Source organism: Succiniclasticum sp. (assembly GCF_056977735.1).
In genome coordinates this window covers 1-115343 of record NZ_DBMCWA010000005.1, presented here as the reverse complement: position 1 = coordinate 115343, position 115343 = coordinate 1, and the positions used below count along the sequence as shown (strand labels likewise).

General features: G+C 50.9%; 97 protein-coding genes, 8 tRNA genes, 1 other RNA gene, 2 pseudogenes, 1 riboswitch and 1 other annotated feature (1 of these 110 running past the window's edge). Of the genes and pseudogenes, 89 read left to right on the top strand and 19 right to left on the bottom strand.

The window, feature by feature from the left end; all coding sequences use genetic code 11:
• Window positions 1-1117, top strand: the 3' portion of a protein-coding gene (locus ACZOWY_RS04295; protein ID WP_484393254.1) for an ABC transporter ATP-binding protein. It extends 695 nt beyond the left edge of the window; only the last 1117 of its 1812 coding nucleotides appear in the window; the start codon falls outside the window, past its left edge; its stop codon occupies window positions 1115-1117.
• Between the two features lie 102 nt (window positions 1118-1219).
• On the opposite strand, the gene nagZ is transcribed toward ACZOWY_RS04295, so the two are convergent.
• Entirely contained in the window at window positions 1220-2443 is a 1224-nt protein-coding gene (gene nagZ, locus ACZOWY_RS04290; protein ID WP_484393253.1) for a beta-N-acetylhexosaminidase, read from the bottom strand.
• A gap of 144 nt (window positions 2444-2587) precedes the next feature.
• On the opposite strand from nagZ, the gene ACZOWY_RS04285 reads away from it, so the two are divergent.
• From ACZOWY_RS04285 to ACZOWY_RS04255, 7 genes are all read left to right on the top strand, one after another.
• On the top strand, window positions 2588-2926 hold the full coding sequence (locus ACZOWY_RS04285) for a hypothetical protein (RefSeq protein WP_484393252.1): 339 nt from the start codon (window positions 2588-2590) through the stop codon (window positions 2924-2926).
• A gap of 94 nt (window positions 2927-3020) precedes the next feature.
• Complete coding sequence (locus ACZOWY_RS04280) at window positions 3021-3176, top strand: hypothetical protein (RefSeq protein WP_484393251.1); 156 nt, start codon at window positions 3021-3023, stop codon at window positions 3174-3176.
• Between the two features lie 137 nt (window positions 3177-3313).
• Window positions 3314-4018 (top strand): L,D-transpeptidase, encoded by a 705-nt coding sequence (locus ACZOWY_RS04275; RefSeq protein WP_484393250.1) that lies wholly within the window; start codon window positions 3314-3316, stop codon window positions 4016-4018.
• A gap of 134 nt (window positions 4019-4152) precedes the next feature.
• Window positions 4153-4881: a L,D-transpeptidase gene (locus ACZOWY_RS04270; protein WP_484393249.1), complete on the top strand. Its 729-nt coding sequence runs from the start codon at window positions 4153-4155 to the stop codon at window positions 4879-4881.
• A 15-nt stretch (window positions 4882-4896) separates the two neighbouring features.
• Window positions 4897-6060, top strand: coding sequence for an MFS transporter (locus ACZOWY_RS04265; RefSeq protein WP_484393248.1), 1164 nt, complete (start codon window positions 4897-4899; stop codon window positions 6058-6060).
• 86 nt (window positions 6061-6146) lie between these two features.
• Complete coding sequence (gene trxA / locus ACZOWY_RS04260) at window positions 6147-6461, top strand: thioredoxin (protein ID WP_484393247.1); 315 nt, start codon at window positions 6147-6149, stop codon at window positions 6459-6461.
• 10 nt (window positions 6462-6471) lie between these two features.
• Window positions 6472-7350, top strand: coding sequence for an NAD(P)/FAD-dependent oxidoreductase (locus ACZOWY_RS04255; RefSeq protein ID WP_484393246.1), 879 nt, complete (start codon window positions 6472-6474; stop codon window positions 7348-7350).
• A 198-nt stretch (window positions 7351-7548) separates the two neighbouring features.
• Here ACZOWY_RS04255 and ACZOWY_RS04250 read toward each other — a convergent pair whose 3' ends face one another.
• Window positions 7549-8463, bottom strand: a complete 915-nt coding sequence (locus tag ACZOWY_RS04250; protein ID WP_484393245.1) for a M48 family metalloprotease — start codon at window positions 8461-8463, stop codon at window positions 7549-7551.
• Window positions 8464-8617: 154 nt separating this feature from the next.
• On the opposite strand from ACZOWY_RS04250, the gene ACZOWY_RS04245 reads away from it, so the two are divergent.
• The 7 genes from ACZOWY_RS04245 to ACZOWY_RS04215 all read left to right on the top strand — a co-directional run bounded on the left by ACZOWY_RS04245 (window position 8618) and on the right by ACZOWY_RS04215 (window position 15980).
• Window positions 8618-9223 carry a tryptophan transporter gene (locus ACZOWY_RS04245; RefSeq protein WP_484393244.1) on the top strand — a complete coding sequence of 202 codons (606 nt, stop codon included), beginning with the start codon at window positions 8618-8620 and terminating at the stop codon, window positions 9221-9223.
• Window positions 9220-10083: an energy-coupling factor ABC transporter ATP-binding protein gene (locus ACZOWY_RS04240; protein ID WP_484393243.1), complete on the top strand. Its 864-nt coding sequence runs from the start codon at window positions 9220-9222 to the stop codon at window positions 10081-10083. Before ACZOWY_RS04245 ends, ACZOWY_RS04240 begins: the two co-directional genes overlap by 4 nt.
• Window positions 10080-10886: an energy-coupling factor ABC transporter ATP-binding protein gene (locus tag ACZOWY_RS04235; protein WP_484393242.1), complete on the top strand. Its 807-nt coding sequence runs from the start codon at window positions 10080-10082 to the stop codon at window positions 10884-10886. Before ACZOWY_RS04240 ends, ACZOWY_RS04235 begins: the two co-directional genes overlap by 4 nt.
• Complete coding sequence (locus tag ACZOWY_RS04230; protein WP_484393241.1) at window positions 10883-11557, top strand: energy-coupling factor transporter transmembrane component T; 675 nt, start codon at window positions 10883-10885, stop codon at window positions 11555-11557. The genes ACZOWY_RS04235 and ACZOWY_RS04230 overlap by 4 nt, the downstream gene beginning before the upstream one ends.
• Window positions 11558-11846: 289 nt before the next feature.
• Window positions 11847-13973: an anaerobic ribonucleoside-triphosphate reductase gene (nrdD, locus tag ACZOWY_RS04225; RefSeq protein ID WP_484393240.1), complete on the top strand. Its 2127-nt coding sequence runs from the start codon at window positions 11847-11849 to the stop codon at window positions 13971-13973.
• A gap of 95 nt (window positions 13974-14068) precedes the next feature.
• The gene (gene nrdG / locus ACZOWY_RS04220; RefSeq protein ID WP_484393239.1) at window positions 14069-14620 is read left to right on the top strand and encodes an anaerobic ribonucleoside-triphosphate reductase activating protein; all 552 of its coding nucleotides are present in this window, start codon (window positions 14069-14071) and stop codon (window positions 14618-14620) included.
• Window positions 14621-14783: 163 nt separating this feature from the next.
• Complete coding sequence (locus tag ACZOWY_RS04215) at window positions 14784-15980, top strand: alanyl-tRNA editing protein (protein WP_484393238.1); 1197 nt, start codon at window positions 14784-14786, stop codon at window positions 15978-15980.
• Between the two features lie 16 nt (window positions 15981-15996).
• On the opposite strand, the gene ACZOWY_RS04210 is transcribed toward ACZOWY_RS04215, so the two are convergent.
• Window positions 15997-16647, bottom strand: coding sequence for a DedA family protein (locus ACZOWY_RS04210; RefSeq protein WP_484393237.1), 651 nt, complete (start codon window positions 16645-16647; stop codon window positions 15997-15999).
• 246 nt (window positions 16648-16893) lie between these two features.
• On the opposite strand from ACZOWY_RS04210, the gene ACZOWY_RS04205 reads away from it, so the two are divergent.
• The 21 genes and pseudogenes from ACZOWY_RS04205 to ACZOWY_RS04105 all read left to right on the top strand — a co-directional run bounded on the left by ACZOWY_RS04205 (window position 16894) and on the right by ACZOWY_RS04105 (window position 41022).
• Entirely contained in the window at window positions 16894-17754 is an 861-nt protein-coding gene (locus tag ACZOWY_RS04205) for a methionyl aminopeptidase (RefSeq protein ID WP_484393236.1), read from the top strand.
• 203 nt (window positions 17755-17957) lie between these two features.
• A riboswitch (glycine riboswitch) is annotated at window positions 17958-18070 on the top strand.
• 227 nt (window positions 18071-18297) lie between these two features.
• A pseudogene (locus ACZOWY_RS04200) lies at window positions 18298-19707 on the top strand (alanine/glycine:cation symporter family protein); the annotation flags it as partial.
• A gap of 395 nt (window positions 19708-20102) precedes the next feature.
• The gene (gene pcrA, locus ACZOWY_RS04195; RefSeq protein ID WP_484393235.1) at window positions 20103-22493 is read left to right on the top strand and encodes a DNA helicase PcrA; all 2391 of its coding nucleotides are present in this window, start codon (window positions 20103-20105) and stop codon (window positions 22491-22493) included.
• 30 nt (window positions 22494-22523) lie between these two features.
• Entirely contained in the window at window positions 22524-24761 is a 2238-nt protein-coding gene (gene ligA / locus ACZOWY_RS04190) for an NAD-dependent DNA ligase LigA (protein ID WP_484393234.1), read from the top strand.
• 90 nt (window positions 24762-24851) lie between these two features.
• Window positions 24852-25139 carry an Asp-tRNA(Asn)/Glu-tRNA(Gln) amidotransferase subunit GatC gene (gene gatC, locus ACZOWY_RS04185; RefSeq protein WP_093729875.1) on the top strand — a complete coding sequence of 96 codons (288 nt, stop codon included), beginning with the start codon at window positions 24852-24854 and terminating at the stop codon, window positions 25137-25139.
• A gap of 13 nt (window positions 25140-25152) precedes the next feature.
• Window positions 25153-26619, top strand: coding sequence for an Asp-tRNA(Asn)/Glu-tRNA(Gln) amidotransferase subunit GatA (gene gatA / locus ACZOWY_RS04180; protein WP_484393233.1), 1467 nt, complete (start codon window positions 25153-25155; stop codon window positions 26617-26619).
• Window positions 26619-28064 carry an Asp-tRNA(Asn)/Glu-tRNA(Gln) amidotransferase subunit GatB gene (gene gatB, locus ACZOWY_RS04175; RefSeq protein ID WP_484393232.1) on the top strand — a complete coding sequence of 482 codons (1446 nt, stop codon included), beginning with the start codon at window positions 26619-26621 and terminating at the stop codon, window positions 28062-28064. The genes gatA and gatB overlap by 1 nt, the downstream gene beginning before the upstream one ends.
• 222 nt (window positions 28065-28286) lie before the next feature.
• Window positions 28287-28841: a hypothetical protein gene (locus ACZOWY_RS04170; RefSeq protein ID WP_484393231.1), complete on the top strand. Its 555-nt coding sequence runs from the start codon at window positions 28287-28289 to the stop codon at window positions 28839-28841.
• Between the two features lie 294 nt (window positions 28842-29135).
• Window positions 29136-29912, top strand: a complete 777-nt coding sequence (locus ACZOWY_RS04165; RefSeq protein ID WP_484393230.1) for a hypothetical protein — start codon at window positions 29136-29138, stop codon at window positions 29910-29912.
• The gene (locus ACZOWY_RS04160; RefSeq protein ID WP_484393229.1) at window positions 29912-31696 is read left to right on the top strand and encodes a hypothetical protein; all 1785 of its coding nucleotides are present in this window, start codon (window positions 29912-29914) and stop codon (window positions 31694-31696) included. Before ACZOWY_RS04165 ends, ACZOWY_RS04160 begins: the two co-directional genes overlap by 1 nt.
• Before the next feature lie 39 nt (window positions 31697-31735).
• Window positions 31736-33127, top strand: a complete 1392-nt coding sequence (locus ACZOWY_RS04155) for an FAD-binding oxidoreductase (RefSeq protein WP_484393228.1) — start codon at window positions 31736-31738, stop codon at window positions 33125-33127.
• An 85-nt stretch (window positions 33128-33212) separates the two neighbouring features.
• Complete coding sequence (locus ACZOWY_RS04150) at window positions 33213-34616, top strand: FAD-binding oxidoreductase (RefSeq protein WP_484393227.1); 1404 nt, start codon at window positions 33213-33215, stop codon at window positions 34614-34616.
• Between the two features lie 102 nt (window positions 34617-34718).
• On the top strand, window positions 34719-35558 hold the full coding sequence (locus ACZOWY_RS04145) for a universal stress protein (protein ID WP_484393226.1): 840 nt from the start codon (window positions 34719-34721) through the stop codon (window positions 35556-35558).
• Between the two features lie 118 nt (window positions 35559-35676).
• Window positions 35677-35766: transfer RNA gene (locus tag ACZOWY_RS04140), tRNA-Ser, on the top strand.
• Between the two features lie 77 nt (window positions 35767-35843).
• Window positions 35844-35943, top strand: an RNA gene (gene ffs, locus ACZOWY_RS04135) — signal recognition particle sRNA small type.
• Between the two features lie 190 nt (window positions 35944-36133).
• Window positions 36134-37918 carry a DNA polymerase III subunit gamma/tau gene (dnaX, locus tag ACZOWY_RS04130; RefSeq protein ID WP_484393225.1) on the top strand — a complete coding sequence of 595 codons (1785 nt, stop codon included), beginning with the start codon at window positions 36134-36136 and terminating at the stop codon, window positions 37916-37918.
• Window positions 37919-38077: 159 nt separating this feature from the next.
• Entirely contained in the window at window positions 38078-38419 is a 342-nt protein-coding gene (locus ACZOWY_RS04125; protein WP_484393224.1) for a YbaB/EbfC family nucleoid-associated protein, read from the top strand.
• 1 nt (window position 38420) lies between these two features.
• Window positions 38421-39026: a recombination mediator RecR gene (recR, locus tag ACZOWY_RS04120; protein ID WP_484393223.1), complete on the top strand. Its 606-nt coding sequence runs from the start codon at window positions 38421-38423 to the stop codon at window positions 39024-39026.
• Between the two features lie 97 nt (window positions 39027-39123).
• Window positions 39124-39381 (top strand): pro-sigmaK processing inhibitor BofA family protein, encoded by a 258-nt coding sequence (locus ACZOWY_RS04115; protein ID WP_484393222.1) that lies wholly within the window; start codon window positions 39124-39126, stop codon window positions 39379-39381.
• Window positions 39382-39446: 65 nt separating this feature from the next.
• Window positions 39447-40130, top strand: a complete 684-nt coding sequence (locus ACZOWY_RS04110) for an NUDIX hydrolase (protein WP_484393221.1) — start codon at window positions 39447-39449, stop codon at window positions 40128-40130.
• Window positions 40123-41022: an LCP family protein gene (locus tag ACZOWY_RS04105; protein ID WP_484393220.1), complete on the top strand. Its 900-nt coding sequence runs from the start codon at window positions 40123-40125 to the stop codon at window positions 41020-41022. Before ACZOWY_RS04110 ends, ACZOWY_RS04105 begins: the two co-directional genes overlap by 8 nt.
• A gap of 113 nt (window positions 41023-41135) precedes the next feature.
• Here the strand turns inward: ACZOWY_RS04105 and ACZOWY_RS04100 are convergent, their stop codons facing one another.
• Window positions 41136-43304, bottom strand: coding sequence for a Tex family protein (locus tag ACZOWY_RS04100; RefSeq protein ID WP_484393219.1), 2169 nt, complete (start codon window positions 43302-43304; stop codon window positions 41136-41138).
• A gap of 192 nt (window positions 43305-43496) precedes the next feature.
• Here ACZOWY_RS04100 and deoC point away from each other — a divergent pair, with 192 nt between their 5' ends.
• From deoC to ACZOWY_RS04065, 7 genes are all read left to right on the top strand, one after another.
• Window positions 43497-44213: a deoxyribose-phosphate aldolase gene (deoC, locus tag ACZOWY_RS04095; protein ID WP_484393218.1), complete on the top strand. Its 717-nt coding sequence runs from the start codon at window positions 43497-43499 to the stop codon at window positions 44211-44213.
• Window positions 44210-45034 carry an MBL fold metallo-hydrolase gene (locus tag ACZOWY_RS04090; RefSeq protein WP_484393217.1) on the top strand — a complete coding sequence of 275 codons (825 nt, stop codon included), beginning with the start codon at window positions 44210-44212 and terminating at the stop codon, window positions 45032-45034. Before deoC ends, ACZOWY_RS04090 begins: the two co-directional genes overlap by 4 nt.
• Window positions 45012-46154: a S1C family serine protease gene (locus ACZOWY_RS04085; RefSeq protein WP_484393216.1), complete on the top strand. Its 1143-nt coding sequence runs from the start codon at window positions 45012-45014 to the stop codon at window positions 46152-46154. The genes ACZOWY_RS04090 and ACZOWY_RS04085 overlap by 23 nt, the downstream gene beginning before the upstream one ends.
• Before the next feature lie 109 nt (window positions 46155-46263).
• Window positions 46264-46743: a 23S rRNA (pseudouridine(1915)-N(3))-methyltransferase RlmH gene (gene rlmH, locus ACZOWY_RS04080; RefSeq protein WP_484393215.1), complete on the top strand. Its 480-nt coding sequence runs from the start codon at window positions 46264-46266 to the stop codon at window positions 46741-46743.
• Window positions 46744-46904: 161 nt separating this feature from the next.
• Window positions 46905-48023 carry a nucleoside hydrolase gene (locus ACZOWY_RS04075; RefSeq protein ID WP_484393214.1) on the top strand — a complete coding sequence of 373 codons (1119 nt, stop codon included), beginning with the start codon at window positions 46905-46907 and terminating at the stop codon, window positions 48021-48023.
• 39 nt (window positions 48024-48062) lie between these two features.
• Window positions 48063-48875: a formate/nitrite transporter family protein gene (locus ACZOWY_RS04070; RefSeq protein WP_484393213.1), complete on the top strand. Its 813-nt coding sequence runs from the start codon at window positions 48063-48065 to the stop codon at window positions 48873-48875.
• An 89-nt stretch (window positions 48876-48964) separates the two neighbouring features.
• Window positions 48965-50074, top strand: a complete 1110-nt coding sequence (locus tag ACZOWY_RS04065) for an amidohydrolase (RefSeq protein ID WP_484393212.1) — start codon at window positions 48965-48967, stop codon at window positions 50072-50074.
• 76 nt (window positions 50075-50150) lie between these two features.
• On the opposite strand, the gene ACZOWY_RS04060 is transcribed toward ACZOWY_RS04065, so the two are convergent.
• From ACZOWY_RS04060 to ACZOWY_RS04050, 3 genes are all read right to left on the bottom strand, one after another.
• Complete coding sequence (locus ACZOWY_RS04060; RefSeq protein WP_484393211.1) at window positions 50151-51275, bottom strand: M20 family metallopeptidase; 1125 nt, start codon at window positions 51273-51275, stop codon at window positions 50151-50153.
• A 149-nt stretch (window positions 51276-51424) separates the two neighbouring features.
• The gene (locus tag ACZOWY_RS04055) at window positions 51425-51898 is read right to left on the bottom strand and encodes a YjiG family protein (protein WP_484393285.1); all 474 of its coding nucleotides are present in this window, start codon (window positions 51896-51898) and stop codon (window positions 51425-51427) included.
• On the bottom strand, window positions 51898-52572 hold the full coding sequence (locus ACZOWY_RS04050; RefSeq protein WP_484393210.1) for a nucleoside recognition domain-containing protein: 675 nt from the start codon (window positions 52570-52572) through the stop codon (window positions 51898-51900). Before ACZOWY_RS04050 ends, ACZOWY_RS04055 begins: the two co-directional genes overlap by 1 nt.
• A gap of 383 nt (window positions 52573-52955) precedes the next feature.
• Here ACZOWY_RS04050 and iadA point away from each other — a divergent pair, with 383 nt between their 5' ends.
• From iadA to larE, 6 genes are all read left to right on the top strand, one after another.
• Window positions 52956-54116 carry a beta-aspartyl-peptidase gene (iadA, locus tag ACZOWY_RS04045; protein WP_484393209.1) on the top strand — a complete coding sequence of 387 codons (1161 nt, stop codon included), beginning with the start codon at window positions 52956-52958 and terminating at the stop codon, window positions 54114-54116.
• Between the two features lie 107 nt (window positions 54117-54223).
• Window positions 54224-56242 carry an ABC-F family ATP-binding cassette domain-containing protein gene (locus ACZOWY_RS04040; protein WP_484393208.1) on the top strand — a complete coding sequence of 673 codons (2019 nt, stop codon included), beginning with the start codon at window positions 54224-54226 and terminating at the stop codon, window positions 56240-56242.
• An 88-nt stretch (window positions 56243-56330) separates the two neighbouring features.
• Complete coding sequence (locus ACZOWY_RS04035; protein ID WP_484393284.1) at window positions 56331-57113, top strand: amino acid ABC transporter substrate-binding protein; 783 nt, start codon at window positions 56331-56333, stop codon at window positions 57111-57113.
• Window positions 57114-57185: 72 nt separating this feature from the next.
• On the top strand, window positions 57186-57836 hold the full coding sequence (locus tag ACZOWY_RS04030; RefSeq protein WP_484393207.1) for an amino acid ABC transporter permease: 651 nt from the start codon (window positions 57186-57188) through the stop codon (window positions 57834-57836).
• Between the two features lie 81 nt (window positions 57837-57917).
• Entirely contained in the window at window positions 57918-58673 is a 756-nt protein-coding gene (locus ACZOWY_RS04025) for an amino acid ABC transporter ATP-binding protein (protein WP_484393206.1), read from the top strand.
• Between the two features lie 95 nt (window positions 58674-58768).
• Window positions 58769-59596, top strand: coding sequence for an ATP-dependent sacrificial sulfur transferase LarE (gene larE / locus ACZOWY_RS04020; protein WP_484393205.1), 828 nt, complete (start codon window positions 58769-58771; stop codon window positions 59594-59596).
• Between the two features lie 143 nt (window positions 59597-59739).
• Here the strand turns inward: larE and ACZOWY_RS04015 are convergent.
• The 4 genes from ACZOWY_RS04015 to ACZOWY_RS04000 all read right to left on the bottom strand — a co-directional run bounded on the left by ACZOWY_RS04015 (window position 59740) and on the right by ACZOWY_RS04000 (window position 63800).
• A tRNA-Glu gene (locus tag ACZOWY_RS04015) sits at window positions 59740-59814 on the bottom strand.
• 118 nt (window positions 59815-59932) lie between these two features.
• Window positions 59933-60006: transfer RNA gene (locus ACZOWY_RS04010), tRNA-Gln, on the bottom strand.
• A 186-nt stretch (window positions 60007-60192) separates the two neighbouring features.
• Window positions 60193-62331 (bottom strand): hydantoinase/oxoprolinase family protein, encoded by a 2139-nt coding sequence (locus ACZOWY_RS04005; RefSeq protein ID WP_484393204.1) that lies wholly within the window; start codon window positions 62329-62331, stop codon window positions 60193-60195.
• An 86-nt stretch (window positions 62332-62417) separates the two neighbouring features.
• Window positions 62418-63800, bottom strand: a complete 1383-nt coding sequence (locus tag ACZOWY_RS04000) for a transporter (RefSeq protein ID WP_484393203.1) — start codon at window positions 63798-63800, stop codon at window positions 62418-62420.
• 298 nt (window positions 63801-64098) lie between these two features.
• Between ACZOWY_RS04000 and ACZOWY_RS03995 the strand changes: the two genes are divergently transcribed.
• On the top strand, window positions 64099-64572 hold the full coding sequence (locus ACZOWY_RS03995; RefSeq protein ID WP_484393202.1) for a metal-dependent hydrolase: 474 nt from the start codon (window positions 64099-64101) through the stop codon (window positions 64570-64572).
• Window positions 64573-64787: 215 nt separating this feature from the next.
• Window positions 64788-65669 (top strand): prolipoprotein diacylglyceryl transferase, encoded by an 882-nt coding sequence (gene lgt, locus ACZOWY_RS03990; RefSeq protein WP_484393201.1) that lies wholly within the window; start codon window positions 64788-64790, stop codon window positions 65667-65669.
• An 84-nt stretch (window positions 65670-65753) separates the two neighbouring features.
• On the opposite strand, the gene ACZOWY_RS03985 is transcribed toward lgt, so the two are convergent.
• From ACZOWY_RS03985 to ACZOWY_RS03965, 5 genes are all read right to left on the bottom strand, one after another.
• On the bottom strand, window positions 65754-66578 hold the full coding sequence (locus tag ACZOWY_RS03985; RefSeq protein ID WP_484393200.1) for a hypothetical protein: 825 nt from the start codon (window positions 66576-66578) through the stop codon (window positions 65754-65756).
• Window positions 66579-66782: 204 nt separating this feature from the next.
• The gene (gene dcuC / locus ACZOWY_RS03980; protein ID WP_484393197.1) at window positions 66783-68156 is read right to left on the bottom strand and encodes a C4-dicarboxylate transporter DcuC; all 1374 of its coding nucleotides are present in this window, start codon (window positions 68154-68156) and stop codon (window positions 66783-66785) included.
• A 16-nt stretch (window positions 68157-68172) separates the two neighbouring features.
• A complete protein-coding gene (locus tag ACZOWY_RS03975; RefSeq protein ID WP_484393193.1) occupies window positions 68173-69300 on the bottom strand; it encodes a M20/M25/M40 family metallo-hydrolase in 1128 nt (375 codons plus the stop codon).
• Between the two features lie 110 nt (window positions 69301-69410).
• A complete protein-coding gene (locus tag ACZOWY_RS03970) occupies window positions 69411-70127 on the bottom strand; it encodes a pentapeptide repeat-containing protein (RefSeq protein WP_484393189.1) in 717 nt (238 codons plus the stop codon).
• Window positions 70128-70280: 153 nt separating this feature from the next.
• Window positions 70281-70976: an HAD family hydrolase gene (locus ACZOWY_RS03965; protein ID WP_484393186.1), complete on the bottom strand. Its 696-nt coding sequence runs from the start codon at window positions 70974-70976 to the stop codon at window positions 70281-70283.
• 197 nt (window positions 70977-71173) lie between these two features.
• Here ACZOWY_RS03965 and ACZOWY_RS03960 point away from each other — a divergent pair, with 197 nt between their 5' ends.
• The 4 genes from ACZOWY_RS03960 to ACZOWY_RS03945 all read left to right on the top strand — a co-directional run bounded on the left by ACZOWY_RS03960 (window position 71174) and on the right by ACZOWY_RS03945 (window position 73170).
• Window positions 71174-71578: a DUF190 domain-containing protein gene (locus tag ACZOWY_RS03960; RefSeq protein ID WP_484393183.1), complete on the top strand. Its 405-nt coding sequence runs from the start codon at window positions 71174-71176 to the stop codon at window positions 71576-71578.
• An 85-nt stretch (window positions 71579-71663) separates the two neighbouring features.
• Window positions 71664-72173 carry a hypothetical protein gene (locus tag ACZOWY_RS03955; protein WP_484393181.1) on the top strand — a complete coding sequence of 170 codons (510 nt, stop codon included), beginning with the start codon at window positions 71664-71666 and terminating at the stop codon, window positions 72171-72173.
• 61 nt (window positions 72174-72234) lie between these two features.
• Complete coding sequence (locus ACZOWY_RS03950) at window positions 72235-72669, top strand: hypothetical protein (protein WP_484393179.1); 435 nt, start codon at window positions 72235-72237, stop codon at window positions 72667-72669.
• A gap of 57 nt (window positions 72670-72726) precedes the next feature.
• The gene (locus tag ACZOWY_RS03945; RefSeq protein WP_484393178.1) at window positions 72727-73170 is read left to right on the top strand and encodes a universal stress protein; all 444 of its coding nucleotides are present in this window, start codon (window positions 72727-72729) and stop codon (window positions 73168-73170) included.
• A 156-nt stretch (window positions 73171-73326) separates the two neighbouring features.
• Here the strand turns inward: ACZOWY_RS03945 and ACZOWY_RS03940 are convergent, their stop codons facing one another.
• Window positions 73327-74277, bottom strand: coding sequence for a magnesium transporter CorA family protein (locus ACZOWY_RS03940; protein WP_484393177.1), 951 nt, complete (start codon window positions 74275-74277; stop codon window positions 73327-73329).
• A 292-nt stretch (window positions 74278-74569) separates the two neighbouring features.
• On the opposite strand from ACZOWY_RS03940, the gene sdaAB reads away from it, so the two are divergent.
• The 12 genes and pseudogenes from sdaAB (at window position 74570) to ACZOWY_RS03880 (ending at window position 82810) form a co-directional block, all read left to right on the top strand.
• Window positions 74570-75235 carry an L-serine ammonia-lyase, iron-sulfur-dependent subunit beta gene (gene sdaAB / locus ACZOWY_RS03935; RefSeq protein WP_484393173.1) on the top strand — a complete coding sequence of 222 codons (666 nt, stop codon included), beginning with the start codon at window positions 74570-74572 and terminating at the stop codon, window positions 75233-75235.
• A gap of 88 nt (window positions 75236-75323) precedes the next feature.
• Window positions 75324-76232 (top strand): L-serine ammonia-lyase, iron-sulfur-dependent, subunit alpha, encoded by a 909-nt coding sequence (gene sdaAA, locus ACZOWY_RS03930; RefSeq protein ID WP_484393171.1) that lies wholly within the window; start codon window positions 75324-75326, stop codon window positions 76230-76232.
• Window positions 76233-76289: 57 nt separating this feature from the next.
• Window positions 76290-76365, top strand: a tRNA-His gene (locus ACZOWY_RS03925).
• Window positions 76366-76381: 16 nt separating this feature from the next.
• Window positions 76382-76457 (top strand) — tRNA-Gln (locus ACZOWY_RS03920).
• 7 nt (window positions 76458-76464) lie between these two features.
• A tRNA-Lys gene (locus tag ACZOWY_RS03915) sits at window positions 76465-76540 on the top strand.
• A 390-nt stretch (window positions 76541-76930) separates the two neighbouring features.
• On the top strand, window positions 76931-78250 hold the full coding sequence (locus ACZOWY_RS03910; protein WP_484393168.1) for an ATP-binding protein: 1320 nt from the start codon (window positions 76931-76933) through the stop codon (window positions 78248-78250).
• A gap of 396 nt (window positions 78251-78646) precedes the next feature.
• Window positions 78647-78861, top strand: a pseudogene (locus tag ACZOWY_RS03905) (nucleotidyl transferase AbiEii/AbiGii toxin family protein); the annotation flags it as partial.
• A 341-nt stretch (window positions 78862-79202) separates the two neighbouring features.
• Window positions 79203-80408, top strand: a complete 1206-nt coding sequence (locus ACZOWY_RS03900) for an ATP-binding protein (protein ID WP_484393164.1) — start codon at window positions 79203-79205, stop codon at window positions 80406-80408.
• Window positions 80409-80467: 59 nt separating this feature from the next.
• Entirely contained in the window at window positions 80468-80836 is a 369-nt protein-coding gene (locus tag ACZOWY_RS03895) for an ATP-binding protein (RefSeq protein WP_484393161.1), read from the top strand.
• A gap of 76 nt (window positions 80837-80912) precedes the next feature.
• Window positions 80913-81443 carry a hypothetical protein gene (locus ACZOWY_RS03890; RefSeq protein ID WP_484393159.1) on the top strand — a complete coding sequence of 177 codons (531 nt, stop codon included), beginning with the start codon at window positions 80913-80915 and terminating at the stop codon, window positions 81441-81443.
• A gap of 21 nt (window positions 81444-81464) precedes the next feature.
• Window positions 81465-81548 (top strand) — tRNA-Leu (locus ACZOWY_RS03885).
• Window positions 81549-81640: 92 nt separating this feature from the next.
• Window positions 81641-82810: a cation:dicarboxylate symporter family transporter gene (locus ACZOWY_RS03880; protein WP_484393158.1), complete on the top strand. Its 1170-nt coding sequence runs from the start codon at window positions 81641-81643 to the stop codon at window positions 82808-82810.
• Between the two features lie 260 nt (window positions 82811-83070).
• Here the strand turns inward: ACZOWY_RS03880 and ACZOWY_RS03875 are convergent, their stop codons facing one another.
• Entirely contained in the window at window positions 83071-83562 is a 492-nt protein-coding gene (locus ACZOWY_RS03875; RefSeq protein WP_484393156.1) for a hypothetical protein, read from the bottom strand.
• Between the two features lie 307 nt (window positions 83563-83869).
• On the opposite strand from ACZOWY_RS03875, the gene nifJ reads away from it, so the two are divergent.
• The 9 genes from nifJ to yihA all read left to right on the top strand — a co-directional run bounded on the left by nifJ (window position 83870) and on the right by yihA (window position 97464).
• Window positions 83870-87382 (top strand): pyruvate:ferredoxin (flavodoxin) oxidoreductase, encoded by a 3513-nt coding sequence (gene nifJ, locus ACZOWY_RS03870; RefSeq protein WP_484393151.1) that lies wholly within the window; start codon window positions 83870-83872, stop codon window positions 87380-87382.
• 215 nt (window positions 87383-87597) lie between these two features.
• Window positions 87598-89205 carry a Na/Pi cotransporter family protein gene (locus tag ACZOWY_RS03865; protein WP_484393148.1) on the top strand — a complete coding sequence of 536 codons (1608 nt, stop codon included), beginning with the start codon at window positions 87598-87600 and terminating at the stop codon, window positions 89203-89205.
• Between the two features lie 131 nt (window positions 89206-89336).
• Window positions 89337-89412: transfer RNA gene (locus ACZOWY_RS03860), tRNA-Gly, on the top strand.
• Between the two features lie 287 nt (window positions 89413-89699).
• Window positions 89700-90998 (top strand): trigger factor, encoded by a 1299-nt coding sequence (gene tig / locus ACZOWY_RS03855; protein ID WP_484393145.1) that lies wholly within the window; start codon window positions 89700-89702, stop codon window positions 90996-90998.
• Between the two features lie 108 nt (window positions 90999-91106).
• Window positions 91107-91697 (top strand): ATP-dependent Clp endopeptidase proteolytic subunit ClpP, encoded by a 591-nt coding sequence (gene clpP / locus ACZOWY_RS03850; RefSeq protein WP_484393142.1) that lies wholly within the window; start codon window positions 91107-91109, stop codon window positions 91695-91697.
• Between the two features lie 37 nt (window positions 91698-91734).
• A complete protein-coding gene (clpX, locus tag ACZOWY_RS03845) occupies window positions 91735-92991 on the top strand; it encodes an ATP-dependent protease ATP-binding subunit ClpX (RefSeq protein ID WP_484393140.1) in 1257 nt (418 codons plus the stop codon).
• Window positions 92992-93004: 13 nt separating this feature from the next.
• On the top strand, window positions 93005-95344 hold the full coding sequence (gene lon / locus ACZOWY_RS03840; protein ID WP_484393138.1) for an endopeptidase La: 2340 nt from the start codon (window positions 93005-93007) through the stop codon (window positions 95342-95344).
• A gap of 30 nt (window positions 95345-95374) precedes the next feature.
• Window positions 95375-96757, top strand: a complete 1383-nt coding sequence (locus tag ACZOWY_RS03835) for an NAD(P)/FAD-dependent oxidoreductase (RefSeq protein WP_484393136.1) — start codon at window positions 95375-95377, stop codon at window positions 96755-96757.
• A 53-nt stretch (window positions 96758-96810) separates the two neighbouring features.
• Window positions 96811-97464: a ribosome biogenesis GTP-binding protein YihA/YsxC gene (gene yihA, locus ACZOWY_RS03830; RefSeq protein ID WP_484393134.1), complete on the top strand. Its 654-nt coding sequence runs from the start codon at window positions 96811-96813 to the stop codon at window positions 97462-97464.
• A gap of 537 nt (window positions 97465-98001) precedes the next feature.
• Here yihA and ACZOWY_RS03825 read toward each other — a convergent pair.
• On the bottom strand, window positions 98002-98931 hold the full coding sequence (locus ACZOWY_RS03825) for a cation diffusion facilitator family transporter (RefSeq protein WP_484393130.1): 930 nt from the start codon (window positions 98929-98931) through the stop codon (window positions 98002-98004).
• Window positions 98932-99366: 435 nt separating this feature from the next.
• Window positions 99367-99709: a binding site (T-box leader), on the top strand.
• A 113-nt stretch (window positions 99710-99822) separates the two neighbouring features.
• Here ACZOWY_RS03825 and ACZOWY_RS03820 point away from each other — a divergent pair.
• From ACZOWY_RS03820 to ACZOWY_RS03760, 13 genes are all read left to right on the top strand, one after another.
• Window positions 99823-102474, top strand: coding sequence for a valine--tRNA ligase (locus tag ACZOWY_RS03820; protein WP_484393128.1), 2652 nt, complete (start codon window positions 99823-99825; stop codon window positions 102472-102474).
• A gap of 96 nt (window positions 102475-102570) precedes the next feature.
• Window positions 102571-103869: a bifunctional folylpolyglutamate synthase/dihydrofolate synthase gene (locus tag ACZOWY_RS03815; RefSeq protein ID WP_484393125.1), complete on the top strand. Its 1299-nt coding sequence runs from the start codon at window positions 102571-102573 to the stop codon at window positions 103867-103869.
• 66 nt (window positions 103870-103935) lie between these two features.
• The gene (locus ACZOWY_RS03810; protein ID WP_484393122.1) at window positions 103936-105255 is read left to right on the top strand and encodes an O-antigen ligase family protein; all 1320 of its coding nucleotides are present in this window, start codon (window positions 103936-103938) and stop codon (window positions 105253-105255) included.
• Between the two features lie 354 nt (window positions 105256-105609).
• Window positions 105610-107148, top strand: coding sequence for a succinyl-CoA:acetate CoA-transferase ScpC (gene scpC / locus ACZOWY_RS03805; RefSeq protein ID WP_484393118.1), 1539 nt, complete (start codon window positions 105610-105612; stop codon window positions 107146-107148).
• 252 nt (window positions 107149-107400) lie between these two features.
• Window positions 107401-109047 carry an acyl-CoA mutase large subunit family protein gene (locus tag ACZOWY_RS03800; protein ID WP_484393115.1) on the top strand — a complete coding sequence of 549 codons (1647 nt, stop codon included), beginning with the start codon at window positions 107401-107403 and terminating at the stop codon, window positions 109045-109047.
• Between the two features lie 37 nt (window positions 109048-109084).
• Window positions 109085-109474, top strand: a complete 390-nt coding sequence (locus tag ACZOWY_RS03795) for a cobalamin B12-binding domain-containing protein (protein WP_177205839.1) — start codon at window positions 109085-109087, stop codon at window positions 109472-109474.
• Between the two features lie 93 nt (window positions 109475-109567).
• Complete coding sequence (gene meaB / locus ACZOWY_RS03790; protein WP_484393113.1) at window positions 109568-110509, top strand: methylmalonyl Co-A mutase-associated GTPase MeaB; 942 nt, start codon at window positions 109568-109570, stop codon at window positions 110507-110509.
• 48 nt (window positions 110510-110557) lie between these two features.
• Window positions 110558-110977 (top strand): methylmalonyl-CoA epimerase, encoded by a 420-nt coding sequence (gene mce, locus ACZOWY_RS03785; protein ID WP_484393110.1) that lies wholly within the window; start codon window positions 110558-110560, stop codon window positions 110975-110977.
• Between the two features lie 146 nt (window positions 110978-111123).
• A complete protein-coding gene (gene mmdA / locus ACZOWY_RS03780; RefSeq protein ID WP_484393283.1) occupies window positions 111124-112629 on the top strand; it encodes a methylmalonyl-CoA decarboxylase subunit alpha in 1506 nt (501 codons plus the stop codon).
• A 57-nt stretch (window positions 112630-112686) separates the two neighbouring features.
• On the top strand, window positions 112687-113037 hold the full coding sequence (locus ACZOWY_RS03775; protein WP_484393108.1) for an OadG family transporter subunit: 351 nt from the start codon (window positions 112687-112689) through the stop codon (window positions 113035-113037).
• 52 nt (window positions 113038-113089) lie between these two features.
• A complete protein-coding gene (locus tag ACZOWY_RS03770; RefSeq protein WP_484393105.1) occupies window positions 113090-113476 on the top strand; it encodes a biotin/lipoyl-containing protein in 387 nt (128 codons plus the stop codon).
• A 154-nt stretch (window positions 113477-113630) separates the two neighbouring features.
• Window positions 113631-114764 (top strand): sodium ion-translocating decarboxylase subunit beta, encoded by a 1134-nt coding sequence (locus ACZOWY_RS03765; protein ID WP_484393101.1) that lies wholly within the window; start codon window positions 113631-113633, stop codon window positions 114762-114764.
• A 343-nt stretch (window positions 114765-115107) separates the two neighbouring features.
• Window positions 115108-115343: SLC13 family permease (locus tag ACZOWY_RS03760; protein ID WP_484393099.1), on the top strand; the 236-nt coding region annotated here is incomplete at its 3' end.

Sequence of the window (115343 nt, the reverse complement as noted above, 5' to 3'; positions counted from 1 at the left end):
AGATTTGAACGGGATACGGCTGATCAAGGCCTTTGCCCTGGAGGAACAGGAAGCCCGCCGGTTTGCGGAGAAGTGTGCTGCGTATATTGCCGGCCGGCGTAAGTCGACACGTCTGGTTGCTTATTTTTCCGGCAGTGTTGCTTTTTTCAGTAACCTGATCAATGTGGTGATGATGGGTGTTGGGGGTTGGATGATCGCCACAGACAGGTTAAAGATCAGTGATTTTGTAGCATTTTTGTTATACGTCAACCTCTTTATGAAACCGCTGCTCCGACTGACGGTGTTTGCGGAAATGTACCAGCGGGGCATGGCAGGCTTTTCCCGGTTTTATGAAATCATGCAGCTTGAACCGGAGATTCAGGATGCACCGGATGCGATAGACTGTAAGAACGTTAAAGGTGAAATTGCATTTGACCATGTGGATTTCAGTTATGGAAACGGAATCGTGCTGCGGAATCTGACCCTGACCATACGGCCGGGGGAAAACGTGGCGTTTGTAGGGGAGACGGGAGCCGGAAAAACCACTATCGCCAGTTTGCTGCTTCGCTTTTACGAACCCCAACAGGGAAGGATTTTGCTGGATGGAAGGGACATACGGGAATATACCCAGCAGTCGCTTCGCCGTGTGATCGGCTTGGTACAGCAGGATGTATTTCTGTTTTCGGATTCGGTAAATTATAATATTGCGTACGGCGATACTTCAGTAAAAAGTGAAGAAATAAAAAAAGCCGCTGCGCTTGCGGCAGCGGATGAATTTATTGAACGATTGCCGGAACAATACGATACCTGTATCGGCGAACGGGGGGTAAAGCTTTCCGGAGGGCAGAAACAGCGTATTGCCATTGCCAGGGCCTTTCTTAAAAATCCGCCTGTCCTTGTGCTGGATGAAGCAACTTCTTCTTTAGATACTGCGACGGAAAAGCTGGTACAGGAATCGCTGGAAAAACTGTCTGCGAACCGGACGACCATCACCATCGCCCACAGGCTTTCTACAATAGTTAATGCTGACAGGATCTTTGTGCTCCAGAACGGTATTGTCGCAGAGACCGGGACTCATGAACAGCTGATGCACAAAAACGGGATATATAAGAAGCTTTATGAGCTGAGTGAAAAATAAAGAAAACGCTGATTACATGATTATACGCCCGTCTGGCGTGAATATGAAGGATTATGCGTTCTCCGAAGAAACGAATTGCGTATGTGTTGTCAAAAATTCCGCTTATGCCCGTTCTTTTTCAAGAAGCTGTTTATATAATTTCTCCCGTTGGTCCGTATCAGTTAAATTTTTCAGTTTGCAATACACGATCCGGCGGACAGAGGCATCAATATCAGCCAAAGCGATTTTCCCGTCTTTCACGGCCTGCAGCGTGCTGCGATAAATACGCTGCTGCACTTCCGGGTTGTGACAGCTTAACAGTATGTCTGTTCCGGCCTGGGTGGCGATGATGCCGATTTCTTCCGGTGCATAGCCTTCGCTGACAGCGCCCATGTCCAGGTCGTCGGTAATAACAATGCCCTGATAGCCCAGCTGCTTCCGCAGCAGTTCTTTCAGGATGACCGGAGAAAGACTGGCAGGTTTAGAATCAAACGCGGGATAACGGATATGACCGGCCATCACCATGAACTGATGATGTGGATACTGGTCGATGATATGGCGGAATGGCTGCAGGTCTTCCTGCAAAATAGTTTCCTGTGGTACGTTCACGACAGATTTCTCTGTGTGTGGGTCGGTTTCGCTGCGGCCCATCCCCGGGAAATGTTTAATGGTAAACAGCACGCCGCTGTCCCGTAATCCGCGGCAGGCCTGTTCCCCGAATAACGAGACCTGTTGCGGCGCGGTTCCGTAGGTGCGTCCGTGCATACGGCTTCCGGTGTCTAACACCGGGGCAAAATCAAGGTTGAAGCCCAGTTCGCGAATGTCCTTCCCGGTGTTGTTTGCATGTTTGTAAGCATCGTCCGGTTTGCCTGCTGCGCCGATTTCAGCAGCTGGAGGCGCGGTATAGGCATGCTGTTTCATCCGGGTAACCAGTCCCCCTTCCTGATCAATTGAAAGGAAAAGGGGAAGACTGTACGAGTTCAGGACCAGGTTTTGCAGGGACATGTTTAACGTTTTCACCTGCTCCCTGTGTTCCATATTCCGGTCAAACAGAATAACGCCGCCCACGTGCATGGAACTAAGCGTTCTTTTCGTGTTTTCTGTAAGCGTTGTCCCATCAATTCCCACAAACATCATCTGGCCGATCTTTTCTTCCAGGCTCAGTTTGTCGGTGAGGGCATCCGCCAGCAGCCGGACTCCTTTTTCCGTGGACCAGGTGTCCGCAGCAGGTTCTGCTGTTTTTTCTGTCTGGTTTGCTCCTTTTTCTGCGGCGCTGCAGCCGAAGAACAGGAACAGTATAAATATTAATGTAGCGCAAAGAGTAAGCTGCTTTTTCATAGTAGGCATTTTTTCTCCGGGTTTATTATAGTAGTTTTATTATATCATATTATATGGCGTTGCGGGGTGCCCGTCAAAAATGGTATGATAGAAAAAACAGCGACACAAAACGGCAAATGGTTTTCAGATGTAATGGGCGTGGAGGTGTGTGCTATGAAACTCCGGACTTATTATCTTCTGTCGTGGCTGAGCGGAATGATAACATTGGTATTTTCCATTGGCGGTGCCCTGGCATTTTTGACCTATCTCAGCACTCCTTCCACGGTAGACGGAATTGTCCGCAAAGGGCATATGAGCCTGATGGAATTTATCCTGCCGCTGTGCCTGATTGCTCTCCTGTGTTTTGTCCTGTATCTTTGCCTGTCGGTTTTCTGCCTCTTCCGTAAAAGGCGGGAAAAGGAACACCGGATCTTGCATTTTCTGTTAGGCTTGCTTTTGTATCTGATTACAACAGCCGGAACCGTACCGTTATTGATACTACTGCTCAATTAGTAAATTGACTTTTACACCGAATTCTACTATAATCTATATGATATAACTAATATAGAAAATAACAGATTTACCTGACTGTTTATTAGCTGATTACATGACTATTATTTTGCAGGCTTCGATACTGCCGGAAGGGACGGTTGCTATGGGTGAGAAGTTTAAGACCTTTATTTCCTGCACAAAAGAAGATAATCTGAAATTGCTTGGATTTGTAATCGTGTTACTTGCCATTATAGCGTTCTTTGGCTGGTGATATCATTGTGTCTTTTTTGTTAAATATAAGGATTTACTATACTATATGTTGTTGATTTATGGTATAATAAAGCTGTAGAGGTTATTTATTTTGAGGATGCTGTTTTTCATACATTTTGACAGTAAAGGTGTGATTTAATGAAAAAATCAAAGCCTAATATTTTTGTATATATGTTAGCCTATCTCGCAATCCTGATGCGCTGGATGCGCCAAAGCACCGTTGGGAAAGTTGTTACGGCGGGTCTTTTGATCCTGATTGTCAGCGGTACCTACAATCAGTTAAGCGCGGCGCCTTTCTTTGCGGATAATGCCCAGCCCAAGCTGACGGAGACAGAGAAAGTTGAACAGAAAGGGCAGGCTGAGATCGCAAAGAAAGCGGAAGTGCAGAAGCAAAAAGTGGAAGAGGCCAAGGCCGCGGCACAGCCTGCAACGAGTCATACTTACAGCCTTGTGATTACCAAAAGCGCATACCGGATCTCCCTGCTGGATAACGGGACCCCTATAAAAGAATATAACTGTGCGGTAGGCCGTAATCCGGGGCAGAAGACCAAAACCGGGGACGCAAGGACGCCGGTAGGAACCTTTAAAGTTGAATCAATTAATCCGTCTTCCGACTGGGTTTCTGATGAAGACGGTAAAGGAGCTTACGGTCCGTGGTTCATCACCCTGGATACACGGGAACTGAGCAAGGGCGAATGGAACGGTATCGGTATTTCCGGCACCAACAAACCGGAAGGACTGGGCCGGGCTTCCTCGGCAGGCAGCGTGAGGGTACGGAACAGCGATATTGAAGAAATCAAAAAGTTTGTGAAGGTCGGAACGGTCGTTACAATCAAAGAATGATAAGCAGTCAAAGAGTTATTCCTCAAAGAAGCGCTTGCGGAATAGCTCTTTCTTTTTATAAAAACCGGATGATAAACGGGAGTGGGTCAGGAAGTCTATTTTGACAATTAGACGTTCCGGAAAGAGAGCGTATCATGAGAGAAAATGGTAAACTGTCTAAAATTACGGCGTTGCTGCTGGCGGTACTGATGATGTTTTCTGTGGCAGCTATAACAGGATGCACAAACGAAGAAAAGCCGAAAGAAAAAACAAAAATAACAGAAGCCAAGAAAACGCCGGAGCAGGTTGCAGCAGAAAAGAAAGCCAAAGAAGAGGCAGAGCAAAAAGCCAGAGCCGAAGCGGAAAAGAAGGCGAAGGAAGCTGCCGGGAAGGCCAAAAAGGAAGCGGAAGAAAAGGCCAAGAAAGAACAGACGCTGATCAAACAGAATGCGGATCAGAAAAAGTATTCGGTTTATATTAAAAAGAGTGCCTTTACGTTGTATCTGCTGGATGATAAAAACAATGTGATCAAGTCGTACGACTGCACTATTGGAAAAAATCCGGGACAGAAACAGAAACGCGGCGACATGAAAACACCTACGGGTACCTTTTATGTAGATGAAATTGATGACGCGTCCGGCTGGACACATGATTTCGGTGACGGCAAAGGTGAAATCAAGGGCGCCTACGGTCCATGGTTCATCAGTATTAATACGGACGAAATGAGTAAAGGGGCCTGGGGCGGTATCGGTATCCACGGCACCCATAAGCCTGATGTAATGCGGGCCCGGGATTCAGAGGGCTGTATCCGTCTGCAAAATCAGAATGTGAACGAACTGAAGCAGTACGTGCGTGTGGGCACAAAAGTTGTGATTGAAGAATGAAGGACATGATGTAACGTGAAAAAAATAGATCCCGCCGTGTACCTGTTCTCGTTGGGTCACCTTTCGGTGGACTGGTGCCAGGGAGCAATTCCGGCTCTGTTGCCGTATTTTATTCGCAATTACGATTTATCCTACCAGGCTGCCGGAACGCTGATTTTTGCTAACGTGCTGGTAGCTTCTGTGTTACAACCGTTGTTCGGTTATTATTCCGACCGCATTTCCCGCCCATGGTTCATACCCCTGGGCACGTTGCTTTGCGGAATCGCCGTTGCGGTTATGGGATTCTGTACTTCTTTTTATGCTATTTTTGCCGCGGCCATGCTTTGCGGCGTCGGCAGTGCGGTGTTCCATCCGGAGGCTGCGCTGATGGTAAACCGGATTGCAGCGAAAGCGAAGGGTCAGGCATTGGGAACTTTTTCCGTGGGCGGAAATGCCGGTTTTGCCATCGGACCGATTGCAGCGGGTATCTGTGCGTACAAACTGGGGATACATTCCCTGTTGTTGTTTGGTGTTGTTAATACGGTTCTGGCTTTTGCTCTCTGGAGGAAAATGCCGCATGTATTGCGGCAGGTATCTTTGTCAGACACCCGGCAAACGGAGAAACAGGAAAAGAAAAGTAAAGAGAATGACTGGAAGTCTTTCGCAATCCTTTCTTTTCCAATCTTTGCACGATCTGTTGGTTTTACGTTAAGCAATACGTTTATCCCGATTTACTGGATGACGGTACTGCATACTTCCGCTACGCAGGGAACCACAGCATTGTCAATCCTTTTTACCATGGGAGCCTGTATTACCTTTGGCGGAGGTTTGCTAGCCGACAGATTTGGTTATGTGAAAATAATCCGGGCTGCGTTTTTTTGTATGGTGCCTGCTTACCTGCTGCTGACCCATACGACCGATGCCCGGATCGCGACGGCGCTGCTGATACCAGCGGCGGTGTCTATATTTATGCCGTATAGTCCGATTGTTGTATTAGGGCAGACGTATCTTGCCAAAAATGCGGGATTTGCTTCCGGCGTTACGTTGGGGCTGACAACAACACTGGGTGGAATCTTCGCACCGCTGGTCGGCGGGGCGGCAGACAGGTGGGGCCTGGTACCGGCTTTGCAGATTTTCTGGATTGCCGGTCTGATTGGCCTTATTGCATCTTTTTTCCTGCCGGAACCGGAAAAGGAATAACACGGGCTTTGGCTAGAAAATGTTTTGCCGGACATGGTGCGGTAAAATAGTATTATAAGTGTAATAAGTGTAAAAGAAAAGAGGGATTGAAAATGGCGGTAACGGTACTTAACAAAGATAATTTTAAAGATGAAGTGTTGAAGGCGGATAAACCGGTGCTGGTAGACTTCTGGGCAACCTGGTGCGGTCCCTGCCGTATGATGGCTCCCGTAGTGGAAACGATTGCGGAAGAACATCCGGAATTGAAAGTCTGTAAGGTAGATGTAGACGAAAATCCGGAGCTGGCCCAGTTGTTCAATGTCATGAGCATTCCTACGCTGGCGGCGTTTAAAGGCGGACAACTGACAGGTACGGCAGTAGGGTATCAGCCAAAAGAAAATGTACTGAAACTGTTTGAATAAGGATACTATAATGGATATTGTAATTATCGGCAGCGGTCCTGCAGGTGTTTCTGCGGCCCTGTATGCGAAACGTGCCGGCGCAGATGTGACGGTGATCAGCCGGGGCAGCGGAGCGCTGGCAAAAGCAGAAAAAATTGAAAACTATTATGGTCTGGCGGAACCGGTGACCGGGGCAGAATTGGAGGCAAACGGAATTACCGGGGCGAAACGGCTAGGCGTTTCGTTCTTTGAAGGTGAAGTGGTAGGCCTCGCCATGAATGACGATTTTACCGGACTGGTAGTCCAGACACCGGGACAGGCTTTTGATGCGAAAGCGGTTGTGCTGGCTGCGGGAAGCACCCGGCTGGCGCCGAAGATCCCGGGACTCAAAGAACTGGAAGGAAAAGGTGTAAGCTATTGCGCAATCTGTGATGCGTTCTTTTACCGGGGAAAGGCCGTGGCAGTTCTGGGTGAAGGGGAATACGCTCTGCATGAGGCGGAGATTTTACTGCCCCATGCCACTAAAGTTATGCTGTTTACTAACGGAAAAGAGCCGACGGTAGAGATTCCGGAAACGATTGAGGTACACCGGGAAATTGTAACTGCTGTGGAATCGGATAATGCCGGCGGGATGGAACGGGTGAGCGGCATTCGTACCGAAAACGGGGCTGTTATTTCGGTGAGAGGCCTGTTTATTGCGCTGGGAACGGCCGGAAGCGTGGATCTGGCCCGCAAAATCGGGGCCGGTACGGAAAACAACCGTATCGTAACGGATGCGAACATGGCTACCAATGTGCCGGGACTGTACGCGGCGGGAGACTGCACCGGCGGTTTGCTGCAGGTGGTAAAAGCGGCTTACGAAGGGGCTGTGGCAGGACTGGCGGCAGCAAAGTATGTGAGAAGTCTTTAATCAGCGTCTCCTTATATTTCTGAGTAAGTTTTTATGTAAATAGTCAATGTAAAAACGCGGACGATAACTCCGGAATGGTTTGCCCCATCGCGACGTTTTAGACGGCGGATGCAAGCTTGCTTGCACGATGTCGTCGTAGCAGAGCGGGGGGGAGAGGAGTTGTTGTCCGCGTTTTGCTTTCTGCGTATTTGAAAAACATTATGCTATATAATTGTAATTGGCGTTTACATAGTTGCGTATCCGATCCAATCGTTGCTTCGTGGCGGGGTGGCTGCTCAGGATCCTTGCGGCAAATCCCATCTGCGATTCTCCCTGGCTGATGTAAAGAAGGCCATTGTACAATTCTACGCCTAATCCGATTTTGCATGCGTACAGGTCCGCTTCATATTCGTCCTGACGGGAACTGAACATGGTGATAATGTGCAACGGCAGCTGCATCAGGAACTGGAACAGCCATATCTGGATCAGAAAGAACCAGGAAATGAGAGCGGTAAACCAGCCTATGACAGGAATGAAGCTGACAATCTGGAGAGCCAGAGTGATAAAGCTGTAAATACGTACTACCAGGTTTCCGAAGGAACTCATGGTACTGGTCAGCAGGGCAGTGCTGGTATCCCTGTTCTGGATGTGCCCCATCTCATGGGCCAGGATGCCGGCAATTTCGTTTACAGGCATATTGGTTAGCAGGGGTCCCGTAACTGCTATATTATTGCTGCCGACGGCAAAGGCGTTCAATGCTTTCATATTACAAACATATAAATTGTAGTCGTTGATATCTAACCCCGCTTTCCGGCAAACGATGGACATGGCCTGTTTCAGCTGTTCCCCTGCGATTCCCGTGGGGCGCTGGCAGTTCATGGACCAGCACAGGTAACGCTGCATGATCCGGGTACGGTACAGGAGGCATGGGATAAGCAGGGTAAGGACGGACAGTACAATGATGATATTTGTTTCTGTAAGAGGAATAGCAAAATAATTCATCCCGTCCAGCAGCCATTGCCAGCGGATGGGAGAGAAAATTTCCACCAGTCCCCAGAAAGTGGAGACAATCAGGAAGTTTACAATAAAGGTCAGGCTGAGGACGACGATATCACGAAGCAGATTATTTAACATATATAAAGGCTCCTTACGTAATTCAAATCGCTTTTTCAAATTATACTACAGAAAAATAACTTTTCCAACTAATTTAAAGATAGACTTCATTGATATTCTGATATATAATGTAACCATATTTCCTGACGATACTGAAAGAACGGAGAATTATATTATGGAAGAAATGCTGAAGATCCCGGAACCTGAAAAGGAATTAAAACCGGTACCGGCCCTGACCCATGTGGAAGCAAACCAGGAAGGGTACCGCTGGGTGGCCATCACAGCCATGCTGTTCGCCATCGGAATCATTTTACATACAGTCAGTCCCAATGTGGGCGGTGTTACTCCAAACTGGACGATTGCCATGTATTCCATCGTAATCAATTTGACCCGTCCGCCTCTGAAACGGGCGATAGGTATTGGATTTATAGCCGGACTGACGCTGATTCCCTCATCGAAGTCTGCGTTTCCGCTGGGCAACATTGCCAGCGAGTTGAGCGGGGCCACGACCTGCTGTCTGCTGATCAAAGCCTTTGCGCTCTGCCATATGGCAGACTGGCGGCTGACGCCTTTTATTACCGGTTTTGCCTCCACCTTTGTGTCCGGCGGCGTATTTACGTTCATTTTGAAACTGGTGCTGGGCTTACCGCTTAAGGTGTGGATTTTTGCCATGCTGCCGGTAGTGGCAGTGGTCGGCGTGCTCAACGGTCTGATTACCTTTGGGTTGTTCCGCCCTGTGAAGAAACTGTTTTATGCACAGGAAGGGGGCGAAGATAGATGAACCCGGTGGTTACTGTTTCTGATTTTTACTTCAAATATCTTCGTTCTGACCTTGTTCTGAAAAACATTAATTTAGAAATTGAAAAAGGTTCCTTTACCGTAATCATCGGTCCCAGTGGCGCAGGTAAAACAACATTGTGCAAAGCTATGGCCGGCATCATCCCCTTTTATTCCGGCGGTGATTATTCCGGCGAGATTAAAGTGCTGGGGGAAACCACAAAGGGCAAAAAAGTTTCCGATCTTGCCATGAAGTTGGGCCTGATGCTGGAAGACTACGAGAGCCAGCTGGTGTCTCTGACAGCGGGGGAGGAAGTGGCCTTCAGCCTGCTGAACCACGGGTTCCCACCGGAAGAAGCAGAAGAACGCACCCGTCAGGCGTTGGAAGATGTTGGCCTTCCGGGACGGGAAAGCTATCAGCTGGACGAACTGTCCGGCGGGCAGCGGCAGCGTCTGGCATTGGCTTCTCTGCTGGCAGTTCATCCGGAAATCATCGTGCTGGACGAGCCGGTCAGCGCCATGGATCCGGACGGAGGCGAGAGCTTATATAAATTATTGGATAAAATCAACAAAGAGCATGGCACCACATTTATTGTGGTGGAGCACCGGCTTGAATTTGTACTGCCCTACATGACAGACATAATTGCTGTAAACCATGGGGAAATCGCAGCCAAGGGGCCTTGCGAAGAAGTGGTATCCCGTATCTACGAAGAGGAAGAATTGCGGCCGTTGCTTCCGGATTTGTGGCAGGTAAAATGTAATCTGGAAAAGAAGACCATGCAGAAGTTTGATTTATGGCGGTCTGCCGATGAAGCAGTAAAAGAATTGCAGGCTAAAGGATTTGGAAGAGGGGTGAGGGCATGATTGAAGCAAAAGAGATCAATTTTGCCTATCGCCGTGGCATCCCGGTGCTGTTCGATATCAACTGCAGAATCGAAGATGGGGAGTTCGTAGCGTTGCTGGGGCATAACGGCAGCGGCAAAACAACCCTGTCCCGCATGTTTATGGCCCTGGACCATCCCCGCAGCGGGCAGATTCTCGTGGACGGGGAAGATATTATAAACTATGAGCCTGCCGATCTGGCAGACAAGGTCGGGTATGTGTTCCAGAATCCGGATTTGCAGATTCTGGCGGATACGGTGTATGAAGAAGTAGCTTACGGTCCCCGTGTAAAAAAGCTGCCGGAGGAAAATATTAAAACCAATGTGAAAGCTGCGCTGGAAGCGATGGGGCTGAAAGGGCTGGAAGCAAAATATCCACGCATCCTTTCTTTCGGTCAGAAACGGCGCCTGGGTGTGGCGGCAGCGCTGGCCCTGAATCCCCGCATGCTGATCCTGGATGAGATTACCAACGGGCAGGATGCAGTGGAACAGGTTGCCATGATGGAATATCTGAAAGCGCTGAATGAAGAGAAAGGAACAACCATTATCCTGATTACCCATGATATGGATGTAGTGCGGAAATATGCCAGAAGGGCCATTGTACTGACAGACGGACATCTGGTCTTCAGCGGTACGCCGCAGGAACTGTTCGAGGGTAATCAGCCTGTGGAGCGCTGGGGACTGCGGCGTCCCCCGGTTTCCGTGCTGGCTTCCCGACTGGGAATTTCTGCTGCTACCTGTGAAGAATTCTGCGAGGTGGTGCAGAAAGGGGGCGATGCAGTATGAAACTGAATGCCTTTACCTGGATTATTGTCACGCTGGCAGTGACTGCCTGGGTATTTATTCTGCCGTTGGAAGCGGTGGCAACGATTTTGGTGCTCCAGTTAGTTCTTTTACTGTATATCAAACGCAGCAAGACCATGTTGGCGGCTATCGGCGGGTTAGGCGTATTCACCGGTATGATGATCCTGTTGCAGCTGCTGTTCGGCTCACCTCTGCATGTGGCCCTGTTCGGCGGTCTGCGCATGCTGGTTATGACCCTTGCCTTTTTGTGCATGCTGGCCACAACCCGTATCCAGAGCATTGCCAAAGCGTTGGTAGACCGGTTCCATCTTCCGGTGGAATATGCGTTTATGCTGACGGCGGCCCTGCGTTTTGTCCCGAATTTTTTAGAGGACAGCGCTATTACGCTGGATGCCCAGTCCTGCCGGGGCTATTCCAACCGGGGCAACGCGCTGAAACGCCTGTTGTCCTATGTGGTGGTAATTCGACCGCTGGTCATGCGCGCTGTGGCCAAATCAGAAACACTGGCCCTTTCCATGGAACTGCGGGGATTCGGCGCCAATACATATAAAAATATGCCCAAGGAACCGTTGACACTGATAGATTTTATCGTGCTGGTTATTGTGGTGGTGCTGAGCACGTACCCATTCTGGAAAAAAGTTTTACCGGTGTAAAACCATCCAAATACAAAATATAAAACAGTAACGGTGCAAGAGAAAAGGCGATGCAAAAACGTTCCCTACGTTTTGTGTCAGCCTTTTTTCATTTATTCACAACAAAAACCAGTTTATCCACAAAAAAATGAATTTATCCACACGTTATTCACAGGCGGGTGTTTACAAACCACAAGATATTGAAACAAAAAAAGAAAAAAATTGGCAAACACAACAATATGTAGTTTACAAGATGAAAAGAACATGCTACAATACTTCTAAATATTATAAACTGGAGGAATTTGTGGCGATGAAAGTTATTAAGCGCGACGGAACGACGGTTGATTTTGATCCGCAAAAGATTGTAGTGGCTATTGAAAAAGCTAATGCTGCGGTAGAGGAAGACTGTCGCATTGAAGAAAGCAAGATTAAAGAGATTGCGGAATATGTGCATGGGAAGAATCGTCCCCGTCTGCTGGTGGAGGATATCCAGGATATTGTGGAACGGCAGCTTCAGGAAGCCGGAAAGTTCGATCTGGCAAAAGCCTACATTATATACCGTTACCGTCGGGCGCTGGTCCGTAAATCAAATACGACCGACGAATCCATCCTCACCCTGATCCGTAACAGCAACAAAGATGTTATGGAAGAAAACAGTAATAAAAATGCCATCATGGCCTCTACTCAGCGGGATCTGATTGCCGGCGAGGTTTCCAAGGACCTGACCCGTCGTGTGATTTTGCCGGAGAAAATTGCCAAGGCCCATGATGAAGGCGTGCTTCATTTCCACGATATGGATTATTTTATCCAGCCGATCTTCAACTGCTGCCTGATTAATATCGGTGACATGCTGGATAACGGTACAGTGATGAATGGGAAGATGATCGAATCGCCCAAAAGTTTCCAGGTTGCCTGCAACGTGATGACCCAGATCATTGCTTCCGTTGCTTCCTGTCAGTACGGCGGTCAGTCCGTTGATGTGCGGCATCTGGGCAAATACCTGCGCCGCAGCCGGGAAAAATTCCTGGAACGTGCCAAACAGACGCTGGGTGAAGATGCGGATCCGAAGATGATCGAAGCAGTAGTGGATGAACGCCTGCGCGAGGAATTAAAAGCCGGCGTGCAGACGATCCAGTACCAGATCAACACGCTGATGACCACCAATGGCCAGTCTCCTTTCGTGACCCTGTTCCTGTATCTGAGGGAAGAAGATCCGTACATTGAAGAAAACGCCATGATCATTGAAGAAATCATCCGGCAACGTTTGCAGGGCATCAAGAACGAAAAAGGCGTATATGTAACTCCTGCGTTCCCGAAACTGGTGTATGTGCTGGATGAAAACAACTGCCTGAAAGGTGGGAAGTACGATTACCTGACTCACCTGGCGGTAAAATGCAGTGCCAAACGCATGTATCCTGATTACATTTCCGCGAAAAAAATGCGGGAAAACTATGAAGGCAATGTATTCAGTCCCATGGGATGCCGCAGCTTCCTGGCTCCCTGGAAGGATGAAAACGGTAATTATAAATTTGAAGGCCGTTTCAACCAAGGTGTAGTTTCCATCAACCTGCCCCAGATCGGCATCCTGTCCGGCGGCGACGAAGAGAAATTCTGGAAACTGCTGAATGAACGTCTGGCGTTGTGCTTTGAAGCCATCATGTGCCGCCATAACGCGCTGAAGGGCGTCCACTCCGATGTAAGCCCCATTCACTGGCAGTACGGCGCTATTGCCCGTCTGGGTAAAGGTGAGGTCATTGATAAATATCTGTATGGCGGCTATTCGTCCATTTCCCTGGGTTACATCGGCCTGTATGAAATGACAAAAGCGGTCAAGGGCTGCAGCCATACTGCACCGGAAGGCAAGGACTTTGCCCTGCGTGTAATGAAGCATTTACGGGAGACATGTAACCGCTGGAGGGCGGAGACCAACATCGGTTTCGCTCTGTACGGCACGCCGGCGGAATCCCTCTGCTACCGTTTTGCCCGTATTGACAAGGAACGCTTCGGAACCATCAAAGATATTACTGACAAAGGGTATTACACCAATTCCTACCATGTTGATGTGCGTGAGCATATTGACGCGTTCTCCAAGTTTGAATTTGAAAGCGAATTCCAGAAGCTGTCTTCCGGCGGCGCTATCAGCTATGTGGAAATTCCCAACATGCAGAATAATCCGAAAGCAATCGAGGCGGCAGTACAGTTTATCTATGACCATATCCAGTATGCGGAATTCAATACGAAATCCGATTACTGCATGGTCTGCGGTTATGACGGGGAGATCATCATCAACGATGACAACGAGTGGGAATGCCCCCAGTGCCATAACAAAGACCATGCCAAGATGAACGTGACCCGCCGTACCTGCGGATATCTGGGTGAAAACTTCTGGAACGTAGGCAAGACAAAAGAAATCAAGGCCCGCGTGTTACACCTGTAAAAAACGGAACAGCCCTGTAGCATTTTATCGGGTCTGTTTTATAACTTATGATGGTTGCTGCTTTGCAGCCGGAAGACAGAGGAAGAGGATAGCAAATGAACTACGCTATGTTAAAACGTCACGATATTGCCAACGGACCCGGCGTGCGGGTGTCCCTGTTCGTCAGCGGCTGCCGCCATCACTGCCGGGGCTGCTTTAATCCGGAAACCTGGGATTTTAATTATGGGAAACCCTTTACCGGGGAGGTGCTTGATGCTTTATTAAGGGCCTGTAATCATGATTTTATCGAAGGTCTGTCCCTGTTGGGCGGCGAACCTTTCGAACCGGAGAACCAGCCGGAAGTGTTGCATGTAGTGCAAAAGTTTAAGGAACTGTATCCTGGCAAAACCGTGTGGTGCTACACCGGCTACGATTTTGAAAAAGATATTCTGGCCGGCAAGTTAGGCCCATGGGAAACTACAAAACAGTTGCTGGATCTGATAGATATTCTGGTAGACGGTGAATTCCATCTGGAAGAAAAAGATTTGAAGCTTCGCTTCCGGGGCAGCAGCAACCAGCGGGTAATTGATGTAAAAAACTCGCTGGCATCTGATGAAGTCGTGCTGTGGGATGACAACGAAGGAATCTTTGAGCCGGAAGTGAAATAAGTTTTGCTTATATAAAACAACGACAAGGCAGTCGGTACAGCAGACGTATCGGCTGCTTTTTTTGGTAAAATGGTGACACAGGCGCTAACTTTATAGAACGCTGGATTTGTATTTATATGTTTTACTTTGTTTAAAAAATTATCAAAAGAAAGACGTGAAAATCATGACAGAAAAATTATTTGAACGGGATTCCAATTTAAAAACCTGTGAAGCCACAGTGTTGGAATGCGAGCAGGCTCCTCAGGGCTTTGCGGTTGTACTGGACAGGACGGTGCTGTTCCCGGAAGGAGGCGGCCAGCTCAGTGATACGGGAACGATAAACGGCGCTGCAGTAAAACATGTGCGGGAAACAAAAGGAAAAATTATCCACGAGTGCGTGGAGGAATTTCCTGTGGGCAGTAAAGTTGCGGTGCAGGTGAACTGGACTGACCGCTTGGATCATATGCAGCAGCATTGCGGGGAACATATTCTTTCTTATGCTTTCTTTAAATTGTTTGGCGCTAACAATGTGGGTTTCCATATGAACGAACGCATGGTAACTATCGATTTGGACAAGGAAGTTACGCTGGAGGAAGCCTTTCAGGCAGAGGATCTGGCTAACCGGCATATCTGGGAAGACCGACCGGTGACAGTTTCCTATCTGCCCCATACAGAAGTGAACAAACTTCCCATGCGGAAGAAAAATGATAAGCTGACCGGTATTTTGCGGGTGGTGGCGGTACAGGACGGGGATATCTGTACCTGCTGCGGCACGCACCCAACGTCAACCGGCGTGGTGGGGCTGGTAAAAATTACGAAAATTGAAAAGCACAAAAGCGGTACCCGGGTGGAATTCCTCTGCGGGCGCTGGGCCTTGGAGGATGCCCGGAAAAAGATGCGTTACATCCAGGAAGCCGGGAACATGCTGAGCACGAAGGAAGAAAAAGTCTGCGAAGGCATCGGACGATTGGAAGATGAGATTGCGGAACTGAAGGAAAGGCTGCGGGCTGCCGTAAAGCAGATTCAGGAATCGGAAATCATAACGATCCTGGAAGAAGCCCCGGTCAATTCTTCCGGTTGCAAAATCGCGGCTGCGGTTAAGGACGGATACGAGCCGAAAGACGCAAAAACGTTGTTCGGGAAACTGACGGATGTTCCCAATACGGTGGTGGCTGTGATTTATCACAACGGGGAGCGTGTCAATTACATGTTTGGCCTGGGAGACGGTGGGGCAGGCGACTGCAAAACCATCATTTCTAAAGCCAATGAGATTTTCGGCGGCAGAGGCGGCGGCAAAAAAGAATCCGCACAGGGCGGTGCGCCTTATGCGGAAGACTGGAAAGAGAAAGCGGAGAAACTGATCACGTTCTTGAAAAAATAAAAACAAAAAAAACAGTTTATTCTTTCCCCATTTTCGCTTTAGCAAATTCATATACGATAGGAAGTACGGAAACGATGATGATGCCTAAGGCTACATGGGAGAAGTTTTCTTTCACGAAAGGGATGTTCCCGAAAAAGTAACCGGCGCCCGTGAACAGACCGACCCAGGTCAGACCACCAATTACGTTATAGTGCAGGAAAGTGGTGTAATGCATGGTGCCGATACCTGCCACAAAGGGAGCAAAAGTGCGGACAATGGGTACGAAGCGGCAGAGGAAGATGGCCTTGTGGCCGTGTTTTTCATAAAACTTCTGCGCTTTTTCCACATGTTCCGGTTTGATCAGCCGGTTATGGCTTTCCAACAGTTTTTGTCCGAATTTTTCTCCTATCCAATAGTTGCTGGTATCGCCTAAAATCGCAGCTGCCAGGCAAATGGCAAACAGGGTTCCGAAATGCAGGCTGTTGGCGGTAGCGGACAGGGCACCGCAGGCGAACAGCAGAGAGTCTCCCGGAAGGAACGGCGTAACGACCAGACCGGTTTCGCAGAAGATAATCATGAACAAAATAAAATAAATTAATGAACCGTACGATGCCATGACCACGGGGATGTATTTGTCAAAATGCATGATATATTCACTGAAATAAAAAGGAATCTGACTGATGTCCATAAAGTGAAAAACCTCCGGTGAATTATTGAGGATTCGTTCTGCTCCTGTCTGGCAGGTGGAATTCTTGGGTCTGTTGCAGAAAGCATATGAATCTGCTCTTTCAAATATTTTTTGGTAATGCCAATGTATTCTACCATATTTTCACAAAGAATGATATAATAATTTATTATTTGTGACAGTTTGCAAATGTTTTTTATTTTTTAGGAAAAGACAGAGAAATGGTTTAATGTTTTTTTGGAGGACGCGATGAGCGAAGTGTTGTGTTGGTGCGGCAGTGGCAAGCCGTATGAAGATTGCCATAAAGAAATTGAAGATGAGATCCGGTTGCATCAGCTGGCAGGGGAAGAAGTGCCTACACGCCAGATGATCAAGACGCCGGAACAGATTGCCGGGATCCGGGAAGCTTGCAAATTGAATACCGCTGTGCTGGATGAAGTGGCAAAACATGTCAGAAAAGGCATGACGACGGAAGAGATTGACCGGATCGTTTACGATTTTACGGTGGCCCACGGGGGGATTCCGGCACCATTGAATTTTTGCGGTTTTCCCAAAAGTGTCTGCACCTCCATTAACGACGTGGTGTGTCACGGCATTCCTTCGGAAAAAGTGGTGTTGCGTTCCGGGGATATCGTGAATATTGATGCATCAACGATTTTGAACAATTATTACGGAGACGCTTCCCGTATGTTTGAAATCGGACGGGTGGACAAGAGGGCTAAAGACCTGGTGGCGATTACAAAAGAATGTCTGAAGCGGGGGCTGGCGGCGGTAAAGCCCTGGGGACACCTGGGAGATATCGGCGCGGCAGTTTCCCAGCTGGCCCGCAAGCATGGGTACAGCGTGGTGGAAGAGTTCGGAGGTCATGGGGTTGGAGTGGAATTCCATGAGGATCCGTTTGTGGCCCATGTGGGCAAAAAAGGAACCGGTATGCTGCTGGTGCCCGGCATGATTTTTACCATTGAGCCCATGATCAACACCGGCAGGAAAAATGTTTTCATTGATGAAGCGGACAACTGGACGGTGTACACAGAAGACGGCGGTCTCTCCGCCCAATGGGAATATACGGTGCTGGTGACGGAAAGCGGCGCGGAAATATTGTCGTGGTAAAACCGGCATGTTCATTGTATACACGTATACTTGCGAAAATCTATTGATTTTTTTATGACAATTGTTTAAAATTGTCTCATATTAGGAAATATTAGAATTGAATAACGGGTGCATGATGTATGCGGAAAAATACCGGTTGAAACCTTCCGGTATGCCGAAGGAGTAACACTATCAGGCGTTCTGAGGAACACGAAACCGCATGCGGACACAACTCTGGAGATACCCATTCAATTGGGAGCCGAAGGGGCAAGGGATGGACTCGCAGAAAAGGCGGGAACGGTTCCAATCTCTCAGGCAAAAGGACAGGGACGGTAGAGATGGCAACACCATCTTACAGCAGCAGCGCATATAAATATTGCCGGCCTTGTGGAAATTTCCAGAGGCCGGTTATTTTATGAAGGGTCCAAATCAGAATGAGGGGTGTCCGGGATGAAAGGATTTCATGAACGGGATGACAGCGGATAACGGAAACGCCTGCCCGTAAAGGCATTCAGAAAAAACCGTTGTCAACAAAAATTTGCAGGAGAAAGGAACTGGTGAATTATGGATTGGAAAGCGATTAATGAGATTGTAGGAGCGATAGACAGCTTCGTATGGGGTCCTGCCATGCTGGTCCTGCTGGTAGGTACCGGTATTTACCTGACATTTAAACTGAATTTCCGTACATGGAGGAACCTGCCGTATTCGATTAAAAGTGTAATCGGCAAGGATGCCCGCCAGAAAAAGGCCGGCGGCGAAGGCGACGTTTCTTCGTTCAACGCGCTGATGACTGCACTGTCGGCCACCATCGGTACCGGCAACATCGTGGGCGTTGCGACGGCGATGTTTGCAGGCGGTCCCGGGGCGCTGGTGTGGATGTGGCTCTCCGCAGCGTTCGGAATTACCACCAAGTATGCGGAATGTATGCTGGCCAGCAAATACCGTGAGGTGAACGAAAAGGGTGAAATGAAGGGCGGTCCCATGTTCACCATGAAAAACGGTTTCTCCAATAAGCAGCTGGGCGCGATTTTAGGCTTCCTGTTTGCTCTGTTTACCGTGCTTGCTTCTTTTGGTATCGGCAACATGACCCAGGCCAATTCCATTTCCACGGCGCTGGATAAAACCTTTGCCGTTCCGGTAGCAGCTACCGGCGCAGCACTGGTCATCCTGTGCATGATCATCATCCTGGGTGGTATCCAGTCCATTTCCAAAGTGGCTTCCGTAGTTGTTCCGGTTATGGCCGTGTTCTATGTAGTCTGCGGTCTGGCAGGTATTCTGGCTAACGTGCAGGAAATCCCCCACGGTCTGTACCTGATTTTCACTATGGCATTTAATCCTCAGGCGGTTGGCGGCGGCGTGCTGGGCGCTATTACCGTAAGCGTGATGAACGCCATGCGTTATGGCGTAGCCCGTGGTTGCTTCTCTAACGAAGCCGGTTTAGGTTCTGCTGCTATCGTTGCGGCATCTGCACACACGGATGATCCTGTACGCCAGGGCTATATCAACTCCACCGGTACGTTCTTTGATACCATCGTAATCTGCTCCATTACCGGTCTGGTCATTGCTTCTTCCGGTATGCTGGGCGCCGTAGATGAAAAGGGTGTGGCTCTTTCCGGCCTGACCCTGACCATTGCCGCATTTGAAAAATTTGTAGGCCCCGTTGGCAGATATATCGTATCCATCGGTATTGTACTGTTTGCATACTCCACCATCTTGGGTTGGGAATATCAGGGTGAAAAATGTTTTGAATACCTGTTCGGAAGCGCCAAATTCAATGTGGTTTACCGTGTAATCTTCTGCCTGATTACCTATATCGGTGCAACCCAGACCCTGGAACTGGTTTGGAACCTGGCGGATATCTTCAATGCGCTGATGGCCATCCCGAACCTGATTTCCCTGCTGATCCTGGCCAATGTGATCAAAGCGGAAACAGAACGCTACCAGCCCATTCTGGAAGCGGAAAAAGCCGGTAAAGTAATGCAGCATGCTACGATTGACCAGGTAGAAGCACTGCGTGAAAAAACGGTTGCCATCGAAAAGAAAGTTGATTTGACACAGAAGAAAGTAGAATCGCTGGAAAAGAAGATGGGTAAAATGGAAGAAACGATCCGTAAAATTAAGAAATAACTTTGAAGTTGTCAGACCCCGGATTTTTAAGCTTCCACCTTGTTAAATGTAGTGAACCAAAAACAAAAAGATTGCGTATACAATAATCATAACGCACCTCTGTTCCACACTGATGTGGCAGAGGTGTGTTTTCTGCTTTTTTCAAAGAGTTTACCGGCACAATATTACTTTTTTAAACCTGTGCTTTGTGGTAAAATAAAAAGACTGAATATCTGTCCAGATTACATATATTGGAGGACCTGATGAACGACAGTATTACCAACCTGAATCCGCAGCAGCAAGCTGCGGTGGAACATATAAACGGACCGATGCTGATCCTGGCAGGGGCAGGCAGCGGTAAGACCAAAGTGCTGACCTGCCGTATCGCACATCTGCTGGAGCTGGGTGTGCCACCCTATAAAATTCTGGCGATTACCTTTACCAATAAAGCTGCCAGGGAGATGCGTTCCCGTGTGGACGCCATGGTAGGCCCCGCGGCGAAAGACGTGTGGCTGTACACCTTCCACGCATTTTGTGCCCGCTTCCTGCGCCGGGAAATTGAGGTGCTGGGAACCCATAAAAGCAATTTTGCGATTTATGATGCGGCAGACCAGAAAAATTTATTAAAATCTATCCTGAAGGACATGAATCTGGATGAAAAGCGTTTTCCGCCGGCAGCGTTGCAGAACGCGATTTCCAACGCCAAGAACCAGATGCAGAATGCTGCGGATTTTGCTAAACTGGCGGGGGATTTTTTCGAACAGAAAGCAGCAGAGGTTTACACGTTATATGAAAAACGTCTTCTGGCCAATAACGCCATGGATTTTGACGACCTGCTGATGCTTTCCGTCAAGATTCTGGCGGAATGCCCGGACGTACGGGAAAAATATCAGCAGCGCTTCAGTTATATCATGATTGACGAATACCAGGACACCAACCGGGCCCAGTATCTTCTGACCCGGTATCTGGCGGGGGACGAAGGAAACCTGTGCGTGGTAGGCGACGCAGACCAGAGCATCTACGGCTGGCGGGGAGCGGACATCCGCAACATTCTGGATTTTGAAAAAGATTATCCCAAAGCAGAGCTGCTGAAGCTGGAACAGAATTACCGTTCGACTACTGTAATTTTGGATGCGGCCAATGCGGTAATCGAAAACAATACAGGACGCAAGCCGAAAAAGTTATGGACGAACAATCCTGTGGGGACGGCCATCACGTATTATAACGCCATGGATGAACGGGACGAAGCCCGTTTCGTGGTGGAGCAGGCGCAGAGGCTGATCCGCAGCGGGCGGTTTTCCTACGGGGATATGGCGGTGCTGTACCGTACCAATACCCAGTCCCGTGTGTTTGAAGAAATGCTGATCAAAAGCGGAATCAGCTACAGCATGGTAGGCGGCGTCAAATTCTACGACCGTAAAGAGATCCGGGACGTAATGGCCTATCTGAAGCTGCTGTACAATCCCTACGATACACTGAGCCTGCTGCGCATCATCAACGTGCCTAAACGGGGCATCGGGCAGGCTACTGTCAACAAGATGCAGGACTATGCCAATGTCCGGGGGATTTCTTTATTTGAAGTGATTACGAACGCAGCGGCGGTACCCGGACTGAGCTCCCGCTTCATCAGTAAACTGGAAGAAATGAGCGGCATCCTCTTTGACCTTATGGCCGAAACAGATTCTGTCCCGATAGAACAACTCATTGACGATGTGATCCATAAGACGGGTTATCTGGAAGAACTGCAGGCTGAACGGACGCCGCAGTCGGAAAGCCGGGCGGAAAATTTGCAGGAACTGATCAGTGTGGCCCGGGATTTTCTGAAGGATGAAGGGGAAGAAAAAACGCTGGCCCGTTTCCTGGAACATGTAGCACTGGTTTCTGATATTGACGATGCTCAACTGGATAATGACAAGTTTACGTTGATGACGTTGCATTCTGCCAAAGGGCTGGAGTTCCCGGTGGTGTTTCTGGCGGGGATGGAAGAAGGACTGTTTCCCCATGCCCGCAGTCTGATGGACGACGAACAGATGGAAGAAGAGCGACGGCTATGTTACGTGGGTATCACCCGGGCCAAACAGATTTTATATCTGACGGGGGCTAAGACCCGTACCATATACGGAAAGACAAATTATTCCATGCCATCCCGTTTTCTGAAAGAAATTCCGGAAAAGCTGGTGCACGAGTATCACCGGCCTTCTCTGGTAAGTGCGGGATTCCGAAATACGGAAGGGTATAAGAGCGGCGGTTACAGCTCGTCCGAATATAGACGGAACGGCAGTTACGGGCAATCTGGCTACGGCCGTGGCAGAAACACTTGCAATGGGGAAGGCGGGACCGTTATCGGCAGCGGCCAGGGCAAACGGACGGTTTCGGACAATCGGGTCAACGCTTCCCTCAGCGACCGGTTTAAGGAAGAAAGCAAAAAGACCAGCGGCCTGTTCAGTAAAATCCATACGGACTTTGTACCGGAAAAACCGGCAGGGGCTGCGGCGGACTTTGTTATCGGCGACCGGGTCAGTCATAAAAAATGGGGCGAAGGAACCATTGTAGGTGTAAAAAACTCTTCAGATGGTCAGGAAGTTAAGGTGGCGTTTGTCGGCGCGGGAATCAGGAGCCTGCTGACAAAGTACGCCATGTTGAAAAAACTGTGACCGGAAAATTGAATGGAGCAGGTAACGATTATGGAAGACAAAGACACGGTACTATATAAAGCTGCAGAATTGAAAAACGGGGATACAAAAGAGTCACTGTTGCAGGAAGCGGATTCCCTTCGTATGCAGATCCGGCATCACGAATACCAGTATTATGTGCTGGATGCACCGGAGATCAGCGATGCGGAGTACGATGCGCTGACGAACCGGCTCCGTTCCATTGAGGCGCTGTATCCGGACGAAGTACCTCCCGATTCTCCTACGCGGCGTCCCGGCGGCTATGTGGCACCGGGCTTTACACAGGTGAAACACATGGTTCCCATGCTGAGCCTTGGCAATGTGTATAATGCCGGGGAAATGGGGGACTTTGATCAGCGGGTGCGGAATGCATTGCCTGGAGGAACGGAAGTCAGTTATGTGCTGGAACCGAAAATCGACGGGCTGGCCTGCAGCCTGATTTACGAAAACGGCTGGCTGGTACGGGCCGCTACCCGGGGAGACGGGGAAGTTGGGGAAAATGTGACGGCCAACGTCCGTGCCATTAGAAGCATCCCCCAGCGGCTGCGTGTACCGGAAGGCGAGGAAACGCCGGAACTGCTGGATGTGCGTGGCGAAGTGTATATGTCGCGGGAAGCCTTTCTGCGTCTGAACGAAGAACGGATCGAGGCCGGGGAAACGGAATTTGCCAATCCCCGTAACGCGGCGGCCGGCAGTCTGCGGCAATTAGATCCCGCTGTAACCGCACGGCGTTCCCTCAGCTTTTTTGCTTATTACCTGGTAGGGCCTGAGGAACCGGAAACCCAGGAAAAATGCCTGCGCAGTCTGGAAAAATACGGATTCACCACGCCGGAACACTGGTGCGTGGCCCATTCCAAAGAAGAAATATTAAAGTTTATTGAAGAGCACGACCAACGCCGGCGTGAACTGGCCTATGATACGGATGGAGCGGTGGCGAAGGTCAACGCGGTGTGGCAGCAGAAGCTGCTGGGCGCCACGGGAAAAGATCCCCGTTGGGCCATTGCCTATAAGTATCCGCCGGAGCAGGCCCGGACGAAGTTGGAAGATATTGTAATCCAGGTGGGACGTACCGGTGTGCTGACCCCGGCGGCGGTCTTGACACCGGTCAGACTGTCCGGCAGTACCGTAAGCCGTGCGACCCTGCATAATGAAGACTTCATAAAGGAAAAAGACATCCGTATTGGTGATACGGTAATCATTAACAAAGCGGCGGAAATCATCCCGGAAGTACTGTCGGTCGTGAAAGCACTGCGCCCGGAAAACGCAGTTCCGTTCGTCATGCCGAAAGAATGTCCGGAATGCGGTTGGGCGGTAATTCGCAAAGAAGGGGAAGCTGCCTATCGCTGTACGAATCCCCATTGTCCCGCTTTGGGACGGGAAGGACTGATCCATTTTGCCTCCAGGGACGCCATGGACATCGAAGGCTGCGGTCCGGCGGTGATCAGCCAGCTGATTGATGCGGATCTGGTAAAAACCCCGGCCGATTTATATGCGCTGAAAGAAGAACAACTGCTGACATTGGAGCGCATGGGGAAAAAATCTGCTGACAATCTGTTAAAAGCCATTGAAAAAAGTAAACAGCAGGGGCTGGATAAGCTTCTGTTCGCGCTGGGGATCCGGCATATCGGTGCTAAAGGCGGGCGGCTGCTGGCGTTACAGTATAAAAGCATGGACGCCCTGATGGAAGCGTCAGCCGAAGAGCTGACCGGCATCAAAGATATCGGCGCTGTCGTTGCGGAAAGTGTGGTGACCTGGTTCGCCAATCCGCAGAATCAGGAGCTGGTAGCCCGCCTGAAACAGGCCGGACTGAATATGGAAATGCAGACCCGGAATGTCAATGAGGAACATCCGTTTTACGGAAAGACGCTGGTGTTTACGGGAACAATGCCTACGTTGGACCGGGCGACGGCACAAACCATGGCACAGGATGTGGGGGCCAAAGTCAGTGGCAGTGTAAGTAAAAAAACAAATTATGTGATTGCGGGTTCTGAAGCAGGCAGTAAGCTGGAAAAAGCCAGAGCTTTAGGCGTTGCGATTATTGACGAAGCTGAATTCCTGCGTCTGCTGGGCGGAACGGAGGAAACGACTGAAGGGGGAAAAGATAGAAGGGTTTCCATAACAGAGGGTATTGCTTCCGACGGTGCACAGGAAACGGCTGCTGTTGCGGACGCGGTTCTTACAGAAAAGAAAGAAGACCTTTCCCTGACAGAAGAAGGAAATCTCTTTGACGGTTTGGAAGAAAATTCCTGACAGTTCTTTCTTACATATGTAAATTGTGATATAATAACATGTATGTTTTTTTCGGGCGTAACGCTTAATGATATTTAGGATGGTGAAAAAATGAAAGTAACGGAAAAAGATGTGAAATACATCGCTGCTCTTTCCCGGCTGGAAATTTCAGACGAGGAAATGCCCAAGTTTACAGAACAGTTCAACCAGATTCTGAACTACGCGGATATTTTGGAAAAAGTTGATACCACGGGTATCGAACCTACCTTCAGCATTCTTCCTCTGTACAATGTGCTGCGGGAAGACGTGCCGCAGGAAGGCGTGGCCCACGAAGACGCGCTGAAGAATGCGCCGGCGGTGCATAATGACGGATTCAAAGTTCCGCGTGTGATCGAATAAGGAGGCAAGGACTGTGAAGTTATATGAAAGCACCGTTCATGAGTTGCATGAACAACTGCAGAATAAACAGATCAGCTCTGTAGAGCTGACCAAAGCGGTATATGACCGCATTGACGAAGTAGAAGACAAAGTCGGCGCCTATGTGACGCTGGATAAAGAAAATGCACTGGCCCAGGCGGCTAAAGTAGACGCCATGATCGCTGCCGGCGAGACCATCAAACCGCTGGCCGGTATCCCGGGCGCCATCAAAGATAACATCAGCACCAAAGGACTGCGCACGACCTGCTCGTCCCATATCCTGGACAACTTTATCCCGGTGTATGACGCTCATGTCATCGCCAACCTGCGCAAAGACGAAACCATTTTCCTGGGCAAGACCAACATGGACGAATTCGCCATGGGTTCCACCACGGAAACTTCTTACTTCAAGAAAACCCATAACGCGTGGAACCTGGACTGCGTACCCGGCGGTTCCTCCGGCGGCAGCGCGGCGGCCATTGCAGCCGGTGAAGCCATTTGGTCGTTAGGCTCCGATACCGGCGGATCCATCCGCCAGCCGGCATCCTTTAACGGCGTGGTGGGTATTAAACCGACCTACGGCCGTGTGTCCCGTTACGGCTGCGTTGCATTCGCCTCTTCGCTGGACCAGATCGGGCCTATCACCCGCGATGTAACCGACGCGGCCATCGTATTGAATACCATCTGCGGCGTAGACGCGCATGATTCCACCTCCCTGCCGGTGGATGTGCCCGACTTTACCAAAGCCCTGCGGCAGGACGTGAAAGGCCTGCGCATCGGTCTGCCGAAAGAATATTTTGGCGAAGGCATCGATCCGAAAGTAAAAGCACAGATTATGCTGGCGGTAGAAAAATATAAAGAACTGGGTGCGGAAGTCGTAGAAGTTTCCCTGCCCCATACGGAATATGCCGTAATCACGTATTACATCATTGCCCCGGCGGAAGCTTCCGCCAATCTGGCACGTTATGACGGCGTGCGCTACGGTTACCGCAACAAGGACGCCAAGAGCGCGCCGGAAATGACCAAGCTGAGCCGTACCGAAGGTTTTGGCAGCGAAGTAAAACGCCGCATCATGCTGGGCACGTATGTATTAAGCTCCGGTTATTACGATGCGTACTATAAAAAAGCGATGCAGGTCCGTACCCTGATCCGCAAAGACTTTGACGAAGTATTCCGGAAAGTGGATGTGCTGCTGACTCCGACATCTCCGGTAGTGGCGTATCCGTTGGACGGCAAGATGGATCCGCTGGCCATTTATATGCTGGACGTAACCACCATTCCTGTCAACATGGCCGGCCTGCCCGGTATTTCCATTCCCTGCGGTTTTGCGGACGGCATGCCTGTAGGCCTGCAGCTGATCGGCAAGGCGCTGGATGAAGAAACCCTGCTGCGGGCTGCTTATACCTTTGAGCAGGCGACGGAATTTCATAAAGCGGTAGCGCCGTTGGGAGGTAACAAATAATGAAAAATTATATTACTGTCATCGGTCTGGAAGTCCATGCCGAATTAAAAACAAAAACCAAAGCATTCTGCTCCTGCTCCACGGAATTCGGCGCAGAACCTAATACCCATGTGTGCCCGGTCTGCCTGGGCATGCCCGGCGCTCTGCCGGTGCTGAACAAGCGGGTGGTCGAATTTGCCATCCGTGCCGGTCTTGCGTTAAACTGCAACATTCAGAAATTCAATAAGATGGACCGTAAGAATTACTTCTATCCCGATCTGGCGAAAAACTACCAGATCTCCCAGTGGGATGAACCCATCTGCCTGGGCGGTCATATCGACATCCGTGTCAACGGCGAGAAAAAACGCGTCGGCATCACCCGTATCCATATGGAAGAAGACGCCGGCAAGCTGGTACACAGCGGCCTGACCATCAGCACCTCCGATTCTTCCGCAGTTGACTACAACCGCGCCGGTGTGCCTTTGATTGAAATCGTATCTGAACCGGATATGCGCAGCGCTGCCGAAGCACGGGCTTATATGGAACAGTTAAAAGCAATTCTGGAATACACCGACGTCTGCGACTGCAAGATGCAGGAAGGCAGCCTCCGCTGCGACGCGAATATTTCCGTCATGCCGGAAGGCGCAACGGAATTCGGTACCCGTGCCGAAATCAAAAACCTGAACTCGTTCCGCGCGCTGGAACGGGCTATCGAATATGAAGTGGAACGCCAGATCGAGATTGTGGAAGACGGCGGCCATGTGGTGCAGGAGACCCGCACCTGGGACGATGCCAACGGCGTGACCCTGTCCATGCGTTCCAAGGAAGAAGCCCATGATTACCGTTACTTCCCGGAACCGGACCTGGTGCCCATCAACCTGGACCAGGCCTGGATCGACGAAATCAAATCGACCCTGCCGGAACTGCCTTCTGCCCGTAAAGAACGCCTGTTGGCTGAAGAAGTGCCGGAAGACAATGCGGATATCATCGTTGCCAGCAAGAAAGTGGCGGATTATTTTGATGCAGGTACCAAGGCGACAACGAACCTGAAAGCCTTGTCCAACTGGCTGATCGGGGACGTGGCCGGATATCTGAACGCGGAAGGCATCGAAATTGACGATCCGGAATTCAAGATTACGCCGGATCATCTGGGCGAATTGGTGAACCTGATCGACAAAGGCGTGCTGTCCAGCAAGCTTGCCAAGCAGGTCTTTGCGGAGATGCTGAAAGAAAACGAAGCGCCACAGGCACTGGTGAAGAAGCTGGGACTTGAACAGGTAAGCGACACCGGCGAACTGGGAAAACTGGTAGACGAAGTACTGGCTGCCAACCCGCAGTCCGTTGCCGACTTCAAAGCCGGTAAGAAAAAGGCGATCGGCTTCCTGGTAGGTCAGATCATGAAAGCCACCAAAGGCAAAGCAAACCCGGGCATGGTCAACAAGATGCTGATGGAAAAAATGAATTAAAAATAAATTTGTGGACGATAAAACGATGCTGCAACAGGTGGCAGGGGCGTGCTCTCGCTTTTATCAACTGCAACGGAAAGTATGACATATAACGATGGAAACAAATTTTCCAACAGCCGTAGATTATACTGCGGCTGTTTTGTTATAATTAAGTAAAGCAGTGGTCATCGTACAAATCCGATTTTACATAAGAGCGTCACGTCATAACAATGGGAGGCAGATATGGACCTTAAACGGTTTGACAATCAATGCGTCAGGATTACTACGACCACCGGCGAGGTGTTTGAAGGGGTCGTATCGTATTGCAACAGAGAATATGTCTTCCATGAATACGGATATGATCAGGAAGCGTTGCACCTCGTTCCGGTTTTACTCTGCAAAGATGACATAGCCGGTGTCGAAAGCCTGGAAAACGTGAATGGCCCCTACGGGCATTTCTCGGAAAAGTACGGATTTCTGGAAAAAAAGTGTCTGGAGTGGGGAACGGACATGATCGAAGAGGTCTTTGATTCCGAAGATGACATCCAGCAACTCCGAATGCTGGCCTGTCTGAATGACAACTTTCAGTCGCTGACTGAAAGAACAGTGGAGGGCATGGCTCCCTGGCGCCTGAAAAATGGCATATCGGAACCGAAAGAGGAAAACAATGAGCAGGGCCCCATATACAAGGGGGAACTGGAGAAGATGCTTCACACTCTCGTAAAATACAGCGAAAATGATGAAGTTGTAAAAGAGGCAAAGGAACTTCTGGAGCGGTTTGAAAAACATTTTTCCTGAAGATACGGGACAATGGTATCCAACATCCGCAACGTGGATTTCCCATGTTTTTTTTGCTTTTACAATCAGGAGTAAAATGCTATGGATGTACAGGAATTGCCGACGCGGGCTTATCTTGCGCATTTGCGCCGCCATCCAATACCGGAGATCATGGATGAAACGTGTCTTGCCTGCCCATTTCACAGGGATTGACGGATAAAGCGTTTGCCATTGGCAGGGGAAACGGGTAAAGAGGTAAGACGGATATTGTCAGACAGGTGACAAATTATTAGAACGGAAAAGGAGTTTATGCTGATGAAAGAGATTGACGATCAGGAATGGAAAATCTATGTGACCAAGTGTACTACCGGTGAGTGGCCTGTACCACCCAGCTTTGTAAGCGATAAAAACAACTGGCTGTGCCGTGCCATTGTCGGCAGGGTGCTGTATTTTATCAAGGATGTGGAAGGCGCGCTGCGGGTGCTGAGTACCATCGTCAACGACGTGGAGCCGAATCTGGAGGATCATCCGGACCAGGGCATGTGCGAGGCAGAGCATTTCGTGCTGAGCCTGCGGGACGTCGCGGACATTATCTGGAAGCTGACGCAAAACGGGGATGCGGCGTTGCAGTATCTGGACCGGGCGTTTGCCATCTGCCGGAAATTTCCCTACCGTTTCCATACGGAGGCCCGGGGCGATATCTGGTACCGGAGGCTTCAGGTGCTGGCGAAAAGCGGCAGACTGGAACAGGCCGTTGCGGATGCGGAGGCCATGGTGAAAAGCGAAAAGCAGGAATCTCATACGCCGAAGCCTATCATTCCCGATCCACTGTATGACGCGGTGAACCCGTATATTTTTTACAGCCTGCGATTCCTGGCGGAAGAGAAACACAAAGAAGGCAAAACGGCGGAGGCCTGCGGATTACTGGCCGAAGCCTACGAATATTTCCCCCTGTCTGAGGCAGGCAGGCGGGATGTGCAAAAGGCGAAGGAAACGGAAGACGTGGATGCGCAGTACAAGGCCTGGGCGTTCTGCCTGACTATGCAGTACCTGCCCTGGGAAAAGCAGCCTGTCGTAAAGTTGAGGGATTAATGGAACATAAAATTACGGACATCCTTCGGGACCTGATGGCCTGCGGCGGTGTGACCAATACAGAAAAAGAAATCGAAACAGAAAACCGGCTGCTGGATTTTTTCCGGCAGTTACCGTATTTTCAGAAATATCCGGCATTATGCGGGGCGTTCCCGGTTCCGGAGGATCCGCTGCACCGCAGCACTGTCTGGGCTTTGGTAAAACCCTGCGTCGGGGCAGACGGGGAAATTTTGGCCGGTGCGTCAGGCGAAAGACCGGATGCTGTTGCGGAAGCCTGTGTTCTCGCGGCTTGTCCGGAAAAGAATGCCGGAGGCATTCTTTCAGGCGTAAAAGGAAATGAAGCGGGAATAATGGAAAACAATCCGCGAAAAAATATACCCGCGGTGGTGCTTATGGGGCATCACGATGTGGTTTCGACGGATGTCTATGGCGACGCGGCTCCGTGGGCGTATGATGTGGAGGAAATCACCTCCCATTTGAATGCGGAAAACCTTTCAGCGGAAGCCTATACCGACCTGCTGTCCGGAGAGTGGATCTTCGGGCGGGGCAGCTGTGACATGTTGGGAGGCACGGCGGTGCAGATGGCATTGCTGGCCGAACAGGCGGACGCTGTATTGGCGGAACAGGAAAAATTGGCGAGGCCGCTGTCTGCAACGGGGCAGCAACTGAAGACTGCACCGGAAAACGCCCGGCACCCGCAGGGCGCCCTTTTGTTTATTTCGGTGCCGGATGAGGAATCGTTCTCTGTGGGGATGCGGGGTTCGCTGTCCCTGCTGGAACAGCTGCAGGAACAGCATGGACTTGAATACCGGCTGGCCATTTGCGCGGAACCGAACCGGAGACGACCGGACGGGAAAACACAGGTCGTTTCTGCCGGCAGTATCGGCAAACTGTTGCCGGTTGTGCTGGTACAGGGTAAAGTGGTGCAGATTGGCAGCTATCGGGAAGGGATAAATCCGCTGGGTATTTTGTCCCGTATCGTGGCAGCTACCGAAGGGGATGAAGCGTTTATTGAAACCTGCGGGGATGAAGTGTCCGTGCCGCCGGTGTGGATGTATGCCCGGGACCTGAAGGGGGGCTATGATTTTTCCCTGCCGTTCCGTGCTGCCGGCTGCTGTAACGTGCTGACGTTTCAGAAAACACCGGCTCAGGTGCTGGCCTATTTTCTTGGCAAGATTCAGGGAGCGGTGGCGGATGCGCCCCGTCCGGTGTCGGTGATGACCTGGGTCACCTTGTGGCAGCAGGCAAAACAGCGGGAGGGCTTTGCGGAGTTTTTCCGGGAAACCGAAGCGCGGGAAAAGGTGTTGCTGCGTGAACAGCATCGGACGTTTCCGGAGGTTACCCTGTGGTTGATGCAGCAGACACTGAACTTCCTGCATCTGGATCAGCCACTGGTGGTGCTTGGCTTTGCCCCACCCTATTATCCGGCGGTTCGCAGTGAAGAGCTGCGGGAGGCGGCCCGGTTTGGGAAATATAAAAACGCGCTGGCTGCACTGCAGGATATCGAAATCGAGCCGTATTTTACCGGCGTGTCCGACTGCAGTTACTGCGGCCTGCCTGCCGGGGCGCAAAGCCCGGTGTACCAGGTGAATACGCCTTTGTGGGGAACAGAGTACCGGTTTGATATGGAGGCGCTGGTACGGTTGCAGATCCCGTTCTTTTTGTTTGGACCCTGGGGGAAAGATCTGCACCAAATCGGGGAGAGGGTCAACCGTTACAGCCTGACGGAAGAATATCCGGAGGTTTTACGGAAACTGGTGCGCTGTGTATGGGCATCGGAATAAAAAAGTGTTATAATAAAGAAAAAATTGAGGGGGAAACGTATGTATAATAAAGTAGATGAAATGTTTCTAACCGGCTTGCAGGCCATTGTAGGCAAAGAGCATGTGTATACGGATCCGGACACACTGGACCAGTACAAAACAGACGAGGAGACGGATCCGGCCAAGTTTCACACACCGGAAGCGGTGGTGGCCCCCGGTTCCACGGAAGAAGTGGCGGCGATTGTGAAGCTGGCCAATGAAGCGAACATCCCCATTACGGTGCGAAGCGCCGGGACCAGCCTGGCTGACGGAGCTATTGCAGTTTGTGGTGGTATCATCCTGCTGATGGGACGTATGAACCGGATTCTGGAAGTGAACACAGAAGGCTTATATCTGATGGCTGAAGCCGGGGCGCTGGTTAAGGAATGCCAGGCTGCGGCCAAAAAGCATAATCTGGTGTATGCAGGCGATCCCAGCAGCGCCGAGACCTGCCAGATCGGTGGAAACCTGGCTACCAATGCAGGGGGCATCAAGGCAATCCGTTATGGCGTGACCCGGGATCAGGTGTATGGGATGACCGTGGTTTCTCCGCAGGGGGAAATTATGCATGTAGGCGCCTGCCTGAAAAAGAAGACGACAGGTTATGCGCTGGAACAGCTGATTATGGGTTCGGAAGGCACCCTGGGCATTATTACGGAAGTGACATTGAAGTTACAGCCCCTGCCGCCTTACCGGTTTGATGTGCTGGCCATGTTCGATACGGTGGAAAAAGCGGCCCGTCTGGTTCCCACGATAATTAAAGCGGGTCTGAATCCTACCAGCATCGAGTTTATGGACAACAGCTTTGTGCGCAGCAGCACGGCGTTCTGTGAAATTGATGTACCCCACCGGGACATTGCCAATTTTGTTTATGTAACGGTGGAAACCTTTGACGAAAACCAGCTTGACACCGGTCTGGAAAAGTTAAGCGAGCTGTGCGAGGAAGCCGGAGCCCTGGAAGTGCTGGAGGCGGACGACCGGTTGTGGAGCCTGCGCCGCAACTGCCAGGAATCCCTGCGGATCCTGTCTGACGTGACCATTACGGATGACTTTGTTGTTCCTGTAAATAAAGTGGCGGAGACCATCGAGCATGTAAAAGCCATGGGAGACCATTATCCTTTTGAAGTCATGGTGCTGGGCCATGCCGGGGACGGCAACCTGCATGTGTGTATGTGCCGCAAAGACCTGACGGAAGAAGAATGGAACGAGAATGTAGCAAAATTCCATAAGGAAGCTTATCCTTACGTTTACAGCCTGGGAGGACGCTTATCCGGCGAACACGGCATCGGCGCCAAGAAACTTCATTATATGGAAGAATACACGGAACCTGCCGAACTGGAATACATGCGGATGATCAAGCGGGCCGTAGACCCGAAGAACATCCTGAATCCTGGAAAGATATTTAATGTATAAACTGACTGTATAGAAAGATATTTTATTTTGGCGTTCTGCCTGTGATTTAAACAGAGAAAAAGAGCGCCGGCAAAGGAGAGTTTGTATGGCAAAGTATAATCCCGTTACCCCGGAACTTCTGGAAGAACTGAAAAAAGTCGTTGGCGCGGCCAATGTAAAAACCGATGAGGAAACCCTGGACCGTTTTAAAACGGACGAAGAGACCGATCCCCGCCTGATGCATCTGCCGGAAGTGGTTGTGTGGGTTAACAGTACGGAAGAAGTGGCGGCGGTTATGAAGCTGGCCAACAAATTTGTGGTTCCGGTAACGCCCCGCAGCGCCGGTACCAGCGTTTCCGACGGCGCGATCCCCGTGCTGGGCGGCATCGTGCTGAACATGGAAAAGATGAATAAAATCCTGGCAATCAATGAAGACGCCATGTACGCCGTAGCGGAAGCCGGCGCGCGTACCATTGATATCCAGATGGCTGCCAAAGCAAAAGGGCTGTTGTACGCAGGCGACCCCTGCAGTGCGGAAAGCTGTCTCATCGGCGGCAACATCGCAACCAACGCCGGCGGCAACAAGGCGGTACGATATGGTACCACCCGGCACCAGGTGTATTCCGTGGAAGTGGTAACGCCAACCGGTGAAATTTCAACGCTGGGCTCCCGCCTGAAAAAGTGCAGCACCGGGTATTGCCTGGAACAACTGGTCATGGGTTCGGAAGGTACGTTGGGCATCATCTGCAAAGCAACCCTGAAACTGTTGCCGCTGCCTCCGTACAAAGTGGATGTGGCTGCTGTATTTGACGATCTGGACAAAGCGGTCACTTTGGTGCCGAATCTGGTAAAGGCGGGTCTGGAACCTACCAGCGTGGAATTTATGGACAGCAACTTCCTGAAGAGCTCCTGTGAATACAGTGAGATCAAGCTGCCCCATTGTGATGAGGGTGTTTGCTATCTTATTGTCAGCATGGAAACCTTCAATGAAGACGAAGTAGACGTCAAAATGGAAAAGCTGGCGGAGATCTGCGAAGAATCCGGCGCCATTGATGTTTTGGAAGCAGACGAGCGTGTGTGGACCGTACGCCGGAACTGCCTGGAATCCACCCGCTCCCTCAGCAAGATTTCCCAGTCGGACGATCTGGTGGTTCCCGTTGACCAGATCGCCAACTGCATCAAACGTCTGACGGAAGAGGCGAAGAAATATGATTTCAAGATGTTCTGCCTGGCACATGCCGGCGACGGCAATCTGCATTTCCAGCACATGAAATGCGATATGAGCGACGAAGCCTGGGAAGAACAGCAGCATGCCTTCCATGAAACGGCGTATTCCTATGTTTACAGCCTGGGCGGCCGCATTTCCGGCGAGCACGGTATCGGCGCCAAGAAGGTTTATGCGATGGAAAAATACACGGATCCTGTAGAATTAGCTATGATGAAAGCCATAAAAAAGGCCCTGGATCCGCTGGATATCCTGAATCCGGGCAAGGTGATGAATATATATTGATTTAAGCAGTGTTCCCACAATACAGCATGTTAATCCTGCGGCGTACCTCAGCAGGCACGCTGCTCCTGTATTTGTTGCGAGTGGGCAAAGGAGTGCGCAGAAATGTTTTCCAGAGTGATGCTTGCGTTAGATTTGTCAGAACTGACTTCCCGTATGCTGGACGTATTTTACAGTATCTGTCTCGATCCCGAAACGGAAGTATATCTGCTTCACGTTGTTAAAAGAGTAGATGACGTTGCGGAAACCAGTCCGTACTACAAAAAGACATTCAGCCGGTTAAAAGGTCTGGCGCAGGATATTCAGAACGCCGGCTACGACCATGTGGAAATTTTATGGGAAAGCAGTCCGGATGTGCTGACGGGGATCCAAAAAGCAGTAGACCAGTACGATATCAACCTGTTGATCATGGCTTCTCACGGAAAAGGTATCTGGGCCAGCACATTCCGGGGAAGCAGTACGTTCAATGCGGTACGTGCAATCGATGTGCCTACCCTTGTAGTTAAAGGAGATTATAAGTGCAGCGATTATCTGCAGCGTATCCTGCTGCCTACGGATTTCTCCCGGAAATCACTGATTGCCCTGAATTTCATCCGCAATTTGCGGGAACACGTGGGCGAAGTGTTGTTTGTACACGTTATTGAAGGCGTGCGGGGCGACGACGAACTGCTGGAAAACAAAGAAATGGCAGAGGACATGCTGAAAGAACTTTGCAACGAGATGCAGGACTTCAGTATCAAATCCCGTTATGTTATTGCAGACGGCGGCGCTGCGTCCAGGGAGATATGCAAACTGGCGGAAGAGGAGAACTGCAGCCTGGTCATCACCGGGAAGACAGGAGCAGGGCCCATCAAAGGTCTGCTGATGGGAAGTACAGCCCAGAATATTTTACTGAATTCCGGACGTACCCTCTGGGTGATGCCGGATGAGGAAAGTGACGAGTAAAGACTTTCTGTTTTTCCTGAAAAAGCGCTTGACAGAAAGGGGAAATATCCGTATAATGTTTTACGTGGCTGACATTCAGCCACGTATTTACAATTTAATATTTTTGTTTCCTACAACCGGAGAGATGACCGAGCGGTTGAAGGTGCACGCCTGGAAAGCGTGTGTACGGGAAACCGTACCGAGGGTTCGAATCCCTCTCTCTCCGCCATTTGAAAATGAATGCCGCACAGCGGCTTTTTTCTTCTGAATAGATAATTGGGAAATGGTTTTTCTGTAAGGCTGTAGCGGCAGGTCCTGCGCGATGGAGGCCTGTGAACCGTGTCAGGTCCGGAAGGAAGCAGCACTAAGCGGATACCTTCATGCGCCGCGGGGGTGCCTGCCCTGCGGTCTTACAGGGAAATCAGCAGAAAGCAGTCCTTGAAGGGCTGCTTTTTTGTTTTTCACCATAAATTCATTGTTATTTGTCAGCTTTTTTACTATAATATTATAGTGGAAATTCCCAAATAATATAAGGGAACATCCAAGCAGTAAAACATCATGATTTTAAATGATTCCTACAGGAAAGGATGTGCAACATGGCTTACCAAACCCTATATCTGCGCTGGCGTCCGTCCAGCTTTGATACGCTGGTGGGGCAGGCGCCGGTCAAACAGGCTCTGATGAATGCGTTATCCAGCGGCCGTATTGCGCATGCCTATCTGTTTACCGGGCCCCGCGGTACGGGCAAGACGACCACGGCCCGTATTTTCGCAAAAGCACTGAACTGCCAGCAGGGGCCTACGAATCATCCCTGCGGCGAATGCCTGAACTGTCGGCAGATTACGGACGGCAGCGCCCTGGATGTACAGGAACTGGACGCGGCTTCCAACCGTGGCGTGGACGATATAAAAAACCTGAACAAGAACGCAGACTTTGCACCGGTCAACTGCCGGTACAAAGTGTATATCATTGACGAAGCCCATATGCTGACCACGGAGGCCTGCAATGCATTACTGAAAACCCTGGAAGAGCCTCCAGAACACGTGGTGTTCATATTAGCGACGACAGAACCCCAGAAGATTTTACCGACCATCCATTCCCGCTGCCAGCGTTTTGATTTCCATCCGATCACGCAGGAAGAAATCGTAGCACATCTGCAAAAAGTAGCAGAGGGCAGCGTCATTAAAGCAGAAAAGGAAGCGCTGGAACTGATCGCGGCGGCTTCCGAGGGCGGCATGCGTGATGCATTGAGCCTCCTGGAGCAGTGCGGTGTCATGGCGGAAACGGTAACGGCGGAAGTGGTGCGCTCCGTCCGCGGTATCATCGGCAGGGAAATCCTGCGGGAACTGGTCCGGGCGGTGGGGCGGCGTGACGTCGCTTCGGCCCTTACAATTTTTGATAAGCTGCTGATGCAGGGCAAGGATATCGGACAGATACTGATCGAATTGTCCGGCTATATGCGTGCTTTGTTGTTATACCGGGCGACACCGGAATACCAGCCGGTTTATGTGACCGATACGGCAGAAGAACTGGCGAAGCTGGCGGAACTGTATTCCGGGGAAAGAATCCTGGCAGCCCAGGAGATTATCCATCAGGCTATGAACGAGCTGCGCTTTGCGGCCCGTGGACGGATTACAGCCGAGATGTGCCTGTATGACTTATGCCGTGAGGATAGCCGGACACTGAAAGTGCTGGCTGCCCGTGTCAACCGTCTGGAGCAGGAACTGGCCATGTTGAAAGAACGCGGTGTTGCTGCTGTAGAACCGGCAACATCGATTGCAAAAACAGCTCCGGCAAAACCGGCAGAACCGGTTGTAAAAGCGGTTCCGGCAGAACCGGCGGTGCGCCCTGTAAACGTGGTATCGGAACCGCAGCCGTCTGTTACAGCTCCGGCAGGGAAAGAAAAAGCAGATCCGGAAACTCCTTCCTCTGTTGCAGCAGACCCGGCACAAGACTTCACACCATACGGTGGTGCCTGGGCGGAAGGAGATGAATACTGGACGCGGGCCATGGAAATTTTAAAGGCGGAGAGGAAGAATTCCATTGCGTCCTGTGCTTCCCATGGCTCTGTGCTGGCTTATGAGAACAAGACCCTTATAGTAGGCTTCAAAATGAAATTTTTGTGTGAGCGTCTGCAGAAAGCCGATTACCGGGAAGTAGTGGAAGAAGTTTTGTTGCGGGTGGCGAGGGTGCCCGTCCGCTTGCAATGTGTTGTGGATACGGGAGGAAAACCCACCGGGAAGATTCCCGTAAAGAACACGGCGGATCCGGCAGCAAAAACGAAGACGGTGCCGCCGAAAGAAGAAAATCCGGGACCGGATGTAGCGGCAAGTACAAAAAAGGCGATGGAAATGTTTCATGCGACACTGCATAAAGTGTAGTTTTTGACGGAACCTGCCAGAAGTCCCCGCCTCTTAGTGAAGCGTAGGCGGGGTGCATTCACGGAAATGTTGATAAATATATAATTTTATCTGCAGATTTTTGAACATCATAGAAAAAACATAAATTCAATTTATAGTAAATGACAGGAGGAAAACAGGATGAAAGGTATGAAGTTCCCCGGAATGGGCGGTATGGGCAATATGCAGGGTATGCTGCAGAGAGTACAGAAGATGCAGGCGGATATGCAGAAAGTGCAGGCGGATATCCAGGCACGTACCTTTGAAAGCACGGCAGGTGGCGGAGCAGTAAAAGTCGTTGTAACGGGCAAAAAGGAACTGACAAGCGTTATACTGGACCCCCAGGTGGTAGATCCGGAAGATGTGGAGATGTTGCAGGATTTAATTCTGGCGGCAGTAAATGAAGCGATGCATCAGGTGGATACTACTTTGGAAGAAGAAATGAACAAAGTGACCGGCGGTCTTAAGATTCCGGGAATGTAACATGGCAGGCTTGATTAAACCGCTGAACAGCGTATACGACCAGTTCCGGCGTTTGCCGGGAGTGGGAAACAAATCGGCGCTCCGGCTGGCCTACCATATCATTGACATGCCGGAAGAAGATGTTCGCCGGCTGGCGGAAACCCTGCTGCAGGCGAAACGGGAGATCCGGTATTGTAAAGAATGTTTTAACCTGACTGACAGTGATATCTGTGCAGTCTGTGCGGATGAGAAACGCGATCACAGCACTATCTGTGTAGTGGAACAACCGCAGGATGCCATGGCCATGGAACGAAGCCACGGTTTTACAGGCGTGTATCACGTACTGCACGGGTGCCTGTCGCCGCTTGACGGTATAGGACCGGAAGAACTGCGGGTGAAAGAACTGCTGTTCCGGCTTGAAAAAGGCGATATAAAAGAAGTGATCCTTGCTACTAACAGCAATGTGGAAGGCGAAGCGACTGCAGCCTATCTGGCGCAGATGCTGCGGCAGCAGCCTGTGATTGTCAGCCGCATTGCCCGTGGCCTGCCCATGGGCGGTGACCTGGAGTACGCAGATGAGGTAACGCTGGCCAAAGCGCTTGAAAACCGGACCCGGATCAAAGAATGATTACGATGGTAACTGCTTTGGACAGTATAGTTATTTTTGTATTGATGAACGAACCCGTTTGTAAAACATTTTACCCTGAAAAGAAAAGGAGGCAGTCATGGAAATTATAGCTTCGCTGGGCTCATTAGCGATAGGTGTAGTGATCTTGTATATCATTGTTAAACTGCTGGCACTTCCCTTCAAGCTGGTCTGGAACGGAATCATCGGTGCCATTGTACTGTGGCTTGCAAATTTGCTGGGCGGTGCCCTCTTTAACGTGACGATTCATATTACCATTATCAAGGCGCTGATTGCCGGCTTCTTTGGAATCCCGGGTGCTGCGGCAGTCATCTTATGGGATTTATTTGTAAAATAAAAAAGAAATAGATTTTCCGATCTGATTATTCCGCCAGGGCAGATGAGCGGAATGGAGGACGAGTCATGAACGATTTACATGCAATGGCTGCATGGATTCAACAGGAGACCAGTGCCCGCCGCCCCCGTCTGGATCAGACAGGCGTGGTGATGCGGACAGCCTCGGTTCTCCTGTTGTTGCTTCCGGGCAACAACGGCCCGGAGCTTTTGTTTGAAGTACGCTCCGGTAAATTGGACTGGCAACCGGGTGATATCTGTTTCCCTGGCGGACACCGGGAGAGCGGCGATCTGAATTTTGCAGCAGCAGCTGTACGGGAAGCTTCCGAAGAGCTTGGAGTCCCGTATAACAGTATAAAGCTTTGTGGGACACTTGATTTTTTTGCAGCGCATAACGGTTTTATGGTGTATCCGTTTGCAGGTATCTGGAATCCGGATAAGGATAACGGGATTCAGGATACCGGTTATACCCAATGGAATTACAACAGGGATGAAGTTGCGGAGTTGTTTACTGTTCCGCTGTCCTGGCTTTTGAGTCATGAGCCCCGGATCGGTACGGCTCACATACAGGTTACCCGAAAAGATGACTTTCCTTTTGAACTGGTACCCCATCTGGATCCCCATAAAGATTTCCATCAGGAGTATCCGATTTATTTTTACCAGTATGAGGATAAAGTGATTTGGGGCATGACGGCAGCAATTTTGCACAGTTTTCTCGAACGGTTCGGAAAGGGGTTAGCAAACTTTGCGTAAGATTTTTTTTCTGATTATAGCAGCGATAGCCGCATTTTGGTGGGGCGATTTGTCTCTCGACAGGATTGCGGACATGGACTTTTTATCCGGAAAAAAGAATATTGTCGTGATGGGCTGTGATATCCGCAAGGACGACGCAGGGCGCAGTGATACCCTGTTTGTCGTAATGATGGATAAAAGTGAAAAAAAAGCAGCCCTGCTTTCTGTTCCCCGGGACACCCGGGTGAAAGTCAAAGGTCATGGCTGGGATAAAATAAATTCAGCCTTTGCCTATGGCGGGCATAAGCTGACACAGGAAACCGTACAGGATTTTCTGGGCATCAGGATAAATAATTATGTGGTTGTGGATTTTCAGGGGTTCCAGGGTCTGGTAGACGCCATTGGCGGTGTGGATATTACCGTGGAAAAACGCATGTATTATTATGATCCATATGCCGGTTTTGAAATTGATCTGCGACCCGGTAACCAGCATATGGATGGAAAAACTGCCATGCAGTACGTCCGTTACCGTGATGAAGAAGGGGATATCGGACGGATCCGCAGGCAGCAGAAATTTATTATGGCGTTGTACAAACAGATTGCATCAAAGAATATTATTGCCAAAATGCCCGGTGTTTCCAAGCAGATCATGTCCATGATCAAGACAGATCTTTCTTTGAAAGAAATGGTGGAACTGGGTAAAGTGATGCATGACATGTTGGAAAAAGACGGGTTGAAAATGGCAATGGTACCGGGAACTCCGGAATATATCGATGGTGTCAGTTACTGGATTCCCGATATTCCCAACATGCGCCGGCAGATGGCGGAAATGCAGGATGTTAAAATGTCAGAAAAATTCAGAGAGAATACCAGAAAACTGGAACAGGATTACAAAGATTCCTTTAAAAAATAAGAAATTAGGCTTGCAGTATACAGTGATTTGTGATATATTATAATCACAATAAAACAGCCCCTCATTTGGCCCTTCTTGTAAGGGCTTTTTTTTATACTTTTTATATACTTTTTCTATCGGTTTTTATTCTCCAGCACCTTCTTCAGCGACAGCCCGATCCGTCCCCGTGCTTCATCGATGCTGATGATCATCACATCTACGATGTCCCCGGTGGAGACAATGTCCAACGGGTGTTTGAAACGCCGGTTGGAAAGTTCCGAACGGTGGATCAGCCCGTTAATCTTCAGCCCGATGTCTAAGAAGCAGCCAAAGTCCACTACATTGCGGATGGTTCCTTTGACAATAGAACCGATTTGCAGGTCGCTGAGCTTCGTCACATTCTTCCGGCTCAGAGGTGCAGGGGAATCTTCCCGGGGATCCCGGCCCGGTTTGGCCAGGGCCTGCAGGATGTCGGTAACGGTAGGCAGGCCGGCCTGCAGATGTTCCGCAATCCGTTTTGGATCCGCTTTGGCGGCAGCTAACTGTACGGCAGGGCTGCCGCTGTTTTCTTTTTTGCAGCCCAGCTCTGTCAGGATTTTCTCCGTCAGTTCATAGCTTTCCGGATGGACCGGCGTGTTGTCCAGTGGGTTGGTCCCGTTGGCGATGCGCAGGAACCCGGCACACTGGGTAAAGGCAGCCGGGCCTAAGCGAGGTACCTTCAACAACTCTTTCCGGTTCCGGAAGCGTCCGTTTTCATTTCGGTACATTATGATATTTTTAGCAACGGTGCTGCTGACACCGGCCACATAGCTCAATAAAGCGGGGGACGCGGTGTTCAGTTCCACGCCAACATGGTTTACACAGCTTTCTACTACATCGCCCAGGGCGTTGCCCAGTTCTTTCTGGTTCACATCGTGCTGGTACTGACCTACACCGATGGCTTTCGGTTCGATCTTCACCAGTTCGGCCAGGGGATCCTGGATGCGGCGGGCGATGGAGACAGCGCCCCGCAGGGACACGTTCAGGTCGGGCAATTCTTCTTTGGCCAGCGGGGAGGCGGAATATACGGAAGCACCGGCCTCACTGACAATTAAATACGACAGATTCAGCTTATGCTTTTCTATCATTTTGGCGGTAAACTCTTCCGTTTCAAAAGAGGCCGTCCCGTTGCCGATGGTAACAAGGGTAACGCCGAAATCTTTCACCAGTTTTACAAAATGAGCTTCCGCCTCGTCCTGCTGGCGCTGGCTGCCGATAATGTAAAGGGTATCGGTGGCCAGCACTTTACCCTGGGGGTCGATGACTGCCGTTTTGCAGCCCGTGCGGTAACCGGGATCCAGGCCGATGACCGTGTGGCCCGCGATGGGCTGCTGCAACAGCAGCTGCCGCAGGTTGACAGAAAACACGTTGATAGCCTGCTTTTCCGCTTTTTCTGTCAGTTCATTGCGGATCTCCCGTTCGATGGAAGGGAAGATCAGCCGTTTGTAAGCATCGGCACAGGCTTCTGCATACATTTCAGAAAACCGGTTTCCGGACCTGATCTTCAGGAAACGGTGCAGTTCCGCCAGCATATTTTCTTCCGGATAGTTTAAGGAAAGTTTCAGGTATTTCAACTTTTCGCCCCGGTTCAAAGCCAGTATACGATGCGGCGGCAGAAGCCGGACCGGCTCGCTGTATTCTTTGTACATAAGGAAATCTTTGCCTGTGGTTTCGTCGGTGGCCAGCACGGAAGCCAGCTGGGCGTTCTGCCAGAGGACGCGGCGGATCAGGGCACGAACATCGGCCCGGTCGGAAACGGTTTCCGCTACGATATCCTGGGCGCCTTTCCAGGCATCACTGTCCGTTTCCACGCCTTTTTCCGCATTAAGAAAAGGCGCCGCCAGTTCAGACAGGCTTTTTGGCGTATCCGCCTGCAGCACGATATAGTTGGCCAGGGGTTCCAGGCCTTTTTCCCGGGCAATCTGGGCGCGGGTGCGTTTCTTCGGACGGTACGGCAGATACAGGTCCTCAAGCACTTGCATCTTTTCCGCTGCCATGATTTGCTGTTCCAGTTCCGGCGTCAGCTTTTCCTGCTCACGTATGGAACTTAAAATTTCTTCCCGGCGCGTATCCAGATTGCGCAGGTACTGGGCACGGGTTTCTACGTTCCGGATTTGTTCTTCATCAAGTGAACCGGTAGCTTCTTTGCGGTACCGGGCGATAAAGGGCACGGTATTGCCGTCGTCCAGTAATTGCAGCGCGGCCTCTGCCTGGGCCGGTTTGATATTTAATTCTTTTGCCAGTAATAATACAATTTTTTCCATATAATATAGTGCCTTTCTGTCAAATACAGGGCGGTACAGGTCGAACCCGTAACAGCGGGGAAACAGGTTGCAGACGCCCCGGTAAAAACCGTTAGAAGTAGATGCTTCCTGTTCATTATAACACTTGTCAAAGAGAAAAAGATACGATAAAATTAATTTTACAAGAACAAGTAACCATTCCGGGAGGACCTTATGATAGAACAGTATATTGAACACACTTTACTGAAACCGGAAGCAATGACACAGGATATGATCAAATTGTGCCAGGAAGCCCGTGAACATAAATTTCTGGGTGTCTGCGTCAACCCCTGCTTTGTACCGCTGGTAAAGCATCTGCTGGCAGGAACAGAGGTCAGGGTCGTTACGGTTGTCGGTTTTCCATTAGGCTGTGACGAGCCCGAAGTGAAAGCAGAAGCGGCTCGCCGGGCTGTGCAGAACGGTGCGGATGAAATTGACATGGTTATCAACGTGGGCGCTCTGAAAGGAAGGGACAACGCTTACGTTGTGGAAGATATCAGGCAGGTGGTGGCAGCAACGGGCAAAGCGCCTGTAAAAGTTATTATCGAGACCTGTTTACTCAATGAAGAGGAAAAGATTCGCGCCTGCGGTATCATTGCCAAGGCGGGAGCAGCTTTTGTAAAAACCAGTACGGGCTTCAATAAGTCCGGCGCAACCGTGGATGACGTGGCATTGCTGTCTGCGGAAGCGAAAAAACTGGGCCTCCGGGTGAAAGCAGCAGGAGGGATCCGTGATTACGCAACGGCCAGAGCTATGTTGGAAGCCGGAGCGGAACGCCTGGGGTGCAGCGCCGGTGTAAAACTGATGCAGGAAGAAAATGAATTGGCATGCTCCGGTGACGGCCAGGCTGCAGGAAAAGCAGGGAAAACGGACCGAGAGGCACAGGCATGAGCTGTTTCCAGGTAGCAGTGCTGGCCAGCGGAAGCAAAGGCAATGCTACAGTGATGCGCTGCGAGGCCGGTATGGTGTTGGTAGATGCAGGTATTTCCTGCCGCCGCATCGTACAGGGGATGCAGAAGCTGGGAATCCGTCCTTCTGATTTAAATGCGGTATTTATTACGCATGAGCATATTGACCATGTAAAAGGTCTGGAAACTTTTACGAAAAAATTTCCGGTCCCTGTTTATGCCAGCACTGGAACCTGGCGTGGTGTTAAACAGACGTTGCCGAGGCTGGATCTGCAGTTGTGTAACTGGCATATCCTTGCGCCTCAGACTGAGCTGACTTTAGGCGGCCTGCAGGTGCGCAGCGTTTCTGTATCACACGATGCGCTGGAGCCGGCCGGCTATGTATTCCGGTGCAAAGGACACATGTTTGGTTATGTGACCGACACGGGGTATGTCAGCGATGTATTGAAGCGTGAGCTGGACGGGGCAGAAGTATTGGTAATTGAATCCAATCATGACCCGGTTCTCCTGAAAAACGGACACTACCCGCCGCCACTTCAGAAACGTATCCTGGGTACAAAGGGTCATCTGGCTAACGAAACGGCCGGGCATCTGCTGGCAACCTTGCAGACGCTTCCATGGCAGGTCTTTCTGGCACACCTGAGTCAGGAAAATAACACACCGGATCTGGCGTTGAATACGGTACGCAGCATTGTAATGCAGAAACATCCGAAAGCAAAGATTCAGTTCTATGTCACTTCGCAGGACGAAGTGGTGAAAAATAAAGAATGGGAGGATTACCATGAGCAAAACATTTTTGAATAAGGCAGGCTCCGTGACTGTCAGCCTGCTGCTGGCGATGAGTATGCTGCTGAGCGGCTGCGGTGGCAGCAACGGAAAAGCTGCAGCTACGCCGGATACGAAGAAACCGGCTTCCCAGACTGAACAGACCACACAGCAACAGCAGGAAAAGAAAGCGGAAGAAATTGACAAGAAGATGTCCGGCGCAAGGAATACGCCCATCGTGCAGGCTGCCAGAAAGGTTGGCCCTACTGTAGTGGGTATTACCAATAAAGCCTATGTGCGTGACTTCTTCAACCGGGTACAGCTGGCAGAACGGGGTTACGGCTCCGGCGTGATTTATGATAAGTCCGGACTGATCGTAACGAATAACCATGTAGTAGAAGGCGCTTCCGAGATTATTGTCAGCCTGGCAGACGGACGCAGCGCCCAGGGCAAGGTGCTGGGGACTGACGCAGCCACGGATCTGGCTGTGGTAAAAATTGAACTGGACAATCTGCCGGTAGCGGAATTCGGTGACTCTTCCACTGTGCAGGTAGGTGAACCCGCCATTGCCATCGGTAACCCGCTGGGCATGGAATTCCGGGGCAGCGTAACGGTGGGTATTATCTCCGCCCTGAACCGCTCCGTGGAAATCGGCGAAAAGAAATTCACCCTGTTCCAGACTGACGCGGCCATCAACCCGGGTAACTCCGGCGGCGCCCTGGTCAATGCAGACGGTGAGATCATCGGCATCAACAGTGCTAAGATCGCGGTATCCAACGTGGAAGGCATCGGCTTTGCCATTCCTATCAATAACGTAAAACCCATCATCAAAGAACTGGCTTCCAAGGGCCGGGTAGCCCATCCGTACGTTGGCGCGTCCCTGATTGACGCACAGATCGCCAAGCAGTACGGTTTCGATATGGACCTGCATGGCGGCCTGTTTATCATGAAGCTGTCCAAAGGCGGTCCGTTGGCCCGGGCAGGTGCACGTACCGGCGATATCATCACCGAGTTTAACGGCGTAAAGGTGCAGACCGTTGCCGCACTGCGGGATGAAATCGCGAAACATCAGGTAGGCGACCAGGTCAACATCACGGTACTGCGGAACGAGAACCAGATGACGCTGGCTGTTGTCCTGCAGGAGTATCCGAGAAATTAAAACCTGAAATTCTGCAGGTGACCTTTAAATAGTTACCGGGAAGGCAGGTTTTGTTAAGAAAAGCAAAAAGCCGCTCGTAACGGGCGGCTTTTTTAACAGGTGAACACCTATGAAAATAACGATTGCCTGTGTAGGCAAACTGAAAGAAAAATATCTGACGGCAGCCATGGACGAATATGTGAAACGGCTGCAGCCTTTCTGCAAGCTGGAAATCATAAGCATCAATGAAGAAAAGATGCCGCAGGAACCTTCGGAAGCAGAACGGGAGCAGGTACTGGAAAAAGAAACGCTGCGGCTGCTGTCCATCATTCCGGAGCACTCCTATGTAATTTTACTGGATTTGCAGGGAAAACAGATCACCAGTCCGGAACTGGCGGAAAAGATAGACATGCTGGCTTTGCAGGGCGTCAGCCATATCACCTTTGTCATCGGCGGCGCCTTTGGCTATACGGATGTGCTGCGGAAGAAAGCAGACTTCCGCTGGTCCTTTGCCAAACTGACCTTTACCCACCAGATGATCCGCGTGCTGCTGGCAGAACAGGTTTACCGGGCGTTTAAAATCAGCAAAGGGGAGAAGTATCACTGGTAAGCGAACAGGAATTTCCATGCCGCATCACGTTACCGGTGTCTCTGCTTTTTTATAAAATGGTAATGCGCCATACTCAATTTTAGTGTATAATATTTTTAAAAGGATGTACTTTTTTAATTAAAGTCTGAAAATATATTCTGACATCCGAAGGGAGGCTTCCTATGAAAACCTGGAAACGTTTATTGCAGACGACTTGCGTTGCGGCTCTGGTAGGCGCCACGGCGATGCCCGTGACCGTTTCTGCTGCCAAAGCCCCTGCGGTTAAAGCACCAGAAAAAATCCCTGTCATTCTGGACGCAGATATGGTAGACCTGTTTGACGACGGCGTTGCCATGGTCATGCTGGCGACTTCTCCCAAAGTGGACCTGAAGGGCATTACGATTGTCATCGGCAACAGCTGGGCGGAAGACGGTACGGCCAGTGCGATCCGCCATCTGGAAGGACTGGGCCGTACAGATATCCCGGTCATGGTTGGCGTCAACAGACCGACCCGCCCCGGACGGATGGAAAACATTATGGAAGAACGGAAAAATTTCGGTTACGGTCATGAAACCTACATGGGTTCCTGCAGTTATCCGGAGCCGGTTTCCTGGGAGGAATCCTACCGCACCCGCTATAAGAGCGAACCGACCATTGGACCGAAGGCGGAAGATCCTTCGGATTACATCATCCGTACCATTAAGGATAATCCCCATAAAGTAACGATCGTTGCTATCGGTACCGGCGGCAACCTGGCGAAAGCGTTGGAAAAAGATCCGTCCATTGCGCCGCTGGCAAAAGAAATCGTGTACATGGCCGGCGCCTTCCTGCATGCGGGCAACACCACGCCGACGGCGGAATTTAACGTCTGGCTGGATCCGGAAGCTGCCAAAAAAGTGTATCGGGCAGAATGGCCGAAGCAGACTTTCTTCCCGTTGGATGTTTGTGAGAACGAACCCATCACCTACAAAGATTTCAAAAATCTGGAGAAACGCATCAAGAACCCGGTATTCAAGGATATGTGGGAACGGCATTACATGACGGACCTGTTCCGCAAGAATAAAGACCATAAAAACTTTATCTGGGACGTGCTGGCGGCCGGTTATGTGCTGGATCCGTCCATCATCACCGATGAAGTGTTTATGCCCATTGACGTAAACGATACCTATTCCATTTCCTATGGGCAGACGGTAGCCTTCCCCGGCACGCCGCCTCCGGGAACCCAGAAAGCGCACATTGTGCAGAAAATTGACCGCAAAAAGGTCATGAAGATGCTGACTAACGCATTTGATAAGCTGTAAGAGGCAGCATCACATTTTTTAAAATAGAGGAACTTATTTATGAACCTGTTTACTCCTGCTGAATTTACGGAAAATTATGCCCAGGCCGGCGTGAAAAAAGCTTCGCTGCCTGTTGGTAAAATGTTGTTGCTTGGCATCCTGGCCGGCTTCCTGATCGCCATGGGTGGCGCTGCGGCCAGTACGGCGTCCCATGCTATCCCCAATGCGGGGCTGGCAAAGATGGTCAGCGGTCTGCTGTTCCCCTTTGGCCTGGCTATGGTTATTCTGACAGGCGCAGAATTGTTTACCGGGAATGTGCTGATCAATATTTCGGTTTTTGAAGGAAAGACCAGCTTCGGTTCCATGCTGCGGAACTGGGTGTGGGTGTATATTGGCAATTTCCTGGGAGCGGTTCTGGTTGCTGTAGGCATGGCTTTTCTGGGCTGTCTGAACTTGTCCGGCGGCGGCTTTGCCGTTTCAGCCATGAAGATAGCGGCAGCCAAAAGTTCCCTGTCGTTTATGACCGCGGTGGGCCTTGGCTTCTTCTGTAATGTACTGGTGACTATAGGCGTGCTGATCAGCTTAGGCGCCAAAGATACCATTGGCCGTTTTATCGGGGCGTATATGCCGGTAGCGTTCTTTGTCATCTGCGGCTTTGAACACAGCATTGCCAACATATATTATGTTCCTGCCGGCATTTTTGCTTCGGCAAATCCCGCGTACCAGGCACTGGCCGTAAAGGCGGGTGTAAATCTTGCAAATATCGGCTGGGGAAGCTTTTTCATGGGAAATCTCCTTCCCGTAACCCTTGGCAACATTTTGGGAGGGCTGGCGGTAAGTTTTATCTTCTGGTACTGCTACGGGAAAAAATAATTGGAACGGATACAAAGACAAATTGTTCAGTTTTAAATGCGGGTTATCAATACAAATGAAAGATGTTTTTAAAGAGGGGAGATGAAGGAATGTCCAATGTATTAAATCACTACCGGTATCTGCATACAATTCCTGAACCGGGATTAGAGGAATTCAAAACTTCTGATTATGTTGCGGGGAAATTGCAGGAGGCCGGTTACAAAGTGACACGCAAACTGGCAGGTACAACGGGTCTGGTCGCTGAATATGACAGCGGCGTTCCGGGTCCGGTCATGGGGATTCGGGCAGACATGGATGCCCTTACCCATATAATCGACGGGAAAAAGGAATTCCGCCATACCTGCGGTCACGATGCCCACAGTTCCATGCTGCTGGCTGCCGCGGAAAAGATTATGGCTGATAAAATTATTAAGAAGGGACGTTTCAAGGCTGTGTTCCAGCCGGCAGAAGAATTAGGAGCCGGGGCCCTGAAGATTTTGGAAAGCGGGATTCTGTCGGATGTGGACTGTCTGCTTGGTATGCATATCCGTCCCTTGCAGGAATGCCCTGCCGGAGGCGCCATCTGCGAAATGCGGTATTCCGCCGGTCAGCAGTTCCGGGTTCGCATTAAAGGCAAACAGTCCCACGGGGCCAGACCCCACCTGGGGATTAACCCCATCGATGCGGGTACCTGCATTATTGCGGCGGTCAATGCAATCCACATGGATCCCCGGATCCCCTTTAGTGTAAAATGCACCCGTTTCCACGCGGATTCCGGCGTATTTAATTCGGTTCCCGAATTCGCGGATATTACGTTTGATATGCGGGCCCAGGATAACCCCACCATGAAAGAAATGCGCGAAAAAACCCTTTGTGCCATTGAAAACGGCGCAAAAGCAGTAGGCGCGGTGGTTGAAGAAGTGGAGTATTATAATAATTTCCCGGCGGCGGAAGGCTTTGATCCGGAACTGGCCAAGCTTATCCAGGATGGAGTTTCGGAAGTTGTGGGGAAAGAAAATATCATTCCTTCTTTCAATACGTCTGGCGGTGAAGATTTCTTCTGCTATCCGGTGCAGCTGCCGCATCTTAAGGTAGGGTTCGTGGGGCTTGGCGTAGGCGCTGAACCGGGCCTGCACCATGAAAACATGCATTTTGACCCGAAATATTTGGAAAATGGCGTAAGCATCCATGAAGCGATCGTGAAAAAGATTTTGGGATAAAAATAAAAAACAAAGGACGGCGGTTTCCGTAATTAAGAAACGCCGTCCTCTTTTTGTTAGAAAATCGTAAACGATATTACCTGTACAGCTTGTCCTGCAGGTCCAGCAAAATTTTTTCCAGACAATGGAGAGACGGTTCCACGGAATTCAGCTCCAGATATTCCGCCTCGCTGTGGCCGCCTGCGCCGGTGGGACCAATACCGTCTACCGTCGTGGCGCCTGCTCCGGACATATGGTTCCCGTCGCTGCCGCCGCCGGCCTTGACCCATTCCGTGGAAAGACCGAACTCTCGGCTGGCGTTGTCGATAATTTCAACCAGTCCCGCCGTTTCCGGCGTGCTTGCCATGGGCGGCATGCTTGACAGTACGATAATTTCCGTTTCAATTTCTGCTGCTTTGGCATGTTCCTGCAGTTTGGCAAAGGCATCTTCCATAATAGTAATCTGGTCTTTGTCTACTACACGAAGGTCAATATCCATAAATGCGTCTGCGGCTACACTGTTATAACCGCTGCCGCCTTTTACCACGCCGGTGTTCACTGTCATGCCGGTTTCAAAGTTGGTCAGCGCAGCCAGCTGCAGGATCCAGTAGGCCATTTCATTAATAGCACTGCGGCCGTCCTGAGGCGCGTTGCCTGCGTGGGCCGCACGGCCTTTCAGTTTCACCTGGTAATGGCACACGCCTTTGCGTTCCAGTACCCGGGCGCCGTTGGCACGGGCGGCTTCAAGTACCAGGCAGTATTTGCTGTGGGAACCCAGTTCCCGGAACCAGTCCAGAACATGGATGCTGCCGATTTCTTCTTCAGAGTTAAACGCCAGGCAGACTTTCAGGTCTTTCAGGCTCCCGGCGGCTTCCATGGCTTTTAAAACATGGGTGCCCTGCAGGCAGCAGCATTTCATGTCGCTGACGCCGGGACCGTAAGCGCGGTCTCCTTTGACGGAGAAAGGACGTACGGCCACGGTGCCGTCCGGGAAGACGGTGTCCATATGGCAGCAGAGGGTCACATCATAGTTGGTATCATCTGTGTTGGTGATGACCAGCGGTTTTGCACAGTCCGGACCGCAGTCAACCCGTTTTACGCGCCACATGGGGCCGGTAAAGTCTTTGGCCAGATACGCTGCTACTTTATCGATGCCCGCAAAATTCTGGGCGTTGCAGTCAATGTTGACGAGGTATTCCAGGTCTTTCATATATTGTTCCATGTTGTATGCTGTCATGTTATTCTCCAATCCGCTGTTGTAGCTGGGGTTAAATAATTCGTTCAGAAAAAAGGTTACAGTAAAACAGATTCGCTTCGCTAAAGGAAAATAAGTTGGGCATCGTGAAAGGAAAGCCCAACTTATGAGTTAAATCAGAACATCGCGACAACGATCTTCATGACCCACATGGCCATCAGTGCATTGGCAATCGCGATTGCAAACATAATGCCATAATACTTGGAATCAACTTCCGACGTACCCAGGCAGCGGCCCAGGTACTGTACCAGGGAACCCATCAGGTAAATGGCGGGCATTACGACGGTGACATCTTTGGCAGTCATGGCGCCGGAGCTCATAAGACTGGCCGCAGCGCCGATCGCGCCGCCCATGGACATGAGAGCGGAAACCAAAACGGTGATCGCTTCACCGGGAAGGCCCCACAGGGCCATAACAGGGGCGAACACAACGCCCAGCATCTTTAAAAGACCTGTCACGTTCAACGCTTTAATCAGGACAAAGGCCATGATAACATTGGGCATCATGTTACGGATACCCGTGTCCCAGCCTTTGCGGCAGCCTTCAATGAAAAGGTCAATAATGTTTTTATCTTTTTTCTTTTCAGCCATCATGCCGCCTCCTTCACTTTGTTCTTCTTGTTCAGGAACTTGATATACATGCGGATCAGGTTGGCACCGACAAATTTAAAAATCATAATTACGGCGAAGGGAACGATGATGGGAGTGACCAGGATACTGAACAGCGCGGCGCCGGAAGAGAAGAAGTTGGTGATGGTGCCGTCACCGGAGAACTGGTACATGGCGAAGATGGTCTTTTCGTCGTCGTTGATGATGCCGGATTCGTACATGGATTTGATCATGCCGGCGCCGGCGTCAGTGCTCTGGTAGCTGGTGATCATGCCCAGGCCGCAGGCACCGGGGATGCCGAGCAGGGGGCGCAGCAGGGGGGACAGCAGTTTCTGCGCAGCGCGCAGGCCGCCCAGGCCTTCTACTACATTTACCACGCCTAAGGCAAAAATAACTGCAGGCAGCAGGGACAACGCAAAGGCGAAGCCATCCTGACAGCCGTTACCGCCCGCGCCACGGAAGGTGAGGGCTTTGCCGTTGGCAGCGGCAATTTTGCCGAAGGTGCCGTTTAATACGGTAAAATCAAAAACGCTGTACCATTCTTTGCTGGTTGCCAACACACCGGAGAAGAACACGATGGCAAAAATAAGGGCTACATAGCTGTACCATCTGATCGGTTCTTCTTCCGTTACCTGGACATTTTTTTTCTCGTCCATAATGAGATTCCTCCTTTATATTTTTTGCCGGCACGCGGAAACGACCGAAAAGAAGATTTGCCTCTGCCTGTCGGAAAGGAACCATCTTTGGTAACAGGTACCGGTTGAGATATTATAACATTAGTCCTGTCATATTTACAATGCTTTTTATACGGTGCACGCAGATTAAATATGTAACTGTTGTTACAAGATGACACATTTTATGATATTTTTGCAAAATTTAAACAACAACATTGGATGTAAAAACGAAAAATGAACGGTATGTCCTTTCGGGTTTTAACATTTGTGTGATATAATAAATTAATTATGAAGCCGTGTTAAAAAGCTGTTTCAAACGTGTTGTTTTATTCACTTTATTCATTTAGTTACAAGGGGGAAAGCAAATGATCAAGCTGTTAAAGAATGCACAGGTGTATGCACCGGCATTTTTAGGGAAAAAAGACGTGCTGGTGGCCGGCGATAAGATTTGCCGTATTGATGACAGAATTGACGGATATGAAGGGCTGCCTGATGTGGAAGTGTTTGATCTGGCAGGTAAAAAACTGCTGCCCGGTTATATTGATATGCATGTACATATCTGCGGCGGCGGCGGGGAACAGGGCTTTTCGTCCAGCGTTCCCGCTTCCAGCCTGAGCATTTTCTTCCGGAACGGCATTACCACCTGCATAGGCCTGCTGGGCACAGACGGAATTACCCGCAGCGTTGAAGCGCTGGTAGCCAAAGCGCGGGCGCTGACCGAAGAGGGCATGACGGTCTATACTTTGACCAGCAGTTATATGTATCCGCCTAAAACCCTGATGGGCAGTGTTGAAAAAGATATCGTAATGCTCACCCCCATGATTGGTGTAAAAGTTGCCGTTTCCGATCACCGCAGTTCCAATCCAGGTGCAGATGAACTGATCGCGCTGGGGGTGCAGGCACGCCGGGCGGGCATGATCAGCGGCACGGCCGGCCTTGTGACCATGCACATGGGCAGTGGCAAGGGACGTCTGAACCCGTTGTTTGACGCACTGGAAAAGAGTGACCTGCCTCCGAAGCATTTCCTGCCAACCCATATGCTGCGCTGCCCGGAACTGATTGAAGACGGAGCCAGGCTGGTGCGGATGGGCGGTTATATGGACTGCACGGCCGGCTCGGACGAAACGGAAGTTGTGAACAGTGCCAAGCTGCTGTACGGTCTGCTGCATATGGAAGGGGTTACGACAGAACAGGTGACCCTGTCTTCCGATGCGTTTGGCAGCCAGCCCAAGTTTGATGGACGGGGTGAATGCATCGGCTACACTTACGCATCCCCCAAATATCTGCACCGGACAGTGAAGCTGCTGGTGGAAATGGGCATGCCGCTGGAAGAAGTGATCCGGATGCTTACTTCTACGCCGGCGAAGCTGATCGCCAAAGAGGGCATCAAAGGCTGCATTGCTGCCGGTGCGGACGCGGATATTCTGGTGCTGGATGAGAATCTGGATATCAGCGGTCTGTTTGCCAAAGGGAGAACGGCGCTGATGGACGGGCGGCTGTTGATGAAAGGCCGTTTTGAAGAATAAGTATTTCTTTGACAGGTATTATACAGTTTTCGGTACAATAGAGTAGAAGCCTGCTTGCAATACAGCAGGCTTCTTTTATAAACTGTTTTTATCAACAAGGTGGATCTATGTTACTTCTTTCGATTGAAAATCTGGCCCACAGTTATGGGGAACGGACACTTTTTAAAAATGTAAATTTTAATATTGAAACCGGAGACAAAATCGGCCTGATCGGAATCAATGGCACCGGTAAATCCACACTGCTTCGGCATATTGCGGAACTGGATGGGGGAAAGGACCCGGAAACAGGCGTACCGGGGAAAATTATTCCCAACGGTACCTGCGTCATGGAATATCTGCCGCAGGACCCGCCGTTTGAACCGGAGGAAACGGTGATCGGGCAGATTTTCCGGGGCGAGTCCCCTATGATGAAACTGTTGCGGAGCTATGAAAGCGTGTTGGATGAAACGGCGCTGCACCCGGATGATGGGGGAGTGCAGCGGAAACTGCTAGAGATCCAGCAGCAGATGGACCAGCACTTTGCCTGGCAGCTGGAAAGCGAGGCCAAGGCAGTATTGAACCGCCTGGGTATTACCGATTTCAATCAGAAGATGAAGACCCTGTCCGGCGGGCAGCGAAAGCGGGTGGCCCTGGCCGGTGTGCTGGTGCGTCCCTCTGATCTTTTAATTCTGGACGAACCCACGAACCACATGGATAATGAAACCGTTGCCTGGTTGGAAGAACAGCTGCAGAAACGCAAAGGCGCACTGCTGATGGTGACCCATGACCGGTATTTCTTCGATCGCGTCATCAACCGTACGCTGGAACTGGACAACGGCACTGCCTATCTGTATATGGCCAACTACAGCGGCTTTCTGCAGAAACGGGCAGAGCGGCGGGAACTGGAAAACGCAGCCGCGCGTAAGCTGCAGAATATTTACCGGCGGGAACTGGCCTGGATCAGCCGTGGCGCGGAAGCGCGGCGTACGAAAAAGAAGGACCGGGTGGAACGGTTTGCGGAAATCGAAGCGGCAGCCAAAGAAAAGATGACCCGGCAGGAACTGGAAATTACGTCTGCTGCCACACGGCTGGGCAAGACGGTCGTGGAATTGGAACACGTATCCTGTTTTTATGAAGGGATTGAATACATCCACGATTTCAGTTATATCCTGCTGCGGGATGACCGGGTGGGGATCATCGGACCTAACGGCATAGGCAAGACCACGCTGATGGACATCATTGCAGGACGCCTGCAGCCTGAAAGCGGTACGGTGACCATCGGGCAAACGGTGAAGATTGGTTATTTTTCCCAGCACAGCCAGTTCCCGGACAGCAACGAACGGGTTCTGGAATATATAAAGGACGCAGGGAACTATGTACAGGCAGCAGACGGGACGCTGATCAGCGCGGCCATGATGCTGGAACGGTTCCTGTTCCCGCCGGAGCTGCAGTGGGTACCCATCCGCAAACTCAGCGGCGGGGAACAGCGGCGGCTGTACCTGCTCCGCATCCTGATGGAAGCGCCGAATGTGCTGCTGTTGGACGAACCCACAAACGATTTGGATATCCCCACACTGTCGGTATTTGAAGAATATCTGGATAGCTTTGCCGGTGCAGTGATTGCCGTGTCCCACGACCGGTATTTCCTGGACCGTTTTGCAAAGCGGATCTTTGCGGTGGAAGCGGGCGGCGTGCTGAGACAGTATCCCGGCGGCTACAGTGACTATGAAAGAATCAGACAGTTGGAAGCCATGGAGCAGGAGGAAGCAGGGGCGCAGGTTAAAAACCTGGCAAATATAAACAGGAAAAACAAAATGAATACCCCGGCAGTTCCTTTGCAAACAGAAACGGACCGCCTGCAGGAAAGCAAGGATCCGCAGGGTGAAAAAAAGGAAACGGAAACTGTGGCAGCGGAAGGGAAGGAACGAAATACCGGTCTTACCTTCAGCGAGAAGATTGAGCTGGAAAAACTGGAAGAAACCATAGCGGGAAAAGAAGCGGAAAGTAAAATGATTGCCCGGGAAATCGAACTGGCCGGAAACGATTTTTCAAAAATAGAAGAATTGTCAGAACAGCTGGGCGGCATCGAAAAAGAACTGGAAACGTTGACGGAACGCTGGCTGGAGCTCAGTGAAAAAGAAGGATAGAGAAGATATATAAATTCCTGTTTTACCTCTTTACAAATTTACCAAGATAAAGTATAATGAATTCATCTGAAAGAGGGAGGGGTTTTCCATCGTGAAAAAGATTTGTCTGGTATTATTTTCTATAATGATGATGCTTATGGTTGTCGGCTGCGGCAGCAGCGGCCCGAAAAAAATGGTCATCGGTCTGGACGACAATTTTGCTCCTATGGGCTTCCGCAACGAAAAGAATGAGATCGTCGGCTTTGACATCGATCTGGCAAGGGAAGCCTGCAAACGTGCCGGCATGGAAGTAACCTTTAAGCCTATCGACTGGAGCGCCAAGGAAGCGGAACTGAACGGCAAACGTATTGATGCCATCTGGAACTGCTTCACCATCAACCCGGAACGGGAAAAGGTGATCCAGTTCTCCAAACCGTACATCAACAACTGCCAGGTCGTAGCAGTACCGGTAGCGTCCAAAATTGAAACCCTGGCCGACCTGAAAGGCAAAGTGGTAGGCGTGCAGGACGATTCCACCGGCAGCTACCTGCTGGACGGCAAGTATGCCGATATGCGCAAAGGCCTCAAAGAATACAAAAAATATCCTGATTTCGCAGCAGCATTCCTGGATATCGACTCCGGCCGTCTGGACGCGCTGGTTGTTGACGAGATCCTGGTTCGTTATTACATGAAGAAGGCTCCCGGCAAGTACAAAGTGCTGAAAGAAGATCTGGGCAAAGAAGTGGTAGGTGTAGGCTTCCGCAAGGACGACAAGGAATTTGCGGCCCGCATCGACAAGGTTCTGGATGAAATGAAGAAAGACGGAACCTGCAAGAAGATTTCCATGCAGTGGTTCGGTACAGACATTACCCGTTACGAAGACAAAAAATAATTTTACAGAAAGTAACAGCAAGGCCGATGGTTTGTACCACCGGCCTTTGCGTGTTATTTGACGGAGCATTTTATGGACTATATTATTTCAATCATCCCCCAGATGCTGATGGGGACCGTAGACACTTTACGGCTTTTCTTTATTACGATCGTGCTGGCGATTCCTCTCGGGATCATCCTTGCGTTCTGCAGGGTTTCGCCTTTTGCGGTATTGCGCAATACGGTTGCGGCGTACGTGTACGTGCTGCGGGGCACGCCGCTGATGCTGCAGCTTTTGTTCGTATATTTCGGCCTGCCCTTCATTCCCGTCATCGGCGTCCGCCTGGACGACTTCCCGGCGGCGGTGCTGGCCTTTGTACTGAACTACGGCGCCTACTTCTGTGAGATTTTCCGCGCCGGCCTTCAGGCAATTCCCAGGGGACAGTTTGAAGCGGCAAAAACATTAGGTATGAATTACACACAGACCATGCGGCGCATCATCCTGCCCCAGGTTTTTAAAATCATCCTGCCGCCGGTGAGCAACGAAACCATTACGCTGGTAAAGGATACGTCGTTAATTTACGTACTGGCCATGAACGATCTGCTGCGTACCACCCGCAATCTGGTGCAGCGTGACTTTAACATCATGCCTTTCGTAGTGGCAGCTGTATTTTATCTGGTGATGACGCTGGTCCTTACGTACGGATTCAATAAACTGGAAAAACATTTCGCAAGATGGGACTGAGCCCGGAAGAAAGACAGCCTGGCGAAAGGTCGCGGGCCTTGGCGGCCTGCGGAAGTAAGTGAAATAACTGCGGAGTAGATTATGCGTAAGATAGAAGCTAAGAATGTTTGTAAACGATTTGATGAACTGGAAGTACTGAAAGGCATCGACATGACCGTGGACGAAGGAGAAGTCGTTGCCATCATCGGTCCTTCCGGCGGCGGCAAGAGCACCTTCCTCCGTTGCCTGAACAAACTGGAGACCATCAACGGGGGGACGATTCTGGTCGACGGCGAGACGCTGGTGAGTACGGATGAAAAGGGGAACGTGAATTATGCGGATGACTCCTCCCGAATCGCCTGTAAAATGGGAATGGTATTCCAGCAGTTTAATCTGTTTCCCCATATGACGGTGCTGGAAAACCTGATGGAAGCGCCGGTGCATGTGCAGAAGCGGAACCCGGCGGAAGTGCAGAAGGAAGCGGAAGCCCTGCTGGAAAAGGTAGGCCTTTTAGATAAACGGGACCAGTATCCACTGCGGTTGTCCGGCGGGCAGCAGCAGCGTGTGGCCATTGCCCGGGCCCTCTGTATGAATCCGGACATCATGCTTTTTGATGAACCCACCTCTTCCCTGGACCCGGAACTGACCGGCGAAGTATTAAAGACCATGCGCAACCTGGCGGAAGACCATATGACCATGGTGGTGGTGACCCACGAAATGGGATTCGCCCGGGAAGTGGCGACAAAAGTTTTATTCATGGCAGACGGATACATACAGGAGCAGGGAGCGCCGGAAGAAATTTTTGAACACCCGAAGAATGAAAGGCTGCAGAGTTTCCTGAAGAGCATTTTAAAATGAATTGTATGTAAGTTGGCATTACAGAGTTCTCAAATCGAAAAAACGGACAGGACGCGTTTAAAGAACTATAATGTTGCAATTCGGGAGGTTTCCTGATGAATGAACTGGAAAATAAACGAAAAAAACTGGAGCAGATATTAGAAGACATGGGAAACGTGGCCGTTGCTTTCAGCGGCGGCGTGGATTCTTCCTTCCTTCTGGCCGTGGCTGCGCGGATGTATCACGTAAAGCTGATTGCCGTGACCGCTTCTTCCATAAGCTATGCGGAACATGAGAAGGACGATGCCCGGCGCTTTGCCCAGCGCATGGGCGTGAAACACCGTTATCTGGATATTGACCAGATGAGCATCCCCGAATTCGTGGCCAACGGGCCGGAACGCTGCTATTATTGTAAAAAAGCGATATTCAACGCCATTAAAACGTTTGTGGCAGAGGAAGGATTTACCAATGTGGTGGACGGAAGCAATGCAGATGATGTAAAAGCATACCGCCCGGGCGCAAAAGCGCTGTCTGAAATGGGGATCCGGAGTCCGCTGCAGGAAGCCGGCCTGAGCAAAGCGGAAATTCGCAAACTGAGCCGGGAAATGGGCCTGTTTACGGCATCCAAGCCATCTTATTCGTGTCTGGCGACCCGCGTCCAGTACGGTGAGTCCATTACACCGGAAAAGCTGGCGCGGATAGAACAGGCCGAAGAGTTTCTGACAAAACTGGGTTTTACCCATATCCGGGTACGCAGTTACGGTACGCTGGCCCGCATTGAAGTGGAGCCCTCCCAGATTACTCTGATGGCACAGGTAAACACCCGTAACAAGGTCATCGCTCGGTTGAAGGAACTGGGTTACAATTATGTGACGCTGGACCTGGCCGGTTTCCGTAGCGGCAGCATGGATGCGACTCTGGCAAATAACCGGCAGAATTGCTGAAGCAACAAAATACTAAAGGAAGAAAACCAGGCCAAAAATCCAAACTAAACTAAAACTAAAACAAAAATCAAAACAAAAAATCAAAACAAAAATAAAAACAAAAAACTCCGTTGTCCTTACCGGATAACGGAGTTGTTTTTATTTGGCAGCGCCAATGGGAATTGAACCCATGATTTCGCCTTGAGAGGGCGACGTCTTGACCTCTTGACCATGGCGCCGGATGATTGCGTAATTATTATACTACAAATTACCCAAAAGTGAAAAGCCTGTCAGTAAAAAAAATACCGCACGCAATAGCATGCAACATTATTCTGCTAAAACGTTTGAATAAAAAAATGGCTCCGGGACTAGGGCTCGAACCCAGACAAGAAGATCCAGAATCTCCTGTGCTACCATTACACCATCCCGGAGTGAGTACTTTCATATAATAGCGCAATAGTAAAAAAATGTCAATAGTTTTTTATAAATTACAATAAACATTTTTTGTTTGTATGAGTTTCCGCAAGAGCTGCAGATAAAACGCAGCAGACTTACAGAAGTCTTTGCCGTTTATTTTCGGTTCACGGTCCTTTTTCTGTTTACGTTTCTTTGCTTTCTTACCGTACTGCCAGCAATACGATGGTTTCGGTATCCGGGAAGTCCGCCAGTTCCATATCCAGCACGGCCAGAACCTGCTCACGGCTGGCAAGACCGGAAAGATCAAGCTGCTTTTCACCGTAAAAAGCAAATAAGCCCGGCAGCTGTCCGCCTGTCGTACCAAACTCTGTTGTATCTTCCAGCAGCAGGCAGAGGTTTTCCTGTAAGGCCGCTTTCGATGTGATTGTGGCTCCCAGTCCTTCCCGCTGCAGGCAGACAACACCGTTCCGGTCCAGTACCCGGACCTTGTGCTTCTGCGCGGAAAAAAGACCCAAAACTTTTTCTGTATAAGGTCCGTCAAATACATGCCACTTGCCTGTCGCCGCAGCTTCCGTCACTTCCTGTTCCGGTATGCCCATGGACTGTGCGGCGATGGTCCGCAGTTCATCCATTCCCAGCGCCCTGACAGGGCTTTCGCTTTTGCGAAGCTCCGAAGCGCCCATAGCGACAGCCCGCAACGTGCTGCTCTTTTTGTCAATTTCAATGGAAATTTCTACCGTAGCTTCTTTGGCACCGGCCCGTAAAACCTGTTCCATGGCATCGTGACGGATGGCACGGATGTCCTGCTCCGTGGGGTTGACGACAGTACGCTCCACGACTTCCCGCACCATGGCCATGGCGACGCCGATGGTAGAGATGATGGGGGCGTTCTTCACGATTTTCCACCGTAGGTTCATGGCTTTGCCAAGATACGGAACGATTACCCCGGCGCTGCCTCCTCCGCCCGCCAGACAGAGGATGGAGGGGGACAGTTCATATTCTTTGATCAGTCTGCTGACAAGCTTTCCGATTTTTTTTGCCGCCAGTTTCAGGGCTTGTCCGGCCGCTTCTTGTGCAGTGCAGTCTATTGCGTCGCCCAGCGCCTGCCAGGCAATGCAGGCGCTTTCCCTGTTGCCTTCCGCGTAATCACCGGCCGGAACGTAGCCTGTTAAATTAGCGGCCCCTGCCAGTGTCAGGGAAACTCGTTTCCCGTCCGCGCCTTCTACAACCGCATATGCTTCATCGTCATCAGCGCAGGGAGAAACCAGCTTCAGCTGCGGCCGGGTCAGCGCATCTGAAAAAACTTCATAGGCCAGGCCTGCAATGTGGGCACTGCGGGGCCCCACGTCTGTAATTTTCCCGTTTTCCACCCGGATCATGCTGCCGCCCGCTACACCCAACGTACGGACGTCCAGGGAGGAAAGATAGGTCTTGTGGCCGCCTACCTCGCCGTAGCGCACCATAACGCGCCCGTTCTTTACTACGGAAATATCCGTGGAGGTTCCTCCTGCTTCCAGAAAAATGCCGTCTGAAAGCCGTTCGTACATCAAAACGCCAGCAACTCCGGCGGCCAGTCCTGACAGCATGGTCAGAATCGGGCGGCGCCGCACTTCCTCTGCCGTCATCACGCCGCCGTCACAGCGCATGATCATCAGGGAAGCGGGGATGCCGGAACGCCTGACACAGGCTTCGGTCATATCGGCGGTCTCCATCATCCTGGGGATCAGGCTGCCGTTGATTACAGCCGTGCGGGTCCGCACACGGAGTCCGTAAAGCTTGGAGACTTCATGTCCGCCCGTTGCATAGAATCCTTTCTTACGCGCCAGTTCCATGACAATCTTTTCATTGGATGGATCGTCTACGCTGTAAGGTTCCGTTGCCACGATCACTTCGGCCCCGGCGTTTTTCAGTTCTTCTATTTTTGCTTCTATTTCCGGCTGTGCTGCTGCAGCGTCCGCGGCTTTCACAAAAGCGTGAAAAGTCTTCAGTTCTTTTCCCTTTGCCAGCGGAATATTACCGGTGTTGCTGACGGCTTTGGCTCTTCCTGCCTCGAAACCGCTGCCCATGGCCAGGATGCCTGCCGCTGCCACATCGCCTTCCAGCAGCGCATTGGTTGCCTGGGTCGTTCCGTGGGCGATAAAAACCACTTCTTCCGGCGCGATGTGATTACGTTGCAGGATGTTCTGCAATACCGTAATGATACCCGCTGCCACGCCTTCTTCTGAATTATGTGTGGTGGGCAGTTTTTCCCGGGCGACGATGGCGCCGGTATCATTATCGATGGCTACGGCATCGGTGAAAGTACCTCCCACGTCGATGCCGATCCGTATCCGTCTCATTGCTTGTTCCTCCTTCGGCTGTTGCAGCGTCTTGCACAGTTGTCGCATAAATGAACTGGTTCCGTGTTTTCGCAGTTGCTTCCCGTTTACTGCGTCAGCCAGACATAAGCCAGCATCAGGAGGCACATGGCCCAGGCATACGGCAGGATTTTTTTCATTATGACGTCCGTGTCCACGCCGGTATAACCGCTGATCCAGGAATTGTGGGAATTGGTGGGATCGGCCAGACCCTGCAGGTAACCGACGGCGATGAACATCCCACACAGTGCGAGGGGCGGAATGAGTTTAAGCCCGGTGAGGATGGCCGCAATGCCGGCGCCCATGCCGTACATGTTGAGAGGCCCCCGGTACAGGGCAGCGGGGGCGAACAGGGCAAAAAAGAGAAGCAGCCCATCCAGGGTCGAAGGCAGGGCGGATGTGATAACAGGCTGCAAAACAGCAACGGATGCCGGATGGATGGCTGCCGCAACCAGCATGCCGATGCCGATGAACAAAAACAGTACGCCGGCCACGTCCTGGATACCTTCCACAAAAGCGCCGGCCAGTACATTGACGGTTTTCCGGGGGCAGACTGTCAGCGTTGCATACAGGGAGGCCATGATAAAACCGAACAGGGCAGCGGCCACCGGATCGATTTGATTCATCATGGGGAGGCCGAGGCCGTTTGTGAGCCGGAGGATCACAATGACAGCCAGGGGAAGCACCGGGGCGATCAGCGCGGCGCCGGGCAGTTCTTTCTTTTTCCAGATTAAACCTTCGGGCTGGCTGGTGAAAATGCCGGCCAGCGCCTGCAGCAGGCTTACCGGAAGCGTAACGAGCCCCGATATAATATCTTTTAAAGCAGCGCACAACGTATTATTTCCTTCGCTGTCGGCCGGAATATTTTTTACGATATAAAAACAGGTCACCAGCGCGGCAATGAACACACCCGGCAGATAATACTGCAGGGCCGCTTCACTGCCGAAAATACCGATATACGTGCCGTACCCGGCAATGTTGGCCATGCCGCCCGTGCAGATTCCCAGCAGGAAAAGCACGGAAGCATCGAGGGAGGAAATGCCTACGCTGGTCATGATAGGAAGGGTAATGGAACCAATCATGATAACAGGACCCAGCCCGCTCATGCCGGAAAATACAAAAAACGTGGCCGCTGTAAGCAGGAACGCAATAGAGACGGGCTGGTCCCCTGAAAGCTCTGCCGCTTTTTTGATGATGGTGTCGGAAATTCCGGTCTTTTGGATCACCCGGGCAAACATGGCGCCAAAGATGACAAGGGCAATGGGAGACGCCAGGCGGAGCGCTCCTCCCAGCAGTACATCGTTGAGCCAGGCAACGAAGGGCATCCCGGCCACAAAAGAAATCCAGACAGCCATCAGCGGAAGCGCCAGCAACGTAGGAAGCAACCGCATCACCATCAGTAAGGCGAAAAGTATGAACCCTGCTAATAAAATAATTCCTGTAACCGTCATAGTGTGTATCTCACAAAGTAATAAACTATTCTATAAAAAAAATGTTTTGCAGGAAGTGTCTGCAAAACAATTTTAGCGCATTTTGAAAGGCAAAACAAGATAAGAGCAGAAGCAAAATGTTTGTTTTGCCATATGTGTAAAGTGTACGAATTCCCATCAGCATTTTTTAGCTCTTTTCGCTTTTCTTTTTAAAGAAACTGTGTTACAATAAATTCGAACATTTGTTTCAAAACAACTTGAGGGAAGAGCTGGTTCCGGAGAACAGAATCAGGGAAACGCAACGGAAAGGAAATAAACCGTGACCGGAGTATCGCACAGCATCGTCACCTTTGCCACACTGTATGTAGCGACACATAACGTATTCATCGCCGGCAGCGCCATGCTGGGCAGCCTGTTTCCGGACAAGTCCGAAGGCTTGTTCTGGCAGTCCGCCCACCGCTCCTGCTCCCACTGGTTCGTTCTGTATGTAGCGGCGCTGGCCTTTTTCTGGACGCCGGACGCGCTTACTGCGACGGGGATGCAGTTGTGGCAGGCGGGAATCTTGTCCATGATGCGCCGATTCCTTTTCTGGTTCGCCGCCGGAGGCTTGTTCCATATATTGGAAGATGCAATCTGTGGCCCGATCCCGGTGCTGTATCCGACGAAACGGATAACCGTGCTGCCCCGCCTGTTCAAGGTAGGCTCGGTGGGAGAATGTCTCTTTGTCATAGCGTATTGCGCGGTTCTGTATTTGATTGCAGGAAAATTCAATGCGGTACGTGTGATGTTATAATCAGGATGCATCAGGTTTTTTTACACATAATAATTTTCGGGATTTCAAACTAACAGAGATTATCCATGCTATAATATAACAAAGGAAAATATATTATATTAGTTTCTCTTGTAAGAATGTACCGCCATTCTTATCAACAGATAGAAGAAGCTGTTAATTTTTCATGAGGAACATCTTATTTTTTACACTGACACCATCAGATCGGAGACAACACTATGCACCAATATTTATTTCATATAGGCGACTTCCCCATACGCATGTATGGGCTGATGCTTACCCTTGCGATTTTTATGGCCACCGGCACGGCGTATTTTCTGGCGCGGCAGGACGGACGCTGGCACGAGCACGTGCTGGATATTGGCATTTACGGTGGCTTTGCCGGGCTCATCGGCGCCCGCCTGTGGGATGTTTTTTTCTTTGACTGGAGTTATTATCAGGATCACCTGCTGGAGATTCCCTTTGTGTGGCAGGGCGGCATGGCAGTGCAGGGCGGCATGCTGGGCGGACTGGTTACCGGCATTGTCTACTGCAAGCTGCACAAGATTGACTGGCTGGCGCTGGCGGATATCGTCTGCCCGGCCATGATTTTAGGGCAGGCGGTAGGGCGTATGGCCAACCTGCTGAACGGCGATGCCTTTGGCGCGCCTACCGGCGGGGACTTCGGCATCATTTACCCGGAAGGGACCCTGGCCCGCGCTACGTACGGAACCCAGCCTCTGTGGCCCGCGGAAGTGTGGGAAGGCCAGCTGGACGTGGTGGTCTTTGCACTGCTGCTGGTGTTCCGCGCCTTTCCCCATGCCAAGGGGCAGGCCCTGTGCCTGTACGGGTTTTTATATTCGCTGGAACGTTTCTGTCTGGAATTTCTGCGGGGTGATTACGCGGAACCCTGGCTTCTCGGCCTGACCAGCGCCCAGGCTACCAGCGCCGGTTTCATGCTGGTATGCCTCGCGTTCTTCCTGTACTTCGGATATCTGGCGAAAAATGACCCGGCCCGCGTGATGCTGCCGGGCAGCGCGGCGGAACCGGGACAGGTTGCGGCAGGAAGTGAAACGGATAAGGAAACACCCAGGCAAGGAAAGACCGCAAAGAAAAAGTAAGGAATAAAAACGAATAAGCGTGCAGGGATTGAACAAAACACGTACGGTTTTGTGAAACCCTGCACGCTTACTTTTTTTACACCATTACCATTTCGGTGGGAAGTAACGGCTTTCCAGTTTATTTTCAGCCGATGTGATGACCCAGCCCCGGCCCGGTACGACTTGCAGGTTTGCGATGCCTTTGAAAACCTGTACGATGTTGGTTTCCGGAGTGGAATCTTTCGCAGTCAGTGTGTACTCGATGGCGGTCATGTCAGGGCCGTCGGCCACGTTCACCGCATCCGTGATCACGCTGCTCACCGTGGTGGTGAATCCGTTACAGAAGGTGCCGAAATCGCCGAAGGCGTTTTTATAGCTGTCGCCTAAAAAGCTCCAGGCCCGCCGCATTTCTTTGTTGGTGATGCACTCATGGTAATCCATCAGAACTGCCCGGGCGGTTTCCCGGGACCCCAGCACTTCACGGCTCAGCCGTTTCCCGGTTCCACTGTCCAGTCTCCAGGAGCCGTTTATTCGTTTCATAATGGTGGAACATTCAAAGGTCTGCACCACAATCTGCCGGTCGTTTTCCCAATCTTCCGCTTTCAGCAGGTAAAACACTTCCAGTGTGTCGGGGTCCCGCTGCAACTGACGGATGTTGCTGGGACGGCTGGTGATTGTGGTCTTGTAGCCCTGTACAAAATTTTCATAGCTCCTGAAACTGTTTTTATAATCTTCGGTCAGTATGTCCCAGGCCAGCCCCGGCTCCCCGTCGGTTATTTTGTGATGGAAATATTCCAGCGTTGCGGCGGGGCTCATCCCCGGAGGGAAGGTGTTGGACGGAGGTAAACCGCCGTACGGATTGGCGGAGGCCGGCAGGCAGCAGGTAAATGCAAGAACCATTGTCAGTACAAGTAAAAGAATTTTTTTCATGGGGAGCGCTCCTTTCAAAATGAATTCTTTTATACCATTTAACTGTTCAATAGAATTATATCACGGGTACAATTTTTAAAACAGAATCTGTTCCACAATTTTTACAGAATATAAAAAGCCGTTACTATCATCACAATGCTTCGAAGCGGATCGGAAACGTGATAACAAGTAACGGCTTTATAGTATTCTGTTACTGATTTGAAATTATCCGCGATAATAATAGAAGAAAGTCATGGCCACGTTGACGATCATGGCGCCGCACATGGGAATGAAGGTGCGTTTGATCAGGTCAAAGGGCGATACGTTGCCCATGCCGGACGCCACTACGATTACGGCGGTGATGGGAGAGCAGGTACGGGCGATGGAAGCCGCGAAGTGCATCGGCAGCAGAAACAGCACCGGTGCGATGCCGCTGGCTTTGGCTACCGCCGGGGTCAGGGCGGCAAAGGCGAAGAAGGGCGCGTTGCCGGAACCCATTACGATAGAAGATATCGCAATGATCGCAACCATGACGACCATCATCATCATGGGGGAGAAGCCTGCGCTCTGGCTGCCCTTAATCAGGGTGTTGATGACGCCCATGCTCATTAAGCCCTGGGCAAAGACCTGACCGGCTACGATCAGGGTCACCACGTTGGCCATCTGCATGCCCATGCCGTCGAAGAAGGCCTGCACGCCGTCGAAAACGGTCTTCAGGTTGCGGGTGCGGATGAATTCCGCGATCATACCTACGGCCAGACCGATCATCATGGCGTTGATGATGTTGACTTTGATCCAGGTGATCCACAGGGGGCTGAAGCTCAAAATCAAAGCCAGTGGAACGATAGGAAGCAGTGCGTAAATGGCTGGCGCGTTGTCTGCCGGGTCGTCGGATTTGGCGTGGTCCACATCCATGGGAACCACAACGTGCCCGTCCCGTTTGTCCAGATATTTCTGGGAGAAGAAGAACAGGGTGCCCACCACGAAGAACGCTACGATAACGATGGGAACCTGGTAGTTGGTCCAGTAGATAACGGGATCCAGCCCTGCGGTTTCTGCGGACAGGATCGTACCGGTGTCGCTGGGACTCCAGTCAAAGCAGAGGGTGGAAGCGACCGCGGCGGTGGCAGCCAGACGGCTAACACCCAGGCCGACCAGGATGGGGAATACCGTAACCATCAGCAGCATGGCCAGGCCGGACGCGGAGTTGATGCACAGGCCGATGCACAGGCCCAGTACCCAGCTCAGAGATAATACCAGATACGGCGATTTCAGTTTCAGTAAAGGTTTGATGGTCATACGGACCAGCGCCCGGGATGCGCCGATCTTATCCATGTACTTGGCAAATGCGCCCACGCACATGATGTTCAGGCCCAGTTTGGCCGCCCGGGAAGAAAGGGTCTGGCTCATGAAATGGAACGTATCGAACAGGATGGAACCGGTGCTGGCTTTGGGCGCCAGAATCTGCCCGTAGCCGAAGATGACGGCGGTGTACATGAGGATGAAACCGCCGATGACCAGAACCGGCTGGGGTTTGTATTTTTTATAAATCAGGTACGCAACCCAGAATGTAATTAAAAATGAGATAACTAATGCCATTAGGGAAACCTCCAGTTTACTGTTTTGCTGCCAGGCAGAGGATGTCCAGTGCCCACTGGCAGGTCATATATAAATCGTCTTCCAGCAGAATTTCATCAACGGTGTGGACATTGGTCATGCCGGTGCCCAATACGGTACAGGGAATGCCGAAGCCGTTGAAGTGGCTGCTGTCGCTGCCGCCGCCGGTGGCGGTGATGTCTACGTTGAGCCCCAGGTTTTCTGCCGCTTTGGCTGCCAGCTGGATTACCTGGCTGTCTTTATCCAGGCAGTACGGCTTATAGGAAGGTTTCACTTCCACGTCGACCGGCACGCCGGCTTTTTCTCCGCCTTTTTTGTAAGCTGCCACAATATCGGCTGTCAGTTTTTCCAGCTTTTCCGGATTGCGGCTGCGGCAGTCCATGGCAATTTCTACCAGGTCCGGTACGATGTTGGTAGCGGAACCGCCGTGGATGATGCCGATGTTGCAGGTGGTTTCCTCATCAATGCGGCTGGTGGGAACGTCCATTAAAATCTCCGCCGCTTTCTTAATGGCGTTGATGCCTTTTTCCGGGGCTACGCCTCCGTGGGCGGTCTTCCCGTGGACCTTGGCAAAAATTTTATTCTGCCCGGGGGCCGCGAAGATGATCTTGCCGGGGCGTCCGCTGGAATCCAGTGCGTACCCGATATCGGAATGCAGCAGAGACCTGTCCAGATTTTTTGCACCGGCGCAGCCCTGCTCCTCGCTGACAGAGAAAACGACCTGGATATCCCCGTGGGGCAGGTTTTGCTCTTTCAGGCAGCGCAGGGCTTCCAGAATGGCGACAACGCCGCCTTTATCGTCGCCGCCTAAGATGGTGGTGCCGTCGGATTTGATGACGCCGTCTTCAATATGCGGTTTAATGCCGGCGCAGGGATTGACGCAGTCCATGTGGGCGTTCAGCAGGATGCGGGGCGCGCCCGCAACATTGCCTTTAAAATCCGCAACCAGGTTGCCGGCGGTACCGTTTAAGGCTTTGGCCGACTGCATGTCTTCCGTAACCTTGCCGCCTAATTCTTCCAGCCGTTTTTTCAACAGGTCGGCTACTTCCCGTTCGCCCAGAGAGGGGCAGGGGATTTGAATCAGTTCGAAAAATTCATCTAATACTCTTTGCTTGTTGATGGTCAATGTAATGATCCTCCTATGTCAGTGTGTTAAATTCCCCTCATAAAATAAAAGCAGGATGTCAGATTTCCCCTCATCCATCACGATGTAATCTGCTGCCGGTTCCCGCTGATTCAGAATTCAGCTTTTTCTTTAAAGGCGGTGCCCCATACTGTATTTTTCAGTACGGCGCCTTTCAGGTTGGCCTTATCCAGCATGGCGTTTTCAAACACTGCTTCTGTAAAATCGCCGTTGGCTAAGCGGGCTTTCCCCAGTTTGGCACTGGAAAAGTTTGTGCGTTGTGCCTTGATGCCGCTGCCGTTGATTTCGTACAGGTTGGCTCCGGTAAGGATGCTGTCTGACAGGTCGGCCTCGAACATCCAGCTGTAGGAAAAGTTGGCAAAGGTCAAATCGGTTCTGCGCAGATCCGCTTTATCAAACGTGGCTTCCTGAAATATTCCGTTGCAGGCTGTCAGGCCTGTCAGCGTGGCGCCGCGGAAGTCGGTCCGGAAAAAGTTACCGCCGGTCAGGTCGGCATTCTCCATAACGGCATGGCCGAAATAGGCATACGGTGCTTCCGCGTTCTGCAGATTGGCATCCGTCAGCCTCGCTTCCGAAAAGGAGGCCCGCTTCAGATTGCAACCCTGCAGGTTGGCCTTGTCCAGGACGGTGCGCTCCAGCCTGGCTCCCTTCAGGTTTGCAGATTGAAGGTCTGCACCTGTCAGATCCAGTCCTGTCAGATCGGCGCCGCTTAAATCAGCATGGCGTAAATCCGCGTTGGGGCAGTTCTGCCCACTGCGTATGGCAGCCACATCGGCGGCGCTGTATGCTTCCGCCGCAGGCTGGATCATACAGGCTGTAAGGAATGAAACGGTTATGGCAGAAAAAAATAATGTAGCGTTTTTCATATATGCCTTTCTTCACAACATGCGTTGGTGATGCGGACAACTCCCGTCATCCGCAGGTTATGTTTGCTGAAACTTGTTTTCGCAGCGGAACGTTCCTTATGCTTCGCTGATTTCTTTCACAAATTCCGCCGGGTCGTCGGGAAGCTGTTCCCAAATCTTCCAGGGCTGGCAGTCGGCAAAATCTGCCGGTTTAAATTCACTGCCGGTCAGGACGATGATACAGCGGGCCCCGATGGCCGCGGCACATTTTGCATCGCTGGGAGTATCGCCGATCATGATGATCTGGGACGGATCCTTTACCAGCCCGTCCACCAGCAGGCGGGTGTATAAAATTTTGGACAGTTCGTTCCGGTCTTCAGACAGATCGCCGTACGCGCTGTGCCGGAAGTCAAAGTACTGCGGGATGCCGTATTCCGTCAGTTTTTCCCTGGCGGCGTTCGCGGTGTTGCCGGTTAACAGCAGGTTGGTGATCTCCGGCACATTGCCGCCGATGTATTGCAGCGTTTTTTCTACGTTGGGCATCAGCCGGCCTTTGTGCTGCTTCAGGTTTTGCTTCAGGTACATTTCGTATTTTAACAGTAAGGAAGCAGCCCAGCCGCTGGTACAATGGCCTTTGATATCCGTAACGATCTCCTTGATGATGGACGAATCGGTACAGCCTGCCAGTGTATGTTTGAACACATATGGCTCTTTTCTGTAAAAATAATCGCAGATGGCTTCCTGCAGCGCGTCGTAGCCTGCACGGTTGGTCAGTAATAAAGTGCCGTCAATATCCCAGGCCAGGTATAACATAAATGTTCCTCCGCTTATGTGCAGTTTACTTTAGTTATATGTATCACCATATAATTTTACTCTATCGGCCGGTATAATGCAAATAAATACTTTCATGCAGGCACGTAAAATGATATAATTATATAAACAGCAACGTGTATTTGTTGTCATGCGCCTTATGGGCAATGAGATTTTCAGACCGGAACGAGGAGAAATATATGAAATTTGTCAAGCTTTATGAATTGAAGATTTTTACTGCGGAAGATGTACTGTGCGGCGATGAGCCCTTTTACAAGGCGCTGTTTAAAGAAGCGCGGCGTCTCGGTCTGGGCGGCGGTACGATGATCCGGGCCGACGCGGGCTTTGGAAGGCAGGTCCGGGGCAACGACGGACGGGCCGTTCCTTACTTTTTCAGCGGGAGCTATAACCTGCCGCTGATCATTGAACTGGTGGATACAAAGGAAAAGCTGGCAACCCTGTATCCGTTCCTGGAAAAAAATGGCGAGAAACATTTCATGGCGGTGATCGTGCCGCTGACGGCGCTGCATACGAAATATGTGGAAGAAAACGGCGCAAAGCTCGACCGGGTGCCGTTGCCTTTAATGGACGAGCCGGACTGCTGAGGGGGATTCCTTGCCAAGTGCAGAGGCATAGTATATAATTGGAACGGAGACAGAAAAAAGCGTTTTTGCGTTTGTAATGTTTGCAATGATGGAGGGAAGAAACATGGCGGAAGAAACGAAAGAGAAAATCACGGTAATTGATGATAAAGACCGGGAGGAAGAAGCGCTTTCCCTGTGCAAATGGGCGGCTGCCCGGGCCGGCGTCATCGTGGTGGTTCCCGGACTGGGAACGCTTTCCACGGTAGCCAATGATATTTATATGATTATGAAGATCGGTTCCGTATATGAAGAAAAGATTACGGAAAAAGCAGCGGTAAGCCTGCTGGGTTCCATGGGTACGGTATTTGCCGGTGGCAAGCTGGCAACGCTGATCCCCTTTGCCCCGCTGCAGATCCCGCTGGCCATAGGCATGACCTATGGGCTGGGGCGCGTGGTGATGGAATGGATCAAGGCCGGTAAGCCGAAGGATATGAGCGCCTTCAAGAAAGTCTATGATGATGCCGTAAAATACGCAAAGGAAAATATCGATATCTTTAAGAACGACCCGGACAAGGATAAACCCCTGGGCGATGAAAAAAAGAAATTTGATGTATGACGTGCGTATGGTTTCTGTTAATAATCAGCTGTAAAGATACAGCGTTTGGAGGTTTTGTAATTTGAATTTCGAAGTGTTCCTGTTCTTGTTGTTTATGTCGTTTGTCAGCTTTGCAGTGGGCGTTATCGTGTGGGTGGCGGTGGTCCGCTTCTTCGGCAGGGGAACCCAGACCGCAAAAGTATTGAGCTGGGTTTTGATCCCTGTACTGGTTATGGCCTACAATTTCCTGATCATAACCGCAGGGAAGTGGCGGTATCTGGTCGGCTTCCTGCCGATCGCGCTGATCATCGGGTACGCGCTGTACTACCGGTTCGGCAATCACGGTACCTATATTGAACCCCAGGCGAAACCGGAATCGGATTTCCAGCGTCGTGAAAGTGCCAAGTCGAGACGTATCCGCGAAGCGCGGGAAAAGCGGGCGGCAGAGCGCGAGCAGCGGAGGCATGGCAAACCGAAAGAGAAAATGAACAACGCCGGGGAAAATGTTCCGAAGTAAAAGTTTCGTTTCAGGCGGCGCTGCCTGATACACAGAAAAAAGAAAGAAGGGAGCTACATGTTTAAAAAAATCGTTGTACCTGTTGACGGTTCGGAAAGCGCCTGGCGCGCACTGGAACAGGCTGCTGTCCTGGCAGGGAAGTTTGACGGGGAACTGCTGGTCATGACGGTCATCCAGCCCTATAATAATGCGGCGCTGCTGGCGGTCCCGCTGGATCACAATATCATCAGCCAGAGCAATGCGGATCTTGAAGAAGTGGGAAAAGAAATACTGGCCCGTGCGCGGGAAAAAGTGGCAGAAGACGGTTTTACCGGGAAGGCTGATTACCGGATCGAACTGGGGCATCCTTCCGAACGGATCCTGTCCATTGCCAAAGCGGAAAAAGCAGATGCCATCGTCCTGGGAAGCCGAGGCCTTTCCGGTATCGCGGAATTTTTCCTGGGAAGCGTCAGCACCAAGATCTCCCAGTATGCCAACATCCCGGTTTTGATTGTAAAATAATGAAGCCTGCGCGGGGATAATAAATTTTCAAAGTGTCCGCGTCGTTGTGGAGAAAATTTGTGAGGACACGGTACGTTGCAGGAAAAATGAAAACAGCAAAAAATAAAAGGCAGCGCCCCATGTTTGGGGAACTGCCTTTTTCTTTATCCGTTCGTTTCAGAACATATGCTTTTTCCACAACCAGAAACCGGCCAGCAGGCTGACCACGCAGGCCATTGCGACAACGATGTAGAAACCGTTGGCAAACTCTGCAAAAGGTACCGGTACGTTCATGCCCCACAGGCCGGAAATAAAGGTGGGGATGGCCAGGATGATGGTGACCGAAGCCAGAAAACGCATCACCAGGTTCAGGTTATTGCTGATGATGGAAGCGAACACTTCCATCATGCTTTGCAGAATGTGGCTGTACATCTCAACCATTTCGATGGCCTGCTTGTATTCGACGATTACGTCGTCCAGCAGGTCTTCGTCTTCTTCATACAGCTTGATCAGCTGTTGTGTCTGGGCCGTGGTGCGCAGCCGCAGTAGTTTTTCCGTTACCATGTAGTTGCTGCGCAGGGACGTGGTAAAATAGGTCAGGGATTTCTGCAGGTCCAGCATGCTGAACAGTTTGGAATTTTCCATGGCCTGGCGCAGGTGCTGTTCCAAGTCATCCGTACGCCGTATGATGTTACGGATATATTTCAGATATAACGTAGCGGATTTATACAGGATCTGGAACAGGAACCGGGTCTTCTTGTACGTGCTGAACGTTTTGTACGTGCCGGCATTGAACCCGGAGGTGACGGCATTGCTTTCCAGACAGACGGTCACGATCACGTCTTTTGTGACAATGATGCCTAACGGCATCGTGTCATAATCTTTATTGCTGCGGAAAAAAGGAATGTCGATGACGACCAGGAGCTGCTCTTCGTCAATTTCCGTACGGGCTTTTTCTTCCCGGTCCAGAGCAGCCGTTAAAAAGTCCCGGGAAATCTGGGTGGCGTTGGCGATCTCGTCGATTTCTTCATCCGAGGGCGCGACGATATCGATCCAACAGCCTTTTTCCATATCTTCGATGTCGAATTCATCCACACCGGTGTTGGAGCTTTTTAAAACTTTGTACATGACCTGTTCCTCCTTTCCTGCGTGATTTCATGATTCGCCATTACGGATTACAGCGGTACTCTTCTGCAGACTGTAAGATTTAACCCGTAAGCCACGGGACCAGTAATGGCAAATCATGGAAACACTTTCCCTTATAATTAATTCATTATATACGATAAATAAAAAAAATTCTACCCCCTGTAGTGTTTATGCTATAATTATTCATGCAACTTGTGGTTGTCGGCATGTTACGGACGCATGGAAACCGTGTAGTCTGTTCCTGTGGTGTTACATGGTTACGGAGAAAGAAAATATGAATCTTTTTGATATTATAGGCCCTGTCATGATCGGGCCCAGCAGCTCGCATACGGCGGGAGCCTGCCGGCTGGGACTGCTGGCCGCCGGGATTCTGGGGGAGAGGCCGCAGAAAGCGGAAATCCTGCTGCACGGATCCTTTGCCCATACGTATAAAGGACATGGAACGGACCGGGCCCTGGTTGCGGGACTGATGGGCTGGCAACCCGATGATGCGCGCATTCCTGACGCCCTGAATCTGGCAAAGAAAGCAGGACTGGATTTTTCGTTTGTTCCGGGGGATCTGGGTACGATGGCGCATCCGAATTCTGTTCTGTTCCGGCTGACCGGAAAAGACGGAAATACCTGTGAAGTGACCGGGGCATCCATCGGCGGCGGCCAGATCATGGTCACCAATGTAGACGGCTTCCCGGTAGAACTGACCGGCGTGCTGCCGGCGCTGTTTGTGCCGCACCGGGATGAGCCCGGCGTAGTTGCGCTGGTGAGCACCATTCTGGCACAAAAACAGATCAACATTGCTTCGATGCGTGTGTTCCGCGAAGGAAAAGGGGAAACGGCGACCATGGTCATCGAATGCGATCAGGCAGTGCCGGCCGCAGTTGTCCGGCATCTGGAAGAGCTGGGACCGGTGAAGCTGGTACGGTTTGTGGATAAGGTGTCATAAAAAAACGGGGCTGCGTGTATTGGTTCGTATCCGTGCGTTGCAGTTGTAAAAACAAGTAGTATAGCAGGAGTTACCGGAAAGGGAGCTTATGAAACAGGATAAACTGGCGTGGGCGCAGCTGGTCCGCGAAGCGGAAGCAAAGCAGCTTCCATTGACAGAATATTTGCTGGAACGGAGCGCAGCGCAGCTGGAAACAGATAAAGGATCCGTTCTGGCAAAACTGGAATCTATGCTGCAGGTCATGGAGGAAGCGGTCGCCTTCGGGCTGACAGGGGTGAAATCCAACAGCGGCCTGACAGGAGGATCGGCTAAAAAGTTAAAAGAATATATCGAAACGGCAGAAACAGATACGCAACGAAGACCGGACTTACTGGGAGCCGTAGCCGGTTCGGCCGTGACGTACGCGCTGGCCGCGGCAGAAGCCAATGCAGCCATGGGCCGTATCGTTGCGGTGCCTACCGCCGGTGCCAGCGGAATTTTGCCGGGGGTGCTGCTGTCGCTGAAAGAGAACTGCGGCGTGCCCGGAAAGAAATTGGTGGAGGGACTTCTGGTGGCCGGCGTAATCGGGGAAGTCATCGCCAACCGTGCTTCCATCGCCGGCGCTACCGGAGGCTGCCAGGCGGAATGCGGCAGCGGCGCGGCGATGGCAGCGGGCGCGGTGGTCCATATTTTTGGCGGAAATGGGAAGCAGATTGGCGATGCGGTTTCCATCGTTTTTAAAAATATGCTGGGACTGGTGTGCGACCCGGTTGCGGGCCTGGTGGAGGTGCCCTGCATCAAACGCAACGCGGGAAGCGTAGTGCAGTGCCTGCTGGCCGCGGAACTGGCATTGGCCGGGGTAGGCAGTTTCATTCCGGCGGATGAAGCAATCGACGCCATGGACAAGGTGGGACGTTCCCTGCCCGGCAGGCTTCGGGAAACGGCGGAAGGCGGTCTGGCTGTTACGCCGACGGCAAAAGCCTGGACAGAAGAATATTTTAAAGGGATTCGAGGTTGACAGCTTCGTAACCCTGTGTTATAATAACTTCCGTCATTAAGCTATGTTGATGACATGGTGGGTATGGTGAAGCGGTTAACACGGCGGATTGTGGCTCCGTTACGCGCAGGTTCAAATCCTGTTACCCACCCCAATTTTTATTTAAACGTTGGGGTGTAGCCAAGTCGGTAAGGCACAGGACTTTGACTCCTGTATGCGTAGGTTCGAGCCCTGCCACCCCAGCCAGTTTTATGGTCCATTAGCTCAGTTGGCAGAGCACCTGACTTTTAATCAGGGTGTCCCGCGTTCGAGTCGCGGATGGATCACCAGAAAAAATAACTCCCGTTCTAAACGAGCGGGAGTTTTTTTATTTGATGTTGTCCAAGCGAAGTCTACTAAATTTCGCGGCTAAGTCTACCTAAAAGTAGACTTAGCGGTACTATTGACGATGTTCTGGATGAGGTGCTGAACGATGCTTAAAATCGTACCATCGCATCGGTTTAAAAAGGATTTGAAGGCAGCGCATAAGCACAGTTTTATATTGCAGATGACGTAAAACACGTAAAAAATAAAAATTATGTGATTATAATCACGTTTTTGTTAAAAATTATGTGATTTTGCGTTGACGCACCACTTCCCTGGCACTATAATTGAACTATAAGCGAAGCGGTTCTAATGAAACGGTTTGGCATAACATGGGACAGAGGAGGGGGAAGAAAATGAAACGCACCATCATGAAGGATTTGCTTGCCTGGAAAAGCTCCAAACGCAGGAAGCCGTTAGTGTTACGCGGCGCAAGGCAGGTTGGGAAAACCTGGGCGCTGGAAGAATTCGGCAGGACATTTAAAGATGGATTCGTGCGGTTCAATTTTGATAAAAACCCCGAATTTTCCCAGTTCTTCCAAACCACAAAAGATGTGCGGCGCATTCTGCAAAATCTTGCCATGGCAAGCGGGCAGCGGATCACAAAAGATACGCTGATTATTTTTGACGAGATCCAGGCGTGTGGGGAGGCGCTGAACAGCCTGAAATATTTTAAGGAAGACGCGCCGGAATATTTTGTTGCCAGCGCCGGTTCCCTGCTGGGTTTGCAGTTGAGCGGCGGCTTCCCCGTGGGCCAGGTTGATTTTCTGGAAATGGGGCCGATGACGTTTACGGAATTTCTCCTTGCCGACGGGGCGGAGAATTTCGCGGAGTACCTTGCGGCTGTGGATGAATTCGCGCCGCTGCCGGACGCGTTTTTTACGCCGCTGGCAGAAAAACTGAAATACTATTTTATAACGGGCGGCATGCCGGAATCCGTTTTGGTCTGGACAGAGGACAAGGATCCCAGAGAAGTAGACAACGTCCTGTCCGGTATTGTTTCTTCCTATGAAAGCGATTTTGGCAAACATGCGCCGGCAGAAGATGTGCCTAAGATCCGTTACATCTGGCAGTCGCTGCCTTCACAGCTGGCAAGGGAAAACAAAAAGTTTCTGTATAGCGTGGTAAAACCGGGCGCCCGGGCCCGGGAGTATGAGAACGCACTGAACTGGCTGCGGGATGCGGATATCATCAGCAAGGTCTGCCGCGTTAGCAAGCCGGGCCTGCCTTTGTCCGCTTACGACGACCTGGGCGCATTTAAAATTTATGCTGTTGATGTGGGGATCCTCCGCTGCCTTTCCCATCTGCCAGTCACTGCGTTTGCAGAGAAAAACCGCCTGTTTACGGAATTTAAAGGCGCATTGACGGAAAATTATGTGCACCAGTCGCTTAAGCGCCGCTTTGCGGTTGCGCCCCGGTATTGGGCGGACGCTACCCACGAAGTTGATTTTGTGGCGCAGCGTGAGAATGTTATCATCCCGATAGAAGCAAAAGCAGGGGAGAGCGTGACGGCGACGAGCCTGAAGCGGTATGCAAAGAATTATGGGGAACAAACGCCGCTGCTGGTGCGCCTTTCCATGAAGAACCTAAGCTATGACGGAAAACTTTTAAACGTGCCACTTTTTATGGCCGATGAACTGAACCGACTGATCGGACTGGCTTTGCAGCGGTTGTAAATTGGAAAAAGAGGAGGAGTACATGTTTCCAACCAGCTTTTTTGTGACTTTGCTGATGAAGCGAAACGCGGCAATCTGAGATTGTACCGCGCAGATACAAAACTGATACATTTGAAACAGGATAACGGTGGCAAACGAACGGCGTAAAGGAAAAACGTGATAATAAATTGCGCGCGGCGAAATTATTTACTACAATGAAAATGAGGAATTCTAACCATAATTATCATTCACCATTTTTCAGATTGTGCGAGGCAGAACGATGACGAAGCACCGGGTAATGCGAAACAATAAAATAGTGGCGGCGCGGGCGCGGCGGCGCTGGCAGCGCTGCATCCGATGGATACGGACGGCAAGTTCAGCATGGCGGCGGGCATGAGTAACAGGGTAATTGAGCAGATGTTGACCGCTTATAATTTTAATTCATATTATGATAAGAAAAATGCAATAAAAAAATCATGCAGGAGATTGTTCTTTGCGGGTTAAGCCGCAGTGTTTTTTTTAAATCAGCAGCTTTTTACGGCGGTACGGCTTTACGAATGTTTTATGGTTTGGATCGTTTTTCTGAGGATTTGGACTTTTCTTTGATGAAAAAAGAGAAAACGTTTGATTTGCTTTGTGGAGCACGGAGTTCTTTCAGCAAATAACGGAAATGTTACGGGCTGACGAATAGCAGGAAAGGGCAATCTCCAAAGCCGTATTCACAAAAGCGGGCTTGAGAAGCTGTCTTGATTACTACAATGTGCGCCACGCTTTGAAGTTATGTTGAACCGCCGTATGCCGAACGGCACGTACGGTGGTGTGAGAGGGGAGAAAAAATCTCCCCTACTCAATTTCGGAAACAGAGTATGAATGCACGTTTACTCTTGACACACCTGAAAACTAAGTTTAAAATAAAGTCGAGTTAAAAAATAAACTTAAAAAGGTGTTGCATATGACTTATATCCATCGCTCGTTGGAACGAAAATTTCTCAAAATGAGCAGCGCGTTCAAGGTTGTCATGGTAACAGGAGCAAGACAGGTCGGCAAATCAACCATGTTGAAGCATCTGGCACAGGATACCGGGCGGATCTGCGTCTCCATGGATGATGCAGACGCCAGGGATCTGGCACAGAGAGATCCCAAACTGTTTTTCCAGATGTACCCGCCTCCCCTTCTGATTGATGAAGTGCAGAAAGCGCCTGTCCTGTTTGAACAAATCAAGATCCTGTGTGACGAAAGCGATGAACGCGGCCGTTTCTGGCTGACCGGTTCCCAGAGCAAAAAGCTGATGAAACAGGCAGGGGATTCTCTTGCCGGACGGATCTGCCTGCTTAAAATGTACAGCCTGTCGGCTAAAGAAGTTGCAGACAGAGCAGACGATATCCCTTATGATTTCTCATTCCCATCCTTGGTAAAAAGAAGTCAGGGCTGTCCGGGAAACAACATCCTGGATGTTTACATGCGAATCTGGGAAGGCGGCATGCCGGATATGATATCCATGGATGAGGAACTCCGCCGCGAATACTGGAACTCTTACATTGACGCTTATCTTATGCGGGATGCGGTAGACGATAACGGAATCCAGGATACCGAAAGCTTCCGGAAGTTCTTAAGGGCGTGCGCGTCTTTTTCCGGGCAACTGGTAAACTATAATGATCTGGGCAATGCTGCAGAGGTATCCGGTGTGACGGCAAAAGAATGGCTCAAAGTCCTGCAGACGATGGGTATCGTATTTTTGCTGGAGCCGTATTACAACAACGAACTGAAACGAATGGTCAAGACGCCGAGACTGTATTTCTGTGATACGGGTTTATGCGCGTTCCTGTCGTCCTGGACCAGCCGCGATACATTGATGAACGGCGCCGCGTCCGGCCATTATCTTGAAAACTATGTGGTCGCGGAGATGCTTCGGAATGTGTCTTACGGAGAAAAGAAGATGAACCTGAATTTCTACCGTGATACAAACCAGAAGGAAATTGATCTGGTACTTGAGATGGACGGGCATCTGCACGCCTTCGAAATCAAGCGGGCTGCTTCACCGGAGAGAAAACTTATCAGGGCCTTTTCCCTGCTTGCAAAAAGCGGGAAAGAGATGGGGCCGGGCGGCATTATCTGTATGGCAGAAAAGCCGTTCCCGCTGGACGCTGTAAACAGTTTGATCCCGGTAAACCTGCTGTGATTCAGTATGCTTGTGAAAAAAATGCGGATATCCGCAAAAATTTCAGGAGGAGATGATCCATGCAGTATGCAAGAAGGCAATACATGGAACAACTGATTCATAAAAAGGACAACGGCCGGGTCAAGGTTATCACAGGTTTGCGCCGGAGCGGGAAATCCTATTTGCTTTTTAATCTGTACCAGAATTATTTTTTGGAATCGGGGGTTGGGGAAGATCAGGTTATTGGTCTTGCATTGGATGAAATCTATAATGCGAAGTATCGAAATCCGTTTGCGCTCAACAAAGCCGTAAAAGAACAGATGACAGACAACAGTAAACGGTATTACATATTTATTGATGAGATTCAGTTCGTTACTGAAGTACAAAATCCTTACGTGGATAATCCGGAAGAAAGGAAAACAAATATACATGAATGCGAAAACTGTTGAAGAAGAACAAAAAGGATAGTATAATTAGTTATCATCAATGTACGAAACCATCCGGATTCTAAAAGGGGTCGTTCCTATGAATATCAAAAAAGCAGTAATGAGTGTTCTAACCATGCTGGCAATTATGGCGACAGGTACCTGTTTTGCAGTATCGAAAGAGGATTTTGTGATTGGAAATATCCGCTTAGGGCAACCCCTTGCTGAAGTAATTGCGAAATACGGACAGCCTGTGCTTCAGGACCAGGCAAGCGAGTATTCCAGATATTATTTCGTTAAAGAAGGCAATGCGACATGGTTCCTGGTAGATACGGCGCCGGCCGGTGACAAGCCGGTATTAAGCGTAGCCCTTAACGGCGACATAACGATTGCAACAAAAGCCGGTATCAAAACCGGTTCTACCGGCGCAGAACTGAAAAAAGCATATGGAAATCCTGATGAATGCCTGGATATAAACAATAACCGTATATCTATGGATGATAAAAACTATCAGGACCCTTGTATAGTTGGATATGAAGCAGATGGATGGAGTTTACAGTTTGCCTTGAGTGGCGGGAAAGACGCAAACGAGCGTAAGGTAATGAGCATAGCCATGAGAGTAAAAAGCTGACAACTCATTAGATTATATTTTGCGGGCGTGGCGGAATTGGCAGACGCACCAGACTTAGGATCTGGCGGTTTATCCATGCAGGTTCAAGTCCTGTCGCCCGCACCAGAAAAAACACAGCCGGAACCGCAAGGAACCGGCTTTTTTACAAGACGGCGCTGTTTTTTTATATCGCGCTGTGTTAACAGGAAGGGCGGACCATGCAGATTCACGGAATACCGGTCAGGCTAAAATTAAATAGTACGATTCTGATGATTGCTTCGTTTGTGATTAGCGTTCTGGCAGGTTTGATTCTTAACCTTGCGGAAGCGGGACGTGGCGTGTACATGGTTATGTATACGGCGGGCATGGCGTATCTGAAGCTGTTGTTCCTGCTCGCGCTGCCTCTTGTCTTTCTGAATTTTGTTTCCGGCGTGATGCAGCGGCTGCAGCTGCGGTCTGACGCTTCGTCTCCTGCAAGGTTGTGGTTTTTCCACAGCATTGCGGTGATCGGCGCCGCGGTCCTTGGCCTGGCAGCGGGAGGGATTGCCGGTTTTTCGATGATCCCGGCCGCGTTTGCCGGTTTTTCCGATTTCGGTCTGCGCTGGTTCCGGCCTCTTGTTCCATGGACGTTGCTGCTGTCGGTGCTGGCCGGTGCGGCTGCGGCGAAAATCGGACCGGAGGGCGAAGAAGCCCGCAGGCTTTTCCGTTCCCTGGCCGATGTATTTGCTTTTGCCGGAACCTTGCTGCTGCGTTTGCTGCCGCTGGGTCTGTTTTTCCTTCTTTGCCCCATGGTCGGGATACGGGGACTGGCCGTACTGTGGCCCGGCGTGAAACTGGTTCTGGTGATGGCATTTTGCTGTTTTGCTTACGGAACGTTGGTTTATGGATACCAGCTGCACCATTGCGGCAAAGACTGTCCGTCTCATTTCCTGCGCAACTTCAAACCGGTCCTGCTGCAGGCCTTTACCGCCTGTTCTTCCGGTTCCGGGGAAGGGGAGGCACTGCACAGTCTGCAACGCATGGGGGTCGCAGGGGAAACAGGACGGGCTGCCTGGCACTGTGGAAAACTGCTGGGCAAAACAGGTACGGTGTTGTATCTGGGAATCGCCTGTATGCTGGCGGTTCGTTACGTTGGCATGCCGGTTTCCGTGCTTTCGGGTGTCGGCTTCTTTTTCTGGATCCTGCTGTTCTCACTGGCAGGGATGAAGCACCGTGGCAGCGGGCTGTACTGTGTGCTGGTTCTTCTGTTTATGCTGGGGCTGCCGCTGCGGGCCGCGGTTCCGCTGCTGGTGTTCGAGTGGATGCTGGACGGTTGCCGTTCGGCGCTGAATTCGGTTGCGGCGGGTACGGGGGCGTACCTGGCGGACAAGCTTGGCTGGATGAAATAAAAAAGGCTTTGCAGGTTATATGCGGGGCGGCTTTCATTCATAAATTTTTAGTTCGTAATATAAATCGGATAAAAAAGAAAAAACGCGTCTTTGCGGACAGGGTTCTCCTGTTGCCAAAGGCGCGTTTCGTTTTGTTTATATTGTTGTTTTGCAAGCCCTTTTTGGCGTGAGGTATTTTGATGCAATAAACATATATTGTGCGGCTTACCTTCAAAAGGCTGCGTACAGAAACCGGGGCAGCAGACGGTCCGGGAAACAAATCAGAATTTTTCCAGCCTGTCCCCGATCTGCCGGTACCGGAAATCTTTTGCGGCGTTCCAGAAATGTACGTTCACCGTACCGCCGCTTGCCAGCAGGTCTTTCAGTTCGGCGCTGTCCAGCAAATTGATGCGGATGACCAGCGCGATGAGGGCGTCCAGATCCAATTTTTCCAGATCCGCAACGCTGGTGATGCGGTCCGATTTGCTTTCAACGCCGCTGTGGTCCGTAACGTCAAGGGAAACAGTTTTCCCTTCCGCGTAACTGGCTACATCGGCCAGCAGCCGTTTGGTGGAATCCGGCTGGTAATAGCGGGGCGTTTTGTTCAGGGTCACTTTAAAATCTTCTGTCGGCCTGTACAGTACCTGCAACGGTTTCCCGCCGTACGGGTTTGCGTAGGTCAGCAGCGTTTCCTTTTTCGTCTCGGTAACTTCTGCTTTTGTGTGAAGCAGGCTGCACAGTTGTTCATTCAGGAGTGCCAGTAAAATATTCAAGGGTATCACCTTCCTTGATCGTATTATACCACATTTTCCGTTATTATAAAGCACCGTAAAAACACGGTTGTAATGCCGGATGATTTCACGTGTTCCGGTGACCGGACCGGTCAGAAATTCCTGTTCCGGTGAACCGGAAAGAATACAAAATACAAATATAAAATACAATGGTTGGCATTGCGGAAGAGGCGTTGATACGATATAATAAGATGAATAATATTGTAATGCCTTATTATGATATTAGATTTAAACATCAAAAAAGAAGAGAAAAGTGCAGTTCAATTTTAATGAAAAGGGGAATCAATCTATGACAAAGATGAAAACTATGGACGGCAACGAGGCCGCCGCTTACGCATCCTACGCATTTATTGACGCAGCCTGCATTTATCCGATCACACCTTCTTCTCCGATGGCGGAACATGTAGACGAATGGGCTTCCGAAGGCAAAAAGAACCTGTTCGGGCAGACGGTAAAACTGCTGGAGATGCAGTCCGAAGCCGGCGCCGCAGGCGCGGTACACGGTTCGCTGCAGGCAGGTGCCCTGACCGCTACCTATACTGCTTCCCAGGGTCTGCTGCTGATGATTCCTAACATGTATAAAATTTCCGGCGAGCTGTTGCCGGGCGTATTCAACGTGTCGGCCCGCGCGCTGGCTACCAGCAACCTGAGCATCTTCGGCGATCATCAGGACGTGATGGCCTGCCGTCAGACCGGTTTCGCCATGCTGGCGGAAGGCAGCGTACAGGAAGTTATGGACCTGACCGGCGTAGCCCATCTGGCTGCCATCAAGAGCCGTGTTCCCTTCCTGAACTTCTTTGACGGCTTCCGTACCTCTCATGAAATTCAGAAGATTGAAGTATTTGATTATAAAAATTACGAGGAAATGCTGGACTGGGATGCGGTAAAAGCGTTCCGGCAGCGGGGCCTGAATCCGGATAAACCGGTAATGCGCGGCACGGCCCAGAACCCGGACACCTATTTCCAGAGCCGCGAGGCAGTAAACAAATATTATGAAGCGGTTCCGGAAATTGTAGAAGAATACATGGCCAAAGTCAGCAAGATCACTGGCCGTGAATACCATCTGTTCAATTACTATGGCCCGAAAGACGCGGAAGACCTGATCGTAGTGATGGGTTCCGGACAGGAAACGGCCCTGAAGACTGCCGAACTGGTCAATGCGGCCGAAGGAACGAAGGTTGGCGTGCTGGCCGTTCATCTGTACCGTCCGTTCTCTGTGAAACATTTCCTGGCAGCGGTTCCCAAGACGGTAAAACGCGTGGCGGTGCTGGACCGCACCAAAGAACCGGGCAGCCTGGGCGAACCGTTATATCTGGATGTGTGCAACGCGTTCTATCAGAGCGATATCCATCCGGTTATCGTAGGCGGCCGTTTCGGCCTGGGTTCCAAGGAATTCACCCCGTCCGAAGTATATGCAGTGATTGAAAACCTGCGTAAGGAAAAACCGGTCAACGGCTTTACGGTTGGCATTATCGACGATGTAAATGAAACGTCGCTGCCGTGCACCAAGATTCTTAACGCGACCCCGAAGGGAACCAAGGGTTGCAAGTTCTGGGGCCTGGGTTCCGACGGCACCGTTGGCGCCAACAAGAGCGCCATCAAGATCATCGGCGACCACACCGACATGTATGCCCAGGGTTACTTTGCTTACGATTCCAAGAAATCCGGCGGCATTACCGTATCCCATCTGCGTTTCGGCAAAGAACCCATCATGGAACCGTATCTGATCAAAGACGCGGACTATGTGGCAGTTCACAATCAGTCCTACGTTTATAAATATGATATTATGTCCGGCCTGAAAGAGGGCGGCAATTTCCTGCTGAACTGCAGCTGGACACCGGAAGAACTGGAAGAAAAACTGCCGGCCGCGGTGAAACAGTACATCGCGAAAAAACATGTTAACTTCTATACCATTGACGCGGTGAAGATTGCGCAGTCCATCGGGCTGGGCGGCCGCATCAACATGATCATGCAGTCCGCGTTCTTCAAGCTGGCCGACATCATTCCGCTGGAAGATGCGGTAAAATACCTGAAAGACGCTGTGGAAGAATCCTACGGAAAGAAAGGCCAGAACGTTGTGGATATGAACAACGCGGCCATCGACAAAGGCATCGAAGCCATTGTGAAGATCGACGTTCCGGCTGCCTGGGCGGATGCCAAAGATAAGGTTGAAACCAAGAAGACCGGCAATGCGTTTATCGATGATATCCTGGTTCCGGTGAACCGTCAGGAAGGCGACAAGCTGCCTGTCAGCATTATCGCCCGTCACGCCGACGGCACCTTCCCGGTTGGTACTTCCGCGTATGAAAAACGCGGCATCGCCATCAACGTTCCGGAATGGGATGTGGCGAACTGCATCCAGTGCAACCAGTGTTCGTTCGTCTGCCCGCACGCTGCGATCCGTCCGGTACTGCTGAACGACGCGGAAGCGGAAAAGATCGGCTATCCGTCCAAACCCGCTATGGGCGCCAAAGACGGCAGCAAGTTTGCCATGGTCATTTCCCCGTACGACTGCCAGGGCTGCGGCAACTGCGCACAGATCTGCCCGGCTCCCAAGAAGGCGCTGGTCATGAAACCGCTGGCTACCCAGCTGGATAAGGCACCGGCCTGGGATTATGCAATGAAGGAAGTTACGGAAAAACCGAATCCCATGAAGAAGAATACGGTGAAAGGTTCCCAGTTCGAACAGCCGTTACTGGAGTTCTCGGGCGCCTGCTCCGGCTGCGGCGAAACACCGTATGTAAAACTGGTTACCCAGCTGTTCGGCGACCGTATGATGGTAGCCAACGCGACCGGATGCTCCTCTATCTGGGGTGCTTCCTGCCCGTCCATGCCCTATACCGTGAACAAAAAAGGACACGGTCCGGCCTGGGCTAACTCCCTGTTTGAAGATAACGCGGAATATGGTCTGGGTATGTTCTTAGGTGTAGAACAGTCCCGCGACCGCGTGGAAGAATTAATGGATGCAGCGCTGGCAGAAGGCAAAGGCTCTGCGGATCTGCAGGCTGCCATGAAAGAATGGAAAGAAAACAAGAATGTCAGCGAAGGCACCCGGGAACGGGCAGACAAGCTGACGGCATTGCTGGAAAAAGAAGCGGGCGTTGATGAAAAACTGCAGGCGATCCTGGATCTGAAACAATACTTCATCAAACGCAGCCATTGGATCTTCGGCGGCGACGGCTGGTCTTATGATATCGGCTACGGCGGACTGGATCACGTACTGGCCAGCGGCAAAAATGTAAATGTTCTGGTTCTGGATACGGAAGTATATTCCAACACCGGCGGCCAGTCCTCCAAGGCGACCCCGACCGCTGCCATTGCACAGTTTGCGGCCAGCGGCAAACGCACCAAGAAAAAAGATCTGGGCATGATGGCCATCAGCTACGGTTACGTGTATGTGGCGCAGGTTTCCATGGGCGCAGACAAGAACCAGCTGGTAAAAGCGCTGACGGAAGCGGAAGCTTACGACGGCCCGTCCCTGATCATCGCGTACTGCCCGTGCATCAACCACGGCCTGAAAGCCGGCATGGGCTGCAGCCAGTTAGAAGAAAAACGCGCGGTTGCCTGCGGGTACTGGGCAACCTACCGTTACAATCCGGAACTGAAGGCCCAGGGCAAGAATCCGTTCACCCTGGATTCCAAAGAACCGACCGAAAGCTTCCGTGACTACCTGCTGGGCGAAGTACGTTTCGCGTCCCTGCAGAAAGTCCGTCCGCAGCTGGCAGAAGAGTTATATAAGAAGACCGAAGCAGATGCTATGGAACGGATCGCAAATTACAGGAAAATGGCGGGAAAAGAATAATATAATAGCACAGGAAACACAGGCTGAAAATCTGCAGGCGGGCAGAAGCGTGTTTCCTTCCGTAAAAAATCAGCCGGAGATCCTCCGGCTGATTTTCTGACGTTGTTTACCAGTTAAGGAGAGGCTGGTTACATGCATTTGTGCGCCCGCCAGCGCGCAGACGGATGAACCGGTGTACTCCTGGATCATTTCAATTTACTGATCAGAAAAAATCTATGTTACTTTATCTTTTTGCATTTTTAGGCGGTGTAGGACTTTTCTTATACGGTATGGAACTGCTGGGCGGCGGCCTGCAACAGGCAGCAGGAGCCCGGCTCCAGAAGGTGCTCCAGTCTCTGACCGGCGTACCGGTGATGGGAGTTATATTGGGCGCGCTGGTAACAGCCACGCTCCAGTCTTCCACAGCAACTACGGTCATGTCGGTAGGCCTTGTGAACGCAGGGGTCATGACCTTGAAACAGGCTTTCAGCGTGGTCATGGGGGCCAATATCGGGACAACCCTTACGGCCCAGCTGATCGCGTTTAACCTGACCGACTATTTTACGGTCATGATTTTTATCGGCGTCATGATCCGCGTTTTTGCCAAACGCAAGAACGGGCAGTTCATCGGACAGATTTTGCTGGGCTTCGGCCTCCTGATGCTGGGTATGCGGGTGTTGAGCGATGCGGCGTCCCCCATGCGCAGCAGCCCCATGTTTGTAGAATTTATTTCCCGTTTTGCGGATAACCCGGTACTCGGGGTCTTTGTGGGCATCATCCTCACGATTCTCATCCAGTCCAGCGCGGCTACGGTCGGTATCCTGATGGTCATGGCCGGGCAGGGGCTGCTTCCGCTGGAAGGTGCCATCCCGGTGTTGCTGGGGGATAATATCGGTACCTGCCTGACGGCCATCGTGGCGGCGTCCCGGAGCAACGCTTCGGCCAAGCAGGTGGCCCTGTCCCACGTGCTGTTCAATTCCTTCGGGTGCGTTATCTTCATCATTTTAATGCCCCTGTTCATCAAAGTCGTGCTGGCGATTTCCCCGGCTGATGACATCGCCCGGCAGATCGCCAACTCCCACAGTGCGTTTAACGTGCTGAACACCATGATCTTCCTGCCGCTGATTACGCCCTTTACCCATCTGATCGAAAAGCTGATGCCGGATAAGGGCGAGAAGATTTCCGTGAAGCCGCTGTACCTGAATGACGCGATGCTGGCAACCCCTTCCATCGCCATCGTGCTGGCGGAAAAAGAAGTGATCCGCATGGGGGAAGTGGCCCGGAAGAATATGCACGCGGCGGTGGAATGCCTTGTGAAATACGATCCCGCCAAGGTGCAGTATGTGCTGGAACATGAACCAATCGTGGACAAGCTGAATGAAGAAATCACCCGGTATCTGGCCCATATTTCCGAAAAAGGGCTGGGCAGCTCCCTGTCTGCGAAGCATATGGCCCTGATGCATGCCTGCATCGATCTGGAACGAATCGGCGACCATGCCCAGACGCTGGTAAAGCGCAGCCGTAAGATTTTTGAAGAAAAAATTTCAATCTCCCCCGAAGCGCAGCAGGAAATTGCGCAAATAGGAAAGCTGATGGAGCAGTCCCTGGAAGTCAGTATGGAAAGCTTTGCGCAAAATGACGCGAAGCTGGCCGAAGAGGCCTGGGGCGTCTGCCGTCAGGTGAAAGCGGCGCAGAAGGAAATGCGCAAGAACCATATCCGCCGTGTGAACGAGGGATTGTGCCATCCGGATTCGGGACTGGTCTTCCTGGAGATTTTGATCAATATGAAGCGGACCAGCGACCATGCCAAAAATATCTGCCAGATGGTGCTGGGTATTTTCTGACGGCGCGGTGTATTGCCAGCGCCGGTTGATGCCCGTTGTACAGGACGGCGTATGCCTGTCGGTTTTTTCTTCAAAAAAAATTGTTGACAAAACCGGACTGATACTTTATAATCAGCTATGTTGTTACCGATGCGGAAATAGCTCAGTTGGTAGAGCACAACCTTGCCAAGGTTGGGGTCGCGAGTTCGAGTCTCGTTTTCCGCTCCATGCAAATCCATCCCGGTCTGATGACCGGGATTTTTTATTGCAAGAATTTTTATTGTGAGAAAGCCCTGCCGTAAAGAAACTGTCCGGTTTCGGGCGAATCTCCGGCCTCTTTGCAGGTTTCACAGAAAGTTTTCTTTTGGAAGAGGCTTTTTCTCTGTGTTTGCTTGTCAAATAAAGTACGTTGTGATATTATATTGTAGCATTGTGAAAATGGGGAGGTTTTTGTACCCCAAAATTTACAGGGTTATTACAAAAAAGTAACATATACTAAGGGAGGATTTTTTCAAATGAACGTGAGTGTTACCAGAGAAGGAAATGACGCCACATTAAAAATTTCTGTTGCTGCTGCCGAAGTTGACAAAAGCTTTAAGCAGGCTGTTGCAAGAATTGCGAACCAGGTACGGATCCCCGGTTTCCGTCCGGGCAAAGCGCCTCGTAATATTATCGAAATGCATTACGGCAAAGCTGCCGTAAAAGAAGAAGCCTTCAACGTCTGTGTGAACCGGGCTTACCAGGAAGCCATTGAAGCGGAAAAGCTGATGCCGGTATCCGATCCGGAAGTGCTGGATGAAAAGAAAGCCTTTGAAAGCTTTGCGGAAGGCAAAGACTTTGAAACAGAAGTTAAGGTGGTATTGAAACCGGAACCGGAATTAGGCGAATACAAAGGCATCCATGTGGATAAGAAGGAAGCCAGCGTTTCCGACGAAGACGTTGACAAAGCACTGGAAGACCTGCGTAACCGCGGCGCCAAGATGGTGGACACCGATGACGAAACCGTAATCGAAAAAGGCGACTTCGCGATTATCGACTTTGCGGGAACGGTTGACGGCGAAGCCTTCAGCGGTGGCGAAGGCAAGGGCTATCCGCTGGAAGTTGGCTCCGGCTCCTTCATCCCCGGTTTTGAAGATCAGCTGATCGGCTTAAAGAAAGATGACGATACCGATGTGGACGTAACCTTCCCGGAAAGCTATTTCGTTCCCGAACTGGCCGGCAAACAGGCCATCTTCAAAGTGCATATCCAGGCTGTAAAGCATAAGGAACTGCCGGAACTGAACGATGAATACATCGCCAAATACACCCGCTACAAAACCGTTGCGGAAGCAAAAGAAGATTATAAAAAACGCATGCAGGAAGCTGCAGAGCGGGACGCCAAAACCGAATATGAAAATGCGCTGATCGATACGGCCGTAAACAATGCTAAAATGGAAGTTCCGCCGGTTATGATCGAAGACCGCATCACCCAGATGGTGGAAGAGATTAAACTGAATCTGGAAAGCCGCAAGATGACCCTGGATCAGTACATGCAGTACACCGGCATGGATATGGCAAAACTGCGTGAAGCCCAGCGGGAAGCTGCGGAAAAGAATGTCCGTACCGACCTGGTGCTGGATGCCATCGCAAAAGCGGAAAACATCCAGGTTGACATGGCCGACGTAGACGCCCAGCTCCAGTCCATCGCGGACCAGAACGGCGCCCGTGTGGAAGATGTGAAGACCATCATCCGCAAGAACAACAATATGGGCCTTCTGCTTGCCAATATCCTGCGCCACAAGGCTGCCCATGTAATACTGGACAACGCAAAATAATAAATAAGCTGTAAATCTGGGGAGCTGTCTGTGCGTTCGTGCAGACAGCCCTTTTATCCTGAGACATGCATAGAGAAGAAAAGTACAGATCCGGAAGGAGTGAGTTGTATGAATTATGTTCCGATCGTAGTTGAACAGAATAACCGGGGCGAACGCTCCTATGATATTTATTCCCGCCTGTTAAAGGACCGCATTGTGTTCCTGACAGGACCGGTTACCGACGAAGTGGCCAACGTTGTGATCGCGCAGCTGTTGTTCCTCGAATCGGAAAACCCGGACAAAGATATTCATTTATATATCAACAGCCCCGGCGGCAGCGTGACCGCGGGCATGGCGATTTACGACACGATGCAGTATATTAAGCCGGATGTTTCCACCATCTGCGTGGGAATGGCGGCCAGCATGGCTTCCATCCTGCTGATGGCCGGCAAAAAGGGAAAACGGTATGCCCTGCCTCATTCGGAAGTAATGATCCATCAGCCGCTGGGCGGATACGAAGGGCAGGCTTCCGATATTGCGATCCATGCAAAAAATATTCTGCGGATCCGGGAAGAAATGTACGATGTAATCGTGAAACATACAGGAAAAACGAAGGAAGCCGTTGCCGCGGACACGGACCGGGATAATTTCCTGACAGCAAAAGAAGCATTGGCCTATGGCATTATCGATCAGGTCGTGGACCGTATGCCGGAAGCGTAACAAAGTAGATAAGTAGTTTAATTGAGGTAAGAAACAGATGAATTTTTCCAATGATACAAAAAACCGTAATGTGATCTGTTCCTTCTGCGGCAAACGGGGCGACCAGGTGAAGCGCATGCTGGCCGGGCGCAACGGGTACATTTGTGATGAATGTATCGAGTTATGCAAGGAAGTACTGGACGAAGAGTTTGAAAAAGAAAATGGCATTGTGGAGACGGAGGCTCTGAAGAGCCTGCCCACGCCGAAAGAGATCAAGGCGATCCTGGATGAGTATGTAATCGGTCAGGATGAACCGAAGAAGACGCTGGCTGTTGCGGTGTATAATCATTACAAACGGATCAATTACGGAAGCGGACGGCCGGAAGACAAAGATGTGGAACTGCAGAAGTCTAATATCCTGATGCTGGGGCCTACCGGCAGCGGGAAAACCCTGCTGGCGCAGACGCTGGCCAGGATCCTGCAGGTGCCTTTTGCCATTGCGGACGCCACCACGCTGACGGAAGCCGGTTATGTAGGGGAAGACGTGGAAAATATCCTGCTGCGCCTGATCCAGAATGCGGATTACGATATTGAGAAGGCCCAGCGTGGCATCATTTATATAGATGAAATTGACAAGATTGCCAGAAAGTCGGAAAACGTTTCCATTACCCGGGATGTTTCCGGCGAAGGCGTACAGCAGGCCCTGCTGAAAATTCTGGAAGGGACTACGGCCAATGTTCCCCCGCAGGGCGGACGCAAGCACCCCCATCAGGAGTTCCTGCAGATCGACACCACCAATATCCTGTTTATCTGCGGTGGCGCCTTTGCGGGTCTGGACAGCATCATTAAAGAGCGTACCGATACCAAGGCCATGGGCTTTGGGGCGGATATTAAACAGAAAGCGGAACTGAAGGCGGAGGATTCCCTGTTGAAACAGGTGATGCCGGAAGATCTGATGAAGTTCGGTCTGATCCCGGAATTTGCAGGACGGCTTCCGGTCATGGTTACCCTGGATTCACTGGATAAAGCGGCGTTGGTGCGCATTCTGAAGGAGCCGAAAAATGCGCTGATCAAACAGTACCAGCATTTCCTGAGCATGGATAACGTAGAGCTTGTGTTTGAAGACGGCGCCCTGACGGCTATCGCGGAAGAAGCGCTGCGGCGGGAGACCGGTGCCCGCGGCCTGCGTGCCATTATTGAAGGGATCATGCGGGATGTTATGTATGAAGTGCCTTCCCGCTCCGATGTAGTGAAATGTGTCGTAACCGAAGATACGGTGCGTCGGCATGTGGAACCGGAATTAATCGTTGCCTGACGGAGGATATAAGTTGGATACACTTTCCCGGATATTGCCACTGCTGCCGCTGCGCGGCATGGTGATCTTTCCCGGTATGGTGATGAATCTGGACATTGCCAGGGCGAGATCGTTGAATGCTGTGAATGTGGCTATGCGGCACGGTAAAAAAATACTGATTGTTTCCCAGATCAAATCAGAAGTGGAAGAACCGCAGCTGGACAATCTGTATAAGGTGGGTGTGGTTGCGGAAATCAAACAGATGCTGAAATTGCCGGGAGGTACGGTGCGGATCCTGGTCGAAGGGTTGTACCGTGCTTCGGCGGAGCTGGTATCGGAAGATGCGGAAGGGAGCTGGGCCGCTTCTTATAAAGCGCTTTTGACCGACGTCCGGCCGGAGCAGGGCCTGGAGCTGGAAACTTTACGCCGCATGGTGATTTCCGAATTTGAAAAATGGGTCCTGCAGGGCAAAAAGATCAGCCCTGAGATCCTGCTTTCCTTTAAGGATAATCCGGATGCAGGCATTGTGGCCGATACGATCGCCGGATATCTGGATATCAACCTGGAAATGAAACAGCTGCTGCTGGAGACCGTGTCGGTGAAAGCCCGGCTGGAAAAGCTTTACGAGATACTCCATAAGGAAATGACGATTTCCGAACTGGAAAAAAGCATTGCCCGGAAGGTCCATCAGAATATTGAGCAGAATCAGAAAGAATACTATCTGCGGGAACAACTGAAGGTGATTAGCAAAGAGCTGGGCGACGCTGAGGATGTTCATGCGGAAGCAGAAGAATACAGGGATAAGATCAAATCGCTGCCCCTGCCGGAAGAGGTCGTAACCGGCCTCAACAAGGAAGTGGACCGCCTGTTTAAGATGCCGCCGATGATGGCGGAAAGCACCGTGATCCGGAATTATCTGGATACCGTGCTGGATCTTCCCTGGGGAAAATACGATAAAAACGGGTTTGATATTGAAAAAGCAGCCCGCATCCTGGATAAACATCATTACGGCCTGAAAAAAGTCAAAGAGCGTATCCTTGAACATCTGGCCGTACAAAAGCTGGCGAAAAGCAACAAGGCGCCCATACTGTGTCTGGTGGGGCCTCCCGGCGTAGGCAAGACGTCCATGGCCATTTCGATTGCAGAGGCTGTGAACCGCAGATTTACCCGCGTTTCCCTGGGCGGCGTGCGGGATGAAGCGGAGATCCGCGGGCATCGCCGTACGTATATCGGAGCCATGCCCGGCCGTCTGATCCACGGGATGCAGAAGGTAGGCTGTCTGAACCCCCTCTTTTTGCTGGATGAGGTGGATAAGATGGCCAGCGATTTCCGGGGCGATCCCGCGTCCGCATTGCTGGAAGCGCTGGATCCGGAACAGAACAACGCGTTCAGCGATCACTTTATTGAGTTTCCGTTTGACATGTCCTCCGTCTTCTGGATCGTTACGGCGAATACGGTGGAAACCATTCCCCCGGCGTTACTGGACAGGCTGGAGGTCATTGAATTATCCAGCTATACGGAAGACGAAAAGTTAAACATTGCGAAGCTGCATCTGCTGCCTAAGGAAATGGAAGCCAACGGGCTGACAAAAGAAACCTTTTCCATTACGCCTGGCGCCATCCGGAAAGTGATCCGGGATTATACCCGGGAGGCCGGGGTACGCCGCCTGGAACGGCAGATCGCGAAACTGTGCCGCAAGGTTGCCTTCCGTATCGTTACGGATAAGGAAAAGGATGCCAAAATAACGGTAAAGAACCTGACAGAGTATCTCGGTCCCTGCATTTATTTGGAATCGGACCTGCGGGCCCGGGAAGAGGTGGGGATCGTGACCGGCCTTGCCTGGACCAGTGTGGGCGGTGAACTGCTGAAGGTGGAAGTGCTGGCGGCCGAAGGCAAAGGCGGCCTGACCCTGACGGGCCAGCTGGGCGATGTCATGAAAGAGTCGGCCCGGGCCGGCTATACCTACATCCGGTCCCGTTATAAAGAGCTGGGGCTGAAAGATGATTTTTACGATAAAACGGATATCCATATCCATCTGCCGGAAGGCGCGATCCCCAAGGACGGGCCTTCTGCGGGCATCACGATGGTCACGGCCATGGTATCGGCCCTGACCGGACGGCCGGTTAAGGCCGATCTGGCGATGACCGGTGAGATCACTCTTTCCGGTAAAGTGCTTCCGGTGGGCGGTATCAAGGAAAAAATGCTGGCGGCCCACCGCTATTGGGTGAAGACCGTGCTGTTGCCGGAACGGAATATGCAGGATCTGACGGAATTACCGGAAAAAGTCCGGAAGGATATTCGCTTTATTCCGGTAAGCCATATGGACGAAGTGTTAAAACTGGCCTTAAAACCCCTGGACGGGAAAAAAGAATAAGTTGCAGTTTGAATCATGAGGGGCGGTAATATGCGGAAAAAATATGATGTGGCTGTGATTGGCGGGGGACCTGCTGCCATTTTTGCCTGCTGGGAATTCAGTGAAAAGTTTCCCGGTCTTTCGGTGGTCATGCTGGAAGAGGGGAACGCGGTGGCAAAGCGCCACTGCCCGCTGGCTGCAGGAAAAGCTGACCATTGTCTGCGCTGCGTTCCCTGTGCTATCATGCGCGGGTTTGGCGGCGCCGGTGCGTTTTCGGACGGCAAATATAACTTTACGACCGAATTTGGCGGCTGGCTGCCGGAGTATCTGCCGAAACAGACTGTGATGGACCTGATCGATTATGTGGATTCCATCAACTGCCGTTACGGCGCTCCCGGCGAGACCTTTACCACCAAAAATTCCAGCATCGGCCGTAAAGCCCTGGGCTATGACCTGCATCTGTTAAACGGCAAGGTCCGTCACCTGGGAACGGAAAACAACCTGCAGATCATGGAAAATATCTATGGAGATCTCAGTAAAAAAATAGATATTTTCTGCAATACAAAAGTGAACAGCTTTTGTAAGAAGGGGGACGAATTCGTCCTTGACACCACGAAAGGCGAACTGCGCAGTACGTACCTGATCGCAGCCCCGGGCCGGGCCGGCGCGGAGTGGTTTACGGAACAGGGGCGGAAGCTGGGGCTGTCCTTTACCAATAATGCGGTGGATGTAGGCGTCCGGGTGGAAGTGCCCGCCGCCGTGTTTAAGCATATTACGGACGAAGTATATGAGGCCAAGCTGGTGTACCGTACCAAACAGTACAATGACCTGGTGCGGACGTTCTGCATGAACCCCAACGGATATGTGGTGGCGGAAAACACCGACGGAATTATTACCGTAAACGGGCACAGCTATGCGGATCCGGCGCGGCAGAGTGAAAACACGAATTTTGCCCTGCTGGTCAGCAATAAATTTACGGAACCCTTTAAAGAGCCCCATCAGTATGGGAAGCGGATCGCTTCGTTTTCCAATCTGTTAGGCGGCGGGGTCCTGCTGCAACGTTTCGGGGATCTGGTCAAAGGACGCCGTACCAATGAGAGACGGCTGGCCAAAAGCTTCACGCGTCCCACCCTGAATGCGACGCCGGGGGATTTAAGCCTGGTGCTGCCGAAACGCCAGCTTGATGATATTATTGAAATGATTTACGCGCTGGATAAGATTGCGCCGGGTATGGCCAATGCGGATACGCTTTTGTACGGTGTGGAAGTGAAGTTTTACAGTTCCCGTCTGGATCTGGACGAACACCTGGAAACAAAAATACCCAATCTGTTCGCAGCCGGTGACGGGGCGGGAATTACCAGAGGGCTCTCTCAGGCCAGCGCCAGCGGTGTGTTTATCGCAAGAGAGATAGGGGAACGGGCACAAAAGAAATGATGAGGAGCGCTGCATAACGGCGGCGTGATCCGGAACGGAATAAGGAGGTATACATGACAAAAGGACACTGGGATGTGATCCGTGCGGAGTTTGTTACATCTGCAGTCCGTGCGGAGCAATATCCCAAACCTTATTTACCTGAAGTAGCATTTATCGGGCGTTCCAATGTTGGAAAGTCTTCACTGATCAATTCGTTCTGCCGCCGGAACGGGCTGGCCAGGGTCAGTTCATCCCCCGGTAAGACGCAGACGCTGAATTTTTACAGGCTGGATGCCAAACGGACAATGGAAGATGTGGAAGACAGGACGCAGTTTTATCTGGTGGATCTTCCCGGTTACGGATTTGCCAGGACAAATCAGAAGAATAAGGAGCAATGGTCCGGGTTTATCCGCAACTATCTGGAAGAAGCGCCCAATCTGGCCCTGGTCTGCCAGCTGATCGATATACGGCATAACCTGATGGACAGCGATTTGGAAGCATATAACTGGATGAAAGCATGCGGGCTTACGGTGCATGTCGTCCTGACAAAAGCGGATAAGATCAGCAAGAACGCGGCCATGTCGCAACGGGCTTACTTTAAAAGGGAACTGGGACTGACGGATGAACAGATTACGGCCTATTCGGTGTTGCAACCGGCCATGCGGCTGGATTTTATTAACCGTGTCGTGTCCTCTCTGGAAGCTTCCTCGGTAGTCAGTGCCAATTGATCCGCGTCTCCCTGTTGTAAATTTTGGCATTTTTTTAAGAATATCAAATAAATAGCTTGACAAGCTTAATAGGAATCGTTATAATTAAACCATCAAATAAATATTTCGTGCAGCTTATAAATCGGTGAAATTCCGATGTGATCCCGTCGCCGTATAACCGGAACATAAACTGTATAAGCATCCGTGCTTAACCTGCGAGCGACAGGGTAGTGATGTTGACATGAAGTGCCTTTCTAGGTGAGAGTGGGGAGGTACCAGTGACCGATATCGAGACCGTTCCTGTGCAAGCAGAAACGGTCTTATTCTTTTACTTGCAGGGCGAAATATTATTGATTGTTTAGTTTGCTATTCACAAGTCATTTGGTAAAATCCCATCCTTCTCCTTCTCCTTTTGACACAGCTGCAAAATAAAAAACCCGCATCTGGACCATGCGGGTTTTTTATTTGCCTGAAAAGGCTTTTATGTTTTACTACATTTTACGTTTTACTACATGAATAGAAGGAACGTTACTGGTGCGATACCGGAAGAATCCCGCTTTAGCGGGTTTCTGCTTCGTAGCAGTCATGGGAAACTTCGCTTAACGGATTGATATGCACCATGCAGTGCTTGACGTTGGGGAAATCTTTCTCTATGGAGTGATGGATTTCTTCCGCAATCTGGTGGGATTGCAGCAGGGTCAGGTTATCATCGGCGCTGACTTCCACATCCACAAAGATGCGGCTGCCGAACTGGCGGGTGTGCAGCAGGTCGATGTGATTGACGCCGGGAATAGCGGCAACCTTGGCCCGCATGGCATCTTCCTCTTCTTTGGAGCAGGCCTTATCTACCATTTTGTCAATGGCGCCTGTGAAGATTTCATAGCCTGCCTGTAAGATCATCAGGCAGATCACCACACTGGCGATAGGATCCAGGATGGGGTAGCCCATGCGCGCGCCCAGAATACCGATGAAGCTGCCGATGGAGGAAAGGGAATCGCTGCGGTGGTGCCAGGCGTCTGCCATCAGCGCATCGGATTCCAGCATCAGCGCGTAATGGCGGGTGTACCAGTACATGGCTTCTTTCACCACGATGGAAATGACGGCGGCGGCCAGCGGAAGAAATGTGGGAATGGCTATGGATTCGGTATCCTGGTTCAGGATCTTTTCGACGCCGGCATAGCCGATAGCCAGACCGGTCAGCGCTAAGATCACAGAGAGCAGGATGGAGGCCACACATTCCAGACGTTCATGGCCGTACTGATGGTCGTCGTCCGACGCTCTTCCGGAAATTTTGATACCGGCCATGACGATAAACGTTGCGAACACGTCCGAGGCCGAATGGATGGCGTCGGAGACCATGGCTGCGGAATGCCCGAAGATACCGGCGACGAATTTGCCCAGGGACAGGAATACATTGACCGCAATGCTGTACCAGGAAATGCGCATGGCGATCTTTTCACGGTTGGAAGTAACATGCAGTGATTTCATAAAAACACTCCTTTAAATGATAATAGGGCGTTTTATGATGCTGCGTACGCCGGACGCTGCCCGTTGCTGTAGAAAATAAGAGAGCGCTGATGACTTCGTGCAGTCATAAACCCGTTTCATCAGTGTATCCTTATCAGGCAGATGCAACATGGGGCAGTGGAACGAATATGCCTTTCCGGATATTAACGATAATAGTAAGGCCGTGAACCGGATTTGTCAATAGGAATTTTTATCTTGTTAACATGCGCTAACGCCAGTTAGCATCGGCTTCGCCGCATGGTGCATACATCAGGAAAAATGTAAAATTTTTATAAATTATTTTTTGTTTTGTGCCATATACGCCCGAACGGCTGTGAAGATTTTGTTCTGCGGATTAAAATAGTGCTTGACAGCCTTACCTGAGGTTGATAAACTAAAAAAGTACAATTTTTTAAAGAAAAGGCCGGGAACGGGAGGAGTACGGCAGAAAGATCCAAAGAGAGGGCGAGGCTGGTGGAAATCGCCTGGTTGGAATGCCGGAAGGTAGCCCGGGAGCCGGGACGCTGAAGTGTGGAGGCACAACTGCTGAAGGAAACATAAATCAGTTTCTTCGTGCTGCTGTATGGGTAAGCGTTTCCGTGTTACACGTTACGTAATCAATAAGAGCTTTGTCCATGATCAGGCGGACAGCGCATCACACAAATACCGGCCGGTCCGTATTTGCGTATGAAGATGCTGTGTTTCACCTGAACCGTATGGACGGAGAATTCAGGTGGTACCACGGTCATTCGTCCTGTTGCAATGTTGCAACAGGATTTTTTATTTTCAGCAAGTTGCTGTTCAATCAGGTTTATACTGAATCTGGTAAGCAAAAATTTTAACTATATTTATATGCTCACAGGAGGAAAGAACATGGCAGGAGAGCACAACATTCCCAAAACCTATGACCCCGCGTCGGTGGAGAAAAAATGGTATCAGTTCTGGGAAGAACACAAATTATTTCATGCGGAACCGGACCCGGACAGGAAGCCGTTTACCATTGTAATTCCGCCTCCCAATATTACGGGACAGCTGCATATGGGTCATGCCCTGGACAACACCCTGCAGGATATCCTGATCCGCTGGCACCGGATGATGGGAGACAATACCGTATGGTTCCCCGGCTACGACCATGCCGGACTGGCAACCCAGATTAAAGTAGAAGAAGAAATTAAAAAGAACGAAGGCCTGACCCGCTATGACCTGGGCCGGGAAGAATTCCTGAAACGGGTCTGGGCCTGGAAAGAACAGTACAGCAACCGGATCATCGACCAGCTGAAATGCCTGGGCATTTCCTGCGACTGGGACCGGATCCGTTTTACGCTGGACGAAGGCTGCTCCCGGGCAGTACGGGAAGTGTTTGTTTCCTTATATGAAAAAGGGCTGATCTACCGCGGCACCCGCATTACCAACTGGTGCGTCAACTGCAATACGGCGTTAAGCGATATCGAAGTGGAACACAAGGATGACGCAGGCCATCTGTGGTATATCAATTATCCCATCGTAGGCCGGGAAGGCGAGTACCTGACCATCGCCACCACCCGTCCGGAAACGATCCCCGGCGATACAGCGGTAGCGGTAAATCCTAAAGACGAGCGGTACGGCAAGCTGGTAGGCGAAAAGATCCTGCTCCCGATCATGAACCGGGAGATTCCCATTATTGCGGATGATTACGTAGATACGGAATTTGGTACCGGCGCGGTAAAGATCACGCCGGCCCATGACCCCAACGACTATGAGATGAGCCTGCGGCAGAACCTGGAAGCCATCGTGGTCATCGATAAAGACGGTATCATGACCAAAGAGTCCGGACGCTATGAAGGTCAGGAACGCTATGAATGCCGTAAAAATATTGTGAAAGACCTGGATGAGCTGGGGCTGCTGGTAAAAATTGAAGACTGCCCTCACTCCGTAGGCCATTGCCAGCGCTGCGGCGAACCTATCGAAGCCCTGATTTCCACCCAGTGGTTCGTAAAGATGGAGCCGCTGCTGAAAGCCGCAACGGACTGCGTAAAAGACGGGCGTACCCAATTCGTGCCGGAACGTTTTACCAAGAATTACCTCGGTTGGATGGAAAACATGCACGACTGGTGCATCAGCCGCCAGATCTGGTGGGGCCACCGGATTCCTGTCTGGTACTGCGACGACTGCGGCGCGGAGATTGCCTCCCGCACGGATCTGGACAAATGCCCGAAGTGCGGCGGCCACGTGCATCAGGACGAAGACGCCCTGGACACCTGGTTCAGTTCCGCCCTCTGGCCCTTCTCCATCATGGGCTGGCCGGAAAAGACGGAGATCCTGAAACAGTTCTATCCTACCAGCGTACTGGTGACCGGCTACGACATCATCTTCTTCTGGGTAGCCCGTATGCTGATCATGGGCATGGAATTCATGAAGGACATTCCCTTTGACCGGGTCTTCATCCACGGCCTGGTGCGGGACGAGCAGGGCCGCAAGATGAGCAAATCCCTGGGAAACGGTATTGATCCGCTGCAGGTGATCGAGCAGTATGGCTGCGATACCCTGCGCTTTATGCTGATCACCGGCAATACGCCCGGCAATGATATGCGCTTCTACTGGAGCCGTCTGGAAGCTACCCGGAACTTTGCCAATAAGATCTGGAACGCTTCCCGCTTCGCCCTGATGAACCTGGAAGGCTATCAGGCTGACGCGAAACGGGCGCCTTATGAACTGGCGGACAAGTGGATCCTTTCCCGTCTGCAGGATGTGGCTGCCGACGTGACCTCTCTGCTGGATAAATTTGAACTGGGCGAAGCCGGCCGTACGATTTATGATTTTATCTGGGGTGAGATCTGCGACTGGTATATCGAACTGGCCAAACCCAGACTGTACGGAAAAGCAGGGGAGGAAGCAAGAGCGACCGCGCAGCAGGTGCTGGTGACCGTGCTGACCGGCGCCATGAAGCTGCTGCATCCCTATATGCCGTTTATTACGGAAGAAATTTATCAGGCCCTGCCTCATGAAGGAGAAAGCATCATGGTCAGCGCCTGGCCGAAAGCGGATCCCGCCCTGCAGGACAAGGCTGCGGAAAAAGGGATGGAAGCGATCATGAACGCCATCCGGTCCATCCGTGAGATGCGGTCCCAGGTGAATGTGAACCCGGGTAAAAAAGTACCGGCCATCCTGCTGGTATCGGATGAACTGACAGACGTGTTCCGGGAAAATGCCGACTATATCCACCTGCTGGCCAATGTGGATGAAATGGATCTGCTGCCGCTGGATGCCGCAAAACCGGAGAATGCCATGGCTTCCGTGAACGCAGGGGTGGAGGTGTATCTGCCGCTGAAGGGCCTGATCGATGTGGAAGTGGAAACCGCCCGCCTGAACAAAGAGTTAACAGGACTGCAGAAAGAGATGAAGCGCGTCAGCGGGAAACTGCAGAACCAGGGCTTCCTGGCCAAGGCGCCGAAAGAAGTCGTGGAAAAAGAACAGGCCAAGGCAGAAGAGTTTGCAGCCAAGATTAAGACGATTGAAGAACGTCTGGCTTACCTGAAAACGATCTGACAGGAACGGACATGAGAAAGCGTTAACTGTGGTCTGACAGGGTAACAACAGCAACAGGTTCAGCGCCGGCGTAATGCCGGCGCTTCGGTGATCACTATGAATTATCAGGAAAGTATTGCATATCTGGATAGTCTGGGGCAGTTTGGCATCCGTCTGGGCATGGACAGGATCCAACAGCTTTTATTTGTGCTGGGCCATCCTGAAAATCAGATAAAGACAGTCCATGTGGCCGGCACCAACGGCAAGGGCAGTGTTACTTCCATGATCTCCTCCATTTTTCTGGAAGCAGGGCTTCGGGTAGGAAAGTTTACTTCCCCGCACCTTGTCCGCTACAATGAGCGCATCCAGATCAATGAAAAAGATATTTCGGATGAAGATTTCGCGAAAGTTTTGACAACGGTACGCGAGTTTGCGGATGACCTGGTGAGAAAAGGAGCCTGTGAGCAGCCTACCCAGTTTGAAGTACTGACAGCGGCGGCATTTCATTACTTTGCCCTGCAGCAGGTGGATTATGCCGTGATCGAAGTCGGTCTGGGCGGTCTGTGGGATTCTACCAATCTGATCAAGCCGCTGGTCTCTGTCATCACCAATGTAGCGCTGGACCATACGAAGGTCCTGGGCAGCACGGTAGAGGAGATCGCGATGCAGAAAGCCGGCATCATCAAGGAAAAGGTGCCTGTCGTTACCGGGGCAGAAGGCGCGGCCCTGGGACCAATCCAGGTGATGAGCGCGGTAAAGCAGTCTCCAATCTATGTGTACGGGTACTCTTTTAAAGGAAAGGAACTGGCCGGTTCCATGGAGGGGCAGCGGTTTATCCTGCAGGCCGGTACCAACTATGCATCGGAATACGAGATACAGCTGCCGGGCGCCCACCAGATCGTCAATGCGTCCCTGGCGATTGTAGCGGCAAAAATCGTATCGAAGCAGGATCCGCGTATTACAGAAGAACATCTGCATCTGGGTGCGGCCCATACAAAATGGCCGGGCCGCCTTGAAAAAATCAGCGCGGCGCCGGATGTGATTCTGGACGGGGCCCATAATCCCAATGGGGCGGAAGCCCTGCGGAACGCGCTGGGAAAATATTATCCGGACAGGAAACGGGCTTTTGTCTTCGGCATGATGGGCGATAAAAATGTGGACGAAGTCATCCGGATCCTGTTTCGCCCGGACGATGCAGTGTTCACCGTGCGGGCCGACGACGGACCCCGGGCGGCGGAAGCGGCTGACCTGGCTGCACGGACCGGCAGCAACGCCACACCGGTGGATACAGTCAGCCGGGCGTACCAGCTGGCCTGTGAGGCGGCGGGTGCTGACGGCGTCGTCTGCGTCTGCGGTTCCCTGTATCTGGTGGGGACGTTCAAGGCGAGCGTAAGCATAAAAGCGGATTCATTATGAATGGGCGGCATTCTGTGGTTTTGTGCAGTTTGAAATCCGGGGAAACGGATGGTTTAAGGTGCGGAGATGGGTGAGGATACAGGCGTCACGGTAAAAGAATACAGAAAGATGCAGAAGTTCCTCTTGCTGATTGCAGGGTGTATCGCCATTGACCAGACCCTGCTCAGCGTTGTGATCTTGCTGGCGCTGTTGTTGGGATTGCGGGTAGCATGGAAGGAACGCCGTGTTCCGCAGCTTCGCGTCTGGCCGCGCCGGTTGAAATGGTGTTTGCTCCTGCTTCTGGCCACAGGTTATATTTCCCTGCACAGTCCGCTGGTTACCAGACCCTTTGACTGTACGTTTAATTTCCTTTATGTTGTGGGGCAGTACGTGTCCGTAATCTGGCTGGTGACACGTTTCGGGAACTGTTTTGCGGGGAAAAGCCCGTTTGAGAGGCCGGCTCCTTACATAGACGGTTTGCCGTTTTGGAAGATCTTTATGCGCCAGCCTTTTCCCGTGCGCATGCTGCGTGTCCTGGGATGGGTGGCCGTAGTGTCCGTCCTGGCCGGTATCGGGCAGCACTATTTCGGCGGCGCGACCGATGCGCTGTGGGTTGACCGGGAAGCGAACCCCCTGCTGCGGAACCGTGTCTTTTCCACCTGGGAAAATCCAAATATCTTTGCCGGCTACTTATGCATCGTGGCAGCCTATATTATGGGGTACATCGGCGTGGAGAAAAAATCGCGGAAACGCTGGGGGATGTTTGGCATCCTGCTGCTGGTCCTCCTTTGCGAGGTGTTTACGTTTTCCCGGGGCTTCTGGGTGGCCATGGCGGCGGAAGTGCTGGCCTTTGTCCTGGTCTTTTACCGGAAAGGTATCCTGTATCTTTGCGGTGTCGTGCTGGCAGGAGCTGCTCTGGCAGGCCCGGCAGTCTGGCAGCGGCTGGATACGCTCCGGCACGTAACGGAAGATTCTTCGGCCGCCATGAGGCTGGCCTATTTGGAAATTGCCCAGGCAATCGTAAAGGATCACCCATTTGGAATAGGCTGGTATAATTACCGCTATGTGTTTCCGGAATACGATTTTTATTTTAAAAATCCGGATGTGATCATGTACCACTGCCACAATCTGTTTCTGAATATTACGGCTGAGCTGGGGATACAGGGGCTGATCCTGTTTTTATGCGCCTGGTTTTATCTGCTTTATCTGGCGGTAAAACTAGCCAGGAATGCCAGGTTCTTGTGGGTGAAGGCGTTTTCGGCAGGGTACCTGCTGATGTGTCTGGGCATTATCGTCGGGGGCATCGGGGACCATGTCCTGTTTAATGTGCGTATGGGCGTCCTTTTCTGGCTTTTGAATACGATTCTGGTCCTGATCTGGAATTTTAATAGGTTTGCCTCCGAATAACGAAGCATAAGAAAATGATTCCGGTCAAAAAATTGCGAATTGTGTAACTTATCTTGCACAAAATTTTGATAATTGGTAAAATCATTGCAAAGAATGAATTTGATCTGCAATAAAAAGCGCCTTTTATTCTGAAAAACCGGGGGCAACATGTTTTTTTCGGAAATTTTTGAGTTGTTCCGATTTTTATCTGATTTTATTCGCTTTTTTGTGTTTTTTGTGTTATAATAGCTATGGCTTTAAAGCAAATCCTTGTTTCCGTAAATTTAGATACGGGGTTTGCGGAACCGGGTTTGTTTCACCCGCGGCCTGCCGCGGAGAATTTCTCATAATATTTTAAGGAGGAAGGTAATTATTATGGTAGGTTTTGAAGACATCAAAGATCGTGTTTGTGAATCAGTGGTTTGCAAATTTAAAACTGCTGAAGAAGCGGCTGAAATGATTAAAGACGGCGACTGCCTCGGCGTCAGCGGCTTTACTCCGTCCGGCTATCCGAAAGCTGTTCCTCTGGCTCTGGCTGAAAAAGCAAAGAAGACTCCCTTTAAGGTTAACGTTTGGACCGGTGCGTCCGTAGGTCCGGAAATTGATGCTGCCATGGTTGAAGCTGGCTGCATGGACCGCCGTCTGCCTTATCAGACCAATGCAACCCTGCGTAAAGCAATCAACGCCGGCAAAGTTCGCTATGCTGACATCCATCTGTCCCATTTCGCACAGATGGCCCGTTACGGCTTCATGGCTGACCGTAAGAAAATTGATTTCGCTATCGTCGAAGTCTGCAAGATTAATGACCTGGGCAACGGCAAAGTTGGCCTGATCCCGACCACTTCCATGGGCAACAGCTCCTCTTATGTTGCCACTGCTCCGAAAGTAATCGTAGAAGTTAACACTTCCCAGCCGGTAGGCCTGGAAGGCATGCATGACTCCTATGTTCCGCTGGATCCTCCGAATCGTAAACCGATTCCTATCGAAAGACCGGAAGACCGCATCGGCACTCCGTATATCCCCTGCGACCTGGATAAGATCGTAGCCGTTGTTCCCTGCGACATCACCGATAAAGTTCGTCCGCTGGGCGAAATCGACGAAGACGCAAAACATATGGGTCAGAATCTGGTTAACTTCCTGAAGAACGAAGTTAAAGAAGGCCGTCTGCCGCAGAACCTGCTGCCGTTACAGTCTGGCGTAGGCTCCGTTGCCAACGCTGTTATCAACGGCCTGGTTAACTCCGACTTCAAAGATCTGACCGTTTACACCGAAGTTATCCAGGACGGTATGTTCGACCTGATCGACGCCGGCAAACTGCGCGTTGCTTCCGGTACCGCTCTGACTCCGTCTCCGGAATGCCAGAAGAAATTCTATGAAAACGTTGAACACTACAAGAAATACCTGCTGCTCCGTCCGCAGGAAATTTCCAACAGCCCTGAAGTTGCCCGTCGTATCGGCGTAATCGCTATGAACACCGCTATCGAAGTTGATATTTACGGCAACGTAAACTCCACGCATGTTTGCGGCACCAAGCTGATGAACGGCGTTGGCGGTTCCGGCGACTTTGCACGTAATGGTTACCTGACTGTATTCTTCACCAACTCCCTGGCCAAGGGTGGCAAGATCAGCTCCGTAGTTCCGTTCTGCAGCCATATCGACCATGCAACCCTGGACGTTGACGTTATCGTTTCCGAACGCGGCGTTGCCGACCTGCGCGGTCTGACCCCGAAAGAAAAAGCTCCGATCATCATTGATCAGATTGCTAACCCGAAATACCAGCCGTACCTGTACGACTACTTCAAGAGAGCCTGCGAGAAGTGCGGCAACAGCCAGACTCCGCATATCCTGTCTGAAGCATTCGACGTTTACAAATGGTTCGAAGAAACCGGCTCCATGGAAAAACCGGCTGAATAAAAATAATTTTTGCAAAAGCTTGAATTATTGTGTAAAATAGTTTACAATGTATTAGTCGTGTGGGGCTGATGCCTCAGCCCCACACCCTAAATCATAATCGTCCAATTATGATTCTGATTTCTTGTTGACTCGATCCCCAAGGATCTTGCCATACAAAGCCGTCTCTGACGGAACACTCTCACCGTGATGCGGAACTGTCCAATCCGCGTTGCGAAAACAAATTTATATTTATATTTTAAGGAGGATTTGAGAATGGCAAATGAAACTCTGAAAGCGGGATTTGATGCGTACATGGCGAAAGCTGATGCTGCCAGCGCTAAATTCCCCGAACGTGCAAACCTGGAACCCAACCGTCTGTACACCCCCCTGGATATCGAAGGCTTTGATTATGAAAAAGACCTCGGCTATCCTGGCGAATATCCCTTTACCCGTGGCGTACAGCCGACCATGTACCGTGGCAAATTCTGGACCATGCGTATGTATGCTGGTTTCTCCACTGCTGAAGAATCCAACAAACGTTATCGTTACCTGTTAGCTAACGGTGGCAGCGGTCTGTCCTGCGCATTCGACCTGCCGACCCAGATCGGTTATGATTCCACCGATCCGATGGCTGAAGGTGAAGTTGGTAAAGTAGGCGTAGCAATCGACTCCCTGGCTGATATGGAAATCCTGTTTGACCAGATTCAGTTAGACAAAGTTTCCACCTCCATGACCATCAACGCTCCGGCTTCCGTACTGCTCTGCATGTACATCGCCGTAGCCAAGAAACAGGGCGTTCCTTCCGATGCACTGCGCGGCACCATTCAGAACGATATTCTGAAAGAATATGCTGCCCGCGGCACCTACATCTTCCCGCCGAAACCGTCCATGCGCCTGATCACCAACATTTTTGAATATTGCTCCAAATACGTTCCGAAATGGAACACCATCTCCATTTCCGGTTACCACATCCGTGAAGCTGGTTCCACCGCTTCCCAGGAAATCGCATTCACCATCGCTGACGGCATCGCTTATGTAGAAGCTGCTATCAAAGCTGGTATGGACGTTGACGCTTTTGCAGGCCGTCTGTCCTTCTTCTGGAATGCTCATAACAACGTACTGGAAGAAGTTGCTAAGTTCCGTGCTTCCCGCCGCGTATGGGCTAAAGTTATGAAAGAACGCTTTGGCGCTAAGAAAGCTAAATCCATGATGCTGCGTGTACACACTCAGACCGCTGGTTCCATGCTGACCGCTCAGCAGCCCAACAACAACATCGTTCGTGTTGCTTTACAGACTGCAGCAGCTGTTATGGGTGGCACCCAGTCCCTGCACACCAACTCCAAAGACGAAGCCCTGGCTCTGCCGACCACTGAATCCGTTACCATCGCTCTGCGTACCCAGCAGATCGTTGCTTACGAATCCGGCCTGGCTGACACCATCGACCCGTTGGGCGGTTCCTACTATGTAGAAGCTCTGACCAACAAGATCGAAAAAGAAGCTTGGGAATACATTGAAAAGATTGACGAACTCGGTGGCGCTCCCGAAGCTATCGCTAAGGGCTACATCCAGAAAGAAATCCAGGATTCCGCTTACAAATGGCAGATGGATATCGAAGCTGGCCGTCGCATCATCGTTGGCGTTAACAAATTCACCCAGGAAGAAGAACCTCCGAAAAACCTGCTGCGCGTAGACGGTTCCGTAGGCAAACTGCAGGCTGACAAGATTGCCAAAGTTAAAGCAAAACGCGACAACGCTGCTGTAGCTGAAAAACTGGCTAACCTGAAGGCTGCTTGCGCTGATGAATCCGTAAACCTGGTTCCGCTGATTCTGGAAGCTGTTGAAGCTTATGCAACCGAAGGCGAAATCTGCGGCGTAATGCGTGAAGTATTCGGTGAATTCAAAGCCCACACCGCATTATAATTTGAAATTAAAGCAAAAATAACGGAGGTAATGATAAATGGCTAACATTAAAGTATTAGTTGCAAAACCGGGTCTGGATGGACATGACCGTGGTGCAAAAGTTGTAGCTCGTGCTCTGCGCGATGCTGGTTTTGAAGTAATTTACACTGGTATTCGTCTGACTCCTGAACAGATCGCTGAAGCTGCTCTGCAGGATGACGTTAATGTTGTTGCTCTGAGCCTGCTGTCCGGCGCTCACAACACCCTGTTCCCGAAAGTAGTTGAACTGCTGAAGGAAAAAGGAATGACCGACGTTCTGGTTATCGGCGGCGGCGTTATTCCTGACGCTGACATCCCCGGCCTGAAGGCTGCCGGCATTGCCGAAGTATTCACTCCCGGCACCCCGACCAGCAAAGTTGTTGACTTCATCAACGCGAACGTAAAGTAATTCCTTCTTAAAACTTAAAGATGCAAGCCGGGAACCTTTCCCGGTCTTGCATCTTTCATAACTATTATCAACAAGGCGGTGTGATAAAGAGCTATGGACATTGTAGAAGAAATTTTAAAGCATAATCGTCTTGCACTTTCCAAAGGCATTACAGCTGTTGAAAATGAATATGATAATGCAGTTGATATAATGACCAAGATTTACACACACACCGGACATGCGTATGTTATTGGTATAACAGGACCTCCCGGTGCAGGTAAATCAACTTTGACTGATAAAATTGCAAAAGAATTCCGTAAGCGCGGTAAAACTGTAGGTATTGTTGCAATCGACCCCACGAGCCCGTATTCCGGCGGCGCTATCCTGGGTGACCGTATTCGTATGATGGACCTGATGATGGATTCCGGAATATTTATCCGTTCCATGGCAACCCGTGGCAGTCTGGGCGGTCTGTCCCAGAAAGCCGGTGACGCGGTTAAGCTGATGGACGCGTTTGGCATGGATATTATTTTGGTTGAAACCGTAGGCGTAGGCCAGTCTGAAGTTGATATTGTCAAGACGGCAGATACGACGATGGTTGTTGTTATCCCCGGAATGGGTGACGATATCCAGGCTATCAAGGCAGGTATCCTTGAAATCGGTGACCTGCTCACAATCAATAAAGCAGATCGGGAAGGTGCCGATAAGCTGAATATTGAAATGGAAATGATGCTGGAGTTAAACAACGAAAAGAATGCCGGCTGGCGTCCGCCCATCAACCGTACGATTGCCAGCAAGGATCAGGGAACCGAAGCTGTGGTAGATTCCATTCTGGCACACAGGGAATTCCTGACCAAGACCGGCAAGCTGGACGATATCCGCAAGGCACGGATCAAATCTGAAGTTACGGATATGGTCAATGTTCGTGTTAACCGTTACATAGATAAAAATGTGGTTCGTACCACAGCGTTCGATGAGACCATCGAAAAACTGCAGCGCAGGGAAACTGAGCCCTATTCCGTGGTCGATAGTATTGTTTCTAAGGTGCTCAAATAAGAGACGCCTTAAAATAAATAATTTTATTTACTTAGGAGGATGATTCTTATGGCATTTACAGTTTCGAAGATTGATCACATTGGTGTTGCTTGTCAGGATTTGGACGTTTCCAAAAAATTCTACACCGATGTTCTGGGTCTGGAATGCACTGGTGAAGAAGCAGTTCCCGAACAGGGCGTTAAAACCGTATTCATTAAATGCGGCCCGAACTTAATCGAGTTACTGGTTGACATCACCGAAAACAATGATGGCCCGATCGGCAAATACATTGCCAAGAATGGCCAGGGCATCCAGCATGTAGCCCTGTTGGTAGACGATCTGGTTGCTGCTATTGCTGACGTACAGGAAAAGGGCGGCAAAATGATCGACAAAGCACCTCGCGGTGGCGCTGGCGGAATGGATATCGCTTTCGTACATCCGAAATCTGTTGGCATCCTGTTAGAACTCTGCACTCCTCACAAAGCTTAATTTAAAAGGATTTATCGGTTTGTAAATGGTTTTGATTACATTTCCTGCCCGTCCAAAATACGGGCAGGATGTAATATATAAAAATAAGTTCTCCCAATAATTTATGGAGGTGTCAAAACTTGACTACTCAAGAACGAATTGAGAAAATGCTCAAAAAGTCCGAAGTGATTATGGGCGCCGGCGGTCCGAAGGCTGTAGCAAAACAGCATGAAAAAGGTAAAATGACCGCCCGGGAAAGAATTGCTGCTTTGATGGATGAAGGTTCCTTCGTAGAACTGGATCGTTTCGTTCGTCATCGCTGCACCAACTTCGGCCAGGACAAGAAAGACCTGCCTGGTGAAGGCGTAACCACTGGTTACGGCACTGTAGATGGTCGTCTGGTTTATGTATTTGCACAGGACTTCACCGTTGAAGGCGGTTCCCTGGGTGAAATGCATGCCAACAAAATTGCCAAAGTTCAGAATCTGGCTCTGAAGATGGGCGCACCGTGCGTTGGTCTGAATGACTCCGGCGGAGCTCGTATCCAGGAAGCTATCGACGCTCTGGGCGGCTATGGCAAGCTGTTCTTCAACAACACCATTTCTTCCGGCGTTATCCCTCAGATCTCCGCTATCATGGGACCGTCTGCCGGCGGTGCTGTTTACAGCCCGGCTCTGACCGACTTCATCTACATGGTAAAAGAAACTTCCAAGATGTTCATTACCGGTCCTGCGGTTGTTAAATCCGTAACCGGTGAAGAAGTAACCCAGGAACAGCTGGGTGGCGCTATGACCCACAACTCCCGTTCCGGCGTTGCTAACTTCGCTGCGGAAGATGACGCTGACTGCATCCAGCAGATCCGCTATCTGTTAAGCTTCCTGCCTTCCAACAACATGGAAACCGCTCCGATCGTTGACACTGGCGACGATCCGAACCGTACGGAAGAATCCCTGAACAGCATCTGCCCGGACAACAGCAATGCTCCGTACGATATGTACGAAGTAATCAAAGCTATCGTTGATAACGGCGAATACTATGAAAACCAGAAATACTGGGCGCAGAACATCATCACCTGCTTCGCACGTATGGATGGTGAAACCGTAGGTATCATTGCCAACCAGCCGAAAGTAATGGCAGGCTGCCTGGATATCAACGCATCTGACAAATCCTCTCGCTTCATTCGCTTCTGCGACGCTTTCAACATTCCTATCCTGAACCTGGTAGACGTACCTGGCTTCCTGCCCGGCACTGTACAGGAATATGGCGGAATCATTCGTCACGGCGCAAAGATGCTGTATGCTTACTCTGAAGCTACTGTTCCGAAGATCACCCTGGTTACCCGTAAAGCTTACGGCGGATCCTACTTGGCAATGTGCTCTCAGGAACTGGGCGCAGATCAGGTTATCGCATGGCCGACCGCTGAAATCGCCGTTATGGGACCTGCTGGCGCAGCCAACATCATCTTCAAGAAGCAGGATCCTGAAACCCAGAAGAAGAGCACTGAAGAATATGTTGAAAAATTTGCGACTCCGTACATTGCAGCTGAACGCGGCATGGTAGATATCATCATCGAGCCGAAGAACAGCCGTCCGGCAGTTATCAGCGCCCTGCATATGTTGGAGACCAAACGCGAGAGCCGTCCGGCAAAACGCCATGGCAACTTCCCGGTATAATCCATAACGGGCAGATTCTCGACGCTTAATTTTAAACATATAAACGAGGTGAATTGAATGGGTCCTGTAACTAATAATCCATTCCTGGTTGCTATCATCAACATGACCGTCGTGTTCGGCGTACTGATCGTCCTCGGCGTTCTGATGCATGTAATCGAAATGGTAGATCCGACGAAAAAGAAAGCAGCTCCCAAAGCTGCCGCTCCTGTCGCTGCCGCACCGGCTGCCGCTGTTGCTGCTGCTCCGGTTGTTGAAGACAAGAGCGAAGAAATTGCAGCAGTTATTGCTGCAGCAGTTGCTGCCTGCGGTGGCGCAGAAAACGTAACTGCTGTACGTATCGCTGCACCGGCTACATCCTGGGCTGTTGGCGCTCGCGCTGAAGCACAGACTGTAAGACCGTTTATGTAATTAATAAAAGGTAATAAACCTAAATTAAAAATTCAAGGGAGGATTTATATCCATGAAAGCTTATACCATTACCGTTAACGGCACTGCATATGAAGTAGAAGTTGAAGAAAAGGGCGGCGCTGTTGCTGCTGCTCCGCGTGCTGCTGCTCCGGCTCCGAAAGCTGCTCCGGCTCCGAAAGCTGCTCCGGCTCCTGCTCCGGCTCCGGCTGCCAAACCGGTTGCTGCTGGTGCTGCTACCGTTACCGCTCCGATGCCCGGCAAAGTTCTGGAAGTTAAATGCAAAGCTGGCGACGCTGTTAAATCCGGCCAGGTTCTGCTGATTCTGGAAGCTATGAAAATGCAGAACGAAATCATGGCTCCGGCTGACGGCACCATCGCTGACGTTCGCGTTTCCGCAGGTTCTACCGTTAACACCGGCGACGTAATGATCGTTATGTAATTCAGGATTTTCTAATTCGGATGTAGTTTGAATCTTAACTGTCAGGTTCGCGGACAGTTCCTTTATGGGAACTGTCCGGAACTGACAAAAAAGGATAAAAGTCTCATTATCCTTTGTTGATCTTTAAAAATTAAAATTGAGTGGAGGACTATAAATGGAAGCTCTGATTGTATCTCTCCAGTCCGTATGGAATGACTCCGGTTTCGAAGGCATGACCAGCGGCAACGTAATCATGCTCCTGGTAGGCTTAGTATTGCTCTACCTGGCTATCGGCAAAGGTTTCGAACCTCTGCTGCTGTCCAACATCGCATTCGGTTGCCTGTTGGGCAATATCCCCAAGACAGGTTTTACCACTGATCCTGGCGTAATGCAGGTAATCCTGTACGGTATCAACCACGAAATCTTCCCTCCGCTGATTTTCATGGGCGTTGGCGCCATGACCGACTTCGGTCCCCTGATCGCCAACCCGAAGACCCTGTTACTGGGCGCTGCTGCCCAGGGCGGCGTATTCGTATGCTTAATCGGCGCTATGCTGTTAGGTTTCGACCTGCGTGAAGCTGCAGCCATCGGTATCATCGGTGGTGCTGACGGCCCGACCGCTATTTATCTGACCGTTAAGATGGCTCCCCATCTGCTGGGCGCTATCGCCGTTGCTGCGTATTCTTACATGTCTCTGGTTCCGCTGATCCAGCCTCCTATCATGACGCTGTGCACCAGCAAAGCCGACCGTGCCATTAAGATGGACCAGCTGCGTACGGTAACCAAGTTTGAACGTATCATTTTCCCGATCTTCTCCACGATTTTCATTTCCCTGTTACTGCCTCCGGTATGCGCCCTGATCGGTATGCTTATGTTAGGCAACCTGTATAAGGAAGCCGGCTGCTTAGACCGTCTGAGCGACACCGCACAGAACGCGCTGATGAACATCGTAACCATCTTCCTGTCCGTAGGTACCGGTCTGACCATGGAAGCAGACAAGTTCCTGAAATACGACACCATCCTGATCATCTGCTTAGGTCTGGTTGCTTTCGCAGCTGGCACCATGCTGGGTTGTATTTTCGGTCAGTTTATGAAGATCGCATCCGGCGGCAAAGTAAATCCGCTGATCGGTTCCGCGGGCGTATCCGCCGTTCCGATGGCAGCCCGTGTATCCCAGGTAGTAGGCCAGAAGGCTAATCCTTCCAACTTCCTGCTGATGCATGCCATGGGCCCCAACGTAGCAGGCGTTATCGGTACTGCAGTAGCAGCAGGCACCATGCTGGCTATGATTGGACCTGCCGGCAAATAATTGAATTTCCGGTAAGTACTCTTTAGAATCCTAAGCCTGTTTCTGAATGTTCATATTGTTCATTCGGAACAGGCTTTTTTGAAGAATTATCTGTTTGTTCCTAACGTCTATTGACAAATTTGAAAGTTTTCAGGGAAAAGACGTTAGTCCTTTTCAATGAAAACAGGTTTTCAAAAAAACAGGCAATATCATAGCTTATGTACTTTAAAAATTATGTAAGTAGTGCTATAATAATGCCATGAACCTTGAGAATTCCATACAGTATATTAAGCGTACGGAACACTGCCCGCTGCGTATTAGGCCGTACGCTCGATATAAATTTTAAAAGAGGAGGAGTTATATAATGGCTCAGTCCACAAAGTGTCTCATTCTGTTAGCTGTAATTGCCTTATTCTTCGTTACCGAAATTATACCTCTGGCAGTTACCGCTATGGCTGGCTCTATCGCCTGCGGCCTGCTGGGATTTATCCCGGCTAAACAGGTATTCAGCGGCCTGTCCAACTCCACCGTTGTTCTGTTCGCAGGCATGTTCGTCGTAGGCGCAGCAATGTTCTACACCGGCCTGGCCCAGAAAATCGG

Excerpts from the sequence above, each read along its gene's own strand:
- nagZ (WP_484393253.1), bottom strand. The coding sequence starts at position 2,443 with ATGCCTACTATGAAAAAGCAGCTTACTCTTTGCGCTACATTAATATTT.
- mmdA (WP_484393283.1), top strand. The coding sequence starts at position 111,124 with ATGCTCAAAAAGTCCGAAGTGATTATGGGCGCCGGCGGTCCGAAGGCT.
- ACZOWY_RS03865 (WP_484393148.1), top strand. The coding sequence starts at position 87,598 with ATGTTACTTTATCTTTTTGCATTTTTAGGCGGTGTAGGACTTTTCTTA.
- clpX (WP_484393140.1), top strand. The coding sequence starts at position 91,735 with ATGAATTTTTCCAATGATACAAAAAACCGTAATGTGATCTGTTCCTTC.
- ACZOWY_RS04205 (WP_484393236.1), top strand. The coding sequence starts at position 16,894 with ATGAGCGAAGTGTTGTGTTGGTGCGGCAGTGGCAAGCCGTATGAAGAT.
- ACZOWY_RS04110 (WP_484393221.1), top strand. The coding sequence starts at position 39,447 with ATGAACGATTTACATGCAATGGCTGCATGGATTCAACAGGAGACCAGT.
- scpC (WP_484393118.1), top strand. The coding sequence starts at position 105,610 with ATGGTAGGTTTTGAAGACATCAAAGATCGTGTTTGTGAATCAGTGGTT.
- ACZOWY_RS04240 (WP_484393243.1), top strand. The coding sequence starts at position 9,220 with ATGAACCCGGTGGTTACTGTTTCTGATTTTTACTTCAAATATCTTCGT.
- ACZOWY_RS04235 (WP_484393242.1), top strand. The coding sequence starts at position 10,080 with ATGATTGAAGCAAAAGAGATCAATTTTGCCTATCGCCGTGGCATCCCG.
- rlmH (WP_484393215.1), top strand. The coding sequence starts at position 46,264 with ATGAAAATAACGATTGCCTGTGTAGGCAAACTGAAAGAAAAATATCTG.
- nifJ (WP_484393151.1), top strand. The coding sequence starts at position 83,870 with ATGACAAAGATGAAAACTATGGACGGCAACGAGGCCGCCGCTTACGCA.
- ACZOWY_RS03960 (WP_484393183.1), top strand. The coding sequence starts at position 71,174 with ATGAAATTTGTCAAGCTTTATGAATTGAAGATTTTTACTGCGGAAGAT.
- ACZOWY_RS04115 (WP_484393222.1), top strand. The coding sequence starts at position 39,124 with ATGGAAATTATAGCTTCGCTGGGCTCATTAGCGATAGGTGTAGTGATC.
- ACZOWY_RS03765 (WP_484393101.1), top strand. The coding sequence starts at position 113,631 with ATGGAAGCTCTGATTGTATCTCTCCAGTCCGTATGGAATGACTCCGGT.
- ACZOWY_RS04160 (WP_484393229.1), top strand. The coding sequence starts at position 29,912 with ATGGAACATAAAATTACGGACATCCTTCGGGACCTGATGGCCTGCGGC.
- ACZOWY_RS04145 (WP_484393226.1), top strand. The coding sequence starts at position 34,719 with ATGTTTTCCAGAGTGATGCTTGCGTTAGATTTGTCAGAACTGACTTCC.
- ACZOWY_RS03800 (WP_484393115.1), top strand. The coding sequence starts at position 107,401 with ATGGCAAATGAAACTCTGAAAGCGGGATTTGATGCGTACATGGCGAAA.
- ACZOWY_RS03970 (WP_484393189.1), bottom strand. The coding sequence starts at position 70,127 with ATGATCCAGCCTGCGGCGGAAGCATACAGCGCCGCCGATGTGGCTGCC.
- clpP (WP_484393142.1), top strand. The coding sequence starts at position 91,107 with ATGAATTATGTTCCGATCGTAGTTGAACAGAATAACCGGGGCGAACGC.
- ACZOWY_RS04210 (WP_484393237.1), bottom strand. The coding sequence starts at position 16,647 with ATGGACATCAGTCAGATTCCTTTTTATTTCAGTGAATATATCATGCAT.
- ACZOWY_RS04255 (WP_484393246.1), top strand. The coding sequence starts at position 6,472 with ATGGATATTGTAATTATCGGCAGCGGTCCTGCAGGTGTTTCTGCGGCC.
- ACZOWY_RS04070 (WP_484393213.1), top strand. The coding sequence starts at position 48,063 with ATGAACCTGTTTACTCCTGCTGAATTTACGGAAAATTATGCCCAGGCC.
- ACZOWY_RS03955 (WP_484393181.1), top strand. The coding sequence starts at position 71,664 with ATGATGGAGGGAAGAAACATGGCGGAAGAAACGAAAGAGAAAATCACG.
- mce (WP_484393110.1), top strand. The coding sequence starts at position 110,558 with ATGGCATTTACAGTTTCGAAGATTGATCACATTGGTGTTGCTTGTCAG.
- recR (WP_484393223.1), top strand. The coding sequence starts at position 38,421 with ATGGCAGGCTTGATTAAACCGCTGAACAGCGTATACGACCAGTTCCGG.
- lgt (WP_484393201.1), top strand. The coding sequence starts at position 64,788 with ATGCACCAATATTTATTTCATATAGGCGACTTCCCCATACGCATGTAT.
- pcrA (WP_484393235.1), top strand. The coding sequence starts at position 20,103 with ATGAACGACAGTATTACCAACCTGAATCCGCAGCAGCAAGCTGCGGTG.
- ACZOWY_RS04040 (WP_484393208.1), top strand. The coding sequence starts at position 54,224 with ATGTTACTTCTTTCGATTGAAAATCTGGCCCACAGTTATGGGGAACGG.
- ACZOWY_RS03815 (WP_484393125.1), top strand. The coding sequence starts at position 102,571 with ATGAATTATCAGGAAAGTATTGCATATCTGGATAGTCTGGGGCAGTTT.
- ACZOWY_RS04085 (WP_484393216.1), top strand. The coding sequence starts at position 45,012 with ATGAGCAAAACATTTTTGAATAAGGCAGGCTCCGTGACTGTCAGCCTG.
- ACZOWY_RS04285 (WP_484393252.1), top strand. The coding sequence starts at position 2,588 with ATGAAACTCCGGACTTATTATCTTCTGTCGTGGCTGAGCGGAATGATA.
- ACZOWY_RS04030 (WP_484393207.1), top strand. The coding sequence starts at position 57,186 with ATGGACTATATTATTTCAATCATCCCCCAGATGCTGATGGGGACCGTA.
- gatB (WP_484393232.1), top strand. The coding sequence starts at position 26,619 with ATGAAAAATTATATTACTGTCATCGGTCTGGAAGTCCATGCCGAATTA.
- ACZOWY_RS04100 (WP_484393219.1), bottom strand. The coding sequence starts at position 43,304 with ATGGAAAAAATTGTATTATTACTGGCAAAAGAATTAAATATCAAACCG.
- sdaAB (WP_484393173.1), top strand. The coding sequence starts at position 74,570 with ATGAATCTTTTTGATATTATAGGCCCTGTCATGATCGGGCCCAGCAGC.
- ACZOWY_RS04270 (WP_484393249.1), top strand. The coding sequence starts at position 4,153 with ATGAGAGAAAATGGTAAACTGTCTAAAATTACGGCGTTGCTGCTGGCG.
- ACZOWY_RS04215 (WP_484393238.1), top strand. The coding sequence starts at position 14,784 with ATGACAGAAAAATTATTTGAACGGGATTCCAATTTAAAAACCTGTGAA.
- ACZOWY_RS03945 (WP_484393178.1), top strand. The coding sequence starts at position 72,727 with ATGTTTAAAAAAATCGTTGTACCTGTTGACGGTTCGGAAAGCGCCTGG.
- meaB (WP_484393113.1), top strand. The coding sequence starts at position 109,568 with ATGGACATTGTAGAAGAAATTTTAAAGCATAATCGTCTTGCACTTTCC.
- ACZOWY_RS04245 (WP_484393244.1), top strand. The coding sequence starts at position 8,618 with ATGGAAGAAATGCTGAAGATCCCGGAACCTGAAAAGGAATTAAAACCG.
- ACZOWY_RS03965 (WP_484393186.1), bottom strand. The coding sequence starts at position 70,976 with ATGTTATACCTGGCCTGGGATATTGACGGCACTTTATTACTGACCAAC.
- ACZOWY_RS04230 (WP_484393241.1), top strand. The coding sequence starts at position 10,883 with ATGAAACTGAATGCCTTTACCTGGATTATTGTCACGCTGGCAGTGACT.
- dcuC (WP_484393197.1), bottom strand. The coding sequence starts at position 68,156 with ATGGCATTAGTTATCTCATTTTTAATTACATTCTGGGTTGCGTACCTG.
- ACZOWY_RS04155 (WP_484393228.1), top strand. The coding sequence starts at position 31,736 with ATGTATAATAAAGTAGATGAAATGTTTCTAACCGGCTTGCAGGCCATT.
- ACZOWY_RS03880 (WP_484393158.1), top strand. The coding sequence starts at position 81,641 with ATGCAGATTCACGGAATACCGGTCAGGCTAAAATTAAATAGTACGATT.
- ACZOWY_RS04275 (WP_484393250.1), top strand. The coding sequence starts at position 3,314 with ATGAAAAAATCAAAGCCTAATATTTTTGTATATATGTTAGCCTATCTC.
- ACZOWY_RS04280 (WP_484393251.1), top strand. The coding sequence starts at position 3,021 with ATGACTATTATTTTGCAGGCTTCGATACTGCCGGAAGGGACGGTTGCT.
- ACZOWY_RS03795 (WP_177205839.1), top strand. The coding sequence starts at position 109,085 with ATGGCTAACATTAAAGTATTAGTTGCAAAACCGGGTCTGGATGGACAT.
- yihA (WP_484393134.1), top strand. The coding sequence starts at position 96,811 with ATGACAAAAGGACACTGGGATGTGATCCGTGCGGAGTTTGTTACATCT.
- ACZOWY_RS04055 (WP_484393285.1), bottom strand. The coding sequence starts at position 51,898 with ATGGCTGAAAAGAAAAAAGATAAAAACATTATTGACCTTTTCATTGAA.
- ACZOWY_RS04060 (WP_484393211.1), bottom strand. The coding sequence starts at position 51,275 with ATGGAACAATATATGAAAGACCTGGAATACCTCGTCAACATTGACTGC.
- ACZOWY_RS04125 (WP_484393224.1), top strand. The coding sequence starts at position 38,078 with ATGAAAGGTATGAAGTTCCCCGGAATGGGCGGTATGGGCAATATGCAG.
- ACZOWY_RS03910 (WP_484393168.1), top strand. The coding sequence starts at position 76,931 with ATGAAACGCACCATCATGAAGGATTTGCTTGCCTGGAAAAGCTCCAAA.
- ACZOWY_RS04250 (WP_484393245.1), bottom strand. The coding sequence starts at position 8,463 with ATGTTAAATAATCTGCTTCGTGATATCGTCGTCCTCAGCCTGACCTTT.
- tig (WP_484393145.1), top strand. The coding sequence starts at position 89,700 with ATGAACGTGAGTGTTACCAGAGAAGGAAATGACGCCACATTAAAAATT.
- ACZOWY_RS04005 (WP_484393204.1), bottom strand. The coding sequence starts at position 62,331 with ATGAGACGGATACGGATCGGCATCGACGTGGGAGGTACTTTCACCGAT.
- nrdG (WP_484393239.1), top strand. The coding sequence starts at position 14,069 with ATGAACTACGCTATGTTAAAACGTCACGATATTGCCAACGGACCCGGC.
- ligA (WP_484393234.1), top strand. The coding sequence starts at position 22,524 with ATGGAAGACAAAGACACGGTACTATATAAAGCTGCAGAATTGAAAAAC.
- nrdD (WP_484393240.1), top strand. The coding sequence starts at position 11,847 with ATGAAAGTTATTAAGCGCGACGGAACGACGGTTGATTTTGATCCGCAA.
- ACZOWY_RS04170 (WP_484393231.1), top strand. The coding sequence starts at position 28,287 with ATGGACCTTAAACGGTTTGACAATCAATGCGTCAGGATTACTACGACC.
- ACZOWY_RS03775 (WP_484393108.1), top strand. The coding sequence starts at position 112,687 with ATGGGTCCTGTAACTAATAATCCATTCCTGGTTGCTATCATCAACATG.
- ACZOWY_RS03895 (WP_484393161.1), top strand. The coding sequence starts at position 80,468 with ATGCAGTATGCAAGAAGGCAATACATGGAACAACTGATTCATAAAAAG.
- ACZOWY_RS04150 (WP_484393227.1), top strand. The coding sequence starts at position 33,213 with ATGGCAAAGTATAATCCCGTTACCCCGGAACTTCTGGAAGAACTGAAA.
- ACZOWY_RS04090 (WP_484393217.1), top strand. The coding sequence starts at position 44,210 with ATGAGCTGTTTCCAGGTAGCAGTGCTGGCCAGCGGAAGCAAAGGCAAT.
- ACZOWY_RS04165 (WP_484393230.1), top strand. The coding sequence starts at position 29,136 with ATGAAAGAGATTGACGATCAGGAATGGAAAATCTATGTGACCAAGTGT.
- ACZOWY_RS03890 (WP_484393159.1), top strand. The coding sequence starts at position 80,913 with ATGAATATCAAAAAAGCAGTAATGAGTGTTCTAACCATGCTGGCAATT.
- larE (WP_484393205.1), top strand. The coding sequence starts at position 58,769 with ATGAATGAACTGGAAAATAAACGAAAAAAACTGGAGCAGATATTAGAA.
- ACZOWY_RS04075 (WP_484393214.1), top strand. The coding sequence starts at position 46,905 with ATGAAAACCTGGAAACGTTTATTGCAGACGACTTGCGTTGCGGCTCTG.
- ACZOWY_RS04025 (WP_484393206.1), top strand. The coding sequence starts at position 57,918 with ATGCGTAAGATAGAAGCTAAGAATGTTTGTAAACGATTTGATGAACTG.
- gatC (WP_093729875.1), top strand. The coding sequence starts at position 24,852 with ATGAAAGTAACGGAAAAAGATGTGAAATACATCGCTGCTCTTTCCCGG.
- ACZOWY_RS04065 (WP_484393212.1), top strand. The coding sequence starts at position 48,965 with ATGTCCAATGTATTAAATCACTACCGGTATCTGCATACAATTCCTGAA.
- deoC (WP_484393218.1), top strand. The coding sequence starts at position 43,497 with ATGATAGAACAGTATATTGAACACACTTTACTGAAACCGGAAGCAATG.
- dnaX (WP_484393225.1), top strand. The coding sequence starts at position 36,134 with ATGGCTTACCAAACCCTATATCTGCGCTGGCGTCCGTCCAGCTTTGAT.
- sdaAA (WP_484393171.1), top strand. The coding sequence starts at position 75,324 with ATGAAACAGGATAAACTGGCGTGGGCGCAGCTGGTCCGCGAAGCGGAA.
- iadA (WP_484393209.1), top strand. The coding sequence starts at position 52,956 with ATGATCAAGCTGTTAAAGAATGCACAGGTGTATGCACCGGCATTTTTA.
- ACZOWY_RS03835 (WP_484393136.1), top strand. The coding sequence starts at position 95,375 with ATGCGGAAAAAATATGATGTGGCTGTGATTGGCGGGGGACCTGCTGCC.
- ACZOWY_RS04000 (WP_484393203.1), bottom strand. The coding sequence starts at position 63,800 with ATGACGGTTACAGGAATTATTTTATTAGCAGGGTTCATACTTTTCGCC.
- ACZOWY_RS03940 (WP_484393177.1), bottom strand. The coding sequence starts at position 74,277 with ATGTACAAAGTTTTAAAAAGCTCCAACACCGGTGTGGATGAATTCGAC.
- ACZOWY_RS04050 (WP_484393210.1), bottom strand. The coding sequence starts at position 52,572 with ATGGACGAGAAAAAAAATGTCCAGGTAACGGAAGAAGAACCGATCAGA.
- ACZOWY_RS03820 (WP_484393128.1), top strand. The coding sequence starts at position 99,823 with ATGGCAGGAGAGCACAACATTCCCAAAACCTATGACCCCGCGTCGGTG.
- ACZOWY_RS03825 (WP_484393130.1), bottom strand. The coding sequence starts at position 98,931 with ATGAAATCACTGCATGTTACTTCCAACCGTGAAAAGATCGCCATGCGC.
- ACZOWY_RS03770 (WP_484393105.1), top strand. The coding sequence starts at position 113,090 with ATGAAAGCTTATACCATTACCGTTAACGGCACTGCATATGAAGTAGAA.
- ACZOWY_RS03985 (WP_484393200.1), bottom strand. The coding sequence starts at position 66,578 with ATGAAAAAAATTCTTTTACTTGTACTGACAATGGTTCTTGCATTTACC.
- ACZOWY_RS03810 (WP_484393122.1), top strand. The coding sequence starts at position 103,936 with ATGGGTGAGGATACAGGCGTCACGGTAAAAGAATACAGAAAGATGCAG.